This is a genomic window from Streptomyces sp. NPDC050856 (genome assembly GCF_040653855.1).
In the GTDB taxonomy this organism is placed as follows: Bacteria; Actinomycetota; Actinomycetes; order Streptomycetales; family Streptomycetaceae; genus Streptomyces.
Genome location: NZ_JBFAGV010000019.1, coordinates 1 through 115,343 on the forward strand (window position 1 = coordinate 1; position 115,343 = coordinate 115,343).

At 74.0% G+C, this 115,343-nt stretch carries 92 protein-coding genes, 1 other RNA gene and 2 pseudogenes (1 of these 95 running past the window's edge); 45 read left to right on the plus strand and 50 right to left on the minus strand.

All coding sequences use genetic code 11. The features are described from left to right. Positions 1-139 precede the first annotated feature (139 nt). Positions 140-472 (plus strand): thioredoxin, encoded by a 333-nt coding sequence (trxA, locus tag AB0H53_RS18360; RefSeq protein ID WP_362113821.1) that lies wholly within the window; start codon positions 140-142, stop codon positions 470-472. A gap of 32 nt (positions 473-504) precedes the next feature. Continuing rightward, positions 505-1,389, plus strand: a complete 885-nt coding sequence (locus AB0H53_RS18365; protein WP_362113824.1) for a class I SAM-dependent methyltransferase — start codon at positions 505-507, stop codon at positions 1,387-1,389. A 39-nt stretch (positions 1,390-1,428) separates the two neighbouring features. Here the strand turns inward: AB0H53_RS18365 and AB0H53_RS18370 are convergent, their stop codons facing one another. The 7 genes from AB0H53_RS18370 to AB0H53_RS18400 all read right to left on the minus strand — a co-directional run bounded on the left by AB0H53_RS18370 (position 1,429) and on the right by AB0H53_RS18400 (position 11,075). Beyond that, positions 1,429-2,289, minus strand: a complete 861-nt coding sequence (locus AB0H53_RS18370; RefSeq protein WP_362113827.1) for a metallophosphoesterase — start codon at positions 2,287-2,289, stop codon at positions 1,429-1,431. 253 nt (positions 2,290-2,542) lie between these two features. Next, positions 2,543-3,007, minus strand: a complete 465-nt coding sequence (locus tag AB0H53_RS18375; RefSeq protein WP_362113829.1) for a group II truncated hemoglobin — start codon at positions 3,005-3,007, stop codon at positions 2,543-2,545. A 22-nt stretch (positions 3,008-3,029) separates the two neighbouring features. Further along, positions 3,030-4,064 (minus strand): GNAT family N-acetyltransferase, encoded by a 1,035-nt coding sequence (locus tag AB0H53_RS18380; RefSeq protein WP_362113832.1) that lies wholly within the window; start codon positions 4,062-4,064, stop codon positions 3,030-3,032. A 108-nt stretch (positions 4,065-4,172) separates the two neighbouring features. After that, positions 4,173-5,315, minus strand: coding sequence for an acyl-CoA dehydrogenase family protein (locus AB0H53_RS18385; RefSeq protein WP_362113835.1), 1,143 nt, complete (start codon positions 5,313-5,315; stop codon positions 4,173-4,175). Between the two features lie 2 nt (positions 5,316-5,317). Next, positions 5,318-6,073, minus strand: a complete 756-nt coding sequence (locus AB0H53_RS18390) for an alpha/beta fold hydrolase (RefSeq protein WP_362113838.1) — start codon at positions 6,071-6,073, stop codon at positions 5,318-5,320. A gap of 5 nt (positions 6,074-6,078) precedes the next feature. After that, complete coding sequence (locus AB0H53_RS18395) at positions 6,079-7,689, minus strand: GMC family oxidoreductase (RefSeq protein WP_362113841.1); 1,611 nt, start codon at positions 7,687-7,689, stop codon at positions 6,079-6,081. Continuing rightward, positions 7,686-11,075, minus strand: coding sequence for an amino acid adenylation domain-containing protein (locus AB0H53_RS18400; protein WP_362113844.1), 3,390 nt, complete (start codon positions 11,073-11,075; stop codon positions 7,686-7,688). The genes AB0H53_RS18395 and AB0H53_RS18400 overlap by 4 nt, the downstream gene beginning before the upstream one ends. A 948-nt stretch (positions 11,076-12,023) precedes the next feature. Here AB0H53_RS18400 and AB0H53_RS18405 point away from each other — a divergent pair. Then, a complete protein-coding gene (locus tag AB0H53_RS18405) occupies positions 12,024-12,602 on the plus strand; it encodes a flavoprotein (RefSeq protein WP_362113847.1) in 579 nt (192 codons plus the stop codon). A gap of 825 nt (positions 12,603-13,427) precedes the next feature. Next, positions 13,428-14,897: an FAD-dependent oxidoreductase gene (locus AB0H53_RS18410; RefSeq protein ID WP_362113850.1), complete on the plus strand. Its 1,470-nt coding sequence runs from the start codon at positions 13,428-13,430 to the stop codon at positions 14,895-14,897. A gap of 145 nt (positions 14,898-15,042) precedes the next feature. On the opposite strand, the gene AB0H53_RS18415 is transcribed toward AB0H53_RS18410, so the two are convergent. The 3 genes from AB0H53_RS18415 to AB0H53_RS18425 form a co-directional block, all read right to left on the minus strand. Then, positions 15,043-16,545 (minus strand): MFS transporter, encoded by a 1,503-nt coding sequence (locus AB0H53_RS18415; protein WP_362113853.1) that lies wholly within the window; start codon positions 16,543-16,545, stop codon positions 15,043-15,045. Between the two features lie 391 nt (positions 16,546-16,936). Next, positions 16,937-18,118 (minus strand): winged helix DNA-binding domain-containing protein, encoded by a 1,182-nt coding sequence (locus tag AB0H53_RS18420; protein ID WP_362113856.1) that lies wholly within the window; start codon positions 18,116-18,118, stop codon positions 16,937-16,939. 216 nt (positions 18,119-18,334) lie between these two features. Then, positions 18,335-18,610: a hypothetical protein gene (locus AB0H53_RS18425; protein ID WP_362113859.1), complete on the minus strand. Its 276-nt coding sequence runs from the start codon at positions 18,608-18,610 to the stop codon at positions 18,335-18,337. A gap of 132 nt (positions 18,611-18,742) precedes the next feature. Between AB0H53_RS18425 and AB0H53_RS18430 the strand changes: the two genes are divergently transcribed. Next, on the plus strand, positions 18,743-19,105 hold the full coding sequence (locus AB0H53_RS18430; protein WP_362113862.1) for an arsenate reductase family protein: 363 nt from the start codon (positions 18,743-18,745) through the stop codon (positions 19,103-19,105). Between the two features lie 162 nt (positions 19,106-19,267). Then, the gene (locus tag AB0H53_RS18435; RefSeq protein ID WP_362113865.1) at positions 19,268-19,948 is read left to right on the plus strand and encodes a hypothetical protein; all 681 of its coding nucleotides are present in this window, start codon (positions 19,268-19,270) and stop codon (positions 19,946-19,948) included. A gap of 39 nt (positions 19,949-19,987) precedes the next feature. Here the strand turns inward: AB0H53_RS18435 and AB0H53_RS18440 are convergent, their stop codons facing one another. Next, complete coding sequence (locus AB0H53_RS18440) at positions 19,988-20,875, minus strand: Gfo/Idh/MocA family oxidoreductase (RefSeq protein ID WP_362113868.1); 888 nt, start codon at positions 20,873-20,875, stop codon at positions 19,988-19,990. A 232-nt stretch (positions 20,876-21,107) separates the two neighbouring features. Here AB0H53_RS18440 and glnII point away from each other — a divergent pair, with 232 nt between their 5' ends. Beyond that, the gene (gene glnII, locus AB0H53_RS18445) at positions 21,108-22,139 is read left to right on the plus strand and encodes a glutamine synthetase (protein ID WP_362113871.1); all 1,032 of its coding nucleotides are present in this window, start codon (positions 21,108-21,110) and stop codon (positions 22,137-22,139) included. 473 nt (positions 22,140-22,612) lie between these two features. Further along, positions 22,613-23,176, plus strand: coding sequence for a winged helix-turn-helix domain-containing protein (locus AB0H53_RS18450; protein ID WP_362113873.1), 564 nt, complete (start codon positions 22,613-22,615; stop codon positions 23,174-23,176). On the opposite strand, the gene AB0H53_RS18455 is transcribed toward AB0H53_RS18450, so the two are convergent. Continuing rightward, on the minus strand, positions 23,173-24,732 hold the full coding sequence (locus tag AB0H53_RS18455) for a PepSY domain-containing protein (protein WP_362113876.1): 1,560 nt from the start codon (positions 24,730-24,732) through the stop codon (positions 23,173-23,175). The two genes, AB0H53_RS18450 and AB0H53_RS18455, sit on opposite strands and share 4 nt — an antisense overlap. A gap of 48 nt (positions 24,733-24,780) precedes the next feature. Then, the gene (locus tag AB0H53_RS18460) at positions 24,781-25,452 is read right to left on the minus strand and encodes a hypothetical protein (protein WP_362113879.1); all 672 of its coding nucleotides are present in this window, start codon (positions 25,450-25,452) and stop codon (positions 24,781-24,783) included. A gap of 117 nt (positions 25,453-25,569) precedes the next feature. Here AB0H53_RS18460 and AB0H53_RS18465 point away from each other — a divergent pair, with 117 nt between their 5' ends. Next, on the plus strand, positions 25,570-26,556 hold the full coding sequence (locus tag AB0H53_RS18465) for an NAD-dependent epimerase/dehydratase family protein (protein ID WP_362113882.1): 987 nt from the start codon (positions 25,570-25,572) through the stop codon (positions 26,554-26,556). Between the two features lie 138 nt (positions 26,557-26,694). Next, positions 26,695-28,242, plus strand: a complete 1,548-nt coding sequence (locus tag AB0H53_RS18470; RefSeq protein ID WP_362113885.1) for a DUF1996 domain-containing protein — start codon at positions 26,695-26,697, stop codon at positions 28,240-28,242. Between the two features lie 35 nt (positions 28,243-28,277). On the opposite strand, the gene AB0H53_RS18475 is transcribed toward AB0H53_RS18470, so the two are convergent. Then, a complete protein-coding gene (locus tag AB0H53_RS18475; protein ID WP_362113888.1) occupies positions 28,278-28,742 on the minus strand; it encodes a hypothetical protein in 465 nt (154 codons plus the stop codon). A 106-nt stretch (positions 28,743-28,848) separates the two neighbouring features. On the opposite strand from AB0H53_RS18475, the gene AB0H53_RS18480 reads away from it, so the two are divergent. Together AB0H53_RS18480 and AB0H53_RS18485 are read left to right on the plus strand one after the other, a co-directional pair. Continuing rightward, entirely contained in the window at positions 28,849-31,965 is a 3,117-nt protein-coding gene (locus tag AB0H53_RS18480) for an alpha-N-acetylglucosaminidase (RefSeq protein ID WP_362113891.1), read from the plus strand. A 21-nt stretch (positions 31,966-31,986) separates the two neighbouring features. After that, entirely contained in the window at positions 31,987-34,023 is a 2,037-nt protein-coding gene (locus tag AB0H53_RS18485; RefSeq protein WP_362114079.1) for a hypothetical protein, read from the plus strand. 42 nt (positions 34,024-34,065) lie between these two features. Here AB0H53_RS18485 and AB0H53_RS18490 read toward each other — a convergent pair whose 3' ends face one another. Then, positions 34,066-34,395: a hypothetical protein gene (locus tag AB0H53_RS18490; protein ID WP_362113894.1), complete on the minus strand. Its 330-nt coding sequence runs from the start codon at positions 34,393-34,395 to the stop codon at positions 34,066-34,068. 232 nt (positions 34,396-34,627) lie between these two features. Next, on the minus strand, positions 34,628-35,008 hold the full coding sequence (locus AB0H53_RS18495) for a hypothetical protein (protein ID WP_362113897.1): 381 nt from the start codon (positions 35,006-35,008) through the stop codon (positions 34,628-34,630). Between the two features lie 64 nt (positions 35,009-35,072). On the opposite strand from AB0H53_RS18495, the gene AB0H53_RS18500 reads away from it, so the two are divergent. Continuing rightward, positions 35,073-35,792, plus strand: coding sequence for a TetR/AcrR family transcriptional regulator (locus AB0H53_RS18500; RefSeq protein WP_362113900.1), 720 nt, complete (start codon positions 35,073-35,075; stop codon positions 35,790-35,792). A 78-nt stretch (positions 35,793-35,870) separates the two neighbouring features. On the opposite strand, the gene pulA is transcribed toward AB0H53_RS18500, so the two are convergent. From pulA to AB0H53_RS18535, 7 genes are all read right to left on the minus strand, one after another. Next, positions 35,871-41,219, minus strand: a complete 5,349-nt coding sequence (gene pulA / locus AB0H53_RS18505; protein ID WP_362113903.1) for a pullulanase-type alpha-1,6-glucosidase — start codon at positions 41,217-41,219, stop codon at positions 35,871-35,873. An 82-nt stretch (positions 41,220-41,301) separates the two neighbouring features. Next, positions 41,302-42,996, minus strand: coding sequence for a carbohydrate-binding module family 20 domain-containing protein (locus AB0H53_RS18510; protein WP_362113905.1), 1,695 nt, complete (start codon positions 42,994-42,996; stop codon positions 41,302-41,304). A 399-nt stretch (positions 42,997-43,395) separates the two neighbouring features. Then, a complete protein-coding gene (locus AB0H53_RS18515) occupies positions 43,396-44,454 on the minus strand; it encodes a LacI family DNA-binding transcriptional regulator (RefSeq protein WP_362113908.1) in 1,059 nt (352 codons plus the stop codon). Beyond that, positions 44,442-46,133 (minus strand): glycoside hydrolase family 13 protein, encoded by a 1,692-nt coding sequence (locus AB0H53_RS18520; RefSeq protein WP_362113911.1) that lies wholly within the window; start codon positions 46,131-46,133, stop codon positions 44,442-44,444. Before AB0H53_RS18520 ends, AB0H53_RS18515 begins: the two co-directional genes overlap by 13 nt. A 105-nt stretch (positions 46,134-46,238) precedes the next feature. Beyond that, a complete protein-coding gene (locus tag AB0H53_RS18525) occupies positions 46,239-47,102 on the minus strand; it encodes a carbohydrate ABC transporter permease (RefSeq protein WP_362113914.1) in 864 nt (287 codons plus the stop codon). Continuing rightward, complete coding sequence (locus AB0H53_RS18530) at positions 47,099-48,121, minus strand: sugar ABC transporter permease (protein ID WP_362113917.1); 1,023 nt, start codon at positions 48,119-48,121, stop codon at positions 47,099-47,101. The genes AB0H53_RS18525 and AB0H53_RS18530 overlap by 4 nt, the downstream gene beginning before the upstream one ends. A 24-nt stretch (positions 48,122-48,145) precedes the next feature. Further along, positions 48,146-49,420, minus strand: a complete 1,275-nt coding sequence (locus AB0H53_RS18535) for an extracellular solute-binding protein (RefSeq protein WP_362113920.1) — start codon at positions 49,418-49,420, stop codon at positions 48,146-48,148. Positions 49,421-49,776: 356 nt separating this feature from the next. Here AB0H53_RS18535 and AB0H53_RS18540 point away from each other — a divergent pair, with 356 nt between their 5' ends. The 3 genes from AB0H53_RS18540 to AB0H53_RS18550 are packed head-to-tail and all read left to right on the plus strand — an operon-like array spanning position 49,777 to position 53,764. Next, positions 49,777-51,666, plus strand: coding sequence for a glycoside hydrolase family 13 protein (locus tag AB0H53_RS18540; protein ID WP_362113923.1), 1,890 nt, complete (start codon positions 49,777-49,779; stop codon positions 51,664-51,666). A gap of 25 nt (positions 51,667-51,691) precedes the next feature. Further along, a complete protein-coding gene (locus AB0H53_RS18545; RefSeq protein WP_362113926.1) occupies positions 51,692-52,762 on the plus strand; it encodes a LacI family DNA-binding transcriptional regulator in 1,071 nt (356 codons plus the stop codon). Positions 52,763-52,798: 36 nt separating this feature from the next. Next, entirely contained in the window at positions 52,799-53,764 is a 966-nt protein-coding gene (locus AB0H53_RS18550; RefSeq protein ID WP_362113929.1) for a phosphatase PAP2 family protein, read from the plus strand. Between the two features lie 138 nt (positions 53,765-53,902). Here the strand turns inward: AB0H53_RS18550 and AB0H53_RS18555 are convergent, their stop codons facing one another. Beyond that, on the minus strand, positions 53,903-56,920 hold the full coding sequence (locus AB0H53_RS18555; RefSeq protein ID WP_362113932.1) for a bifunctional [glutamine synthetase] adenylyltransferase/[glutamine synthetase]-adenylyl-L-tyrosine phosphorylase: 3,018 nt from the start codon (positions 56,918-56,920) through the stop codon (positions 53,903-53,905). Between the two features lie 327 nt (positions 56,921-57,247). Here AB0H53_RS18555 and AB0H53_RS18560 point away from each other — a divergent pair, with 327 nt between their 5' ends. Together AB0H53_RS18560 and AB0H53_RS18565 are read left to right on the plus strand one after the other, a co-directional pair. Continuing rightward, a complete protein-coding gene (locus AB0H53_RS18560) occupies positions 57,248-59,272 on the plus strand; it encodes a PIG-L family deacetylase (RefSeq protein WP_362113935.1) in 2,025 nt (674 codons plus the stop codon). 541 nt (positions 59,273-59,813) lie between these two features. Continuing rightward, positions 59,814-60,245, plus strand: a complete 432-nt coding sequence (locus tag AB0H53_RS18565) for a VOC family protein (protein ID WP_362113938.1) — start codon at positions 59,814-59,816, stop codon at positions 60,243-60,245. Between the two features lie 195 nt (positions 60,246-60,440). Here the strand turns inward: AB0H53_RS18565 and glnA are convergent, their stop codons facing one another. Continuing rightward, positions 60,441-61,802, minus strand: a complete 1,362-nt coding sequence (glnA, locus tag AB0H53_RS18570) for a type I glutamate--ammonia ligase (protein WP_362113941.1) — start codon at positions 61,800-61,802, stop codon at positions 60,441-60,443. 120 nt (positions 61,803-61,922) lie between these two features. On the opposite strand from glnA, the gene AB0H53_RS18575 reads away from it, so the two are divergent. Further along, a complete protein-coding gene (locus AB0H53_RS18575; protein WP_362113944.1) occupies positions 61,923-63,014 on the plus strand; it encodes a PP2C family protein-serine/threonine phosphatase in 1,092 nt (363 codons plus the stop codon). Positions 63,015-63,253: 239 nt separating this feature from the next. Further along, on the plus strand, positions 63,254-63,670 hold the full coding sequence (locus AB0H53_RS18580) for a CBS domain-containing protein (RefSeq protein ID WP_362113947.1): 417 nt from the start codon (positions 63,254-63,256) through the stop codon (positions 63,668-63,670). A 206-nt stretch (positions 63,671-63,876) separates the two neighbouring features. On the opposite strand, the gene AB0H53_RS18585 is transcribed toward AB0H53_RS18580, so the two are convergent. Next, positions 63,877-64,740, minus strand: coding sequence for an alpha/beta hydrolase (locus tag AB0H53_RS18585; protein WP_362114082.1), 864 nt, complete (start codon positions 64,738-64,740; stop codon positions 63,877-63,879). A gap of 220 nt (positions 64,741-64,960) precedes the next feature. Here AB0H53_RS18585 and AB0H53_RS18590 point away from each other — a divergent pair, with 220 nt between their 5' ends. Beyond that, entirely contained in the window at positions 64,961-66,718 is a 1,758-nt protein-coding gene (locus AB0H53_RS18590) for an NAD+ synthase (protein WP_362113950.1), read from the plus strand. On the opposite strand, the gene AB0H53_RS18595 is transcribed toward AB0H53_RS18590, so the two are convergent. From AB0H53_RS18595 to AB0H53_RS18610, 4 genes are all read right to left on the minus strand, one after another. After that, positions 66,687-67,922 (minus strand): MFS transporter, encoded by a 1,236-nt coding sequence (locus tag AB0H53_RS18595; RefSeq protein WP_362113953.1) that lies wholly within the window; start codon positions 67,920-67,922, stop codon positions 66,687-66,689. The genes AB0H53_RS18590 and AB0H53_RS18595 overlap by 32 nt on opposite strands. Before the next feature lie 117 nt (positions 67,923-68,039). Beyond that, a complete protein-coding gene (locus tag AB0H53_RS18600; protein ID WP_362114085.1) occupies positions 68,040-69,062 on the minus strand; it encodes an endonuclease/exonuclease/phosphatase family protein in 1,023 nt (340 codons plus the stop codon). Positions 69,063-69,273: 211 nt separating this feature from the next. Then, positions 69,274-69,912, minus strand: coding sequence for a TetR/AcrR family transcriptional regulator (locus tag AB0H53_RS18605; RefSeq protein WP_362113956.1), 639 nt, complete (start codon positions 69,910-69,912; stop codon positions 69,274-69,276). A gap of 64 nt (positions 69,913-69,976) precedes the next feature. Further along, on the minus strand, positions 69,977-71,578 hold the full coding sequence (locus AB0H53_RS18610) for an MFS transporter (RefSeq protein ID WP_362113959.1): 1,602 nt from the start codon (positions 71,576-71,578) through the stop codon (positions 69,977-69,979). Positions 71,579-71,743: 165 nt separating this feature from the next. Here AB0H53_RS18610 and panB point away from each other — a divergent pair, with 165 nt between their 5' ends. The 4 genes from panB to AB0H53_RS18630 all read left to right on the plus strand — a co-directional run bounded on the left by panB (position 71,744) and on the right by AB0H53_RS18630 (position 75,033). Then, positions 71,744-72,613 (plus strand): 3-methyl-2-oxobutanoate hydroxymethyltransferase, encoded by an 870-nt coding sequence (gene panB, locus AB0H53_RS18615; RefSeq protein ID WP_362113962.1) that lies wholly within the window; start codon positions 71,744-71,746, stop codon positions 72,611-72,613. 129 nt (positions 72,614-72,742) lie between these two features. Beyond that, a complete protein-coding gene (locus AB0H53_RS18620; RefSeq protein WP_362113965.1) occupies positions 72,743-73,120 on the plus strand; it encodes a cupin domain-containing protein in 378 nt (125 codons plus the stop codon). 117 nt (positions 73,121-73,237) lie between these two features. Beyond that, positions 73,238-74,230: an ATP-binding cassette domain-containing protein gene (locus AB0H53_RS18625; protein WP_362113968.1), complete on the plus strand. Its 993-nt coding sequence runs from the start codon at positions 73,238-73,240 to the stop codon at positions 74,228-74,230. After that, positions 74,227-75,033 carry an ABC transporter permease gene (locus tag AB0H53_RS18630; RefSeq protein ID WP_362113971.1) on the plus strand — a complete coding sequence of 269 codons (807 nt, stop codon included), beginning with the start codon at positions 74,227-74,229 and terminating at the stop codon, positions 75,031-75,033. Before AB0H53_RS18625 ends, AB0H53_RS18630 begins: the two co-directional genes overlap by 4 nt. A gap of 4 nt (positions 75,034-75,037) precedes the next feature. Here AB0H53_RS18630 and AB0H53_RS18635 read toward each other — a convergent pair whose 3' ends face one another. After that, complete coding sequence (locus AB0H53_RS18635) at positions 75,038-78,457, minus strand: BTAD domain-containing putative transcriptional regulator (RefSeq protein WP_362113974.1); 3,420 nt, start codon at positions 78,455-78,457, stop codon at positions 75,038-75,040. A gap of 101 nt (positions 78,458-78,558) precedes the next feature. Here AB0H53_RS18635 and AB0H53_RS18640 point away from each other — a divergent pair, with 101 nt between their 5' ends. Further along, on the plus strand, positions 78,559-79,365 hold the full coding sequence (locus AB0H53_RS18640; protein ID WP_362113977.1) for a site-2 protease family protein: 807 nt from the start codon (positions 78,559-78,561) through the stop codon (positions 79,363-79,365). On the opposite strand, the pseudogene AB0H53_RS18645 reads toward AB0H53_RS18640, so the two are convergent. The 3 genes and pseudogenes from AB0H53_RS18645 to AB0H53_RS18655 form a co-directional block, all read right to left on the minus strand. Further along, a pseudogene (locus AB0H53_RS18645) lies at positions 79,355-79,581 on the minus strand (hypothetical protein). The gene AB0H53_RS18640 and the pseudogene AB0H53_RS18645 overlap by 11 nt on opposite strands. Positions 79,582-79,593: 12 nt before the next feature. Beyond that, the gene (gene npdG, locus AB0H53_RS18650; RefSeq protein WP_362113980.1) at positions 79,594-80,283 is read right to left on the minus strand and encodes an NADPH-dependent F420 reductase; all 690 of its coding nucleotides are present in this window, start codon (positions 80,281-80,283) and stop codon (positions 79,594-79,596) included. 110 nt (positions 80,284-80,393) lie between these two features. Then, entirely contained in the window at positions 80,394-80,603 is a 210-nt protein-coding gene (locus tag AB0H53_RS18655) for a hypothetical protein (RefSeq protein ID WP_362113983.1), read from the minus strand. 58 nt (positions 80,604-80,661) lie between these two features. Between AB0H53_RS18655 and map the strand changes: the two genes are divergently transcribed. Together map and AB0H53_RS18665 are read left to right on the plus strand one after the other, a co-directional pair. Continuing rightward, positions 80,662-81,519 carry a type I methionyl aminopeptidase gene (map, locus tag AB0H53_RS18660; protein WP_362113986.1) on the plus strand — a complete coding sequence of 286 codons (858 nt, stop codon included), beginning with the start codon at positions 80,662-80,664 and terminating at the stop codon, positions 81,517-81,519. 155 nt (positions 81,520-81,674) lie between these two features. Next, a complete protein-coding gene (locus AB0H53_RS18665) occupies positions 81,675-82,340 on the plus strand; it encodes a biliverdin-producing heme oxygenase (RefSeq protein ID WP_362113989.1) in 666 nt (221 codons plus the stop codon). Here the strand turns inward: AB0H53_RS18665 and AB0H53_RS18670 are convergent. Continuing rightward, the gene (locus AB0H53_RS18670) at positions 82,307-82,981 is read right to left on the minus strand and encodes a PhzF family phenazine biosynthesis protein (RefSeq protein WP_362113992.1); all 675 of its coding nucleotides are present in this window, start codon (positions 82,979-82,981) and stop codon (positions 82,307-82,309) included. The genes AB0H53_RS18665 and AB0H53_RS18670 overlap by 34 nt on opposite strands. A gap of 315 nt (positions 82,982-83,296) precedes the next feature. Between AB0H53_RS18670 and AB0H53_RS18675 the strand changes: the two genes are divergently transcribed. Continuing rightward, positions 83,297-84,295, plus strand: a complete 999-nt coding sequence (locus tag AB0H53_RS18675) for a hypothetical protein (RefSeq protein WP_362113995.1) — start codon at positions 83,297-83,299, stop codon at positions 84,293-84,295. 31 nt (positions 84,296-84,326) lie between these two features. Here the strand turns inward: AB0H53_RS18675 and AB0H53_RS18680 are convergent, their stop codons facing one another. Further along, positions 84,327-85,061, minus strand: a complete 735-nt coding sequence (locus tag AB0H53_RS18680; RefSeq protein ID WP_362113998.1) for a bifunctional DNA primase/polymerase — start codon at positions 85,059-85,061, stop codon at positions 84,327-84,329. Between the two features lie 173 nt (positions 85,062-85,234). After that, positions 85,235-85,864 (minus strand): TetR/AcrR family transcriptional regulator, encoded by a 630-nt coding sequence (locus AB0H53_RS18685; RefSeq protein WP_362114001.1) that lies wholly within the window; start codon positions 85,862-85,864, stop codon positions 85,235-85,237. A 372-nt stretch (positions 85,865-86,236) separates the two neighbouring features. Here AB0H53_RS18685 and ddaH point away from each other — a divergent pair, with 372 nt between their 5' ends. Further along, positions 86,237-87,103 carry a dimethylargininase gene (ddaH, locus tag AB0H53_RS18690; RefSeq protein ID WP_362114004.1) on the plus strand — a complete coding sequence of 289 codons (867 nt, stop codon included), beginning with the start codon at positions 86,237-86,239 and terminating at the stop codon, positions 87,101-87,103. A gap of 76 nt (positions 87,104-87,179) precedes the next feature. Here the strand turns inward: ddaH and AB0H53_RS18695 are convergent, their stop codons facing one another. Further along, the gene (locus AB0H53_RS18695) at positions 87,180-87,695 is read right to left on the minus strand and encodes a hypothetical protein (protein WP_362114007.1); all 516 of its coding nucleotides are present in this window, start codon (positions 87,693-87,695) and stop codon (positions 87,180-87,182) included. A gap of 125 nt (positions 87,696-87,820) precedes the next feature. After that, complete coding sequence (locus AB0H53_RS18700; RefSeq protein ID WP_362114010.1) at positions 87,821-88,849, minus strand: small ribosomal subunit Rsm22 family protein; 1,029 nt, start codon at positions 88,847-88,849, stop codon at positions 87,821-87,823. A gap of 151 nt (positions 88,850-89,000) precedes the next feature. Between AB0H53_RS18700 and AB0H53_RS18705 the strand changes: the two genes are divergently transcribed. After that, a complete protein-coding gene (locus AB0H53_RS18705; RefSeq protein ID WP_362114013.1) occupies positions 89,001-90,338 on the plus strand; it encodes a hypothetical protein in 1,338 nt (445 codons plus the stop codon). Between the two features lie 10 nt (positions 90,339-90,348). On the opposite strand, the gene AB0H53_RS18710 is transcribed toward AB0H53_RS18705, so the two are convergent. Beyond that, positions 90,349-91,692 (minus strand): multidrug effflux MFS transporter, encoded by a 1,344-nt coding sequence (locus AB0H53_RS18710; RefSeq protein ID WP_362114016.1) that lies wholly within the window; start codon positions 91,690-91,692, stop codon positions 90,349-90,351. A 79-nt stretch (positions 91,693-91,771) separates the two neighbouring features. Further along, a complete protein-coding gene (locus AB0H53_RS18715) occupies positions 91,772-93,409 on the minus strand; it encodes an alkaline phosphatase D family protein (RefSeq protein ID WP_362114019.1) in 1,638 nt (545 codons plus the stop codon). A gap of 119 nt (positions 93,410-93,528) precedes the next feature. On the opposite strand from AB0H53_RS18715, the gene AB0H53_RS18720 reads away from it, so the two are divergent. The 3 genes and pseudogenes from AB0H53_RS18720 to AB0H53_RS18730 form a co-directional block, all read left to right on the plus strand. Next, positions 93,529-94,284 carry an SDR family oxidoreductase gene (locus tag AB0H53_RS18720; protein ID WP_362114022.1) on the plus strand — a complete coding sequence of 252 codons (756 nt, stop codon included), beginning with the start codon at positions 93,529-93,531 and terminating at the stop codon, positions 94,282-94,284. A 159-nt stretch (positions 94,285-94,443) separates the two neighbouring features. Next, on the plus strand, positions 94,444-95,325 hold the full coding sequence (locus AB0H53_RS18725; RefSeq protein WP_362114025.1) for a PhzF family phenazine biosynthesis isomerase: 882 nt from the start codon (positions 94,444-94,446) through the stop codon (positions 95,323-95,325). A 321-nt stretch (positions 95,326-95,646) separates the two neighbouring features. Then, positions 95,647-95,691, plus strand: a pseudogene (locus AB0H53_RS18730) (hypothetical protein); the annotation flags it as partial. A 156-nt stretch (positions 95,692-95,847) separates the two neighbouring features. Here the strand turns inward: AB0H53_RS18730 and rnpB are convergent. Together rnpB and AB0H53_RS18740 are read right to left on the minus strand one after the other, a co-directional pair. After that, an RNA gene (gene rnpB / locus AB0H53_RS18735) (RNase P RNA component class A) lies at positions 95,848-96,252 on the minus strand. Positions 96,253-96,496: 244 nt separating this feature from the next. After that, positions 96,497-97,939 (minus strand): RNB domain-containing ribonuclease, encoded by a 1,443-nt coding sequence (locus tag AB0H53_RS18740; RefSeq protein WP_362114028.1) that lies wholly within the window; start codon positions 97,937-97,939, stop codon positions 96,497-96,499. 155 nt (positions 97,940-98,094) lie between these two features. On the opposite strand from AB0H53_RS18740, the gene yaaA reads away from it, so the two are divergent. Together yaaA and eda are read left to right on the plus strand one after the other, a co-directional pair. Then, positions 98,095-98,877 carry a peroxide stress protein YaaA gene (yaaA, locus tag AB0H53_RS18745; protein ID WP_362114031.1) on the plus strand — a complete coding sequence of 261 codons (783 nt, stop codon included), beginning with the start codon at positions 98,095-98,097 and terminating at the stop codon, positions 98,875-98,877. Between the two features lie 56 nt (positions 98,878-98,933). Then, positions 98,934-99,572, plus strand: coding sequence for a bifunctional 4-hydroxy-2-oxoglutarate aldolase/2-dehydro-3-deoxy-phosphogluconate aldolase (eda, locus tag AB0H53_RS18750; RefSeq protein WP_362114088.1), 639 nt, complete (start codon positions 98,934-98,936; stop codon positions 99,570-99,572). Positions 99,573-99,602: 30 nt separating this feature from the next. Here eda and AB0H53_RS18755 read toward each other — a convergent pair whose 3' ends face one another. Genes AB0H53_RS18755 through AB0H53_RS18765 form a run of 3 tightly spaced genes read right to left on the minus strand, consistent with a single transcriptional unit; the run spans position 99,603 to position 102,585 of the window. Further along, positions 99,603-101,018: a bifunctional RNase H/acid phosphatase gene (locus AB0H53_RS18755; RefSeq protein ID WP_362114091.1), complete on the minus strand. Its 1,416-nt coding sequence runs from the start codon at positions 101,016-101,018 to the stop codon at positions 99,603-99,605. A gap of 8 nt (positions 101,019-101,026) precedes the next feature. Continuing rightward, on the minus strand, positions 101,027-101,770 hold the full coding sequence (locus tag AB0H53_RS18760) for a C4-type zinc ribbon domain-containing protein (RefSeq protein WP_362114094.1): 744 nt from the start codon (positions 101,768-101,770) through the stop codon (positions 101,027-101,029). Further along, positions 101,767-102,585: a Nif3-like dinuclear metal center hexameric protein gene (locus AB0H53_RS18765; protein ID WP_362114034.1), complete on the minus strand. Its 819-nt coding sequence runs from the start codon at positions 102,583-102,585 to the stop codon at positions 101,767-101,769. The genes AB0H53_RS18760 and AB0H53_RS18765 overlap by 4 nt, the downstream gene beginning before the upstream one ends. A 198-nt stretch (positions 102,586-102,783) precedes the next feature. On the opposite strand from AB0H53_RS18765, the gene AB0H53_RS18770 reads away from it, so the two are divergent. Next, a complete protein-coding gene (locus AB0H53_RS18770) occupies positions 102,784-103,941 on the plus strand; it encodes a hypothetical protein (RefSeq protein WP_362114037.1) in 1,158 nt (385 codons plus the stop codon). Between the two features lie 51 nt (positions 103,942-103,992). Continuing rightward, positions 103,993-104,148: a hypothetical protein gene (locus tag AB0H53_RS18775; RefSeq protein ID WP_362114040.1), complete on the plus strand. Its 156-nt coding sequence runs from the start codon at positions 103,993-103,995 to the stop codon at positions 104,146-104,148. Between the two features lie 164 nt (positions 104,149-104,312). Here the strand turns inward: AB0H53_RS18775 and AB0H53_RS18780 are convergent, their stop codons facing one another. Then, complete coding sequence (locus AB0H53_RS18780; RefSeq protein ID WP_362114043.1) at positions 104,313-105,752, minus strand: MFS transporter; 1,440 nt, start codon at positions 105,750-105,752, stop codon at positions 104,313-104,315. A gap of 187 nt (positions 105,753-105,939) precedes the next feature. On the opposite strand from AB0H53_RS18780, the gene AB0H53_RS18785 reads away from it, so the two are divergent. From AB0H53_RS18785 to AB0H53_RS18800, 4 genes are all read left to right on the plus strand, one after another. Next, complete coding sequence (locus AB0H53_RS18785; protein WP_362114046.1) at positions 105,940-106,581, plus strand: class I SAM-dependent methyltransferase; 642 nt, start codon at positions 105,940-105,942, stop codon at positions 106,579-106,581. Between the two features lie 22 nt (positions 106,582-106,603). After that, a complete protein-coding gene (locus AB0H53_RS18790; protein WP_362114049.1) occupies positions 106,604-107,515 on the plus strand; it encodes an N-acetylmuramoyl-L-alanine amidase in 912 nt (303 codons plus the stop codon). A gap of 90 nt (positions 107,516-107,605) precedes the next feature. Continuing rightward, positions 107,606-108,484, plus strand: a complete 879-nt coding sequence (locus AB0H53_RS18795) for a hypothetical protein (RefSeq protein ID WP_362114052.1) — start codon at positions 107,606-107,608, stop codon at positions 108,482-108,484. Between the two features lie 197 nt (positions 108,485-108,681). Then, a complete protein-coding gene (locus AB0H53_RS18800; protein ID WP_362114055.1) occupies positions 108,682-108,975 on the plus strand; it encodes a hypothetical protein in 294 nt (97 codons plus the stop codon). 66 nt (positions 108,976-109,041) lie between these two features. Here AB0H53_RS18800 and AB0H53_RS18805 read toward each other — a convergent pair whose 3' ends face one another. From AB0H53_RS18805 to AB0H53_RS18815, 3 genes are all read right to left on the minus strand, one after another. Continuing rightward, entirely contained in the window at positions 109,042-110,118 is a 1,077-nt protein-coding gene (locus tag AB0H53_RS18805; RefSeq protein ID WP_362114058.1) for a prenyltransferase/squalene oxidase repeat-containing protein, read from the minus strand. Beyond that, positions 110,115-110,903 (minus strand): class I SAM-dependent methyltransferase, encoded by a 789-nt coding sequence (locus tag AB0H53_RS18810; RefSeq protein WP_362114061.1) that lies wholly within the window; start codon positions 110,901-110,903, stop codon positions 110,115-110,117. The genes AB0H53_RS18805 and AB0H53_RS18810 overlap by 4 nt, the downstream gene beginning before the upstream one ends. A 130-nt stretch (positions 110,904-111,033) precedes the next feature. Continuing rightward, entirely contained in the window at positions 111,034-112,359 is a 1,326-nt protein-coding gene (locus AB0H53_RS18815) for a glycosyltransferase family 4 protein (protein ID WP_362114064.1), read from the minus strand. 195 nt (positions 112,360-112,554) lie between these two features. Here AB0H53_RS18815 and AB0H53_RS18820 point away from each other — a divergent pair, with 195 nt between their 5' ends. The 3 genes from AB0H53_RS18820 to AB0H53_RS18830 form a co-directional block, all read left to right on the plus strand. Further along, positions 112,555-113,208: a TetR family transcriptional regulator gene (locus AB0H53_RS18820; RefSeq protein WP_362114067.1), complete on the plus strand. Its 654-nt coding sequence runs from the start codon at positions 112,555-112,557 to the stop codon at positions 113,206-113,208. 526 nt (positions 113,209-113,734) lie between these two features. After that, positions 113,735-115,030: a prenyltransferase/squalene oxidase repeat-containing protein gene (locus AB0H53_RS18825; RefSeq protein ID WP_362114070.1), complete on the plus strand. Its 1,296-nt coding sequence runs from the start codon at positions 113,735-113,737 to the stop codon at positions 115,028-115,030. Beyond that, on the plus strand, positions 115,030-115,343 hold the beginning of the coding sequence (locus tag AB0H53_RS18830; protein ID WP_362114097.1) for an SCO2322 family protein. 388 nt of this gene lie beyond the right edge of the window; 314 of the gene's 702 nt are visible here — the first part of the coding sequence; the start codon lies at positions 115,030-115,032; its stop codon lies beyond the right edge, outside the window. Before AB0H53_RS18825 ends, AB0H53_RS18830 begins: the two co-directional genes overlap by 1 nt.

Sequence of the window (115,343 nt, forward strand, 5' to 3'; positions counted from 1 at the left end):
CAGCCGCCGGCTTCGCCCTCAACCACGACCTCGTCGACGACGACGTCACCCAAGCCGTCACCCAACGACGCAAAACCACCCCCTGACAGCACACCACCCGCCGACGCCCAGCCCGCCGTACCTCCTGGAGATCCCGACCATGCGCGCAGCCCCCGTGGACAGCCTGACCGAGAAGACCTTCCCCGCCCGTGTGCTGGAGGCGGAGAAGCCCGTCCTGATCCAGTTCTGGGCCACGTGGTGCGCCCCGTGCCGCATGGTCACGCCGATCGTGGAGCAGCTGGCCGCCGAGCACCAGGACTCCCTGGACGTGGTGAAGGTCAACGTGGACGAGGAACCCGTCCTGGCGGCCCAGCACAACGTCTCCTCCATTCCCGCCTTCGTCGTGTACTCGGACGGCGTCCCCGAGGAGTCGTGGGTCGGCGCCGCGCCCAAGGCTGCCCTGGAGCGGACTCTCGCCGCGTACCTGGGCTGACCCCACTCCCGCCCGGAACAGGAAAGGCCCCCATGAACACACATCACACCGGGGACATCGACCGGGATGCCCTGGGCGCCCAGCTGGAACGCGAAGCCGAGCTGCACACCCCCTTCCTGGAGAAGGCGGCACGCTGGCTGCGGGAACTGATGGGGGGCGACGACGGCGCGGACCTGGCCGTCGGCCGCGTCCTCGACGCCGGCAGCGGCCCGGGGGTGGCCACCTGCCTGCTCGCCCGGACCTTCCCGCACGCCGACGTGGTCGCCGTCGACCAGGACCCGGCCCTGCTGGAGCGGGTACGGCTGCGCGCGGCCAAGCAGCGTCTGAGCGCGCGGGTCTCGGTCCAGCGGGCCGACCTGCCGGGTGAGTTCGACGCGCTGGGCCCGGCGGACCTGATCTGGACGAGCCGCTTCGTGCACCACCTCGGCGACCAGCAGGCGGCGCTGGACGCGCTCTCCGCCACGCTGCGCCCGGGCGGGACACTGGCCGTGGTGGAGAGCGGCCTGCCGCCGCGCTTCCTGCCCCGTGACATCGGCATGGGCCGCCCCGGCTTCCAGGCCCGGCTCGACGCGGTTGTCGAGGACCACTTCGCCTCGCTGCGGGCCGAGCTGCCCGGCTCCACCCGTGTGGTGGAGGACTGGCCGGCCATGATGGCCCGGGCCGGGCTCGTCCCCACCGGGTCGCGCACCTTCCTCACCGACCTCCCGGCCCCGCTGGAGCTGTCGGCCCGCGAGCATCTGCACAGCCACCTGTCACGGCTGCTGGAGCGGATCGGCGACCGGCTCGACGCGGAGGACCGCGCCGTCCTGGAGCGCCTGGTGGACGGCGACGCCTGCACGGGGATCCTCTGGCGCCCGGACGCCTTCTACCTCGCCGCCACCACCGTCCACACCGCCCGGGCCTGCGCCGGGCGGTGACCGCCCGGCGCCCGGCGGCGCCGCCGGCCCCGCGGGACGTCAGGGCCGCCGCGCGGCGGGCGCGGGAACACCGGCTCCGGTGCCCGGCAGCACCACGGACAGTGCCCCGGGCTCCCCCCGCCGGGGGCGCCACTCCCTCGGGTAGCCCAGCGACACCTCACGGAACGGCACTCCGTCGTACCAGGTGACGCGGGGAATGTGCAGGTGCCCGTAGACCACGGCGCGGGCCCGGAACCGGCGGTGCCAGTCGGCGGTGGCCTCGGTGCCGCACCACAGGGCGAACTCCGGGTGCCGCAGCAGCCGGGTGGGCTCCCGCACCAGCGGGTAGTGGTTGACGAGCACGGTCGGCAGCTCCGGGGGGAGCGCCGCCAGGCGCTCCTCGGTGCTCCTCAGCCGCGCCCGGCACCAGTCGGCCCGGCTCGGGTAGGGGTCGGGGTGCAGCAGGAACTCGTCGGTGCAGACCACGCCCTCCTCGTGCGCCACGGCCAGCGCCTGCTCCTCGGTGGAGGTGCCCTCGGGGCGGAAGGTGTAGTCGTACAGCAGGAACAGGGGCGCGACGGCGACCGGGCCCTCCGGGCCGTGCCAGACGGGGTACGGGTCCTCGGGGGTGAGCACGCCCAGGGACCGGCACAGACCGACCAGGTACTCGTACCGCGGCACGCCCCGGTGCTGCACGGGGTCGCCGGGCACCGTCCACAGTTCGTGGTTGCCCGGCGCCCACACGACGGTGGAGAACCGGTCGCGCAGCAGGGTCAGCGCCCATTCGATGTCCGCCGACCGTTCGCCGACGTCCCCGGCGACCAGCAGCCAGTCGTCGTCCGACACGGGCCGCAGCCCTTCGACGATCTCGCGGTTCTCGGCATACCGGACATGCAGATCGCTGATGGCGAGCAACGACACACGTACCTCCACGACATGACGGACCGTCCTTGCGCGCGCCGGGAGCGACGGGCGCCCGCCTTCGGGTCCCGGCCGGTGCCGAGTGGGCCACCGGCCGGCCGGCGGGGGCGCCGATACGGCCGCCGGGCGACGGCGGGCCCGGGGACCGCGATGGATCTCCGGTCGTGGTGCGCGGGGTGCCCGGCCCCGTCGGGGCCGGGCGGACAGGGCCCCACCGGTGTCCGGCGGGGCCCCGGAACATGCCCTGCCGGGCTCAGTGCAGGGTGCCGGGAGGCGCCTCGCCCCATCCCCAGATCGGCACCGTCTCACGCTTGGACACCGCGCCGGGCTGGGAGTTGGCCATCGCTCTGCGCGAGCCCCACTCCATGTAGGAGACGAACGCCTGGCGGAACTCCGGGTCGCTGGGCATGCCGACCTCGTCGGCGGCGTCCAGCATCAGCTCCACCCAGCGCCGGCGCTGCTCGGGCTTGATGGAGCGGCCCCGGTGCCTGGACAGCATGTGCTTGAAGCCGCCGTGCTCCTTGGTGTAGACCTCCGGGCCGCCGAAGACCTCGGCCAGCCAGGCGGCGACGTGCTTGGGGTGGTCGTCGGACATGCGGGCGAAGAGCGGGGCGAGCATCTCGTCCTTGCGGACCTCCCGGTAGAACGCCTCGGTGAGCCGTTCCAACGCCTCTATGCCTCCGGCCCATTCGTACATGGTCGGGACTGATTCCGCCATGGTGCTACCTCCGGTGTTCTGGCTATCCGAGTTCGAGAGTGGTGGTGGCGAAGGCGAGCTCCGCCGGGGCCGTGGGAACCGGCCCCCGGTACATGCGCACGGTGTGGGAGCGCGCGGTGAGCCCCCGGGCGGTGGCCAGGAGGTCCGCCCGCCCGCGCGGCACCGGTACGTCCAGGAAGACCTCCTCGTCCGGGCCGAGGTGCGCGGTCAGGCTGTCGAAGAGCGCCTCGGCGTCCCGCCGGGTGCCGGCGAGCAGCGGGCCGACGCGATGCCCCTCCCGGGCCGGCCGGATCACGCCGTAGCCGGTGATCCGGCCGTCCCTGAGCGCCGCGTAGGCGACATGGCCGGCGGCCGTCAGCCAGCGGTCCAGGAAGCCACGCCGGTCGGCCGGGAAGAACCGCCGGTCGTACGCGGCGACGGCGTCCAGGTGCGCCTGGTTCTCCACGTGCTCGGAGTACCGGGCGGCTCTCGGTCGCCCGGCGCGGCCGGCGTGCCCGGTGGGCCCGGGAAGCCGGACGCGCGCCGAGTGGCCCGGGTGCTCCGGGTGCGCCAGGTGCTTCAGGGTGACGGGCACGGTGTCCGGGGCGACCCTTCCCGACCGCTCCGGGCGCCCGCCGTAGCGGATGGTGTCGTGGGCCGGGGTGAAGCCGGCCCTCCGGTAGTCGGACCTGCGGGCGGGCGCCGCGTCCAGGCCCACGGTGCGGGCTCCGGCGTGCGGCAGGGCCGCGTTCCAGGTGGCGAGGCCGTGGCCCCGCCCCCGGCATTCGGGATCGACCAGGTAGTGCCCGGCGAAGGCGTACTCCGGCGAGTAGTTGACGACCGACATGGCCGAAACCGGCCGGCTGCCGACCCGGCCCAGGAAGAACCCGCCGGGATCGGTGGCGTGGAAGCAGGCCATGTCACCGATACCGGTGTTCCACCCCTCGCCGTCGGCCCACTCCTCCACCGGACGCCAGTCCTCCGGCGTGGCGGTGGTGACGGTGAACCAGCCGTCCGCCGGCGTCACGGACGGCGGCAGGTCGTGATCGCCGGGCGGCGGGGTGCCGAGGATGGTCATCGCGTGGTGCGTCCCTTCTGCTCGCGCCTGTGCGCCGGTGGATGCCGTCCGCCGGCCGGGGCCGGCCGGCGGCGCGCATCGCCCGGACAGCGGGGCTGTCCGTCCGGCTCACAGGCCCAGGGAGCGACCGATCAGTTCTTTCATGATCTCGGTGGTGCCACCGTAGATCGTCTGCACCCTGCTGTTGGCCCACTCCCTGGAGATGGGTGTTTCCTTCAGATAACCGGCTCCCCCGTGGAGTTGCAGACAGCGATTGGCGACCTCGACCTGGAGCTCGGTGGTCCACCACTTCGCCTTGGCGGCGTCGGCCACGGTCAGCCGCCCGGCGTTGAATTCGGAGACGCAGTGATTGAGGAAGACCCGGGCAATCGTGAGTTCGGTCTCCATGGTGGCGAGCACGAAGCGATTGTGCTGGAAGCTGCCGATGGGCTGGCCGAAAGCCTGGCGAGTACGCGCGTACTCCAGGGTGTCGGCCAGCATCTTCTCCGCCGATGCTACCGCCACGGCGGCGATGCTGAGCCGTTCCCGGGGCATTCCGGCCATCAGGTAGGCCGACCCCGCGTTCTGCTTGCCGATCAGGTTCGAGACCGGCACCCGGCAGTCGTCGAAGAACAGCTCGCAGGTGTCGCTGGCCTGCCAGCCCATCTTCTCCATGCGCTTGCCGCGGGTGAAGCCGGGCATGCCCCGCTCCACGACGAGCAGGCTGATTCCCTGCGCGCCGCGCTTCGGTTCGGTCTTCGCGGCCACGACCACCAGGTCGGCGTTCTCCCCGCTGGTGATGAAGGTCTTCTGCCCGTTCAGGACGTAGGCGTCCCCGTCCAGCACGGCGGTGGTGCGGATGTCGGCGACATTGGAGCCGGCGTCCGGCTCGCTCATCGCGATGGCCGCGATGAGCTCACCGGAGCACAGTCCGGGCAGCCAGCGCTCGCGCTGTTCGGGCGAGGTGCGTTCGGCCAGGTACGTCGCGATGACGTCGTTGTGCGCGACGAATCCGGGTGCGGTGACGCCGGCCCGGATCAACTCCTCGGTCAATACGGTGGGGAACCGGAAGTCGCGCTCGCCGCCCCCGCCGTATTCCGTCGGGACGCCTATCCCCAGCAGTCCGGCCTTTCCGGCCTTGCGCCAGAGTTCACGGCTGACGATTCCGTCCTTCTCCCACTGGGCGTGGTACGGGACGGCCTCGCGCGCCAGGAACTCGCGGCACATCGCCCGGAAATCCTCGTGCTGGGACTCGTACAGCTTGTTTTCCATGTTCAACGCTCCCCTGCGCCGGCCCGGTCGGCCACGTCCTCGGCCACGATGGCCAGGACGTCCTTCGGATTCTGGATGGCGGCGAAATGGCCACCCGGAATCTCCACCCGACGGCAGGCGCCGGTGGTGTGTTCCGACCACTGCCACATGTGGTCGGGCGCCACATAGGCGTCCTCCCGCGCGGCGATCAGGGTCAGCGGGTGATCCACGCGGAGGGCCTTCTGCTGCGGGAACTGGCGGCGGACGACGTAGTCCTCCCGCATCAGCCGCACCAGGTACCGGCTCATCGCGCTGCTGGACAGCAGCTCGGGCGCGGTGCCGCCGTCCTCGGCGATCTTGGTGAGCAGTTCCTCGTCGGTGAGCGAGTCGGTGTCGTCGGGCTGCTGGAGGGCCGGTGGCAGGGCCGCCGAGAGAACGGCGCGCACCGGGGCCTGTCCCGTGGAGCGGGCCACGGCGGCTCCGACGGCCAGGCTCACCATCGCGCCGAAGCTGTGCCCGAAGGTCGCGTACCGGACGTCGGGGTCGTCGGCCCGGGCCTGGGCGAGGTCGGCGGCCACATGGTCGGCCATGGCCGCCACGAGCGTGTCGAAGTCGGTGGCCTTCGGCTCCCGGATGCGGGTGCCGCGGCCCGGCTGGTCGACTCCGTGGACCCGCAGCAGGGGGCCGCCCGGGGTGATCCACGGCCGGTACACCAGTGAGGTGGCGCCGGCGTGCGGGAAGCAGTACAGCCGTACCGCTGAGCGTGACGAAGGATGCATGGGGGTCACTCCTTCGTGTTGCTGGTGATTTTCTCGGCCAGCATGATGGTGGTCAGGTTGGTGGGGGCGCTGGGGATGCTGGGGAACACCGACGCGTCGACGATCCGGAGGTTCTCGGTGCCGTGGACGCGGCCCTCCTGGTCCACCACCGACATCGGGTCGTCGGCGGGACCCATCCGGGCCGAACCGGTGGCGTGCCAGCCGGGGTTCATGATGTTGCGGACGCCGCTGCGCAGCACCTTGTCGTTCTCGATCATCCGGTCGGTCCAGAACTGCTGCCCGTCGAAGCGCTCGGCGAGCGCGGGCGACTGCAGGATGCTCCACGCCTTGCGGACGCCGTGGGCCAGACGCTCGATGTCGTCGGGGACCGAGCCGAAGCCGAGCTCGACCACCGGCTTGCTGCGCGGGTCGGCGTCGTCGATGTACACCCGGCCGCGAGAGGCCGGCCGCATCAGCATGACCGAGATGCCCACCACCATGGGTACGCCCAGCCGGTCCACGAACCCCGGGATGGTGGAGCTCTCCACGTTGTTGAGCAGCCCGACCTGGAGGTCGGTGTCCCCGTCGAAGCCGCTGGACATCCGGGCCGCCACCTGGCGCCAGGGCAGGCCGGGCGTGCACACGCCCGGCTTGGGCATCGACCAGATGACGACCGAGGGGTGGTCGACCAGGTTCTCGCCGACACCCGGCAGGTCCACCACCGGGGTGACACCCAGCGCCGCGGACAGGGCGGCCGGGCCGACACCGGAGCGCATCAGGACGGCCGGTGTACCGATCGCGCCCGCGCACAGGGTGACGTTGGCGGCCCGCACGGTCGCCAGGTGGCCGTCCCGCTCCACCTCGACGCCGATCGCGCGGTTGCCCTCGAAGAGGACGCGGGTGACCCGGGTGTCGGTGCGCACCTCCAGGTTGGGGTACTCGCGTGCCGCGGTCAGGTACGCGGTCGCGGTGTCGACCCGCTCGCCGTCGATCGCGTTGGACGGCACCGCGCCGACGCCGTCGTCCGCACCCGAGTTGAGGTCGGGCTGGTCGGCGACACCCATCCGGTTGCACTCGTCCCAGAACGCCGCGTCCAGTTCGTGCAGGTTCTCCCGCCGCGGCCGGCGGATGGGAATCAGTCCGCTGTCGCCGTGCCGGCTGCCCGGGAAGTCGGGGTCGTTCTCGATCTCCTTGTAGAACGGCAGCACCTGCTCCCAGGACCAGTCGGGGTTGCCGAGTGCCACCCAGTCCTCGAAGTCGCGGGGCAGGGCGCGCAGGGCGACGGCGCCGTTCACCGCGGAGGAGCCGCCCACCACCTTGCCGAGCTGGTAGGGGAACCGCTGCCACAGGGCGCGGGCCGGCTGCTCCTCGGGCCGTACGCCGTCGCGCAGCAATTTGTCCAGCCGGCCGCTGCCGCGCAGGTTGGCCCGGTAGTCCCAGTTGAACCCGTCCAGGACCAGCTTGCTGGCGTCCCGCAGCGGGTTGCTGGCGGGGTCCTGGCCGGCCGGCTGCTCACCGCCGGCTTCCAGGAGCAGCACCCGCCGGCCGTTCCTGGCCGCGAGCCGGCTCGCCACGACGGAACCGGCGGAGCCGCCTCCGACGATCACGTGGTCCCATTCGGGTGCGGCCTGGCTCATGCTTCCGACTCCTTGATCGACGCGATGATCTCGGCGAAGGCCGTGATGGTCGAGTTCATGAACAGGCCCTCGATCACTTCCTGTTCGGCGGCCGAGCTGATCCCGAACTCGGTGCGGAGGTGGCGGATGATCCCGACGGCGTGCAGCGAGTCGCCGCCGACGTCGAAGAAGCCGTCCTCGGTGCCGAAGTCGCTGTGCCCGAGCTGCTCGGACCAGATGGCGAGGAGCCGTTCCTCGATCTCGTTGGTGGGCATCGCCCGCTGGTCGGTCTCGGTGCCCTCGTTCCACGGGGTGGGCAGGGCGGCCAGGTCGATCTTGCCGTTGGGGGTGAGCGGCAGGCTGTCCAGGGTGACGTAGTGGCTGGGCACCATGTAGCTGGGCAGCAGGCCCGCCAGTGCCTCGCGCAGGACCGCCGGGTCGGGGGCGGCGGCGTCCTCGGCCACGATGTACGCGGCGACCTGGCGCTGTCCGGTGCGCGGGTGGGCGGGGGCGGTGACCAGCGCCTGGCGGACGCCGGGCTGGTGGCCGAGGGCGGCCTCGATCTCGCCGAGCTCGACCCGGTAGCCGTTGATCTTCACCTGGTGGTCCAGGCGCCCGAGGATCTCGATGTCCCCGCCGGGCAGGTAGCGGCCCAGGTCGCCGGTCTTGTACAGGCGCTCACCGGTGACCGGGTGGGTGAGGAATCGTTCCTGCGTACGTACCGGGTCGGCCCAGTAGCCCATCGCCACGCCGACCCCACCGATGTAGATCTCGCCCGTCACCCGGGTGGGGCAGGGTTCGAACCACTCGTTGTGGACGTGCAGCGTCTGGTTGGCGAGCGGCTTGCCGTACGGGATGCTCGTCCACTGCGGAAGCACTTCCCCGATCGGGTAGTGCACCGACCAGATCGAGCCCTCCGTCGCGCCGCCGAGGCTGATCACGTTCATCGCCGGGAACCGCTTGCGGATCTGGTCCGGCAGGTCGACCGGGATGAAGTCGCCGCTGAGCAGCGCCAGTCGGAGGCGCTCCCCGCGCGGGGCGTCGATCCCGTCGTGCGACTCGATCCACATCCGCATCGGCGCCGGCACGCTGTTCCAGATGGACACGCCGTACCGGTCGACCAGCTCGGACCAGTGGGCGACATCGTTGCCCCGTTCCACCGAGGGCACCACGATCGCGCCGCCGGCCCCGAGGACGCCGAAGATGTCGTACACGGACAGGTCGAAGTTGGTGGGCGCCAGGGCCAGTACCCGGTCGTGCTCGTCGACACCGAAGCGCTGGTTGATGTCCTGGACCGTGTTGGCCGCGCTGCGGTGCGAGATCATCACGCCCTTGGGCTCACCGGTGGAGCCCGAGGTGAAGATGACGTAGGCGAGGTCGTCGTGACCCTGCACGCTCTCCAGCGGCCCGGCGCCGCAGGCGCGGGTGGCGTCGTCCTCCAGGGTGACGATCTCGACGCCGTCGGGCCAGATCAGCCCGTCGCGCAGCTCGGGCTCGGTGACCACGACCTTCGCCCGGCACTGCCGCAGCAGCTTGTGGCGGCGCTGCTCGGGCAGTTCGGGGTCGATCGCCACGTACGCCGCGCCGGAGTGGAGGACGCCCAGCAGGGCGGAGATCTGCTCACCGCCCGGGCGCATCGAGACGGCGATCATCGTGTTGGGCTCGGCGCCGGACTCGCGCAGTCTGCGCCCGAGCCGGTGCGCGTCCTCGGTCAGCCGCCGGTAGGTGAACTCGGCACCGTCGGCGATGACCGCCACCGCGTCGGGCCGGCGCCGGGCGGCTTCGGCCACCAGCTCGTGCAGCCGGGCGGGCGGGATGTCCGTGGCGGTCGCGTTGGCCCGCTCCCGCTCCTCGGCCTGGGCGCGCGGCAGCGGTACGACACCCCCGGTCCGGCCCCATACCGCCTCGTCGTCCACCAGCCGGTCCAGCAGCTCGCGGTACGCCGCGAACATCGCCTCCAGCATCCCGGAGGGGAACAGCCCGTCCACGGCGTTCCAGTTCAGGTGGAGGTCGCCGTTCTCCTCGGTGATCTGGTTCTCCAGCCACACCTGCGGGGTCTGGCTGCTGCCGTGCACCAGCTCGCCGAAGGGGTGGGCGCTCTCCCCGGCGCCGCGCGGGCCACGGGTGCCGGCGTCCTGGAGCATGCTGGAGAACACCACGGGCATCGACACGCTCCGCCCGTCGCCCTGCTTGCGGGTCAGCTCGCGCAGCACCCGGATGCCGCTGTGCGCGGAGTGGGCCAGGTCCGCGAGCAGCCGGCCCTGCACCCCGGCGGCGCGCTCGGCGAAGGTCTCGTCGGCCCGGCCGCCGACGGCGAGCAGGCTGGGCGAGAGGAAGTCGCCCATGATCCGGTCGATCTGCGGGTGCAGCGGCAGCCGGTTGAGGAGGGTGAGCGTCACCGTGAATTCCTGCCGCCTCGACCAGGTGCGCAGCACCTCGGTGTACGCGGCGAGCAGCAGCGCCGACGGGGTGAGCCCCCGGCGGACGGCCACCTCGGTGAGGGCGGCCCAGCGCTCGGCGGGTACCACCGCGTGGTGCCGGACGAAGGAGGGGCGGCCGAGCCGCTCGGGTGCCACGGCGAGGGGCAGGTCGGGGGCCGGCGGCAGCTCGTCGAGGCGCGAGAGCCAGTACCGGGCCGCCTCGGTGGCGACCGGCTCGCCCTCCAGCGCCTGCTCGGCCAGGACGTAGTCGCGGAAGGACAGTTCCAGCGGCTCGGGCGACCAGGACGGGTCGTCGTAGTACCGGCGCCACTCGGTCAGCATGAGGGAGAGGCTGCGGACGTCCACGAACAGCAGGTCCATGCTGACGTGCAGGCGGACGCGGTCCTCGTCCAGGAGCGTGGCGCGGATGTCGAACAGCGGCCACTGGTCGGTGGGCAGGACCTGGTCGGCGAGTTCGGTGCGGATCTGGTCGAGCGTCCCCACCTGCTCGTCGGCCGACCTGCCCCGCAGGTCCGTCGTCCTGATGCGGTAGGGAGCGACCTGGTCGAGGACGCGCTGCTTGCCGTCGGGCGCGGCCACCGCCCGCAGCATGTCGTGCCGGTCGACGACCTTGTGGAGGGCGGCCTCCAGCCGGGGCATGTCCAGGCCGTTGCTCTCGAACTCCAGGTAGTAGTGGCTGGAGACGCCGCCCAGTTCCAGGCCCTTGGTACGCCCGATGAGGTAGGCGTGCTGGATGTCGGTGAGGGGGAAGGCCTCGTGCCGTGCCTCCGGCCGAGGCTGTATGCGCGGCAGGTTCGGCGGGTGCGGGTTCCCCCGGAGCAGGGCGACCAATGCGTCGCGGTGTTCGGCGACGGCGTCGCGAAGTCGCGGCGGGAGGTCGCCCTTCGGGTCGTCGACGTCCAGGCCCTCGCCGTTCAGGCGAAGACCGACACGGTGATTCCGTAACTCGGCAAGAAGCTCTTCCATTATGTGTCCGTGCCTCTCTTCAGTGCTTCGCATTGACTTCCTTGAGCAGGCAGACCCCGAGCGCCGAAGCGGGCAATCGACAAAAACGTCCACGGGAAAAGCCCTTACCCGGGCAAGCCCTTACGGGAAAACCTGCACAGCGTCGGACGCACGGACAGAAAACGGTGACCCCACTCTGTCCGCCCGTACGGATAGTCGGCTTTTTGATCTTAGCGAGACCCCCACATCGCTTCGTATCGTAAACACGACATGTACTCGTTGACAAGATCACCTCGAACCGGACACATGGGCAGCACGCCGATTCCCGACTGACAAGGGCGCCTCATTGAGTTGACCGAAAGTGGCGGCCCGGCAGTGACTTTGGGCCGCTCAGCAGGCCGGGATGCGTCCGGATCGGGATCCTCCGCGTCCACTTCTATCCGGTACCCGCACAACCCGCGCGGACAGCCGGGCAGGTCCGGGCTATCGCCGACGCCTTTCACGCCCTGACTTACCGGGAGTCATAACTATTTCTTGGCGGCGTCATAGCATTTACTTATTGACGACTCCCGGCGAAGATCGCGACCGCGGGGAAACTTCCGGCCATCCAGCATTGTCGGCATATGCCCCCAACCCCTCACAGGAAGCCCGGCTCCCGTCGGCCCGGCCGGGTACGGGACAGGGCCGGACCCCTCGCCCCGGCCCCCGCCGGCCCGGCCGGGAACACCGGCCGGCCATGCCCAACTCCCTCTCGTGCAGGGCACCTTGCGGCAGCGGCGGACGGGAGGCGGCCCCGGGCGGGAGCTGGGCGGGCACCGCCTCCGGCCCGCCCACCGGGTCCCGGGAGCCTTGGAATCAAGCCATCAGCAGCGAAAACACGCCCAATCGCGATCGGCACGCCTGAAGTGCCGAGCCCCCGGGGAACATCCACCCTGTTGACCCGGGGAAAGCTGCGTGCATCATGGCCCTATGACCGAACAGCAGACTCCCCCGCCCCGCATACTCGTCGGCGCCGCAGGTTCCGTTTCCGTGACAATGCTGCCCACGTACCTCAACGAGATGCGCTCCCAGCTCGGTGGCACCTACACCGTGTTAATGACGCACACGGCCGCCCAGTTCCTCCCGCCGCACACGGTGGGCATTTATGCCGAGCGCGTGGTCAGCGGCGAGTCTCCTTCCGACTGGCCGACCGACAAGCCTTCTCTGCTGGTGGCCGACCACGACATCCTGGTGGTCCTGCCCGCGACCGCGAACACCCTGTCCGCCGCCGCCACCGGCGCCGCCCCGAACCGTCTTTCCACGATCGTTCTGGCCTCGAACTTCCCGGTCGTCTTCTTTCCGGTGATGGGCAGCCACATGTGGAACAAGCCCGCGGTCAAGCGGAACATCGCCCAGATCCGGGAGGACGGCCACCATGTCGCCGACCCGGTGTGGCACGACAGTTTCGATGTCGTCTCGCGGGGTTTCACGCACCACCCGAGCCTGCCCTCGCCGACCCAGGTCGCCGAGATCGTCGGTGAGTTGCTGAGCAAGCACCGCTCGGCCTGACCATCGGCCGATCAGAGGTCCCCGACCCCTGACGGAGCCCCGCCCCCGCACGGTGTGAACCGGGGGCGGGGCTCGGCCCGGTGGTACGGCACCCCTCCACCGGGCGCCCCCTCCCGTACACGGGGGCGGGCGCGGCGGCGGGGGCACCGGGGCGTCCGCGGCGCGTCGCCCCGCCATCACCCGGCGGCCCACTCATGCCCCGGCATGGCCGCGGCACGGCCCGGCCATGGCCCCGATCGCGCTCGCCGCTCCCACCCGCCCACGCCCCGGCCCGCTCACGGCGCGCCGCGCGGACGGCGCCGGCCGCCGCACCACTCCCCACCGGGCTCCCACCGCCCGGTTTTTGGCGCGCATTCACCGTCACATGCGGTGGATGGATTCCGGGCCGCTGTCGTGTTCCGTCGCCGCGCCTCGCCTGTTCAGGCGCTTTGCCGTTTCCGGGACAGTCATTGACGGTTCCCATACCCTTCCATTACTTTTCACCCCGATCGAGCGGGGCGCCCTCAGTGGCTGCTTTCCGCAGTCGCATTCCGCACAGATCGAGCGCGCCCTCCTCACATGGCGGTCTTCCGTCGTGCCCCGGCCAGCGGGGCCGACCGGGGGCGGTGACAACGGCCGGCCCGCTTCCGACCTGGTACGACCGGTCGGCGGCGGAACGGTGAGGCGCGGGGCGACGAGCACGATTCCCGGCATGCCGACGTGGTGTGCCGCCGGCCGCGCCGTTCCCACCGATTCCCCAGCTCTTTCCAGACCGTCGGCACATACGACCTTCCTTCCAGCAATGTCGCACGGGTGCCGCGAGCACCCCGGAAGAACGGGACACGCATGAATGCCAACCATGGCCCGCAGGGCCGCAACCCGGATGTTCTTGTCGTGGGCAACGGTGCCCTGGGGCTCTCCCTGGCGCTGGTCCTGGCGCGAAGAGGACAGCGGGTGGCGGTACTCGGGGAGACCCACCGCCCCTGGGCGGGATCGACGGCGGCCGGCGCCATGCTCGGCGCCTTCGGTGAGATCACCACCTCGCTGGTGGCCAGCCAGTACGGCCGGACCAAGCTGGAGCTCGGCATCCGGGCCACCCGGATGTGGCCCCAGTGGCTGGCCGAGCTGGAGGAGGAGGCCGGCGCCGACGACGCCCCCGGCGTCCGGACCGCCGACGGCACCACCGTCATCCTCAACGCCATCGGCATCCCCGAGATCGACGATGCCAACTTCGCCGCCATCCGTGCCGAACTGGTGCGCTACTCCGAGCCGTTCGAGGACGTGGAACCCGCCGACCTGGAGTGGGTGGACGCCGAGCCGATATCCCGTCCGCTGAAGGCGTTCCACATCCCCGGTGAGCACGCGGTGAACCCGGCCGCCCTCCTGGCGCGGATGGAGGCCGCCTTCCTCAGGGCGGGCGGCACCTTCGTCACCGGCCTCGCGACCGGGGTCGAGTACACCGGGGACCGCGTCACCGGGGTGACCCTGGCCGGCGGGGAGAGACTGAGCGCGGATCAGGTGGTGCTGGCCGCCGGCTCCCGCACCCAGACCCTCCTGGACACGCTGCCCGTCGGCCCGCGCATCCCTCCGCTGGTCAGCGGCTACGGCGTCTCGGCGCTGGTCAGGACGGTGGACGGGACAGCGCCGCGCAGCATCATCCGTACCCCCAACCGCTCCTTCGCCTGCGGACTGCACCTGCTGCCCCGGGGCGAGGGTGAGGTCTACGTCGGCGCCACCAACATCATCTCTCCGGAGCCTCGCGAGATCCCGGAACTGCGGGACGTGGTCTTCCTGCTGACCTGCGCCCACCGCCAGGTGCGGCGCAACCTCGCGGAGGGTGGTGTCGCCAAGGTCCAGGTCGGCAACCGGCCGGTGTCCATGGACGGCTTCCCGCTGCTGGGCCAGGGCGGCATGGACGGGCTGTGGATCATGAGCGGCACCTACCGGGACGGGCTGCACCTGTCACCGCTGCTGGCGGGGGAGATCGCCGCCCGGATCCTGGGTGAGGAGACGGAGACCGACCTCAGCCTGTTCAACCCGGTACGGCCGCCGCTCCAGGCCTGGAGCCGCGAGGAGATCGTGGAGAGCCTGGTGCACCACGCCATCGCCATCGGCTACGAGCAGGACTGGAAGCTGCCGGTCGAGTGGCACGGCTGGATCGAGAGCGACATGCGCCCGGCCGTGGTCCGCTGGGCGGACGAGCTCGACCCGGAGTTCACTCCCCCGCCCGAGCTGCTCTTCCACTCGCGGTTCAGCCCCGAACTGGCCAAGACCCTGCGGGAGTACTACGCCGCGACCCGGGCGACGCACGGCTGAGCACCGGTTCGGGCTGAGTCTCCCCCGAGCTCAGCACGGCCACGGACCGGCGTGCCCGGCCGCCCCGCCGCCGTACGTCACGGCCACCGTCACCGCCCCTCAGCGGTGACGGTGGCCGCGCCCGGTGACCCGGCCCCGCGGGCCGCTACCTCGGTGCCGCTCCGGCCGGCGCCGTCTCGGCCCGCGCGGGCCCGTCGGACACCGGACGGTCCGGGCGCACCAGGGCGACGGCCGCGAGCGCCGCGGCGAGGTAGACGGCACCGGCCGTGCCGTAGGCCCAGCCGTAGCCGGCGACCACGTCGGCCCGGGTGGCCGCGACGGACATCAGCGCGGCCAGGCCGACCGTGGGGCCGAGCTCCATGGCGGTGTTCATGACGCCGCCCGCCAGTCCCGCCTGGTGCGGGGGCACACCGGCGGTGGACAGGACGGCCGAGCCGGAGAAGACCAGGGACAGGCCGACCGGCAGCAGGATCAGTCCCGGCATCATGCCCAGGACGAAGGTGGTGTCCCGGCCGACGCCGGCCAGCAGCGCCAGCCCGGCGGCGCCGATCACCAGGCCCGCGACGGTGGCCTTGTGCGCCCCGAACCGTCCCACCACCGGGCCCATCGCCCGGCTCGTCAGGATGAGCGCCACCGTGAAGGGCAGGAACGCGCCCGTCGTCTCCAGCGGCGTCCAGCCCCGCTCCTGCTGGAGGTAGATGGAGAGCAGGAAGGTCACCAGGCCGACCCCCGCCGCCGCGAGCAGCATCCCGGCGAGTCCCACCAGGCGGCGCGGCTCCAGGGTGAACCCCGGCGGCAGCAGCGGGTCACGGACCCGGCGCTCCACCGCCAGGAACGCCACCACCAGCACCACACCGACGACCAGCGGCACGAGCACGGCGGCCGAGGTCCACGGGTGGTCCCCGGTCAGGATCAGCCCGTAGCTGCCGACCGAGATGCCGATGGTGGCCAGTACCGCGCCGACCGGGTCCAGGCCCGGGCGGGCCCGGGAGCCGTCGTCGGCGGGCCCGGCGGGCAACAGGCCGCGGGTGACGGCCAGGCCGACGACCGCGACCAGGACGGGTACGGCGAACATCCACCGCCAGGACACCCAGGTGGTGACGGTGCCCGAGACGAGGGTGCCCAGGGCCGAGCCCAGCACGGACACGCCTCCCCAGGTGGCCATCGCCCGGCCGAACGCGGCCGGCTCGGTGAACACCGCGCGCAGCACCGCGAGCGCCGCCGGCGCGGTCATCGCCGCCCCGATGCCCTGGGTGAAGCGCACCGCCACCAGGGTCTCGGCGTTGGGCGCCAACGCGGCCAGCGCCGAGGCGAGTCCGAAGACCACCAGCCCCGTCACGAACACGCGCCGGCCGCCGTACCGGTCGGCGAGCCGCCCGCCGAACAGCAGCAGCCCGCTGTAGGGCAGTCCGTACGCGGCGGTGACCAGCACCAGTTCCGTCGTACCGATGCCGAACTCCCGGCCGATGACCGGCAGCGGTACGGAGATCAGGGTGATGGTGAAGATCAACGTCGCCTGGACGATGCCGAGCACCGCGAACGCGAGACCGGCCCTGGGCGGCGCGCCGCGGCCGTCTCCGGCTGCCGTGTCCTCTCTCTCGGGGGGTGATGGCTGTTCACTGACACTGTCCGCGGGACCTGTGGGCATGGCTGGGATGTCTCCTGATTCATGGCAGGGCCCGAGCTCTCACGCCCGGGTGCGCGACGGTGGTGCGGCTTCGGCGGCCGACGGCCCCGACACGGTGTCGCCGCGGTGGTCTCCGGTACGGCGTGCGCGGTCGTCACCGGCGGCGCCCGAGCCCCGACCGGCCGCGCGCACGGCGCCGTTCACCGCGTGGACCCCCGTCCTCCCCCGTCTCCGACCACCACCGTGCCGTGCACCGGATCCTTCGCGGCGTGCTCTCGGGGCTGATGGCGACCGCCTCTGCCGGAAAGGCTGGGCCCGGTACCCGGCGGCGGGCAATCTTTGTTGCCGTTTCCGGGACGGGCGTTGACGGCCCCCGGCCACGCGGTGGCCGCACGCCCCGCCCGGCCCCCGGTCAGGCGGACAGGCTCCGTTCCAGCGGGGTGCGGAAGCGGGGCGTGACCCGGGTGCCGCCCAGCCAGGAGTGCAGGCGGGCGGCCTCCGCCTCGACGGCCGCCAGCGCCTCACGGCCCGGGTCGGTGAGCGTCTTCCAGACGAGTTCGCCGTCCGGGCGCTGGGCCCAGCCGCCGATGACGGCGCCGTTCCACCAGACCGTGGGGCCGATGTTGCCGCTGCGGTCGAACAGGGCCGCGTGGTGGGCGGGGTCGGGGTCGATGTACCAGTCGCGCCGCCGCCAGCCCATGGCGGTGGGGTCCAGGGCCGGGAGGAAGGCCGCCCACGGCTCCGGCGCCTCGGTGGGGCCCGTGTCGCCGGGCAGCACATGGCCGGTGCCGTCGCCGAGGTCCACGTCGAGCGCGCCCACCGCCCCGAGGGCCCGGCGCACGTCGGTCACCCGCCAGCCGGTCCACCACTTCAGGTCCGCCTCGGTGGCCGGTCCGTAGGCGGCGAGCCAGTGGCGGACCAGCGTCGACTGCGCCTCGGCCACCGGGAGTTCGGGCAGTGCGGGCGCGATCGCCCAGCGGAACTGGCTGGAGGTCCACGAGCCGAGCGGCCTGCCGCGCACCACACGGTTCTCGGTGCCCAGGAGGCGCAGGAGGCGTGAGGAGACGGACTGGAGCTGCTCGTAGCCGGTGCCGGGGGCGTGGACGAAGCGTTCCCGCAGGCGCGGCTCGTCCTGGGCGAGTTCGGCGGCGGTGGCCTCGCCCCGGCGTTCCAGGGCGGCCAGGACCGACTCCTCGACGTCCGTCAGCCATGCCTCGTCGAAGGCGCTGCCCGCCTTGAGCTGCTTGACCAGCGTGGCGCGTTCGCGCGCCGCGACGGCGTGAGTGGTGGAGGACTGGACGACCGGCGCCAGGGCGGTGGGCACCACGAACACGGTGTGGCGCATGCCGTGCATACGGACCAGGGTGCGGTCCTCGTACAGGGCCCGCTCCATGGCCGCCACCGGCCCGGCCGGGCCGGTGAGGCGGGCACCCGCCGCGAGGTGGACCGTGGCCGGGTCGGTGCCGTGCAGGGCGGTGAGCGAGCCGGCGACCACCTCGACCGTGGCCGCGCGGGCGGCGGGCGCCAGGTGGTGGCGCACGGCGAGGCGGCGCCGGCGCTCCTCGGCGGTGATACAGGGACGGGAAGGAGCCATGGACCGAAACGTACTCATGGGCACCGGGGCCCGACACACGTGCCGGTGACGGGCGCACCGCGAAGGGGGCGGGCGCCGACGGGGCGTGCCCCACCGGCGCGCGGTGACGGTGCGGCCGGGCGCCGGCCGGGTGGCGAGCGGGCCGTCCGGGCCCGCCGCGTGACGGGCCGACCGTCCGGGCCCGCCGCGTGGCGCGGCGGGCCCGGACGCGGCCGCTCAGCGGCCGGCGCGGATCAGCGTGCGCACCATGCGGCAGGTGGTGTCGGACGGCGGGTGGACGCCGACGCGCTCCGCCGTGCCCCGTATGGTCTCGTTGTCGGCCTTCGACGGGTGGTAGACGCCCGAGTCCAACAGGGCGATGGCCAGGCGCATGGCCTTCAGGCGGCGGTTGTGGGACACGTACCACTCGCGGGGACGGCCCGCCGGGAGTGGCTTCCTGCGCAAGGGCTGCCAGGGTTCGATGGGCAGGGTCGGGACTGTGGCGACGGCCATCGGCGACCTCCTGGTGCGTGGCGTGGGGCCCTCCCCCGGGCCCTCACTGACTCCTTCGATTTTACTCGCCGGCACTGACAATCGGCCCTGGTCGGACCGGCTTTGACGGGCTTTGGACGGTACCGTGGCGGCATGGAGATCTGGATCAACCCGGCCTGCTCGAAGTGCCGTGGCGCGGTGCGCCTGCTCGATGAGGAAGGGGCGCGGTACACCGTCCGCCGCTACCTGGAGGACGTGCCCTCGGTGGACGAGATCCGTGACGTCCTGACCCGGCTCGGACTGGAGCCGTGGGACATCACCCGTACGCGGGAGGCCGCCGCCGAGGAGCTCGGCCTCAAGGACTGGCCGCGCGACGCGGACTCGCGCGAGCGGTGGATCACGGCGCTGACGGAGCACCCGAAGCTGATCCAGCGCCCGATCATCACGGCCGACGACGGTACGGCGGTGGTGGCCCGGACGGACGAGGCGGTCCGCGACGCGCTGCGCCGCTCCTGAGCGTTCCCGGCGGCCCGGTGCCCCCCGGCTTCCCCGCCTTCCGGAGGACTTCCCTCCGGAGGGTTGAGTGGTACGGCCGCGCCGCCCGTACCCAAGGGCACACGGAAACCGATCCTGCCGCATGGCGCCGCGGCGCGGCGGCCGGGGACAGGAGCCCCCCACGTGTCACGCGGGAGAACACTCAGCCGGAAGAAGAAGCTGGCCCTGCTCGTCGGTGCCGCCGCCGTGGCCGGCGGTACGGCGGTGACGATGACCGGGACCAGCCAGGCGTCGGTTGCCTGCGACGGCCTGGCCAGCGCCCTGGGCGACAACGAGCGGTTCATCGCCGGGCAGCGGGCCGCCCCGGACGCCCGGTCGGAGGCGCGGATCGCCAACCGGCTGGCGGTGATCGCGGAGATCGAACGGAAACAGGCGGCCTCGGGCTGCCGGGTCGGCGAGGGCCGCTCGGGCCCGGGCGTGCCGGACGCCGGCGCGCGTCCGTCCGGCGCCGGTGACGGGGCGAGCGCCGCGCCCGGCGGCCGGGCCGGTACGCGGCCCCCGGCCGGCACCGGGTCGCCCGGCGGCCGGGCGCCCGGCGCGGGGCGGCAGGCCGGCGGCGAGGTGGTCTGCCCCGGGTCCACCGTCACCCTGTCCGGTGAGGGCGGCGCCCCGGCCGCCTCCAGCGACCGGTTCCCACCCGGCACCCGGCTGAAGGTGACCAACCTCGACAACGCCAGGTCCACGGTGGTCGAGGTCACCTCGGTCTCCGGGAGCTGCGTCCTGCTGAACGACGCGGCCTTCGAGCAGGTCCGCGAACCCGGCAGGTTCCTCGTCCGCAAGGCCAGGATCGAGCGCGTCGGCTGACGCGCCGCCCGGCGGAGCCCCCTGACAGGAGGCGCGGTCTCAGTCGGCGAGCCGCGCCTCCGCCTCCGCCAGGATCTCCGTCAGCCGCAGCCCGAACCGTATGTCGCACGCGTGCGGCACCCCGCCGCGCACCGCCTCCAGCAGCGCGTCCACCGCCGCGCCGAAGGCGCCCCGCGCGTCCCCCCACGACGGCATGGCCACCCGTCCCCGGTCGCCGAACAGCTCCACCCCCGCGTCCGCCGCCCCCACCGGCGCGCTCAGGCTCAGCGTCGTCGCGCTGCCCGCCCCGGAGGCGTGCCGCAGCAGCAGGTGCCGGGTGTCCCCGGGGCCGGCCACGGCCGCCACCTCGGTCACATCGCCCAGCACCGGCAGCAGCACCGACAGCACGTGCGGGCCCACGTCCCACAGGCCGCCCTTCTCCCCGCGCCACGGCGAGGCGGCGTAGGCGCCGGCCGACCCAGGCGAGAACAGCGCGCCCAGCCAGTGCGCCTGCGCCAGGTACCAGCCGCCGAGCGCCGCCTGCTCCTCCACCCAGGGGGCGGTGTCGGCGGCGAACCGCAGGGTGCAGAAGACGACCGAGGCGACCCCCGCCCGGCCGGCGGCCCCGGCCACCTCGCGCGCGTCCGCCACCCCCGTGGCCACCGGCTTGTCCAGCAGCAGATGGCAGCCGGCCGCCGCGGCCCGCGCGGCCAGTGGCGCCTGGACGTCCGGCGGCAGCGCGAACGCCACGGCGTCGCACGCCGCGAACAGCTCGTCCACGTCCGGGTACGCCCGCGTGCCGTGCGCGGCGGCGAGCGCCGCGGCCGCCTCGGGGCGTCTGCCCCACACTCCGCCGAAGTGCACCCCGGGGTGGGCGGCGAGCGCCGGGGCGTGTGTCCGGGAGGCCCAGGGGCCGGTGCCGAGAAGTCCGATGCGCGGCTTGTCCATGCCCGCCAGTCTGCCTCCCGGGCGGGTGCGCCGTTCCACCGGCCGCACCGCCGCGCCCGGCACCGCCCCGCCACCACCCCGCCACCACGCCGGCCCGCGCCGGGACCCGTACCGGATCCCCCCCTGGGCGTGCGGGCGGGTAACACGGGGTTCATCGTCGGGCAACGGGCGGGAAACGCCGTGTTGCCAAGCTGCGCGGCATACCGCCGCACCCGCCAAAGGATGAGACCCCGTGACCTTCAAGGCTGAGTACATCTGGATCGACGGCACCGAGCCGACCGCCAAGCTCCGCTCGAAGACGAAGATCCTGACGGCTGCCGTCGCCGGTGTCGAGGAGCTGCCCCTCTGGGGGTTCGACGGGTCCAGCACCAACCAGGCCGAGGGGCACGCGTCGGACCGGGTGCTGAAGCCGGTCTTCTCCTGCCCGGACCCGGTCCGGGGCGGTGACCACATCCTCGTCCTGTGCGAGGTCCTCAACACGGACATGACCCCGCACGCGTCCAACACCCGGGCGGCGCTGGCCGAGGTCGCGGAGAGGTTCGCCGACCAGGAGCCGGTGTTCGGCATCGAGCAGGAGTACACCTTCTTCGACGGCGAGCGCCCGCTCGGCTTCCCGGCCGGCGGCTTCCCCGCCCCGCAGGGCGGTTACTACTGCGGTGTCGGCGCCGATGAGATCTTCGGCCGCGACGTGGTCGAGGCACACCTGGACAACTGCCTCAGGGCGGGCCTGGGCATCTCCGGCATCAACGCCGAGGTCATGCCCGGCCAGTGGGAGTTCCAGGTCGGCCCGCTGGCGCCGCTGGAGGTGTCCGACCAGCTCTGGGTGGCGCGCTGGCTGCTCTACCGCACCGCCGAGGACTTCGAGGTGTCCGCGACCCTCGACCCCAAGCCGGTCAAGGGCGACTGGAACGGTGCCGGCGCGCACACCAACTTCTCCACGAGGGCGATGCGCGAGGGCTACGACGCGATCATCACCGCGTGCGAGGCGCTGGGCGAGGGTTCCAAGCCGATGGATCACGTCAAGAACTACGGCGCGGGCATCGACGACCGGCTGACCGGACTGCACGAGACGGCCCCCTGGAACGAGTACAGCTACGGCGTCTCCGACCGGGGCGCGTCGGTCCGCATCCCCTGGCAGGTGGAGAAGGACGGCAAGGGCTACATCGAGGACCGCCGTCCGAACGCCAACGTGGACCCGTACGTGGTGACCCGCCTGCTGGTGGACACGTGCTGCGCGGCCCTGGAGAAGGCCGGCCAGGTCTGATCCGTCCGCTCTTCCCGCGCGGGTCCCGCGCGGGGGCGCCCGTCCTGACCGGCGGGCGCCCCTTTGGCGTTCCCGGGCGCCGGGGCGGGCGGCGCCGGGGTGCTCCGGACGGCCGGGCCGGCCGTGGCGCGGGGCCGCCCGGCACACCGCGCGAATCCGGTCACCGGACCGCTCCGGCGGGCGCGGCCGGCGGGCTGACCGGCGACAAGGGCTCCTGCGGTGAACCACCGTCTGCTTCAATAGGGGCATGGCCAGCCTTCAGAACACCGCGTCAGGTCGCAGCGACCTCGAGCCGTTCTGGCCCTCTCGTCAGCACCACGACTTCGACCGGGTGTGTTGCCGCGCGGTGAACGCGACGGCCCCCTAACGCCTCTCGGCAGCACCCTTCGACCGACAGGCCTTCGGCCGTCGCGCATGACGTACGTACGTCGATCCGTCCGTCCGTTCCTCCGCGCGAAAGAGCTGATGCCACCATGGCGAACACTCGTACCATCTCCGCTGCGACCAGCACCGCGACCAGTGTGGTGACCAGCCCGGTGACCGGCCCGGCGGCCGGTCCGCCGGGCCGGCACCGGCTCCGGGCCGTCAGCCCGGACGAGGTGATCAGTGCCCCCGACTTCCTGCCTCCCGGCGCCACCTGGATGCCCGCGCCTCCGCACGCGCTGCCCGCCCTGCCCGGCCAGCCGCCGATGATCGGCTACCTGGTCCTCGTACCGGTCGAGCAGCGGGACCAGGTGCCGCCCGTCCCCGCGGGGGACGGGCCGGTGACCATCGACGGCACCCGGCGCACCGCCCTGGTGGAGGGGCAGCCGCTGGACCTGACCTACCTGGAGTTCGAGCTGCTGGCCCACTTGGTCGCGAACCCCCACCGGGTGCACACCCGCGACCAGTTGGTGACCACCGTGTGGGGCTACGGCCATGTCGGCGACGGCCGCACCGTCGACGTCCATGTGGCCCGGCTGCGCCGCAAGCTGGGGGCCGAGCACCGCCACACGATCCAGACCGTGCGGCGGGTCGGCTACAAGTACGCGCCCTAGGCGAGGCGCGCGGCCCGGCGGCGCGCCACCAGGGAGAGGGTGGCGTCCACCGCCAGGAACGCCAGCAGGCTCAGGCCCAGCAGCGGCACGAACCAGCCCACCAGCGCGGTCGCGGCCGCCAGCGGGAGGAGCAGCGTCACCGGCGCCTTCCGCCAGGCTCCGCGCGGCACGGGCCGGCCGGCGCTCAGCAGGCGTTCCCTGGTGGGCCTGCGCAGCCACCACATCCGGTAGCCCCACAGGATCAGCGAGATGAGCGCGAGCATCAGCGCGGCGAGGAGCAGTTGGTTGGGCAGGCCGAGGAAGACGCCCGTGTGGGCGTCGATGCCGATCCGGGTCAGCTTGGCGAGCAGCGGGTAGTCGGCGAACCGCAGCACGTCCAGGACCTCCCCGTCGGCCGGGTCGACGGCCACCGAGTCGAGGTGCAGCGGGAACTGGGTGTCGGTCTCCTTGACGACGTACCCCGTGCCGCCGGTGGGCAGGACCACGGAGATCCGGCCGGCCACCCCGGCGGCGCCGGCGGCCGCGACGGCCTTGTCGATGCCGATGTCGGTTCCCGCCGGCGCGGGGGCCGGGTGGTGGCCGGCGCCGTGCCCCTCGTGTCCCTCGTGGCCGGCGCCGCCCGCGTCCCCGGGGGTGTCGAGGGTCGCGGAGACGGTGGGCGTGGCCCCGCCGAGCCCGTCCTGGAGTGCGCCGATGTTCTCACCGGCGTACCGCGACCAGGTCAGGCCGGTGGCGGACAGCAGTACGAGGCCGGTCACCGCCCACAGGCCGACCGACCCGTGCCAGGACAGGGTGCGGCGGCGGGACTTCGGGCCCCGCCGGGGCAGGAGCAGGGTGCGCGCCGTCCGCCTGCCGGGGCGTCCGCGCCCGGCCCAGAGGAGCAGACCGCCCAGGGCGACGACCCACAGCCAGCTGGCCGCCAGTTCGCTGTAGTGGCGGCCCAGGTCGCCCAGGTGCAGGTCCCGGTGCAGATGGTCGAGCCAGGTGCGCAGCGGCAGGGCGCCCGAACTGCCGTAGCTGGGCAGCGCTCCGCGCACCTCGGCGGTGTAGGGGTCCACGAAGACGGCGAGGGACCTGCCCTCCTCCACCCGGGGGCTGCTCATGATCACCCGCGTGGTGGCGCCCTCCTCGGCCGATGGCCACACGGCGGTCACCGTGCCGTCCGGCCGGGCCGCCCGGGCGGCGCCGACCTGTGCGGAGAGCGGGAGTGCCCGCTCCCCGGCCGGGACCCGGAGCTCGTGGCGGTAGACCACCTTCTCGGCGTGGAAGGACAGCGCGTACAGCAGTCCGCTGACCGCCGCCACGAGCAGGAAGGGGGCTATCAGCAGCCCCGCGTAGAAGTGGACGCGCAGCACCAGGGGGCGCAGCGCGCTCCACGTCGAGGCGGACGCCGGAGGCCCGGCGGTTCCGGTCGCCGGCGCGGGTCCGGTGCTCGGGGATGCGGCGGTCGGGGCGGGCTCGACGGCCGGCACGGGTTCGGCGGTGGCGGTGGGTTCGGCGGTCGGGGTACGGAGCGGGTCGGTCGTGGTGCCCCGTGCGGGGTCGTCAATGGCCATGACTGTCCTAGGAGTCGGCGTGTGTCCGTGGGGGAGGGCGGCCCCCGGTCAGACGGATGCTCCAGGGGCCGTGGCGCGGGGTACGGGGTGCCGGGGCGGGCCGCGCCGGGACAGGGTGTGGGCGAGGACGACGCCGCGGTGACGGCGGGAAGCGGGCGCGCCGGGGTGCGGCGGGCGGGGCTGGCCGGGCAGTGACAGCGGGGCGGGCGGCGGGCGCAGTGGGGTGAAGGCGAGAGCGCCGACGGCCCGCGCGAGCCGGAAGAAGGCGGCCTCGCCCCGGGCCAGCCACAGCGCGCAGACGGCTGCGGCGAGGGCGTGCACGGCGAGCATCCCGACGGACGCGGACACGGACACGGACACGGACGCGGCGGGCACCGGGAGGGTGCCGGCCACCGTGTCCGGTGGCGTTCCCGGAGGCATCCCCGGCGCCATGCCGTACGCGCCTCCGTGGCCGTGGCGGTGCGCCGGGCCCGCGCCCTGGAACGTCAGGTGCAGCGCGGCCTGGACGGCGAGGAGGCCCGCCCCGATGGCGGGCGTCCCCCGGCGGCGGCCGCCGGCCAGCCAGGCGAGGCCAGCGGTCCCGGCGAAGGCGGTCAGCAGCGAACCGGGCGGCAGGTCGTGCGCGGACATCGACGAATGCCCCACGGCGGCCAGCGACACGCACACCGCCGCGAAGAGCGCGGCGCGCAGGGCGCGTATCGGGGACCGGGCATCCGTCATGGTGCGCACATGCTGCCATCCCCGGGGCGGCGACGGGAGCCACGAGGGTGCGCACAGCGGTTTCCCCCGGAGCGGAACCGCTGTTCACAGCGGTGCGGCGGAGGCAGAGTCGCTCTCATGAGACTTTTGGTTCTTGGCGGTACGGAGTTCGCCGGGCGTGCCGTGGTGGAAGCGGCGCTCGCCCGGGACTGGGAGGTGGCGGTCTTTCACCGGGGCCGCCACGAGGCTCCCGCCGGGGTCGTCCCGCTGCGCGGTGACCGGACGGCCGAGGGCGGCCTGGCCGCCCTGGCCGGGGGGCGGTGGGACCTGGTCGTGGACACCTGGTCGGGCGACCCGACGGCGGTACGGGACGCCGCCCGGCTGCTGGCCGGCCGGGCGGACCGCTATGTGTACGTCTCCAGCCGCAGCGTCCACGCCTGGCCCCCGGCGGCGGGGACGGCCGAGGACGGCCCGCTGGTGGAGGCGTCGCCGGACGCGACCGGTGTGCCGTACCCGCAGTGCAAGCGGGGCGGTGAGCTAGCGGTGCTCGCGGCCTTCGGTGCGGAGCGGACGCTGCTGGGCCGCGCGGGCCTGATCATCGGCCCCGGTGAGAACGTGGGCCGGCTGCCGTGGTGGCTGAACCGGACGGCCCGCGGTGGCCCCGTCCTGGCGCCCGGGCCGCGCGATCTGCCGTTGCAGTACATCGACGTGCGCGACATGGCCACGTGGCTGCTGGACGCGGCCGGGGCCGGCCTGTCCGGCCCGTACAACCTGGTTTCGCCGAACGGGCACACCACCATGGTCGGGTTGCTGGAGGCGTGCGTGCGCGCCACGGGATCAGGCGCCGAACTGCGGTGGACCGACCCGGAGGTGATCCTGGCGGCGGGCGTCGAGCCCTGGTCGGACCTGCCGATCTGGATCCCGGAGGGCGAGCTGTACGACGCGATGCACCGCGGTGATGTCACCAAGGCACTCGCGGCGGGCCTGCGCTGCCGTCCGGTCACCGAGACGGTCGCCGACACCTGGGCCTGGCTGCGCACCCTCGGCGGGCGGGCTCCCCAGCGCGCCGACCGGCCCGCCACAGGGCTGAGCGCGGAGCGGGAGGCGCAGCTCCTGGGCCGGTGACGGGGGGAGTGAGCGGGCTGTGCGGCGCCGCGCCCGGTCGGCGCCGTAGCTTCCTACGAATTGGGGCGCCCGTTGAACGCCTCCGGAATCGCCGCCGTATGGAACGGCGCGGTTCCCCCCGCCCAGGATTGGAGTTCCATGGGACGCACACGAAAACGCTCGACGCTGGCCAACCGGGTGATCGCCGCCTCGGCTGCCCTTCTACTGGGCGGCGGCGGACTGATCGCGGCCAATGTCTACGCCTCCGCGGGAGAGGGCTGGTCGGGCGCGCCGCAGCAGCGGCCCCACACCCTCGGCGCCGGGCAGCAGGTGTCGACCATCGACTGCCCCGAAGTCGCCAACGGCCTGCCTGGGGTGCCCGATCAGGCCCGTCGTGAGGTGGACCGGGAACTGGCGAGGATGGACACGCAGATCACCGAGGCGTACCAGCGGTTCGCCGACCGGAAGGAAGAGATCCAGCGGGACCGCCGATTGGCCGACAACGCCATCCTCATTCCGCTGAAGGACAAGCGGACGGCGGCCATCGAGCGGATCGCCGTCGCCATCGGCCGTGGCGGGGAGCGTCCGACGGGGCTGGAGAGCCTGGCCCCGTGCACCCTGAGGGCCGACGACCAGGCCGCCACCAAGGGCGGCGACGTCCAGAACGGTGATGTCCAGGGCCTGAACGGCGGGCAGGGCCAGGGGCAGGACCAGGGCGGTGACCAGGGCCAGGGGCAGAACCAAGGGCAGGGGCAGGGGCAGGGCCAAGGGCAGGGCCAAGGGCAGGGGCAGGGGCAGGGCCAAGGGCAGGGGCAGGCGGGGAACGGCCCCGTGGCGGCGGACTTCGCCGACATCCAGTCCGTCCGGCCCAACGTCCGCGAACCGCGCGAACTGCGCGGCGCGTCCCGGGGAACCTTCACCACCGACTGCGGCCGGAACGAGAACGGGAAGTTCAACCCGGACAACGTCATCGTGGCGCCCGGGGTCGGCAATGGCGCCCACCACATGCACGACTACGTGGGCAACCAGGCCAATGACGCCTTCGCCAGCGACGACGACCTGGCCCGCGGCCGGACCACCTGCCGCAACCAGGGTGACCGGTCCACCTATTTCTGGCCGGTCCTGCGGCTGCAGAACGGACAGAACGAGGCCGACGCCAACGCCGACGGCGGCGGCAACGACCAGAACGTCGGCGAGATCCTGACGCCCGCGCAGGTCACCATGGACTTCGTGGGCAGCCCGGTCTCCAAGGTCACCGCCATGCCCAGGTTCCTGCGGATCATCACCGGTGACGCCAAGGCCTTCACCAATGGTGACGCCAACGCCAACGCCTCCTGGAGCTGCACCGGTTTCGAGGACCGTCAGCTGAAGGACAAGTACCCCATCTGCCCCGAGGGCAGTGACGTCGTACGGACCTTCAAGTTCCAGAGTTGCTGGGACGGCAGGAACACCGACAGCGCCAACCACCGCACCCATGTGGCCTTCGCGGACGGGAACGGTCGCTGCCCGAACGGGTTCCGGGCTGTTCCGCAGCTGGTGCAGCGGATCGTGTACGACGTCCCGGCCGGGACCACGTTCGCGGTGGACTCGTTCCCCGAGCAGCTCCACAAGCCCGTCACCGACCACGGGGACTTCATCAACGTCTTCGACAACCGGTTGATGAAGCAGGTGGTGAACTGCATCAACGGCGGCCGCCGTTGCGCCTGATCACCACCTGATCCCCACCCCCCATACCTGCGCGGTCAGCTCCCGTGGTGCCCCGTGTGGCCCTCCTCGCTCCCCCCACCACCACCGTTCTCCCCCGAGTGGTGCGGCGAGGCGGTCTCCACCGCACCCCCGAGCCGGCCGCGCAGCGCTGTGACCACCTTCTCCTCCCCGACGACCACCCATTTGCGGCCGACCAGGTAAGTGCCGCCGTAGTCGTTGGCCTCGTTGAGCCACTCCCGCTGGCCCCGGTCGGTGGCGAAGGTCGCCAGGACGTACCTGCCGTCGCCCGTCACACAGTTGGCCTGGCGGATCTCCTTGGCGTCGGTCTGGATGTTGGGCTCGCAGCCGGCCTTCGCGGCAAGCTGCTCCAGGGTGCCCGCCGCCGCCTCCGGGACGGCGGCGGGCTCCTTGCCTCCCGCGTCGCAGGCGGTGGTCGCGGGGAGGGCCAGGGCCGTGAGGACGACCGCCGCCAATGACACACGAGTTCGGTTGGTTCGCATCCGGCCATCGTGCCGGTTCGCACCCCGCCGCGTGGGCGAACCGCAGGTAACGTGCGAATCGCAAACACTTGAGACGTGATCAGCAAAGCGGAGGAGGGGGGACCCCATGGCCCCTGTGTCGAGACGCGCGCTGCTGGGTGCCGCGGGGGCGATCGGCGCGGCCGCCGGTCCGGCCGGGGCAGCGCCCGGCCCGGTGCCGGCGGACGGCGGCACCACCGGTCGCTCCCGCCCTTCCGGGCCCGCCGGCGCCACCGCTCCCGCCCGCGCCGCGCTCGAACGGCTGCTGCCCGCGCACGCGGACCAGTTCCACCTCACCCGGCTGCTCCCCGGCGACGGCCCGGAGCGGTTCCGGGTGACCGGGTCCACCGGCCGGATCGAGGTGGCCGGGACCGGCCCGGCCGCCCTCCTCACCGGCGTCCACTGGTACCTGAAGTACGTCTGCCGGGCGCACATCTCCTGGTCCGGCACCCAGCTCGACCTGCCCGCCCGGCTCCCCTCCCCCGGCGCGCCGCTGTACCGGGAGGCCACCGTCCCGCACCGGTTCGCCTTCAACGACACGCACGACGGTTACACCGCCCCGTACGCCGACTGGCCGCGCTGGGAGCGGCTGATCGACATCCTCGCCCTGCACGGCTGCAACGAGGTCCTGGTCACCACCGGGCAGGAGGCGGTCTACCACCGGCTGCTCACGGAGTTCGGCTACTCCGACGCCGAGGCCCGCGCCTGGCTGCCCGCCCCCTCCCACCAGCCCTGGTGGCTGCTGCAGAACATGAGCGGGTACGGCGGTCCGCTCGGCGCCGGGCTCATCGCGCGCCGCGCGGCGCTGGGCCGCCGCATCACCGACCGGCTGCGCGAGCTGGGGATGTCGCCCGTCCTGCCCGGTTACTTCGGCACCGTGCCCGACGGCTTCGCCGCCCGCAACCCCGGCGCCCGGACCGTCCCGCAGGGCATGTGGGCGGGGCTGCGGCGCCCCGACTGGCTGGACCCGCGCACCGAGGTGTTCCGCTCGGTGGCCGCCGCCTTCTACCGCCACCAGAGCGACCTGTTCGGTGAGGTGCGACACGTCAAGATGGACCTGCTGCACGAGGGCGGCTCGGCGGGCGACGTGCCCGTCCCCGAGGCGGCCAGGGCCGTCGAGGCCGCCCTCCGGCGGGCCCGGCCCGGGGCCACCTGGGTGATCCTCGGCTGGCAGGGCAACCCGCGCCGCGATCTGCTGGACGCCCTCGACAGGACGCGGCTCCTCGTCGTGGACGGGCTGTCCGACCTGGAGGCGGTGACCGACCGGGAGAAGGACTGGGGCGGCGTCCCCTACGCGTTCGGCACCATTCCCAACTTCGGCGGCCGCACCACCATCGGCGCCAAGACCCACCTGTGGACCGAACGGTTCACGGCCTGGCGCGACCGGCCCGGTTCCGCCCTCGCCGGGACGGCCTACATGCCGGAGGCCGCCGAGCGCGACCCGGCCGCGCTGGAGCTCTTCTCCGAGCTGGCCTGGCGCCGGGAGCCGGTCGACCGGGCCCGCTGGTTCGACGAGTACGCCGAGCTGCGCTACGGCGGCCGGGACGAGAGCGCCCGGACGGCCTTCGCCGTCCTGCGCGACACCGCGTACCGGATCACCAGCCGGGACGGCCGCCCGCACGACTCGGTCTTCGCCGCCCGGCCCAGCCTGTCCGCCAGTTCCGGGACGCACTACGCGACCCACGCGCCCGCCTTCGACCCCGCCGACTTCGACAAGGCGTTCGCCGCGCTGCTCGGCGTCCGCGAGCACCTGCGCCGGTCCGACGCCTACCGCCACGACCTCACGGATCTCGGCCGCCAAGTGCTCGCCAACCGGTCCTGGCAGCTCATCGGAGAGCTGAGGGCCGCCTTCACCCACAAGGACCTGGAGACCTTCCGCGCGCTGTCCCGGCTGTGGCTGAGACTGATGCGGCTGAGCGAGGAGATGACCGGCGCGCACCGCGCCTTCCTGCTCGGGCCCTGGCTGGCGGACGCCCGCCGGGAGGGCCTGGAGCGCACCGCCCGCGTCCTGGTCACCACCTGGGCCGACCGCGCCACGGCGGACGGCGGGCGGCTGGCCAACTACGCCAACCGGGACTGGTCCGGCCTGATCGCCGATGTGCACCTCCCCCAGTGGCGGGCCTACCTGGAGGAACTGGAGGACGCCCTCGCCGAGGGCCGGGCCCCCAGGTCCTTCGACTGGTACGCGATGGAGGAAGCCTGGACGCGGCGGACCGAGCCCTATCCGCTGCGCCCGGCGCACGATCCCCACCGCACCGCGCGCCGGGTGTTCGACGCCCTCGCCCGCGCGCCCTTCCAGGGCGCCGTCACCGTCTCCGCCGATCCCGCCGCGCCGGCCCCGGGCGCCACCGGCCGGGTCACCGCCGTGTTCCGCAACGTCAACGGCCTGCGGGCGACCGGCCCGGTCCGGCTGACGCTCACCGGCCTCGGTGACCTCCCCGGACGCGACCTCCCGCCCGTCCCGGCGGCCGGCTCCGCCGCCGCCACCTGGCGGGTGGCCGTCCCCGCGACACCGCTCACCGTCCCGGTCGAACCCCTGCCCTACACGCTGCGCGCGGTGTACGGCCCCCGGGGCGAGGAGCCGGTCACCACCGTCCACCGGGGCGACCTGTACGTCGCGGGCCCCCTGGACGCGGCGTGGCGCACCTACGCCAGCAACGGCGCCGTCTTCGGGCAGCTCGGCGACCGCTACGCCGTCAACGGCGGCGGCCAGGACCTGTGGAAGGCCACCGCCGAGTTCGGCGCCCTGTACCGCGAGGAGGTGTTCCCGGACGGCGGGACCCTCACCGTACGGGTCGACGCGCAGGACGCCACGGGCCCCTGGGCGCGGGCCGGGATTGTGGTGCGGAACGCCCTGGCCGTCCCCGGCGCGCCCGGGTTCGTCGATCTGGCGGTGACCCCGGCCAACGGCGTCGCCCTGTCCTACGACTCGACCGGTGACGGCACCCTCGACAGCCGGCGGCGGATCACCGGGATCGCGGCGCCGGTGGTGCTGCGGCTGTCCCGCGCGGGGGACGCCTTCACCGGCGCCTGCTCCACCGACGGGGGCGACACATGGCGTACGGTCGCCACGGTCCGGGTGCCGGGCGCGGCACCGGTGTCCGACGCGGGCCTGTTCATGACGGCCGTGAACGGGGGCGGCGGGGCGCGGGGAACGGCGGTGTTCAGCGGGCCGGCCGGCTGGGGCGGGCCCGCGGCCAGGTGACCATCCCCGGACTCGTTCGTTCTGCTGCACGTGAGCACCCAGGATCTGGCCAGCTTCTCGCCCGTCGATGTCGAACAGGCGGAGGCGGCTCTCGTCGAGCACTATCCCCGGCTCGTCCGCATCGCCTATCTGGTGCTGCCGCCCGCCCTCGGCCGCAGCCGCCGTGTGCTGACCGCGCACTCCCTCGTGCAGCGCTCGCTGCCCCGCAAGCCCGCCTCCGGCAGGCCCGGCGATCCCGGTGCCGGCCACAGCACCGGCGCCGGCACCGGGATCGCTCCGGGCGGCGGCGGCTCCGGTGACGGCGGCGGGGCGGCGATGCCGGGCCAGCGGCGGACCGGGGACGCGACCGACACGGGCTACGCCCATGTGCGCCTCCAGGTGCTGCGCCAGGCCCTCGCGGCCGGTCTGCCGCTGAAGCGCTGGGCGTGGCCCAAGCGGGCCCAGCTGCCGCCGCTGCTCCCCCAGGTGTGGGGGCTGCGGTTGTTCCCGCACTCGGGCGGCGCCGACGAACTCGCCCTGGACCAGCGGCTGAACGCCATGTCCGGACCCGGCCGGGCGGCCTGTGTGCTGCGCGGGCTGGAGCGGCAGGGCGACGCGGAGGCCCACCGGGTGCTGGCCGCCGCCGGGGTGGCCGAGCCGGCGGCGGCGCTGGCCGAGGCCGACGGGCTGGAGGCGTCGTACGGCCTGCTGGAGTCGCCCGAGTTCGACCCGTGCTCGCTCCGGGCGCGGCCGACGGACCTGGTGCGCCGCCGCCAGCACACCAGGGCCGCGCTGGCGGCGCTCGCCGCCGCGGTGGTGTGCGGGGCGCTGCTGGTCACGCCGGGGGACGGCTGGGGCCCGGACGGGGCGGCCGCCCCCGAGTACGCCCGCAATCCGGTGTCCGAGGCGGCGCTGGACCCGGGCCGCCTGCGGCGCGTCGCGCCGGCCGCCTGGCAGCGGTCGGTCCGTACGGACTTCTCGGTGTGGCCCGCCCGGGGCGAACTCACCGGTGACCGCGCGCTGCTGGGCCGGGCGCTGGCCGTCTGGGCCCGCCCCGGGGAGTCGGTCCAGGTGTCGGCGACCCCCGGCACGCCGCCCGGCCCGCCGATGGGCCCGCCGCAACTGCTGTTCGCCGGGGAGGTCGACGCGGGCCGAGTGGTGCTGTTCCACGACGGGCTGCGGGCGGTGCGGTACGCGGAGCCCAAGGACGGCACCCAGGTCGCGGCGCTGGACTTCGCGCGCACCGACGGTGCCGACAGCGCCGCGGCCGGCGCCCTGGTGGTGGGCCGCTCGCACGCCAACGTCCGTTACCTGACGGCGCCGTGGGTCCGCGAGGTGGCGGTGCGCGACCTGCTCCGCCCCGCCGACCCGGTCCGCGCCCTGACCCGGGACGCGCGCGGGGTGACCGTCCCCACGCCCAGCCCGGCGGCGCCGAGCCAGTGCCGCTCCTGGGACGCCCTGGAGGTGCGCGAGGGCGCCTCGACCCGGCTGCTGACCGACCTCGGTGAGCTCACCCCGGCCCGGCTGACGTCCGGCCCGCCGTCCGCCCCGGCCGATGTGACCGACGAGGCGGCCCGGGCGGAGTGGGCGCGGACCGCCTGCCTGCTGTCGCAGGTGCGTGCGCGCGGTGTGCGGTCGGTGAACTCATGGCGGTTCGCCGAGCAGGAGCTGCCCGGGGCGGGCGGCACGGCGGCCTGGCTGTGCACCCGCGCCGAGACCTGGCGCGGTACCGGCAGCATGGCGCTGGCGCAGTTCCAGGCGCCCCAGGGCCGGCGGTCCGCCGCGGCGGCGGGCGCGCCGGTGACGGCGGGTTCGGTCGTGGGGACGGCGGAGGACTCCCCGGTGTGCGCCGAGCGGGACCCGCGTGTCCTGGCGGGTGTGCTGTGGCAGTCGCCGGGCGGCCGGTGGTACATGCTGGCCGCCGGCAGCCGTCAGGTCGCCTCGGTCACCGCGTCGGGCGGGGTGACCGGCGGCGGCGAGGGACGGCTGCTCGCGCTCGGGCTGGAGCGGAAGCCCACCGAGCGGGTGGAACTGTCCGGCCGGCTGGACGACGGCACCACGGTCCACGCGCTGCGGTGACCGGCCGCGCGGTGGCGGTGCGCGGCCGGGCCGGGTGTCCGGTCAGGACCAGGGCTCCTCGTCCCAGGCGAGGCAGACGTCGTGGAGGCTGGTCTCCGCGGTCTGCCCGCCGACGGTCAGGCGCACCGTCCCGCCGTAGGGACCGTCGGCGGCCCCGGCTCCCCGGTCGTGGCAGTCCTCGACGACGTCGGCCGGGCCGTGACAGGCGTGGTTGCTCCCCGTGGCGAGGGTCTTCTCGTTGCAGGGGGCGGCGCCGAAGTCGCTGTCGACGGCACCGCTCATCGTGACGGGCCCGCCGGGGAAGTTGCCGGCCACCGGCACGAGTTGGGCCCTGCCCAGGCTGCTGACGACGAGGCGGCCCTGGAACCTCACTCCGCTCGCCGCGGGATGGGGCACCGACTTGCCACGGCTGGAGAACGGACCGACGACCGCCTGCCGTTCGGCGCGGCGACCGCCGTACCCGAACCGAGGATCACCCCGCCGAGCGCAGCGGCCCCGGCCGCCACCCCCCTGAGTATCCGGTGCACGGACATTCCCCTCCCCTGGTCATGTGGTCGATCAGCATGACCTCAGGTGATGTCGTGGAAGGGCTCATCGGATTCCGTCACGGCAGCAGCAGCCAGTCCGCGGCCAGCGCCGCGAGCAGGCCGGTGCCGAGCAGCCAGGTGCCGAGCCGGGTGCGGCCGTGCCGGCTGAGTTCGATGACGACACCGCAGAGGATCATGGCCAGGCCGTAGACTCCGACCACCAGGACGGAGGTGCGGCTGGCCAGGCGGAGCACCAGGACGACCGCCATCGCCACCAGCAGGACGGACGCGGCGGCGACGCGCAGCCGGCGCGCCTGGCGGGGGCTGAGCCCGGAGCGGGGCGCGTCGGCGCCCTGGTCCCAGCCGCCCGGGCCGGGGTCCGGCGCGGTGCCCTCGTCCGTGTTCCCGTCCCTGCTCTCGTCCGTGTCCCGGTCGCTGTCCTGGTCGGAAGTGCTCATGGTCCCCGGAGCGTAACGGACGCCGCGTCGCACGCTGTTCGAGGGCGGTCGTTAGGCTGGGCGCATGACGACCGGAATGCGCCGCAGGATGGGTGTCGAGGAGCGCAGACGGCAGCTGATCGAGGTCGCCCTGGACCTGTTCGGACGCCGCTCCCCCGAGGAGGTGTCGATCGACGAGATCGCCGCCGCCGCCGGTATCTCCCGGCCGCTCGTCTACCACTACTTCCCCGGAAAGCAGAGCCTGTACGAGGCGGCGCTGCGGCTGGCGGCCGACGAGCTGGCGGGACGGTTCCTGGAACCGCGCGAGGGGCCGCTGGGGGCCCGGCTGCTGCGGGTCATGGGGCGGTACTTCGACTTCGTGGAGGAACACGGGCCGGGGTTCGCGGCACTGATGCGGGGCGGCCCCGCGGTCGGCTCCGCGACCGCGACCGCGACCGCGACGATCGACGAGGTGCGCCGGGCGGCCCGCGACCAGATCCTGGCGCACCTCGGGGTGACCGACCCGCCCGCCCGGCTGGAGCTGGTGGTGCGGTCGTGGGTCTCGCTCGCCGAGTCGACCGCGCTGATCTGGCTGGACGGGCGCCGGGTCCCGCGCCGGGAGCTGGAGTTGCAACTGGTGCACGACTTCGTGGCGCTGGCGGCGGTGAGCGCGGCGTACGACCACGAGACGGCGGAACTGCTGGCGCGCGTCCTGGCGGACGAGCCGGCCGACGGGCCGTTCGCCGACCTGATCGGCCGGCTGGGCACACTGCTGCCCTCGGTGCCCGACCGGGCCGTGCGGTAGCGGCGTGCGGGGAAGGGGGCGGCGGCCCGTGTCCGGGCCGCCGCCCCCTGTCCGTGCCCGCCGGCCGGGGCCGCCGGCTCAGCGCCGGGTGAAGACCGCCACCGTACGGGCCGGGACGGTGAAGGTCGCCGTGGCCGGGTCGTACGTCGACGCCTTGACCGTGGGGTCGGCTCCCTGGGCCTGGACCGGGTGCAGGGCGTGGTCCCGTCCGGCGAGGGCGGGGACCTTCTGGGCCTGCCGGTCGGGGGTGGCGTTGAAGACCACGACCAGGTCGCCCAGCCGCATGGTGACCACTCCGGGGGTCTCGTCCGGGCCGGAGAGCGGGAAGGACAGCGCGGACTGGACCTCGCCGGCCGTGGACAGGCTGAAGGCCTTCTCCGTCGTACGGAGCTTCAGCAGGTCCCGGTAGGCGGCGGAGGCTCCGGTGATCTGCGGGCAGCCGACCGTCAGGGACGGGGAGGACAGCAGCGGCTTCCCGAAGGACCACTTGTCCTTGTTGTCGGCCGCCGGCGGCAGGCCGCGCCCGAAGCCGTTGCCGGCCCGGCAGTCCCAGTTGAGGACGTTGAACCAGTCGCCGCTGTCGTACGAGTTGCGGTCCAGCGACTTGGAGCGGAGCAGGTCGCTGCCCGCCTGGGAGAGCGCCGGGCCCTGGGAGAGGGCGGCGGTCGCCATGGCGAGGACCTGCATCCTGGCCCGGTCGTCGGGGGACGTGGCCGCCGGGAGCTTGAAGGCGAGCGCGTCGTACAGGGTCTCGTTGTCGTGGGCGTCCGCGTAGGCGAGGGCGTCGCCGGGGGCGGCGGCGTAGCCGGCGGGGGCGCCGTTGTAGTCGACCTGGGAGCCCTTGACCTCGCGGCCCGAGGTGTCGGTGAAGGTGTAGGAGGCGAGGTTGCCGGACAGGCCGACCTTGATCAGGTCCTGGTAGTGCAGGAGGCGGGCCTTCTGCTCGGCCGGGGTGCCGTTGGCCTCGGACGTGTTGGGGTCGGTGAACAGACCGGAGGCGAAGCCCTGGACGCCGGGGTCGGCGTCGAACGGTCCGCCGCCGCGTACGGCGTCGCGGGCGCGGTCGGAGAAGGTCGCGATGCCGGTGCCGGCCATGTTCTTCTGGGTGGCCTGGACGAAGCGGGCGTCGTCGGCGATCTCGCCGAAGTTCCAGCCCTCGCCGTACAGGATGATCTTCTTGCCGTCAACGCCGTCCTTGGCGACCGTGAGCGCGTCGAGGGCCTTCCTGACCTCCAGCATGTTGGCCTTGGGGTGGTGGCCCATGAGGTCGAAGCGGAAGCCGTCGACCTTGTACTCCTTCGCCCAGGTGACGACCGAGTCGACGACGAGCTTGCCCATCATCGTGTTCTCGGGCGCGGTGTTGGCGCAGCAGGTGGAGGTGGCGACGGTGCCGTCGGGCAGCAGGCGCTGGTAGTAGCCGGGCACGATCCTGTCGAGGACGGACTTGTCCGACTGGCCGCTCGCCACGGTGTGGTTGTAGACCACGTCCATCACGGTGCGCAGCCCGGCCCCGTTGAGGCCCTGGACCATCCGCCGGAACTCGACCGTGCGGCGGGTGCCGTCCGGGTCGGAGGCGTAGGAGCCCTCGGGGACGGTGTAGTGCAGCGGGTCGTAGCCCCAGTTGAACGCGTCCTTGGCGGCGGCCTTGGACACGCACGCCTGCTGTTCGTCCGAGTCGGGGGCGTACGCCTCCAGGTCGCAGTCGGGCGTGGCCTGGCCGGACTTCTTCTCGGGGATGGTGCCGATGTCGAAGACGGGCAGCAGGTGCACGTACGAGGTGCCGCTGCCGGCCAGCTTCCTCAGGTGCTTCATGCCGTCCGACGTGGTGTCGGTGAAGGCGAGGTAGCCGCCCGGGTGCTTCGACGTACGGTCCGCGATGGAGAAGTCGCGGACGTGCAGCTCCTGGATCTGCGCGTCCCGCAGCGGGATGGCGGCCGGTTTCCTGAGCGTCGTCCAGCCCTTCGGGGCGAGCTTCGGGTCGGCGAGGTCAGTGACCAGGCTGCGGGCGGAGTCGGCGGTCAGGGCGGTGGAGTAGGGGTCGGTGACCTTGTTGGTCACGACCTTCCGGACGGTGGGCGCCCAGACCTTCACCTCGTACCGGTAGGGCTTGCCCTGCCAGCTCCTGTTGCCGGTGACGGACCAGACGCCGGTGGCCGCGTCCCGTTTCATCGCCACACGCCGGCCGTCGAGTTCGAGGGCCACGCCCTGGGCGGTGGGTGCCCAGAGGGACAGGGTGGGCGTGCCGTCGCGGAAGACGGGGCCGAGCGCCTCGGCTTGCGCCTTCCTGGCGTACAGGTCGTCCAGGACGCCCGGGATCTGGACGCCGGTGGCGGCGAGCAGGGCGCCGCTGGCGGCCCGCCGGGTGGCGATCAGCTGGCCGCGCAGGGCGTCCCGCACCCGGTCGCGGTCGCGCGGGTCGAGGGTGAAGGCCGGGTAGTCCTTGAGGTGCGGGTGCTTCGCCTGCTGCGCGTCGGTGAGAGCGGCGGGATTCAGGCGCAGCCAGCGGCCCTCGCCGGACAGGGCGCCGTTCGTGGCGGTGATCCCGCCGTCCCGGTCGTACACGAGCTGGGTGCTGGTGCCGGGCGCGGCCTCGACCTTCCAGACGACGGTGCCGGCGTCGATCCACTGGGCCTCGGCCTTGGTGAGGTCGAGCGCGGGCGCCGCGCCGGTGGTGGGCAGCAGGTAGCCGCTGTCCCCGGTGAGGAGCCAGACCTCCTTGCCATGGGTGCCGAAGTCGAGGGACCGGTCGGCGGGGATGTCCTTCTCGTCGCCCTTGTGGACGATGTAGGAGAGGGACGTGGCCCCGGTGGCGAGCGGTACTTCGAAGGTGAGGCCGAAGGCGTCCTTCTTCACCGGCTGGAGCGGCTTGGACCAGTCGGTGGGGGTGGCGGCGCCGGCCCAGGTGTGCAGGCCCCAGCCGTCGTAGTCGCCGTCGGGGCGGTGGTAGTGGATGACGGCCTTGCCCTGGTCCTGCGGCGGGTAGGCGCCGCCGGGGGCCTTGTCGGCCTGCCCGTCGGAGCCCTGCTTGATCCACAGCTCGCCGGTGGCCGAGAGGTCGAGGGTGCGCCGCGGGCCGTCGGCGGTGCCGTTCTTCTCGACGGTGTACGGGACGGACATGGCGCCGTCCTCGACCTTGACCCAGGCGAAGGCGCCGTACGTGTCACGGCCGGTGAAGGCGGCGGTGGTGGTGCCCGTCCGCAGCTGCCACCCGTCGTAGTCGCCGTCGGGCCGCTGGTAGTGGACGACGGCGTAGTCGCGGTCGACGGCGCTGGGCCTGCCGGGCTTGGGCGCCTGACCCGCCGTGGTGGTGGCGAGGGCGCTTGCGGTGCGGCCGGTGCTGTCGACGACGACGGCCTTGTAGCGCAGGGCCGTGCCCTCGGGGGCGGTGACGGTGTGGGTGACCTTGTAGGGGGCGTGGTCGGCCGAGCCGAGGGTCTGCCACCTGCCGCTGCCGGTCTGGGCGGTGAAGACGACCCGGTTCAGTGAGCCGCCGTGGACGTCCGCCGCGATCTCGACGGTACCGGTGGCTCCGGCGGCCGGGGCCCTGAGGTCGATGGTGGGCGCGGTGGCGGGGGCCGGTACGGACCTGCCCGCCTTGAGGACGACGGAGGAGAGGGCGGGGACGGTGAGCTTCAGCTTGCCGCCGGCGCTGCTCGTGACGGTGCCCGTGCCGCCGTACAGGTACCGGAAGGCCGTGTCCGGGGAGTCGGTGGCGAACTCCACGGTCTTCGGGGCGGTGGCGTTGTTGACGGCGACGACGTACTCGGTGCGCTTCTTCGTGTCCGTACGGGAGAAGGCGTACACGCCCTGCCCGGTGTCGGCGTGCCGCTCGGTCTGGACGCCGTCGCGGAGGGCCGGGTGGTTCCTGGTCAGCCGGGACAGGGCGGCGATGGAGCGGTAGAGGGGGTGGCCGGTGTCGTACGCGTCGGTGGCGTGCGTGCGGTCGGTGCCGAGCTGGTCGTCGTCGAGGTAGTCGGGGGTCTTCGACGCGAACAGGGTCTGGCGGGCGTCCTTGTCGCCGCCGGCGCCGGTGAAGCCCTGCTCGTCGCCGTAGTAGACGACCGGGTTGCCGCGGGTGAGGAACATCAGCTCGTTGGCGAGCCGGTAGCGGTTCAGGAGTTCCCGGTCGCCGGCCCCGGCGTTGTCCTGCTTCAGGAAGGCGCCGAAGCGGCCCATGTCGTGGTTGCCGAGGAAGGGCACCGACTCGTAGGCGTTGGCCTTGTCGGTGGTGTAGCGGTAGTCCTGGGCGAACAGCTCGGACAGCCTGGTGGCGGGGCCGCCCTGGGAGGCGTACCGGCGGGCGGCGTCCTGGAAGGGGAAGTCGAGGGTGGCGTCGAGCCGGCCCCGCGTGACGTACGGGGCGGTGACGGCCGGGTCTGCGGAGTACACCTCGCCGAACATGAAGAAGTCGTCACGGCCGCGCTTGGCGGCGTACGCGTCCAGGGCGGTGGCCCACTGGGTCCAGAACTCGGTGTTGACGTGCTTGACGGTGTCGACGCGGAAGCCGTCGATGTCGAAGTCGCGCACCCAGCGCTGGTAGATCTTCGCCATGCCCTCGACGACCTCGGGGCGCTCGGTCCACAGGTCGTCCAGACCGGCGAAGTCGCCCTGGGTGGAGGACTCCCCGGCGAAGGTCGAGTCGCCCCGGTTGTGGTACATCGTCGGGTCGTTGAGCCAGGCGGGGACCTTGAGGTCCTTCTTGGCGTCGGGGACGACCGGAGTGCGCGGGAAGGAGTCGCGGTCCGTCTCCGGGAACGGCTCGGTGCCGTCGGCGTGGTCGGCGTCGTCGAACGGGACGCCGTCCTCGGTGAGGTACGGGAAGGCGCCCTTGGAGAGGTAGCCGTAGGACTTCTCCCGGTAGTCGACGACGTCGGCGGTGTGGTTGGTGATGACGTCGAAGAAGACCTTCATGCCCTTGGCGTGGGCCTTGTCGATGAGCCTCTCCAGGTCGGCGTTGGTGCCGAAGTGCGGGTCGACCTGGGTGAAGTCGGTGATCCAGTAGCCGTGGTAGCCGGCTGAGGCGTCCTTTCCCTCGCCCTGGACGGGTTGGTTCTTAAAGAGGGGCGCCAGCCAGATGGCGGTGGTGCCCAGGCCCTTGATGTAGTCGAGCTTCTCGGTGAGCCCCTTGAGGTCGCCGCCCTGGTAGAAGCCCTTGTCGGCGGGGTCGTGGCCGGTGGTGAGGCGGGAGCCGGTCAGTCCGCCGCGGTCGTTGCGCGGGTCGCCGTTGGCGAACCGGTCCGGCAGCGCGAAGTAGAACTGCTCGCGGGTCAGGTCGTGGCGGGCGGGTTCGGCGGCCAGCCGGGCGTCGGACGGTGGCGCGGGCGGCCGGGGCGCGGCCACCGCCGGGAGGGCGGGGACGAGCGCGGCGGCCGTGGCCGCCGCGAGGGCGGCCGCGGCGGGGCGCGCCAGGGGGCGGAGGCGTCTCAAGGTGGGATCTCCTCGAAGCGGGTGGCGTGGGCGGGTGACCGGTGCCGCCCCGCGCGGGCGCGGGGCGGCCGGGCGGGTGGCGTCAGGGGCGCCAGGTGTCGTTCAGGGTGACCTTCCCGGAGGCCGGGACGGTGGCGGTGCGGTTGGCGCCGCTCTCCCAGGTCACGTTTCCGGCGGCGTCCTTGCGCAGGTACTTGTACGCGAAGGTGGTCCCGGCGGGCAGGTTCACGTCCAGCTTCCAGACCGGGTAGCCGGCCGGGTCCAGCCGGGGGGCGCCGGCCGGGTTCCAGTCGCCCAGGGCGGCCCGGTCACCGGTGACGTGGATGTTCTCGCCGGGCACGGTGGTGGCGTGCACGGCGAAGGAGGCGCCGCCGGAGACGGGGGTGGTCGTGGTGCCGCAGCCCTTGGCGCCGGTGTGCAGGGCGAGCGCGGTGCCCGCGGCGAGGGTGGCGGTGAACTGGCCGGTGCCGCCCACGGTCACCGGCCGGCCGCTCTGCACGTCGCAGTAGGTGCCGGCGGGCAGCGAGCTCTGGAAGGTCCGGGTCAGCGCCGCGGCCTCGTGGTTGATGGCGACGTACGCCTTGTCGCCGCGGCCGAAGGCGATCTGGTCGCCGCCGTTGTCCCACCAGTTCGTGACGCCCTGACCGCGCGCCACGTTCCGGAGTGCGACCATCGAGGCGATCTCGCGCCACGCGTGCTGGCACTTCCAGCCGTCGCTGTAGCAGGCGCCGACGTTGCCGCCGGCGGGCGGGCCGGCGTCCTTGTCGGACCACTCGTAGCCGGAGTGGACGTCCGGTGAGCCGTAGGGCCAGGCCAGCATGAAGACGTTGGCCAGCGTGTAGGCGGAGCCGTTCTTGTAGCTGAGGGTGTCCCCGACGCGCTCGGTGTCGTGGTTGTCGACGAAGACGGCGGACCTGCCGGACTCCATGTGTCCCCAGCCCTCACCGAAGTTCCTCAGGTGGGCGAGGTTCTCGGCGAGGAAGACCCGCTTGAGGTCGCGGGCGTAGCGGAACTCCTGGACGTCGCCGTTGCCGAGGTACTCGCTGGGCGAGACGGCCTCGCCGGCGCCGTGGATCGCCTCCTGCTTCCAGTACACGCCCGGGTCGGTGAGCCTGGCCTTGATGGCGGCCAGGTCGGCGGCCGGCATGTGCTTGGCGGCGTCGACGCGGAAGCCGTCGACACCCAGTGACAGCAGGTCGTTCAGGTACCCGGCGATCCTGCCGCGGACGTACTCCTCACCGGTGTCCAGGTCGGCGAGGCCCACGAGCTCGCAGTTCTGGACGTTCCCGCGGTCCTGGTAGCTGGTGATCTGCGCGGTGCAGTCGTTCATGTCGGGGGCCGAGTACAGGCCGGGGTAGCCGTACTTGGTGTACGACGAGCCGCCGGTGCCGGTGCCCGATCCGGCCGCCATGTGGTTGATGACGGCGTCGGCCACGACCTTGACGCCGGCGCCGTGGCAGGTGTTCACCATGTCGCGGAAGGCGGTCCGGTCGCCGAGGCGTCCGGCTATCCGGTAGCTGACGGGCTGGTACGAGGTCCACCACTGGCTGCCCTGGATGTGCTCCTGGGGCGGTGAGACCTGGACGTAGCCGTAGCCCGCCGGGCCGAGGGTCTCGGTACAGGCCCTGGCCACCGAGGCGAAGTTCCACTCGAACAGTACGGCGGTGACGTCCTTGGTGCCGGGGGGCGCGGCCTGCGCCGGTGCGGGGGGTGCCGTGACGGCCACAGCCGCTCCCGCCACGAGGGCGAGGGCGGCGGCCACGGTCTTGCTGGCCATGGTTCCTCCTGGGGACAGGGAGGTGCGGTTGCGACGGTGCAGCCTCGTACGGCAACGCGCCATGCCAGCAAGGCCGATGGGGGATGAAGAATCTTGCTGCAAGAAAGCAGCAATGTTTTTCGGTCGTGACCGTACGAGGCGGTCGTCACGCGGTCAACCCCTGCGACACAGTCCGGTTACTCCCCGGAAACCCAACGGGTTTCCTCGCTGCAAGCTCTTTCGCAAGCCATTGCAGCGGTGTTACGTTCAACCAGGACCCCGGTCCGGCCGGCCGAGGGCCCCGGCGGTTTCCGCCCGGGGCTCCACGCGCCCGGCCGGTCGGGCCGGTCACCAGCCGGGAGGCCCGGGGCCCGTCAGGACCCCGCCGCCCGACCGGGCACGCCCCGGGCCCCCGCACCCCTACCTCGGCTGCGCCGTGGAACCCCGTACCACCAGCTCCGGCTGGAAGACGAACTCCGTGCGCTGCACCGGGTTGCCGTCGATCTCCTCCAGCAGCGCGTCCACCGCGGCCGTCGCCATCGCCCGCACGGGCTGGCGCACGGTGGTCAGCGGCGGGTCGGTGAACGCGATGAGCGGCGAGTCGTCGAAGCCGACCACCGACACGTCCCGTGGCACGTCGAGCCCGCGCCCCCGCACCGCGCGGACCGCGCCGAGCGCCATCAGGTCGCTGCCGCAGACGATCCCCGTGCAGCCCTGGTCGAGCAGCTCGCCGGCCGCCGCCTGCCCGCCCTCCACCCCGAACAGGGTGGGGCGCACCAGCGATTCCGCCTCCCGCCGGTCCAGCTTCAGCAGGCCGCACAGCGCCGCCGTGAACCCCTCGGCCTTGCGCCGCGAGGGCACGTACCTGGTGGGCCCGATGGCCAGCCCGATGCGCTCGTGGCCCAGCTCGACCAGGTGGCGCACCGCCATCCGGGCCGCCGAGCGGTCGTCGGGCGAGACGAAATGGGCGTCCACGCGCTCGTTGAAGCCGTTGATGAGGACGAACGGCACGCCCCGGGCGGCCAGTCCGACGTAGCGCGACGGGTCGGCGGTGGTGTCGGCGTGCAGCCCGGAGAGGAAGACGATGCCGGTGACGCCGCGCTCCTCCAGCTGCTCGACCAGTTCGTCCTCGGTGGCGCCGCCCGGCATCTGGGTGCACAGCACGGGCGTGTAGCCGTGCCCGGCCAGCACCTGCTCGATGACCTGCGCGAAGGCGGGGAAGATGGGGTTGGTCAGCTCGGGGATGACCAGGCCCACCAGGCCGGCGCTGCGCTGCCTGAGCCGTACCGGGCGTTCGTAGCCCAGCACGTCCAGGGCGGCCAGCACCCGGTGCCTGGTGCTCCCGGCGACGCCCGCCCTGCCGTTGAGGACCCGGCTCACCGTGGCCTCGCTGACCCCGGCCTGCGCCGCGATGTCCGCGAGCCGCGGGGCGCCCCCTCCTGCGTCGCCCCGCGGCTCGGGAACTGTCACACCGCCCACCAGGCGGTGGTGTCGGCGGGTACCTCGGCCAGGCCGTCCTGACACACCGGTACCTCGTCGTTGGCCAGCAACAGCCGTCCGGGGGCCGGTATCCGCACGGCGCGGCCGGTGGTGTTGGCCGTGCAGACGAATGTCCCGTCCGGGGTGCGGCGCCGGAAGGCCAGCACGCCGTCGGGGGCGTCCAGCCACTCCACCGCGTCGCCCGCGCCCAAGCCCGGCTGCTCCCGGCGCACCGCCAGCGCGCTGCGGTACAGCTCCAGCGTGGAGTTCGGGTCGCCCGTCTGGGCCTCGACGCTCAGCCGCCCCCAGGTCGCGGGCTGCGGGAGCCAGCTGCCGCCGCTGCCGAAGCCGTACGAGGAGCCCCCGACGGTCCAGGGGATGGGCACCCGGCAGCCGTCCCGGAAGCCGTCCTGGCCGGTGGCCCGGAAGAACGACGGGTCCTGACGCACCTCGTCGGGCAGGTCCGTGACGTCCGGCAGGCCCAGCTCCTCGCCCTGGTAGAGGTAGGCGGAGCCGGGCAGTGCCAGCATCAGCAGGGTGGCCGCGCGGGCGCGGCGCAGGCCCAGCTCGCGGTCGCCGGGCTCGCGCAGCTGGGTGCCCAGGCCGGGCGGGTTGGCGAACCGGGTGGCGTGCCGGGTCACGTCGTGGTTGGAGAGCACCCAGGTGGTGGGGGCGCCGACCGGGCGCATCGCGGCGAGCGAGGCGTCGATGACCCGGCGCAGCTCGGCGGCGTCCCAGTGGGTGCCCAGGTACTGGAAGTTGAACGCCTGGTGCATCTCGTCGGGGCGCACGTAGTGGGCGGTGCGCTCGACGGTCGGGGTCCATGCCTCGGCGACGAGGATCCGCTCGCTGGGGGCGCCCCCGACCGAAGGTGAGGGGGAGTACTCGGCCAGGACCTGGCGCCAGCTGCGGTAGATCTCGTGCACGCCGTCCTGGTCGAAGAACGGCATCTCGTCGTTGCCGAGCAGCTTGAGCTGGTCGTGCGCGCCGATGTCGGGCAGCCCGTCGGCCTTGACCAGGCCGTGGGCGACGTCGACGCGGAAGCCGTCGACGCCCATGTCGAGCCAGAAGCGCAGGATGGAGCGGAACTCGTCGCGTACGGCGGGGTGCTCCCAGTTGAAGTCGGGCTGCTCGGGGGCGAAGAGGTGCAGGTACCACTCGCCGTCCTCGACCCGGGTCCAGGCGGGCCCGCCGAAGATGGACTCCCAGTCGTTGGGCGGCAGTTCGCCGTCGGCGCCCCTGCCGGCGCGGAAGTGGTAGCGCTCGCGCAGCGGGGAACCGGGGCCCTCGCGCAGCGCCCGCTGGAACCACTCGTGCTGGTCGGACGAGTGGTTGGGCACCAGGTCGACGATGACGCGCAGGCCCAGGGCGTGTGCCTCGCGGATCAGCGCGTCGGCGTCGAGCAGGGTGCCGAACATCGGGTCGATGGCCCGGTAGTCGGCGACGTCGTACCCGGCGTCGGCCTGCGGGGAGGCGTAGAAGGGGCTGAGCCAGACGGCGTCGACCCCGAGGTCCTTGAGGTAGGGCAGCCGGCCGCGGATGCCTTCCAGATCGCCCATGCCGTCGCCGTTGCCGTCGGCGAAGCTGCGCGGATAGACCTGGTAGATCACCGCGTCTCTCCACCAGCCCGTGTGCGTGCCGGTGGTCGGGGCGGCGGGGGCAGCGAGGTGCTGGGTCATGTCTTCCCTGTGGGTAAGGAGTGGGAGGAGCGGCGCCGGTCCGGGAACAGGCCGGACCGGCGCCGCGGACCGGGAGGTACGGATCCGGTGGGCGGGTCCGCCGGGTTACGACTTGGTGGCGCCGGCGGTCAGCCCGGAGACCAGGTGGCGCTGGACGAGGCCGAAGACGACGGCGGCGGGTGCCGCGATCAGCACGGCGGCGGCCGTCAGCGAGCCCCAGTCGCTGGTGTACTGGTTGACGAAGGTCTGCAGACCGCCGGGGAGGGTCAGGTTCTCCTCGCCGGTCATGAACGCGGAGGCGTAGGCGACCTCGGCCCAGCCGGTGATGAAGGTGTAGAAGGCGGTGACGGCGAGGCCCGGCTTGGCGAGCGGCATGATCAGCCGCCAGAAGGTGCCGAAGGGAGAGAGGCCGTCGACCCGCCCCGCCTCGTCGATCTCGGCCGGGATGCCGTCGAAGTAGCCCTTCATCATCCAGGCGCAGAACGGCACGGCGATGGTGAGGTAGGTGACGACCAGGCCGACCGGCTGGTTGAGCAGGCCGAGGCCGGCCAGCAGGTTGTACAGCGGCACGATCAGCACCGCGACCGGGAACATCTGGGTGATGAGCAGCAGCCACATCAGCGGGCGCAGCCCGGGGAAGCGGAAGCGGCTGACGGCGTAGCCGGTGGTGGCGGAGATGAAGACGCCGATGACGGTGGTCAGCCCCACGACGACCAGCGAGTTGCCGAGCCAGGACAGGAAGTTGGTGTCCGACAGGACGTAGCCGTAGTTGCCCAGGGTGAAGTTCTTGACGAGCGAGGTGTCGAAGGCGTCCGCCTTCGGCTTGAACGAGGTGATCACCAGCCAGAGCGGCGGGAAGACCGCGACGACGGTGGCGATCAGCAGCGCCAGGTGCAGCCCCGCGGACGCCAGCGGGGAGCGCTCGCCGCGCGCCCGGACCCTGCGCGTGGACGTGGTCGTCTCGGTCACCACATGTCTCCCTGCTTCTTGAGCGCGCGGCGGTAGACCACCGCGAAGAGCGACAGGAGCAGCAGGATGACCACGCCCCAGGCCGCCGATCCCGCGAAGTCGCGCGGGCTGTTGACGAAGGACAGCCGGTAGGCGTACGTCACCAGGATCTCGGTGGCGTCGCCGGGCCCGCCCCGGGTGAGCAGGAAGATCACCGGGAACATGTTGAAGGTCCAGATGGAGCTGAGCAGGATCACCGTGCTGGAGACGGGGCGCAGCCCGGGCAGGGTGATGTGGCGGAAGCGCTGCCAGGCGCTCGCGCCGTCCATCTCGGCGGCCTCGTACAGCTCGCCGGGGATGGACTGCAGCCCGCCGAGCATGGCGACGAGCATGAAGGGCACGCCGAGCCAGACGTTGACGGCGATGACCGAGACCTTGGCCCAGGTGGGGTCGTTCAGCCAGGAGACGCCGTCGATCCCGCCGCCGGCCAGCAACTGGTTGAACAGGCCGTTGCGCTCGTTGAACAGCAGGCGCCAGGTGAAGACGGAGACGAAGGCCGGGACCGCCCACGGCAGGATCAGGGCCATCCGGTAGAAGGTCCGGCCCTTGATCTTGCGGTTGAGCATGTTGGCCAGGACCAGGCCCAGGGTGAAGGAGAGGGCGACACAGGTGACGGTCCACACCAGGGTCCAGCCGAGCCGGTCCCAGAAGACCCCGTCGGTGAGGACGGCCCGGTAGTTGTCGAGGCCGACGAACTCGTACGTCGCGGGGATGTGGTTGACGCCGATGGTGCGTTCGACGTTGGCCTCGTTGGCGTCGGTCAGCGACAGGTACACGCCGCGCAGCAGCGGGTAGCCGATGATCACGCCGATCACGGTCACCACCGGAGCGATCATGCTCCAGGCGTACCAGTGGGTGGACAGCGCCCGGCGCAGCCCGCCCGGGCCGCTGCCCGGGGTCTTGTCAGTGCGGCGGCCGCGGCCGCGGGCGCTGGGCGCGCCCGCGGCCTTCGCCACCGACTGGCTGGTCTCGACAGCCATGGGTCGGTCAGCCCTTCTCACTGCTTACTTGTAGTCCTTGAGGAGCTTGCGGTAGGCGTCGCCGGTCTCCTGGGCCGCCTTGTCCGGCGTGGTCTTGCCGGACAGGACGTTGGCCATCTGGAGGCGGACCGGCTCGAAGAGGGCGTTGCCCTGCGGGATCCACGGGCGCTCGACGGCCTTGTCCACGGCGGGCTTGAAGAACTGCACCATCTCGTTCTTCGCGACGGACGGCTTGACGTACACCGACAGGCGGGTGGGCAGCAGGCTGAGCTTCTCGGTGGTCTGCTGCTGGACGGAGGCCGAGCTCATGTAGCGGGCGAACTCGTAGGAGGCGTCGAGGTTCTGCGAGCCGGCGTAGACGGAGAGGTTCCAGCCGCCCTGCGGGGATCCCTGGCCGCCGCTGCCGGCCGGGACCGGGGCGATCCCGAGGTTGGACCTGTCCTTGAACTCGGCGCCCGAGCGCGCGTCCTCGATGGCCCACGGGCCGTTGAGCATCATCGCGACCTTGCCCGACTTGAAGGCGTTCTGCATGTTGTTCCAGCCGTCGGAGGCGTCGGTGATCGCCGCCTTCGAGTCGACCAGGTCCTTGATCGTCTTGTACGCCTTGACGCCGGAGGCGTCGTCGATGGTGACCCGCTTGGCCTTGGCGTCGACCAGGTCGCCGCCCTCGCCGTAGAGGAAGGACAGGAACCAGTAGGGGTCGTCGCCGCGCAGGTACAGGCCGGTCCTGCCGGGCGTCTTGGCGCTGATCTTCGCCGAGACGGCCTTCAACTCCTCGATGTTCTTCGGGACCTGGACCCCGGCCTCCTTGAGCATCTTCTTGTTGTAGAAGAGCGCCATCGTGTCGATGACCTGGGGCACGGCGTAGGTCTTGTCGTTGAACTTGGTACTGGCGGCGGCCTGCGGCAGCCAGTCCACCTGGTTCTCGACCGCGCGGGTGCCGTCCAGCGGTGCCAGGTAGCCGAGGCTGGCGAAGTCGGCGACCCAGGCGACCTCGGTGCGCATCACGTCGGGGGCCCCGGAGTTGCCGCCCGCGGCGTTCTTGAACTTGGCGTTGGCCTCGCCGAAGGGCACGTTGACGTACTTGACCTTCACCTTGGGGTGCAGCTTGGTGAAGCCCTCGGCCAGGGCCCGGTAGGTCGCCTTCTCCGCCTCGTTCGAGGTGTCCCAGAAGGTGACGGTGCCGGAGAGCTCGCCCGAGCCCTTCTTGGCGCCCTCGGTGCCGCCGTCGCCGCCGCACGCCGCCATTGTCATGGCCAGGCCCGCGACCAGCGCGGTGGCCGCTATGCCACGCCGCATGTGAACTCCTTCAACTGATCCCGGGAAGACGAAGGCGGATCACCGATCACCTGCCTCCTGCAGACCGCTCCCTCGCGGCGCGCCGGGTTGGCAGGAACGTAACAGGGATGAAAACGCGCCGAAAGAGCTTGCGGGAAATTTCTGCAAGGCCGACCGATCGTTACATCCGCGTGTCCCGACGGTTGCCGACGCATCGCTTGACAGCGGCGGGCGAGTGGGCTTGCACGGGCCGCACGGCTCTGCAAGCCTCGCTGAAAGGACTTGCAGCAGCCTTGCGGGGACCGTTCCATTTCCCGCTCCGGCCTCGTTGGCTGTACGCAGCCCGCAGTCCGGCCGACCCGAGAGGGACACCGCACATGGCCCATGAGCTCACCTCCCCCGTCCAGACGCCGGAAGAGCCGCGCCACGCGGACCGGGCCGGTGACCGCCCGGGCTGGTGGCGTGACGCCGTCATCTACCAGGTCTACGTCCGCTCCTTCGCCGACAGCGACGGCGACGGCGTCGGGGACCTGCGCGGGGCCCGCGAACGGCTGCCGCACATCGCCCGGCTCGGCGCCGACGCGGTGTGGCTCACCCCCTTCTACGCGTCCCCCCAGGCGGACGGCGGTTACGACGTCGCCGACTACCGCGCCGTCGACCCGGTCTTCGGCGACCTCGCCGACGCCGACGACCTGGTGCGCACCGCCCACGACCTGGGCCTGCGGGTCATCGTCGACATCGTCCCCAACCACACCTCCGACCGGCACCCCTGGTTCCGGGCCGCCCTGGCGGGCGACCCCGTCTGCCGCGGCCGCTACCTCTTCCGCCCCGGCAAGGGCCCGGACGGTGCCCTGCCGCCCAACGACTGGGAGTCCGTCTTCGGCGGCCCGGCCTGGACCCGGGTGGCCGACGGGCAGTGGTACCTGCACCTCTTCGCGCCCGAGCAGCCGGACCTGAACTGGGACGACCCGGAGGTCGCCGCCGAGTTCGAGTCGGTCCTGCGGTTCTGGCTGGACCTGGGCGTCGACGGCTTCCGCGTCGACGTGGCGCACGGCATGGTCAAGGCCCCCGGGCTGCCCGACATCGGCCGGCGCGAGCAGGTCCGGCTGATCGGCTCGCAGCAGCTCCCCTTCTTCGACCAGGACGGCGTGCACGAGATCCACCGCGCGTGGCGGCGGCTGCTGGACACCTACTCCCCCGCGCCTTCGGCCGGGGGGATTCCCGGCGAGCGCATCGGGGTCGCCGAGGCGTGGGCGCCGTCGGCCGAGCGGCTCGCCCTGTACGTGCGCCCCGACGAGCTGCACCAGGCGTTCAACTTCCAGTTCCTGAACTGCCCGTGGGACCCCGACTGCCTGCGCCGGGTGGTCGACGACTCGCTGCGCGCCACCACGTCGGTGGGCGCGCCCACCACCTGGGTGCTCTCCAACCACGACGTGGTCCGGCACACCACCCGGTACGGGCAGGGCGCGGACGGGCTGCGGCGGGCCAGGGCGGCGGCCCTGCTGATGCTGGCGCTGCCCGGCTCGGCCTACGTCTACCAGGGTGAGGAGCTCGGGCTGCCCGAGGTCACCGAACTGCCCGACGAGGCGCGCCAGGACCCGGCCTTCGCGCGCGGCGACGGCCAGGACGGGCTGCGCGACGGCTGCCGGGTGCCGATCCCGTGGTCGGGCGACGTCCCGCCGTACGGCTTCGGTCCCGGCGGCAGCTGGCTGCCGCAGCCGCCGGTGTGGAAGGACCTGTCGGTCCAGGCGCAGACCGGTGACCCGGACTCGACGCTGGAGCTGTACCGCACCGCGCTGGCGCTGCGCCGCGAGCACCCGGCGCTCGGCGCCGGCGACGCGGTGGACTGGCTGCCCGCCCCGGCGGGCGTGCTGGCCTTCCGGCGCCGCGCGAAGGGTTCGGCCACCGGACCCGGGCGGGGCGACCTGATCTGCACCCTGAACATGACCGGCCGGCCGGTGCGGTTCCCGGCCCCGGGCAGCCCGCTGCTGAGCAGCACCCCGCCGACCCGCCCGCCCCGGCCGGAGAGCCCCGCCGGACAGCCCACCGGGCCCGCCGCCACCACCGGACCCGCCGTCCCGGGCGCCTCCGCCGCCCGCGCCGTCCCCGCCGACGGTCCGGGCGAGGGGCCGCCGGCGGATTCCGGTGACGGGGTACGGCGGCGGCTGCCCGGGCCCGCCCGGGAGTTGGCCGCCGGTGAGGCGCACGGCGACACCGGCGGAACGGTGGTGCTCGCCGCCGATTCCTGCGTCTGGTGGGCAAGCTGACGTGCGGCCGGTACAGTCGCATCCCATGACCGCGCGGCTTGCCGACATCGCAGCCCAGGCGGGGGTCAGCGAAGCCACAGTCAGCCGCGTGCTCAACGGCAAGCCCGGTGTGGCCGCGGCCACCCGCCAGTCCGTGCTGGCCGCGCTCGACGTCCTGGGATACGAACGGCCCGTGCGGCTGCGCCACCGCAGCGCCGGTCTCGTCGGGCTCATAACACCCGAGCTGGACAACCCGATCTTCCCCGCGCTGGCCCAGGTCATCGGCCAGGCGCTGACCCGCCAGGGCTACACCCCCGTCCTCGCCACCCAGACACCGGGCGGTTCCACCGAGGACGAGCTGACCGAGATGCTGGTGGACCGGGGCGTCTCCGGGATCATCTTCGTCTCCGGTCTGCACGCCGACACCACCGCCGACACCCAGCGCTACGACCAGCTGCGCGGCAAGGGCGTCCCGTACGTCCTGATCAACGGCTTCTCCCCCAAGGTGCGGGCCCCGTTCGTCTCGCCCGACGACCGGGCCGCGATGCAGCTGGCCGTCACCCACCTCGCCTCGCTGGGGCACGTCCGCGTCGGGCTGGCCGTCGGGCCCAAACGGTTCGTGCCGGTCCTGCGGAAGATCGAGGGCTTCCAGCGCGGGATGGAGGAACGGCTCGGGCTGTCCGAGCGGGAGTCCGCGGAGCTGATCCAGCACTCCCTGTACACACTGGAGGGCGGGCAGGCCGCCGCGTCGGCCCTGATCGACCGGGGCTGCACCGCCGTCGTGTGCGCCAGCGACATGATGGCCCTCGGTGCCATCCGGGCCGCCCGCCAGCGGGGGCTGCACGTGCCCCGGGACGTCTCGGTCGTCGGTTTCGACGACTCCCCGCTCATAGCCTTCACGGACCCGCCGCTGACCACCATCCGCCAGCCCGTCCAGGCGATGGGGCAGGCGGCGGTCCGGGCACTGCTGGAGGAGATCGGTGGCACGCCCGCCCCGCACACCGAGTTCGTCTTCATGCCGGAGCTGGTGGTCCGCGGTTCGACCGCCTCCGGCCCCCAGGGGCAGCGGCCCTCCGAGAAGCGCAGCGATGGCGCGGAGGGCCGGACGGGCGGATGATCGACCGGGTAGACACATCTGGCAGACTCTCGGCCCATGGGTGACACGACTGTGAGGACACTGGAGGGCCGTACGGCCCCTGCACCATCACCCATCGACGGACATCCGGCCCCGGCCCGCCCGGCGGAGACCAGGACCGGGTGGCAGCGTGTGCGTGCCCCGCGCCGCCCCCGCATCCGGTTCGAGATCCTGCTGATCGCGATCAGCTACTGGACGTACTCGCTGATCCGCAACGCGGTACCGGAGCAGAAGACCCAGGCCCTGCGCAACGCCGACTGGATCTGGCGCACCGAGCAGGCGATGGGGATCGCCGTCGAGAAGTCGGTCAACCACGCCGTGGAGTCGGTGACATGGCTGATCGTCTCGATGAACTACTACTACGCCACGCTGCACTTCGTCGTGACGATCGGTGTGCTGGTGTGGCTGTACCGGTGGCACCCGGGGCGGTACGCCGCCACCCGGCTGGTGCTCTTCGCCACCACCGGTGTGGCACTGCTCGGTTACTACCTGTATCCGCTGGCGCCGCCGCGGCTGATGACCAGCGAGAACTTCATCGACACCGTGCTGGTGCACAGGACCTGGGGCTCGATGGCCTCGGGCGACCTGAAGCACATGTCGAACCAGTACGCCGCGATGCCGTCGATGCACATCGGCTGGTCGCTGTGGTGCGGGCTGACCGTCTTCGCGCTCGCCAGAGCGCCCTGGGCGAAGATCCTGGGGGCGCTCTACCCGACACTCACCCTGGTCGTCATCGTGGCCACGGCCAACCACTTCTGGCTGGACGCGGTCGGCGGGATGATCTGCCTGGCCTTCGGCTACGCGCTGGCGTACCTCTGGTACGGCGGCCTGCCGCACCGGCTGCCCCGCCAGGTGGCGGCGGCGGGCACGGCACCGGTCCGCCCGCTCCCGCCGGAGCCGGAGCCCCGGCCGGAGCCCGAGCCGGTCGCGCCACCGGCCGCCCGCCTGCCCTCCGAAGCGGCCGTCGGCTCCCAGGTCCCGTAACACCGCTCCGGGCCGCCCTGCCGCCGTCGTACGGGCGCCCGGCGCCGGCTGGGCTTCCGGCCCCCGGGCCGTGGCGGCCCGGGGCCGGGCGCGGACACCGGGCGGGCCCGGTGCCCGGCTCGACGCCGGCCCGGCCGCTCAGTCGCTGTAGAACAGCTCCTCCACCACCGCCCGCGCCCTGCGCGTCGTACGCCGGTAGTCCTCGATCATCTCGCCGACGTGGCCGGGCCCGTACCCCAGGTAGCGGCCCACCGCGGCCAGCTCCCGGCTGTCCGCCGGGAAGGTGTCCCCGGCCCGGCCCCGTACCAGCATCACGCCGTTGCGGACCCGGGTCGCCAGCACCCACGCCTCGTCGAGCGTTCGGGCGTCCTGCTCGCCGATCAGGCCGGCGTCCCGGGCGGCGGCGAGCGCCCGCCGGGTACGGGTGGTGCGCAGGGCGGGCACGGTGTGCCCGTGGCGCAACTGCAGGAGCTGAACGGTCCACTCGACGTCCGACAGGCCGCCGCGCCCCAGCTTGGTGTGGAGCGTGGGGTCCGTGCCGCGCGGCACCCGTTCCGTCTCCATCCGGGCCTTGAGGCGGCGGATCTCGAGCACCGCGGAGTCGGCCAGCCCGCCGGCCGGGTAGCGCAGCGGATCGACGAGCTCGATGAAGCGGCGGCCCAGGTCCACATCCCCCGCCATCGGCTCGGCCCGCAGCAGTGCCTGGCTCTCCCACCCCAGCGACCAGCGCCGGTAGTAGGCCCCGTACGACTTGAGGGTGCGCACCAGCGGACCGCTCCGGCCCTCCGGGCGCAGGTCGGCGTCGATCAGCAGCGGCGGGTCGGCGGTGGGCAGTTGCAGCAGCCGCCGCATCTCGGCGACGACGGTGTTGGCGGCCCGGGCCGCCTCCTGCTCGTCCACGCCCTCGCGCGGCTCGTGCACGAACAGCACATCCGCGTCGGAGCCGTAGTTCAGCTCGTGGCCGCCGAAGCGGCCCATGCCGATGACGGCGAACCTGGTGGGCAGTGTGTCGCCCCACTGCTCGCGCACCGCCGCCCGCAGCGCCCCCGCGACGGTCGCCGCGTTCAGGTCGGTGACCGCCTGGCCGACCCGGTCGACCAGCGCCCCGGGGTCGGCCTCCGCGGGGCTCTCCTCGGTCCCGTACGAGCCGATGATGTCGGCGGCGACGGTACGGAACAGCTCCCGGCGCCGTACGCCACGGGCCGCGGCGACCGCCTGCTCGGCATTGCCGGCACGGCCCACCGCCGCCAGGATCTCCGGTTCCAGATGACTCCGGCCGCGCGGCTTCAGGCCCTCCGGCGCCCCCAGGATGGCGACCGCCTCGGGGGCCCGCAGCAGCAGGTCCGGGGCGAGCCGTCCGGCGGACAGCACCCGCGCCAGGTTCTCCGCCGCGGCGCCCTCGTCCCGCAGCAGCCGCAGGTACCAGGGGGTCTTGCCGAGCGCGTCGGACACCTTGCGGAAGCCCAGCAGCCCGGCGTCCGGGTCGGCCGAGTCGGCGAACCAGCCCAGCAGCACCGGCAGCAGCGTCCGCTGGATCGCCGCCTTGCGGCTCACCCCCGACGACAGCGCCTCCAGGTGCCGCAGCGCGGCGACCGGGTCGGCGTAACCGAGCGCCTCCAGCCGCTGGCGGGCCGCCGCGGGGCTGAGCCGGATCTCCCCGGGCGCCAGCTGGGCGACGGCGTCCAGCAGCGGCCGGTAGAACAGCTTCTCGTGCAGCCGCCGCACCACCGCCGCGTGCCGCTTCCACTCCCGGTTCAGCTCGGCGACCGGGTCGGTGCGCAGCCCCAGCGAACGGCCGAGGCGGCGCAGATCGGCCTCGTCCTCCGGGACGAGGTGGGTGCGGCGCAGCCGGTACAGCTGGATGCGGTGCTCCATGGCACGCAGGAACCGGTACGCGTCGTCGAGCTGGGCCGCGTCCACGCGCCCCACGTACCCGCCCTCCGCCAGGGCCTTCAACGCGCCCAGGGTGCCGCCGCCGCGCAGCGTGGCGTCGCTGCGGCCGTGCACCAACTGGAGGAGCTGGACGGCGAACTCGACGTCGCGCAGCCCGCCGGGACCGAGCTTCAGCTCCCGGTCGACCTGGGCGACGGGGATGTTGTCGACGACACGGCGGCGCATGCGCTGCACGTCGGTGACGAAGTTGTCCCGCTCGGCCGCCTGCCAGACCAGCGGTGACACGGCGTCGATGTACGCGGCGCCCAGCTCCGCGTCGCCGGCCACCGCCCGTGCCTTGAGCAGCGCCTGGAACTCCCAGGTCTTGGCCCACCGCTGGTAGTAGGCCAGGTGACTGGAGAGGGTCCGCACCAAGGGGCCGTTGCGCCCCTCGGGCCGCAGATTGGCGTCGACCGGCCAGATGGTGCCCTCGACGGTGGTCTCCGAGCAGATCCGCATCAGGTGCGACGCCAGCCGGGTGGCGGCCTGGAGCGCCTTGCCCTCGTCGGCGCCCTCCCGGGGCTCACCGACGAAGATGACGTCCACGTCGGAGACGTAGTTCAGCTCGTTGCCGCCGCACTTGCCCATCGCGACGACCGCGAGCCGGCACAGCGCGGCGTCGTCCGGCGCGGCGGCCCGGGCCAGGTCCAGCGCCCGGCGCAGGGTGGCCGTCGCCAGGTCGGCCAGCTCGGCGGCGGTCTGGGCGACATCGGCGGTGCCGCACACGTCGCGCGCGGCGATGGCCAGCAGGCAGCGGCGGTAGGCGACGCGCAGCGACACCGGGTCGGTGGCCCCCGCGAGCCCCCGTTCGAAGTCGGCCACCCCCGGGTGCAGGTCGGCCGCCTCGTAGGTGGCCAGCTCCCGCCAGTCCCCGGGGTGCCGTGCCAGGTGGTCCCCGAGCGCCTCGGACGCGCCGAGCACGCCCAGCAGCCGGTCCCGCAGCGGCTTGGCCCCGATGAGCGTGGTGAGCAGCCGGCGCGCCGCGCCGCCCGTTCTGTCCGGCGCCGCGCCGTCGCCCTGCGCCTCGGCCAGCCGGACAAGACCGCGCAGCGCCAGATCCGGGTCGGCGGTGGCGCCGAGCGCGTCGAGGAGGACCGGGTCGTCGCGCACGGCGGACAGCGCGGGCAGGTCCAGCAGCCGCTCGGCGGCCGAGGGATCGGTGAAACCGTGCCGCAGCAGTCGCGTGAAGGTACTGCTCCTGCGCCCAGGCACCGGCACCGGCATACGCGCTCTCCTTCCTCTGGAGGGCCCGGTCCGCGCCCGGGGGGCGCTTCGCGTGTCCGCCGCCGGCCGACCGGGCCCGGTCCGCTCGTACCCACGGCCCGCGGGCCGCCCCGGTCGACACCGCCGGCGACCGCGCCCGGCCCTCGGTGTCTCCCTCGGCCAGAGCCTATCGGGCGGCGTTGATCGCGGCGCCGCGGCCCGAGCGGGTCCGTACCCGTCCCGGTCCCGGCGTGAGGCACCACACACGACGGCCGGTGAACCGGGTCGCGGCGAAGTCCCTCTTCTCTCCCGGTTCGCCCCCCATTCGCACCACGGAAGCCGTCGCCCATGCCCCGCCCGCCCCTGTCCCTGTCCCGCCGCGCCGTCCTGCTGGCCGCGCCGTTCGCGCTGCTGCTCGGTGTCACCGGCGGAACGCTCGCGCTCACCGCCGGGGCGTCGGACGCCTCCGACGTACCGAGCCGGGGCGTGCCCGAGGCGGCCGCGGTCAAGCCGGTGCGGACGGCCGGGACGGCGGTGGTGCAGATCATGGCGCACCCGGACGACGACCTGTTCTTCATGAACCCGGACACCGCCCAGTCCATAGCCGCCGGCCACAGCCTCACCTCCGTCTACCTCACGGCCGGTGAGTCCGACGGCCGCAACGCGCGCCGCCAGGACCCCCGCCCGCCGGCCGACAAGCCCGCCTACGCCGAGGCCCGGCAGAACGGCATCCGGGCCGCCTACGCCGAGATGGCCACCGGCAACCGCACCAGTCCCTGGGACCGCACGTCCATCGCCACCGCCGGCGGTGGGCGCGCCGAGCTGGACACCCTGCGGGCCAAGCCGCAGATCAGCCTGGTGTGGGTGCAGCTGCGCGAGGCGGGCAGCATCACCGACGACCGGCCGCACAGCCTGCGCGGGCTGTGGGACGGCCGGATCCGCGCCCTGAACTCCCAGCTCGCCGCCGGCTCCCCGGTGCGCAGCGGGTTCTCGTACTCCAAGGGGCAAGTCGTCGACACCGTCGCCGGGCTCCTGACCCGCTTCAGGCCGACGTTCGTGCGGATGATGGACCCGACGCCGGGCCGCAACGACGAGAGCGGCAAGCTCTCCGACCACCAGGACCACATGTACGGCGCGCGGTTCGCGCAGGCGGCACTCGCCCGGTACGCCGCCTCCCCCGGCCATCCCCCGGTCGCCGTGCAGAACTACCTCGGCTACTCCACCGGCGGGCTGCCGCACTCCCTCGACCCCCGAAGCGTCGCCGCCAAGCTGCGCGCCCTGAAGACGTACGCGTGGATGGACCACACCGACTACTGCGGGGACCCGGCGGGCTGCGGCGACCGCAAGGTGGCCGCGCGCCCGGCCGGGCACGGCTGGGCGCAGTCGGTCCGCTACACCCGCTCCGACTCGACCACTTGGCTCCAGCAGGGCGCCAAGGGCGAGCTGTACGCGTTCTCGGTGCTGGACGGCCGGCTGGTGGTGTGGCGGAAGGCGGCCGGCCCGTCCGGCGCCTGGACCGGGCCCGTCCGGGTGCCCGGTGACGGGCTGGACGGCGGGGTGACCTCGGTGCGGCTGCCGGACGGGCGGGTCGCGGTGCTCGGCACCCGCACGGTGCTGGGCGGGAAGGCCGCCGACTACCGCCGCGAGGTGGTCCTCAGCACGCAGGCGGCGACCGGTGGGGCGTTCGGCGCCTGGCGGTCGCTGGGCACACCGGAGCGGGACGACAGGGCGGCGACGTCCGACATCAGCTCCCCCGCCGCGCTGGTGGACCGGGCCGGTCTGCTGGCGGTGTACGTACGCGACGGCCGCCACACGATGAGCGTCACGTCCCAGCGGACGGGCGGCAAGTGGTCCGGCTGGCGGACGGCGGGCGGGCGCGCCCTGCGCGGCAACCCGGTGGCCGTGACCGACACGGCGGGCCGGGGCTATGTGTTCGCCGGTACGCCCACGTCGGTGCTGGCGTGGACGCGGCCGGCCACCGGCGGCCCGGTGGCCGGCCCGGTGGCGACGGGTCTGCCGCCGACCACGGTCGCGCTGAGCGCCACCCCGGACGGCGACGGGGTGCGGCTGTGGTTCCGCAAGCCCGACTCGGGCGACATCCGCACGGCCCGCTTCGCGGGGAGCGGCCACGCCTCACCGGTGCGGGAGGAGCTGCCCGGTGTGGCCGGGTACGGCCCGGTGGCCGCGTCCGGTGACCGCCCGGCCGCGCGGGCGCGCTCCGGCTCGCTGGCCGTCCCGGCACCGGCGCCGGACGGGACCGCCCGGTGGACGGTGGCCGGGCCGCTGTTCGCCGGCGCCCCGGCGGGCGTGCCCGCGGGCGTCGCCGCGGTGGGCCTGGACGGCAAGCTGCACTGGACGCCGTCGCACCGATGAGTCCGGGGGCCGGGGCCGCCCCTCCGTGGACGTCCACCGCGCCCCGGACCCGCGCTCCAGCCCGCCGGCGCCACCCCGCCCCTGGGCGGTCGCCCGGCCGCCGGGGCGACCGTCTCCCGGCTCTCCGCCGTCCGCCCGGGCGGACGCCCGCACGTCACCCGGCCGCCGGCCGTCCGGACCGACGGCGCGCGGTCGTTCCGCGGCGGTCCCGGCGGGCGTGAGGCCCGCGACCCGGTCCGGTGCGGCGGCGTCCGGTGCGGCGGCACCGTCCTCACCACGGCCACCCACGGCGCGCGCGGGCCCGGACCAGCGGTCGGGGTGAGGCGGAGCGCCGGACCGGCGGGGCGCGGCTGCGCGTCCTCGCCGACGGCGGCGCCACCGAGTACGGTGCCGACTGGCGGTGCACGGTGGACGACGGTGCCGTCACGCACAGCGACGGCGCCGCGCCCCGGTCTTCGCCGTCGCCTCTCGTACCGTCCCCGGCCCGCCCGGCGCGGGACGTACGGGCAGATCCCGCTGGCGCCTGTGAGGGAGACGCGCAATGAACTGGACGCTCGAAGTCGTCGTGGTCCCGGTCACCGACCTGGACCGGGCGAAGGAGTTCTACGCGGACAAGTGCGGCTTCGAAGCCGACCTGGACACCCATGTGGCGCCGGGCATCCGCATCATCCAACTGACCCCGCCCGGGTCGCGCTGCTCGATCGCCCTGCAGAGCGGCATGCCGCCGGCGCCGGGCACCTCCACGATGGCCCCGGGCTCGCTCCAGGGCCTCCAGCTCTGCGTGACCGACATCGAGGCGGCCCGTGACCGGCTCACCTCCCGGGGCGTGGCGGTCAGCCCGGTCCGGCACGTGGGGCCGGACGGCTGGACCGACGGCAAGGGCGAGACGTGGAACTCGTTCGTCTTCTTCAGCGACCCGGACGGCAACGGCTGGACGGTCCAGGAGGCACCCTCGGAACTGGCCGAACGCTAGACCGGGTCCGCGACGCCCCACCCGGGCGAGGCCCGCGCGGCGGTGGCCGGCGGACCGGGGACGACTCCTCCGCGCCGGACGGCCGGGGACGAACCGGGGTGGCCACGTGCGGACGACGGCCACAGCCCCGGGCCGGCGGTCGGCGACCGTGGGCCCGGAGTGGTGTGCGGCGGTGAAACCCAGCCTGACCCGGGTCTACAGCACCGGCAGGTTCTTCCGCAGCTCGAAGGCGGTGACCTCGGAGCGGTACTCCTCCCACTCCTGCTTCTTGTTGCGCAGGAAGAAGTCGAAGACGTGCTCGCCGAGCGTCTCGGCCACCAGCTCGCTGCGCTCCATCAGGGAGATCGCCTCGCCCAGGTTCTGCGGGAGCGGTTCGATGCCCATGGCGCGGCGCTCGGCGTCGGACAGGGCCCAGACGTCGTCGTCGGCGCCGGCCGGGAGTTCGTAGCCCTCCTCGATTCCCTTCAGGCCCGCGGCGAGCAGGACCGCGTACGTCAGGTACGGGTTGGCGCCCGAGTCGATGGAGCGGACCTCGACGCGGGACGAGCCGGTCTTGCCGGGCTTGTACATGGGGACGCGGATCAGGGCCGAGCGGTTGTTGTGGCCCCAGCAGATGTACGAGGGGGCCTCGCCGCCGGAGCCGGCGGTGCGGGTGGAGCCGCCCCAGATGCGCTTGTAGGAGTTGACCCACTGGTTGGTGACGGCCGAGATCTCGGCGGCGTGCTTCAGCAGGCCGGCGATGAAGGAGCGCCCCACCTTGGAGAGCTGGTACTCGGCGCCCGACTCGTAGAAGGCGTTGCGGTCGCCCTCGAAGAGGGAGAGGTGGGTGTGCATGCCGGAACCGGGGTACTCCGAGAACGGCTTGGGCATGAAGGTGGCCTGCACGCCCTGCTCCAGCGCGACCTGCTTCATCACCAGGCGGAACGTCATGATGTTGTCCGCCGTGGAGAGCGCGTCGGCGTAGCGCAGGTCGATTTCCTGCTGGCCCGGTGCGCCCTCGTGGTGGCTGAACTCGACCGAGATGCCCATCGATTCCAGCATGGTGATCGCCTGGCGGCGGAAGTCCATGCCGACGTTCTGCGGGGTGTGGTCGAAGTAGCCGGAGTTGTCGGCCGGGGTCGGACGGGTGCCGTCCAGCGGCTTGTCCTTCAGCAGGAAGAACTCGATCTCGGGGTGGGTGTAGAAGGTGAAGCCCAGGTCCGACGTCCTGGCGAGGATGCGCTTGAGGACGTAGCGCGGGTCGGCGAAGGAAGGGGAGCCGTCGGGCATCAGGATGTCGCAGAACATCCGGGCCGTGCCCGGGGCCTCGGCGCGCCACGGCAGGATCTGGAAGGTGCCCGGGTCCGGCTTGGCGATCATGTCGGACTCGTACACGCGCGCGAAGCCCTCGATGGCGGAGCCGTCGAACCCGATGCCCTCGTCGAAGGCCTGTTCAAGCTCGGCGGGTGCCACCGCGACCGACTTCAGGAAGCCCAGCACGTCCGTGAACCACAGACGCACGAAGCGGATGTCGCGCTCCTCGAGCGTGCGGAGCACGAATTCCTGCTGCTTGTCCATTTCCCACACCCATCCTCGCTGATCAGGCCAGCATGCCACCACACGGTTTCGTGCACGTTGCGAACCCATAGTGCCTGGCTGTCTGTGGCGCGGGTAACGCCGGGCTCGCAGACTGGGCGTATGGACCGTGGCGCACAGGAGCTCCCCGCTGCCCGCTCGCCCGTGTGGCTGCGCGCGACGCCCTGGCTGCTGCTGTCCCTGCTGGTGCTGGTGCAGCTCGCCACCCCGCAGAGCCTGCAACTGGGCTTCGCCTTCGCCGTGCTGCCACCGCTCACCTCGCTGGTGTACGGGGCGGTGGGCACCGGGCTGGTGGCGGTCGCGACCACGGGGCTGCTGCTGCTCCCGGCCGTCCGGGCCGATGACCTCACCCGGGGTGACCTGCTGGCGTTCGCGCTGATCGGCGCGGTCAGCGTGGTGCTGGCGTGGGTACGGGCGCGCCGTGACGCGCAGCTGGTGTCGGTGCGCACCGTCGCGGAGGCCGCGCAGCTCGCCGTGCTGCCGCCGATGCCCGGGCGGGTGGGGCCGGTGCGGTGCGGGGCGCTGTACCGGGCGGCGGAGCGCGGGGCGCTGGTGGGCGGCGACCTGTACGACGTGCAGGACGGTCCGCACGGGGTGCGCGCGATCGTCGCCGACGTCAAGGGGCACGGCATGGCGGCTGTCGGCACGGTCTCGGCGCTGCTGGGCACCTTCCGGGAGGCGGTGCTCGACGAACCCGACCTGGCGGGGGTCGCGGCCCGGCTGGACCGGCGGTTGATGGTGGACTCGGCCGCCCGCGCCGAGGGGCGGGGCGCCGGGGAGGAGGGGGAGCTGTTCGCGACGGCCGTCCTGCTGGAGTTCCCGGACGACGGCGAGAAGGTGCGGGTGCTGAGCTGCGGCCACCCGGCGCCGCTGCTGGTGTGCGGCGACGGGACGCGCGAGGTCGAGCTCCAGCCGGGGGCGCCGCTGGGCCTGGGGGTGACGGAGTTCCAGCCGCCGGACGCCGTGACGGTGCCGCTGCGCCCCTCGGACGTCCTGCTGGCGCACACGGACGGGGTCACGGAGGCCCGGGACGGGGCGGGCCGGTTCTACCCGCTGGCGGACCGGGTCCGGCCCGGCGCCCCGGTGGAGATGGTGCGCGCGGTGTGGCGGGACCTGTCCTCGTACGCGGGGGAGGTCGCCGACGACGTGGCGCTGCTGGCGCTCAGCACGCGTCCGGCGGACCGGGCGGCGTGAGGGCCCGGGCGGCGAGGGCACGACGGCCCGGGCGGTGCGACGGCCCGGGCGGTGCGACGGCCCGGGCGGTGCGACGGCCGCACTCGTCCCGGCTCCGGGGCGGCCCTCACCCGGGCGGCCGCGGCGGGCGGCGCAGACGGGGCGGCAGCGGTCGCGGGCGGGCGGGGGGCCGACGAGAATGGGTTGCGCTCGGGGACGACGTACGGCGTTTTCGCGCCCCTACGGAGGTACGCAACCCCATGACCACCGCCAAGGACATCATGCACCCGGGGGCCCAGTGGCTCCCCGCACACGAGACCCTCGACCGCGCCGCGCGGCTGATGCGCGATCTCGACGTGGGCGCGCTGCCCATCGCCGACGAGAACGAGCGGCTCTGCGGCATTCTGACCGACCGTGACATCGTCGTGGGCTGCGTGGCCGAGGGCCACGACCCCGCGCGGGTCACGGCGGGCGACCTGGCGAAGGGCACCCCGCGCTGGATCGACGCCAACGCCGATGTGGAGGAGGTCCTGCGCGAGATGCAGAGCCACCGCATCCGGCGGCTGCCGGTCATCGAGAACAAGCGCCTGGTCGGCATCATCAGCGAGGCCGATCTGGCCCGTCACCTGTCGAACGACCAGATCGCGAGCTTCGCCGAGAACGTCTACGCACGCTAGGGGGTGTCTCGTCGATCGGGCCGGTTCAGGGAGCGGCGTCCGGTGCCGTGGACCGCGGGGCGGAGGAGGAAGCCCACTGCGGAGCGTCGGCGACCGGCGACCGAGCGGCGAGGCGCGGCACCGGGTGACGCGAGCCCGGCGAGATCGGCGGGACAACCCCCAGGGCTTCCCGGCAGCGGCGGGTGGGCGGCATGGCGCCCCGGGCGTCATGCCCCCTTCGCGTGCGGGGCCCGCGCGCCGGGCCGCTGGTCGAGGACGGCCGCCGCCAGCGCGTCCGGCCGGTCCAGCATCATCAGGTGGCCCGAGCCCGGTACGGACGTGAAGCGGGCGCCCAGCAGGTCGGCGAGGGCCCGCTGGCGGGTGGCCCAGCGGGTGGAGGCGCCCCAGGGGGCGGCCAGGACGGTGACGGGGACACCGGGCGGCAGCGGGTGGCGGTCGCGCAGCGCGAGGACCTCGGCGGCCACCGCCCGGTAGTGCGTGTTCTCCAGCAGGGCGCCCTGGAACACCCGGGAGGTGGCGTAGCAGCGGCGTACCAGCGCGGCGGGGGCCGGGTCGGCGGCCAGGCCGGGGCGGGAGAGGCGGACCACGGCGCGCCGGGTGAGGGGGCCGAGCGCGGCGGGCAGGCCGGCGGCGCTGAGGGCCCTTCCGGTGCCCCGGGCCAGGGCCGTGCGGACGGCGGGGGCGGCGGGTACCCGCGCGCGCTCCTCTATGGAGGTGTCCACGAGGACGGCCCCGGCGGTGCGGTCCGGGTGCAGCCGGGCGAACGCCTCCGCGTGGAAGCCGGCGATGGAGTGGCCCACGACGGTGGCCGGCCCGGAGAGGCCGAGGGCGTCCAGCAGGGCGGCGATGCGGTGGGCCTCGCCGGCGGCGGACGGCGGTACGGACGCCGGGCCGCTCAGTCCGTGCCCCGGCCGGTCGAAGCGGACCACGGTGCGGTGCGGGGCCAGCAGCGGGACGACCGGGTCCCAGTCGAACCAGCTCATGGCGAGCCCCGTGCTCAGGACGCAGACCGGCCCGCTGCCCTCGACGGCCACATGGTGCGCCACTCCCCCGACCCGTACGAAGCTCACGTCCACCGTCTCGTCCCCCTCGCCGCCGCGCGCCAGTACCGTCGCCACCCTGCCACGGGCGGCCCGGGAGCGCTCCGGCCGGGCCCCGCCGCCCCTCGCCCGCCGCTTCCGCCGTCCCTCCCCCGGGTCACCGCCCGCCCGGCGGCACCGCGCCCGTGCGGCCCGGGGCCACCGGGGCTCCCACCGCCCATCGCGTCGCTCTGACGATTACACTGGCCGGGTGCCTCAACTACGCCTCGCCCTGAATCAGATCGACTCGACCGTGGGCGACCTCGCCGGCAACGCGGAGGCGGTGGTGCGCTGGACCCGGCACTGCGCCGAGCAGGGGGCGCACCTCGTCGCGTTCCCCGAGATGGCGCTGACCGGCTACCCGGTCGAGGACCTGGCCCTGCGCTCGTCCTTCGTGGAGGCGTCCCGTGGCGCGCTGCGCGCGCTGGCCGCGCGCCTGGCCGACGAGGGGTTCGGTGAGCTGCCGGTGATCGTCGGCTATCTGGACCGTTCGGAGGAGGCCCGGCCGAAGTACGGTCAGCCGGCGGGCGCGCCCCGCAACGCCGCCGCGGTGCTGCACGGCGGTGAGGTGGTGCTGTCGTGCGCCAAGCACCACCTGCCCAACTACGGCGTCTTCGACGAGTTCCGGTACTTCGTGCCCGGCGACACCATGCCGGTGGTGCGGGTGCACGGGGTCGATGTGGCCCTCGCCATCTGCGAGGACCTGTGGCAGGACGGCGGCCGGGTGCCGGCCGCCCGCAGCGCGGGCGCCGGGCTGCTGGTGTCCATCAACGCCTCGCCGTACGAGCGGAACAAGGACGACGTCCGCCTGGACCTGGTGCGCAGGCGCGCCCGGGAGGCCGGCTGCACCCTCGCCTACCTGGCGATGACCGGCGGTCAGGACGACCTGGTCTTCGACGGGGACTCGATCGTGGTGGACGAGGACGGCGAGGTGGTGGCGCGCGCGCCGCAGTTCGCCGAGGGCAGCGTGATCATCGACCTGGACCTGCCGGCCGCGTCCGCCGAGCCGGTGACAGGGGTGGTGGACGACGGGTTGCGCGTCGACCGGGTGGTGCTGTCCGACGAGCCGCTGCCGGGCTATGAGCCGGAGCTGGCCGGCGGGTACGCCGAGCGCCTGGACGACGACGAGGAGGTGTACACCGCGCTGGTGGTGGGGCTGCGCGCGTATGTCGCGAAGAACGGTTTCCGCTCCGTGCTGGTCGGGCTGTCCGGCGGCATCGACTCCGCCCTGGTGGCCGCCATCGCCTGCGACGCGCTGGGCGCCGGGAACGTGCACGGGGTGTCGATGCCGTCCAAGTACAGCTCCGAGCACTCCGGGGCCGACGCGGCGGAGCTGGCCCGCCGTACCGGGCTCGACTTCCGCACCGTACCGATCGAGCCGATGTTCGACGCCTACATGGGCTCGCTGGGCCTGACCGGACTGGCGGAGGAGAACCTCCAGTCGCGGCTGCGCGGCACGCTGCTGATGGCCCTCTCCAACCAGGAGGGGCACATCGTGCTGGCGCCGGGCAACAAGTCCGAGCTGGCGGTGGGCTACTCGACGCTGTACGGCGACTCGGTCGGCGCGTACGGGCCGATCAAGGACGTGTACAAGACGTCGGTCTTCCGGCTCGCCCGGTGGCGCAACCGCGCCGCCGAGGAGCGCGGCCTCACCCCGCCGATCCCGGAGAACTCCATCGCCAAGCCGCCCAGCGCGGAGCTGCGCCCGGGCCAGGTCGACACCGACTCGCTGCCGGACTACGACGTGCTGGACCGGATCCTGGAGCTGTACGTCGACCGGGACACCGGCAAGGACGGGATCGTGGCGGCCGGTTTCGACGAGGAGCTGGTGGCCAGGACGCTGCGGCTGGTGGACGCGGCGGAGTACAAGCGGCGCCAGTACCCGCCGGGCACCAAGATCTCGGCCAAGGGGTTCGGCAAGGACCGGCGCCTGCCGGTCACGAACCGCTGGCGCGAGACGACGGCGTAGTACGGGTCCCGGCGGCCAGGGAGCTTCCCGCGACCACACGGGAGGTCCCCTTCGCCGTGCCCCCGTCGCGGTCCAGCAGGCCGGCGGTGGCCGCGACGGCCAGCCCGGCCGCCGCCAGGACGGCGCCCACCAGGGTCGGCGAGGTCCAGCCCCAGCCGGCGGCGATGGCGGCCCCGCCGAGCCAGGCGCCGCCCGCGTTGGCGAGGTTGAACGCCGAGTGGTTGGAGGCGGAGGCCAGCGTCGGGGCGTGCCGGGCCTTGTTCATGACCAGCATCTGGAGCGGGGTGGTCGTCATGAAGCCGACCGCGCCGAGCACCACGACCGTCACCAGGGCGGCCCACTGGACGTGCACGGTGAAGCGGAAGGCGACCAGCGCCAGCGCGAGGGCGGCGAGCGACCCGTACAGCGTGGGGCGCAGGGCCCGGTCGGTGAGCGGGCCGGCGACGAGCGCGCCGAGGGTCATGCCGATGCCGAAGAGGGCCAGGACCAGGGTGACCGCGGACTCGCCGAAGCCCATGACCTCGGTGGTCATCGAGGCCAGGTAGGAGTAGACCGCGAAGACGCCGGCGAAGCCGAAGACGGCGGTGAGCAGGCCGAGCAGCACCTGGCGGTCGCCCAGGGCGCGCAGTTCGCGCCGCAGGCTCTGCTGGGCGTCGAGCGGTACGTACGGCACCAGGCGGGCCAGGGCGGCCATCGCCACCAGGCCGATCGCCGTGACGACCAGGAAGGTGGCGCGCCAGCCGAGGTGCTGGCCCAGCAGGGTGGCGGCGGGAACGCCCACGATGTTGGCGATGGTCAGGCCCAGGAACATCGTGGCGACCGCCCTGGCCTGCCGGCCCTCGCGGACCAGCCGCGCCGCGACGACCGCGCCGACGCCGAAGAAGGCGCCGTGCGGCAGCCCGGCCAGCACCCGGGCGCCCAGGAGCGTGCCGAAGCCGGGCGCCAGCGCGGAGGCGAGGTTGCCGACGGTGAACAGGGCCATCAGGAGCACGAGCATCCGTTTGCGCGGGACGCGTGAGCCGACGGCGGTGAGCAGCGGGGCGCCGATGACGACGCCGATCGCGTACGCCGAGACCAGGTACCCGGCGGTCGGGACGGAGGTGTGCAGGTCGTCCGCGACGTTGGGCAGCAGGCCCATCATCACGAACTCGGTCGTGCCGATGCCGAAGGCGGAGACGGCGAGCGCGAGCAGCGCCAGGGGCATGGGAGAGGGACCTTCCGGACGTGAGGGTGTGGTGCGTACTTAGTTCCTTTGCTGAACAAAGCGTCTCACGTCAAATGTTCCCAGGGATGAACGGAGGATTGCCGCCGGATCTCAGGTTCAGAGCCGGACGCGTGCCGCGATCGGCAGGTGATCGCTGGCGGTCGCGGGCAGCGTCCAGGAACCGACGGGCTGCACGCCCTTCACCATGATCTGGTCGATCCGCGCCAGCGGGAACGCGGCCGGCCAGCTGAAGCCCATGCCGTCCCCCGCCGCGCCCTGGGTGGAGCGCATCTGGGAGGTGACGGCGTTCAGCGAACGGTCGTTCATCGTGCCGTTGAGGTCGCCGAGCAGGATCACCTTGCCCACCTCGTCACGGACGATCGCCTCGCCCAGCGCGTCGGCGCTGTTGTCCCGCTGGTTGGCGGTGAACCCGGCGTTCAGCTTGACCCGCACCGACGGCAGGTGGGCCACGTAGACCGACACCTCGCCGTGCGGCGTGGCCACCGTGGCGCGCATCGCGCGCGTCCAGCCCAGGCGGATGTCCACCGGGCGGGTGTCGGTCATCGGGTACTTGCTCCACAGCCCGACGGTGCCCTGCACCGAGTGGAAGGCGTAGGTGTCGGCCAGCGCCTTCTCGTACACCGGGACCATGCCGGGCTTGAGCTCCTCCAGCGCCACCACGTCCGCCCCCGAGCCGGCCACCTGGCGGGCGGTGCCCTCGGGGTCGGGGTTGTCGGCGTTGACGTTGTGGGTGGCCACGGTCAGGTCGCCCGCACCGCCCGACTTGTCGCCGACCAGCCCGCCGAAGAGATTGAGCCAGACCAGCGCCGGTACCAGCAGGGCGATCAGCGCCGTGGCCGAGCGGCGCAGCAGGGCGGCCACCAGCAGCACGGGCACGAACAGGCCGAGCCAGGGCAGGAACGTCTCGGTGAGGCTGCCCAGGTTGCCGATCTTGTTCGGGATCTCCGCGTGGAAGATCATCAACAGGGCCAGGGCGACGGCGCAGCCGGCCAGCAGCGAGCCCCGGCGCCAGATCCCCGGGTCGCCGCGCCAGCGGTCGACCACCGCCCGGACCCGGGAGCCGGTGCGCCGACCGTCCGCGCCGCCGTTCCCCGTCTCCGTCACGTCCACCCGCGCCATGAAGCCGTCCTCACTCGCCTTGCTCGCCATGCCTGTCGTGCTTGTCGTGCTGTCGTGCTGTCGTGCCAGCCGTCCCGGCTCCCGACCCTAGGGGATCAGAGGACGGCCGTACTGCCACGAGGACGACGCAGTGGCCACGGCGGGTTCCTGAGGTTACGGGTGGGACGACAGCTGTAACAGAACGCGAACACTTCTGACCGGTTCCTACCGGTCAGTCGGCAATGGGACGGTCGCCGGCCGGGGGGCGCACCCCGGCCAGCACGGCGTCGACGATCCGGGCGGGCAGGTCGTCCTCCAGGGGGGCGCCGGGGCGGATGACGGTGCGCACCAGCAGCGGCCCCATGAACAGGTCGTTGAGGAACTCGATGTCGAGGTCCGCGCGGATCTCGCCGTTCTCGACCCCGCGCCGCAGCACCTCCACGGCCATCCGGTGGCGCGGCTGGATCACCGTGGCCCGGTAGGCCTCCCAGAGTGTGGGATGGCTGCGCATCTGCGCGAAGGCGCTGTACAGGAAGGCGGAGGAGCGCTTGGCCAGGCCGCGACGGCGCAGCGCCTCCAGCAGCGCGATCAGGTCGTCGCGCACCGAGGTGCCGGGCAGCTCGGGCTCCGGCGGCTCCACGGAGCGCAGCACGTCCACGAAGAGCTCCTCCTTGCCCGCCCAGCGGCGGTAGAGGGTGGCCTTGCCGACGCCGGCGGTCCTGGCGATCCGCTCCATGGACACGTCGGCCAGCGGCACGCCCTCCTCCAGGAGCCCGGTCACCGCCGCGCGGACGGCCTCCTCGACCGCCTCGCTGCGCGGCCGTCCGCGCCGGGCGGCTCCCCCGTTGTCCTGCGGCTCTGCGAGGGACACGCCCGCCCCACCTCTCCGGTTGCTCCGTGGTCCTGCGCGGCCCTCCGGGGCCCCGGCCGGGCCCTCACCGCCGGACCGATTCTCGCGCGTCGCCCGGGGCCCGCCGCGCCGGGTCCCGCTCCGGCCGCCGCCCGGGCAGGAAGGCGGCGACCACCACCGCTCCGGCCAGCGTGACGCCCGCCGCCGCGACCGCGGTGACGTGCATGGCGCCCAGGAAGGCGTCGTGGGCGGCCGGCAGCAGCGCCCGGCCCGCCGGGCCGAGGCGCTCGGCCGCGGCGAGGGTCGCCTCGATGGACTCGCCCGCCGCCTCCCGGGCGCCGGCCGGGACCGCGCCGAGCCGGCCCTCGATCGCGCCCCGGTACGTCAGTGAGAGCACCGAGCCGAGGACGGCGACGCCCAGTGCCCCGCCGACCTGCCGGAAGGTGTTGTTGACCGCCGAGCCCGCACCCGCCTTCTCCCGGGGCAGGGTCTGCATCACGGTCACCATCGCCGGCGGCATGATGTGCGCCATTCCGGCACCCTGGGCGAAGAAGGCCAGTTCCAGGACCCACACCGGCGTCGCGGCGTCGAACAGGGCGTAGGAGGAGAGCGTGAGCGCGATCAGCAGCATGCCCGCCGTGCAGACGGCGCGGGCGCCGAACCGTTTGACGACCAGCCGGGCGCGGGGCGCGAAGGCGAGCTGGGCGACGGCCAGCGGCAGCAGCATCAGCCCGGACCGCAGCGGGCTGTAGCCGCGCACGCTCTGCAGGTAGAACACGGCGAAGAAGGCCACGCCCATCAGGGCGAAGAAGACCAGCGCGATGGCGGCCACGGCGGCGGAGAAGGCGGGCTTGCGGAAGTGGGCGACGTCGATGGCCGGATGGTCGCTGCGCTTCTCGTGCAGGACGAACAAGGCGAGGACCGCGGCCCCGCCGGCCAGCGGCAGAGCCACGCCGGCGTCGGTGAAGTCGGCGAGCGCGCCGGCCCGGATGATCCCGTACACCAGCAGCACCAGACCGACGACGGACAGCACGACGCCGACCGGGTCGGTACGGCCCGGACGGGGGTCCCTGGAGTCGGGGACCAGCCAGGCCATCGCGGCCAGGGCGACGAGCACGACCGGGACGTTGAGCAGGAAGATCGACCCCCACCAGAAGTGCTCCAGCAGCACACCGCCGGTCACCGGGCCGACCGCGATGCCGAGGCCCACACCGGCGGCCCAGATGCCGAGGGCCTTGGGCTGCTCGTCGCGCTCGAAGACGTTCATGAGCACGGCCAGGGTGGCGGGCATGACGAACGCGGCACCGAAACCCATCAGCGCCCGGAAGACGATGAGCTGAGCGGGCGAATCGGACATCGCGGCGAGCGCCGAGCCGGCCCCGAAGACGACGAGGCCGAACAGCAGGGTCCTTTTCCGGCCGAGCCGGTCGCCGAGCAGCCCGGCGGTGAACAGCAGTCCGGCGAAGACGAGCGTGTAGGAGTTGATCGCCCACTCCAGCTCGCTCTGGCTGGCGCCCAGGCCGGTGGGCGCGGGGGCGGCGATCGTCTTGACGGCGACGTTCAGGATCGAATTGTCCAGCACCACGATGAGCAGGCTGAACATCAGGACGACCAGGATGGCCCAGCGACGGCGGTGCACGGCCTCCGGAACCCGGGGCGGGGCGGGAAGGGTGGACGGTGAGGGCATGGTCCGAGGGTAACCGAATTTCGATACGAGACCGTCTCGTATTGGAATTCCGGTTTCCAGCCGTCTGCCCGGGGGCCACTTCCCCCGTCCGGCACGAGGTGCCACCATGGACGTGGTCCGGGGACGCCGTCAGGGCGCCTCGAGATGACGAAGGAGCCGTTCACCATGACCCTTCAGGCTGCCCGCGAGCAGTCCGCCGACAGCGGCGGCACCAAGGCGCTGTACGGGGGCAAGGGCACCCGCCGCGTCACCGTCCACGACATCGCCGCCGCCAAGGAGCGCGGCGAGAAGTGGCCCATGCTCACCGCCTACGACGCGATGACCGCCTCCGTCTTCGACGAGGCCGGCATCCCGGTCATGCTCGTCGGCGACTCCATGGGCAACTGCCACCTCGGCTACGAGACCACCGTGCCCGTGACGCTGGACGAGATCGCCATCCTGTCGGCGGCCGTCGTACGGGGCACCAGGCGCGCCCTGGTCGTCGGTGACCTGCCCTTCGGCTCGTACCAGGAGGGCCCGGTCCAGGCCCTGCGGTCGGCCACCCGGCTGGTCAAGGAGGCGGGCGTCGGCGCGATCAAGCTGGAGGGCGGCGAGCGCTCCCTGCCCCAGACCGAGATGCTGGTCCAGGCCGGCATCCCGGTCATGTCCCACCTCGGGCTGACCCCGCAGTCCGTCAACACCATGGGCTACCGGGTGCAGGGCCGCGGCGACGAGGCCGCCCACCGGCTGCTGCGCGACGCCAAGGCCGCCCAGGACGCGGGCGCCTTCGCGGTCGTCCTGGAACTCGTACCGGCCGAGCTGGCCGCCGAGGTCACCCGTTCGCTGCACATCCCCACCATCGGCATCGGCGCCGGGCCCGACACGGACGCGCAGGTCCTGGTCTGGACCGACATGGCGGGCATGACCGGCGGCAGGGTGCCGCGCTTCACCAAGCAGTACGCCGACCTGCGCCGGACGCTCGGGGACGCCGCGCGGGCGTTCGCCGACGACGTGGTCGGCGGAACGTTCCCGCAGGAGGAGCACACCTTCCACTAGCCACTGCCGGCACCACCCCGACAGCCCGCCGACTTCCCCCATCGGCGGGCTGTCGGCCCGCCGGTGCGGCGTAGCCTGGGAAGTGGACTCGGGGACCCGCTCTTCACACCCGCCCGGGAGGCGGTGGACATGCCTGGAATCGTGCGCAAGAACTTCGACTCCGCCGACGAGACCCGGCCGTTCGAGGACGGCAAGGGCCGGCTCGATCTGGTGAACACCGACGGGGGCCCGGTCGGCCGGGCCGTCTTCGAGCCGGGCTGGCAGTGGACCAAGCACGTCAAGCCCATCGCCGGCACCGAGAGCTGCCGGGCCGCGCACGCCTGCTACGTCGTCGGCGGCCGGATGAGGGTCGTGATGGACGACGGCACCGAGGACGAGGTCGGCCCCGGCGACTTCTTCGCGGTCGAGCCCGGTCACGACGCCTGGGTCGTGGGGGACGAACCCTGCGTCGTGGTCGACTGGGTCGGCTTCGGGAACTACGCCATGCCCGCGGGATCCACCTCCTGACCCGCGCCGTCCCGGCCGGCGGGCGGTCCGCCGGCCGGGACGGGGGCTGCCGGCGATCCGTCGGTGCTGTCGGCGATCTGTCGGTGAGGTGTCGGTGGTGGCTGGTGCCATGGACGCATGACACGTTCCGACACCAACGCCGTCGAGGTACGAGGCCTCGTGAAGCACTACGGCGAGACCAGGGCGCTGGACGGGGTGGATCTCGACGTACGCCAGGGCACCGTCCTCGGCGTGCTCGGCCCCAACGGCGCCGGCAAGACCACCCTGGTCCGCTGCCTGTCCACCCTGATCGTCCCGGACGCCGGGACCGCCACCGTCGCCGGTTACGACGTCGTGCGCCAGCCGCGGCAACTGCGGCGCACCATCGGTCTCACCGGTCAGTACGCGTCGGTCGACGAGAAGCTGTCCGGCTGGGAGAACCTCTACATGATCGGGCGGCTGCTCGACCTGTCCCGCGCGGACGCCCGCCGGCGCGCCGACGGGATGCTGGAGCGGTTCTCGCTGACCGAGGCCGCGAAGCGCCCGGTGCTGACCTACTCCGGCGGTATGCGGCGCCGTCTCGACCTGGCCGCCTCCATGATCGGCCGCCCGGCCGTGCTGTACCTGGACGAGCCGACGACCGGTCTCGATCCCCGTACCCGCAACGAGGTCTGGGACGAGGTCCAGCGGATGGTCGCCGACGGCGTGACCGTCCTGCTCACCACCCAGTACATGGAGGAGGCCGAGCGCCTCGCGCACGAGCTCACCGTCATCGACCGGGGGCGCGTCATCGCCAGCGGAGGGGTCGACGAGCTCAAGGCCAGGGTGGGCGGCCGGACCCTGCGCGTCCGGCCCGTGGACCCGGCGCAGCTCCCCACGATGGCCCGGACGCTGGGCGACAGCGGCCTGGCCGGCATCGCGGGCGCGACGGTGGTCCCGGACGAGGGCCTGCTGTACGTGCCGATCCTCAGCGACGAGCAACTGACCGCCGTGGTGGGCCTGCTGGGCGCGCACGGCTTCGGCATCGCGCACATCGACACCCATCTGCCCGGTCTGGACGAGGTGTTCCTGGCCATCACCGGCGAGAAGACCGCCGTGTCCGGCCCGGCCCGCGAGGAGGTCGCGGCATGAGCACCACGACCGCCCCCGTCGCCGAGGGCCGGATCGGGCCGCGCGCCAACGCCCGGCACATCGGCGCCCTGGTCCGCCGCAACGCCCTGCAGATCAAGCAGGACCCGGAGTCGATGTTCGACGCCGTGCTGATGCCCGTCGTCTTCATCCTGCTGTTCGTGTACGTCTTCGGCGGCGCGATCTCCGGCAAGGGAAACCAGCAGGACTACGTCAACTACGTCGCCCCCGGCCTGATGGCGATGATGGGCCTGAACATCGCCATGGCCGTCGGCACCGGGATCAACGACGACTTCAAGAAGGGCGTGATGGACCGGTTCCGGACGATGCCCATCGCCCGGTCCTCCGTCCTGGTCGCCAAGATCGTCGTCGAGGTGGGCCGGATGCTGGTCGCCACGACGATCCTGCTCGGCATGGCCTTCCTGCTCGGCATGGAGATCCGGACCTCGGTGCTCGACCTGCTGGCGGCGGTCGCGCTGTCGGTGGTCTTCGGCGCCTCGCTGATGTGGATCTTCATTCTGCTCGGTCTCACCATGAAGACGGCGCAGGCCGTGCAGGGAGTGGCCATGCTGGTGCTCATGCCGTTGCAGTTCGGCTCGTCGATCTTCGCCCCGCCGGCCTCGATGCCGGACTGGCTGAGGACGTTCACCGACTACAACCCGCTGTCCAACCTCGCGGACGCCGCGCGCAACCTGATCAACGGGGGCCCGGTCGCCCACTCGGTGTGGGTGACACTGGCCTGGGCGGCGGGCATCACGCTCGTCACGGCCCCGCTCGCGGTGTCCAGGTTCCGCAGGAGGACCTGAGCCTTCAGGTGCCCGGGTGCGGGATCAGGGCGGCGGCCTCCTCCGTGGTGAGGCCGCCGCCCTCGGCGTACGCGGCGTCGAAGGCGTCCCCGACGGCGCCGCGGACCACCTCCGTGGCCTTCGCCAGGTTCTCCCGCTCCAGCGGGGTGGCCACGTAACCGGCCGGCAGGGCCGCCTCGTGCGCGCCGAGCAGCACGGCCGCCGTGCGCACCCCGGGACCGCCGGCGCCGGCGAGCGCCCACGCGGCGGTGACGAGGTGGACGGCCGGCATGTGCGGCGCGACCATCAGCGACAGCGGCTCCCGGGAGTGGGCCAGGGCGCGGGCCGCCCGGTCGAGGCCGTCGGCGTACCGGCCGTCCAGGTTGTCCAGCCAGGCCAGCACGCCGAGCGTGAAGCCCTCGAAGAGCGACAGGGCGTGGGCGGAGAAGAACTCCCGGCGCACCACCTCCAGTTGCTCCCGGGCCTCGCCGGTGCGGCCGGTGCGGCCCAGCCCCAGCGCCAGGTACAGCCGGGCCGCCGCCACCGCCTCGTGCCCCACGCCGGGGCCACGCGCCAGCACCTCGCGCAGGATCGTCTCCGCCTCGGCGCCCCGGCCCAGCTCGTTGAGCGCGCCGGCGTAGCGGACGCGCAGCAGCGACATCTGGGCCTGCGCGCCGAGCCGTCCGGCGTGGCCGACGGCGGCCTCGAAGTCCTCGGCGGCGCCCGCGAACCCGCCCCGCCGCTCCCGGGCCTCACCGCGTGCCGACAGCGCTTCCGCCGCGCCCCACGAGTCGCCGAGCCGGTCGAAGATCTTCAGGCTCTCGTCCGCGTCCCGGACCGCGTCGCCCGCCCAGTCGCTCCGGTTGGCCAGCACGTTGGCGCGCATCTGGAGGATGCAGGCCAGCTCCCATTCGTAGCCGTGCTCCCGGCAGGCGTCGACGGTGTCGTCGAGGAGGCCGCGGAGCTGTCCCGGGTCACCGGTGAGCATCACCGCGTACCACCAGAGCATGCCCGGCATCCGGCACGTCTGCGGCAGGCCGGAGCGGTAGGCGGCGCGGATGTGGCGCAGCCGCTGCAGGCCCTCCGGGCTGGTCCACTTCGACGCCTGGTGGTCCATGTTGAGCAACTGGACCAGACGTACCCCGCGGCGCGCCTCGTGGAGCTGCTCGTCACTCATCGGCGGTGGCGCGTCGGTGCACCGCGCGGTCAGCGGCGGCGCGGGGGCGACGGGCGGGGCGTAGGGGTCGGGGCCGAGCGCGGCGGCGGTCTCGGACCAGTGCAGGGCGTCGGCGCGCAGGCCGCGCATGTGCCAGTACCAGACGAGGGACAGCACCAGGCAGAGCGCCTCGTGCTCGTCGCGGGCGGCGACGGCGCGGCGCAGGGCGGTGCGGAGGTTCTCGTACTCCTGCTGGAGACGGGCCAGGGCGGCGCGCTGGCGCGGGCCGCGCAGTTCGGGGTCGGTGGTGCGGACCAGCTCGCGGTAGTGCACGAGGTGGCGGCGTTCGGCGGCGGCGCGGTCGCCGGCCTCGTCGAGGCGTTCGGCGGCGTACTCGGCGACGGTCTCCAGGAGCCGGTAGCGCATGTCGCCGTCGGGGGCGGGGGCGGCGACGACGAGCGACTTGTCGACGAGGGAGCCCAACAGGCCCAGGGCGTCGGGCGCGTCGGGTCCGCCGCAGACGGCCTCCGCGGCGTCCAGGTCGCACCCGCCGGAGAACACCGACAGCCGCCGCAGCACGGCCCGCTCGGGCTTGTCGAGCAGGTCCCAGGACCAGTCGACGACCGCGCGCAGCGTCTGCTGGCGCGGCAGGACGGTACGGCTGCCACTGGTCAGCAGCCGGAAGCGGTCGTCGAGCCGGTCGGCGATCTGGCGCGGGGTGAGCACCCGGAGCCGGGCGGCGGCGAGCTCGACGGCCAGCGGCAGGCCGTCGAGGCGCCGGCAGATCTCGGCGCACGCCTCGGGGTCGTCGTCGGGGGTGAACCCCGGCCGGGCCGCCGCCCCGCGGTCGGCGAGCAGCCGCAGCGCCACCGGATCGGGCAGCGGGTCGACGGGGCGCACGGTCTCGCTCGGTACGCCGAGGGGTTCGCGGCTGGTGGCGAGGACGGTGAGCCCCGGGCACGACTCCAGGAGCCGCTCGGCGAGCGCGGCGGCGGCACCCACGACGTGCTCGCAGTTGTCGAGCAGGATCAGCATGCGCCGCCGCGCGCAGTGCTCCTGGAGGCGTGCCAGGGGGTCGTCCCCGTGCCGCTCGGCGACCCGCAGTTCCTCCGCCCCGGCGCCGCGCAGCACGGTCTCGCGCGCCCCGAGCGCGGTGAGGACGGCGTCCGGTACGGCGCCGGGGTCGTCGACCGGGGCCAGCTCGGCCAGCCACACCCCGTCGGGCCACGCGTGCCCGCCGCGCTCGGCGGCCTCCTGCGACAGCCGCGTCTTCCCGGCCCCGCCGGGACCGAGCAGGGTGACGAGCCGGGCCCGCGCGAGATCCCCGAGGACGACCTCGATGTCCTCCTCGCGCCCCACGAAACTGGTCAGCCGCGCCCGCAGGTTGCCCGGGCGCGGCGTCCCGCCGTGGCGGTGGGCGCCGTCGCCGGGGCCGCCGGGGCCGCCGTGGAGGACGTCCCCGGGGCCGGTCGCCCGGGCACCGGCCGGCGCCGGCGCCCCGGGCGGGGCGTCCCGGCGGCCGGAGGCGGCGTCGGGGTGTCCGCCGGGTGGGACGGCCGGGTCCGCCGGGGCGGGGGCGAGGAGCTCGGCGTGCAGGGCGCGCAGCCGGGGCCCGGGTTCCGTGCCCAGGTCGGAGGCGAGGTGGCGGCGTACCGTCTCGTACGCCGCCAGGGCCTCCGCCGCGCGGCCCGCCGCCCGCAGCGCCCGGATGCGCAGTGCCTGGAGCGGCTCGTCGAGCGGGAACTCACCGCACAGCGCGGCCAGTTCGGGCAGCGCCTCGTGGGTGCGGCCCAGGGCGAGCTGGGCGGTGAGCCGGGCCCGGCGGGCCTCGTGCCGGCGGGCCTCCCAGCGGGCCGCCTCGGCCGCCCCGTCGGGCAGGTCGGTGAGGGCCCGGCCCCGCCACAGGGCGAGCGCGTCGTCCAGGGCGGTCACCGCCCCGGCCGGGTCGCCCGCCTCCAGGGCCCGTACGCCCTTGGCCGCGAGCCGCTCGAAGCGGTGCAGGTCCACGTCGTCCGGGCGGGCGCCGAGCCGGTAGCCGCCGGCCGCCGAGGCCACCGCGCCCGGCCCGAGCACCCGCCGCAGCCGGCCCACCAGGGCCTGGAGCGCGCCGGGCGCGTCGGCGGGCGGCTCGCCGTCCCACACCTCGTCGATCAGCAGCCCGACCGGCACGGTCCGCCCCGCGCGCAGCGCCAGTACCGTCAGCAGCGCGCGCAGCCGCGCGCCGCCGACCGGGACGGCGGAGCCGTCCGCGCGGTGGACCTGCGTGGGGCCGAGTACGGAGATGCGCACCGCCCCATTCTCCTTCCCCCCGCCGCGCGCGCCGCGTCCGGTACGGTCGGTCGGCGAAGGACCCCTCGCCAGCGCCAGCCCGACCCCCAGGAGCGCCGACCATGGCCACCGCCACCTCCCGCACCGGCGACCGGAGGATCAGTCCCGTCTTCCTGGGGATCTCCGCCGTCATGACGGTCACCGGATGGGCGGTGTGGACGGGTTTCTCGGCCGACCCGGGCCTGGCCGCCTTCCTGTTCGTGACATCGGCGTGGATCGTCTCGCTGTGCCTGCACGAGTACGCGCACGCCCGCACCGCGCTGCACGGCGGGGACATCTCCATCGGCGCGAAGGGTTATCTGACCCTCAACCCGCTGAAGTACACGCACGCCCTGCTGAGCGTCGTCCTGCCGGTGCTCTTCGTGATCATGGGGGGTATCGGTCTGCCGGGCGGTGCCGTCTTCATCGAGCGCGACCGGATCCGGGGCCGCTGGAAGCACAGCCTGGTCTCGGCGGCGGGCCCGCTGACGAACCTGCTGTTCGCGCTGGTGTGCACCGCGCCGTTCTGGCTGGGCGCGCTGGACGGGGTACCGGTGCCGTTCCGCCTCGCGCTGGCCTTCCTGGCGCTGCTCCAGGTGACGGCGGCGATCCTGAACTCCCTGCCGGTGCCGGGACTGGACGGCTACGGCGTGGTCGAGCCCTGGCTGTCGTACCGGATCCGCCGCCAGGTGGAGCCGTTCGCGCCGTTCGGACTGCTCGCGGTGTTCGTGTTCCTGTTCATCCCGGAGGTGAACCAGGCGTTCTTCGGCGTCGTCGACGTGGTGCTGCGGGGCCTGGGTGTCCACGAGTTCGAGACGTACTGCGGGCGCGACCTCTACAGCTTCTGGCAGGAGGGGTCGCCGCTGTGCGAGGAGCTGGTCAGCCGGTGACGTTCCCGGCCCGGCGGCGCCAGTAGTACCACGCCATGTTGGACGACAGGCCGGCCAGCAGCACCCAGACGACGCCCAGCCAGCTTCCCTGGACGAAGGAGACCACGGCCGCGGCGGCCGCGAGGAGGCAGACGGCGAGGGCGTACAGAGCGAGGCGGGGCATGGGGGTCGGCTCCTGTCGGGGTACGGCGATGGTGCCCGTCCAGTGTCCCCCATGCCCGCGGGCCGCTACACGTCGGTCACGCGCAGGCCCGCGTGGGCCTTGTAGCGGCGGTTGACCGAGATCAGGTTGGCGACCAGCGACTCGACCTGGTGGGCGTTGCGCAGCCGCCCCGCGAAGACACCCCGCATCCCGGGGATCCTGGCGGCCAGGGCCTGCACCGTGTCGGTGTCGGCCCGGGCCTCGCCCAGCACCATCACATCGGTGTCGATCTCCTCGACCGTCCGGTCCTGGAGGAGCACGGCGGACAGGTGGTGGAAGGCCGCGGTCACCCGGGACTCCGGCAGCAGGGCGGCGGCCTGCTCGGCGGCGCTGCCCTCCTCGGGCTTGAGGGCGTAGGCGCCCTTCTTGTCGAAGCCGAGCGGGTTGACGCAGTCGACGACGAGCTTGCCGCGCAGCTCCTCGCGCAGCGAGGCCAGTGTGCCGGCGTGGCCGTCCCACGGCACGGCGACGATCACGATGTCGCTGCGGCGGGCGCACTCGGCGTTGCCGGCGCCCTCGACGCCGAGGCCGAGTTCCTCGGCGGCGGCCTCGGCGCGCTCGGCGGCGCGCGAGCCGATGATCACCTTCTGTCCGGCGCGGGCGAGGCGGTACGCCAGGCCGCGGCCCTGGTCGCCGGTGCCGCCCAGGACGCCGACGACGAGACCGGACACGTCGGGGAGGTCCCAGGGGTCCCTGGGGGTGTTCGCAGTAGTCATGATCCCGACACTATGGTTTCCGGCCGTCCGGTTCCCCTCCGGGGCGCCGGCCGGCCCCGGCCCGGCCCCCGGCCCGGCCGCCGGGGCCGGGTCGCGGCCGGTACGCGCGGTCAGCGCTTGTCGTGCCACTTGGGGTCCGTCTCCCATTCCTGGTTCCGCTCCCGGGCGGTCTCCATCGCGTGCGAGGCCTCCTCGCGGGACGGGTACGGGCCGAAACGGTTCTTCGCAGGGCAGTCGGGACCCTCCTCGACCTTCCCGTGCTTCAGGCAGTAGTACCACTCGCCCGGCTTTCCGGCCGTGCGCTTCTTGAACAGGGCCATCGTGGGCTCCTTCCTCTGCCAGCATCGTGCCCCGTGTGCCCTGGTTAGACTCGCTGACATGTCTGGCCAGTCGCTGCTCGTACCGGGGAAGCTCTCTCCCGCCCGTTCCGTTCCCGGATCCATCCGCCGCCCCGAGTACGTCGGGAAGCCGGCTCCGGCCCCGTACACGGGGCCGGAGGTGCAGGATCCCGACACCATCGAGCGGATGCGCGTCGCGGGCCGCATCGCCGCGCGGGCGATGGAGGAGGCCGCCAAGCACATCGCGCCCGGGGTGACCACCGACGAGCTGGACCGGGTCGCCCACGAGTACATGTGCGACCACGGCGCCTACCCGTCCACCCTGGGCTACCGGGGCTTCCCCAAGTCGCTGTGCGCCTCGGTCAACGAGGTCATCTGCCACGGCATCCCCGACTCCACCGTCCTGCGCGACGGCGACATCGTGAACCTCGACGTCACGGCGTACATCGACGGGGTGCACGGCGACAACAACGCCACCTACCTCTGCGGCGACGTCGACGAGGAGTCGCGGCTGCTGGTGGAGCGGACCCGCGAGTCGCTGAACCGGGCCATCAAGGCGGTCCGGCCCGGCCGCCAGATCAATGTCATCGGCCGCGTCATCGAGTCGTACGCCAAGCGTTTCGGGTACGGGGTCGTGCGCGACTTCACCGGGCACGGGATCAACTCGTCCTTCCACTCCGGCCTGATCGTCCCGCACTACGACTCCCCCCACGCGACCACGGTCATCCAGCCCGGGATGACGTTCACCATCGAGCCGATGCTGACGCTGGGCACGCACGAGTACGACATGTGGGACGACGGCTGGACGGTCGTGACGAAGGACCGCAAGCGGACCGCGCAGTTCGAGCACACCCTCGTGGTGACCGGGACCGGGGCCGAGATCCTGACGTTGCCCTGACCCGTGAGCCGGGTACCGTTTTACCGACAGGACGTCGGAAAGCGTTGACCGGGGTATCCCCGAGCAGGAGGATCGGTGGGGGCGGCCGCACCGGCCGCCGTCGCCGGCACCTCGCGGCACCGCTTTCCGTCCCCCTCGGTCCCCGGAGGCCCGCCTTGGACGCACGTGCCAGCGCCACCCCCTTCTCGACGCTCATCCGCACCGCCTCGCACGAGCAGCACACCGAGGCGGAGAGCTCCGCGTTCATGAGCGGCCTGCTCGGCGGCAGGCTCGGCGTGGACGCCTATGCCCGGTACACCGAACAGCTCTGGTTCGTCTACCGGGCGCTGGAGGAGACGGCGGCGGGCCTGGCGGACGACCCGGTCGCGGGTCCCTTCGTCCGGCCCGAGCTGTTCCGCACCACCGAGTTGGAGCGGGACCTGGCCCACCTGCGCGGCGCCCGCTGGCGGGCGGGCCTGGTGCCGCTGCCCGCCACCGCCGCGTACGCCGCCCGGATCGAGGAGTGCGCCCGCGCCTGGCCCGCCGGGTACGTCGCCCACCACTACACCCGGTACCTGGGCGACCTGTCGGGCGGGCAGGTCATCCGCCACAAGGCCGAGCAGACGTGGGGCTTCGCGCGCAAGGGCGACGGCGTCCGCTTCTACGTCTTCGAGCGGATCCCCAACCCGGCGGCGTTCAAGCGGGACTACCGCGAGCTGCTGGACCGGGTGAACGCCGACGACCTGGAGAAGCAGCGCATCGTCGACGAGTGCAGGCGCGCCTTCGACCTCAACGGCGCGGTCTTCCGTCAGCTCGGCGACGAGTTCCCGCTGAGCGCGTAGCGCTGCGCCACCCGGCCGCCGAGTTCGATCACGCCGCCCGGTCCCGGCGCGGTGAGGATCTGCGAGCCCCGGCCCTGGATGATGTTCAGCGCCCGGCCCAGCCGGTCGCTGAGCAGCAGCGCGGCCGCGCCGGTGGCCTCGTCCTCCTCCACCCCGTCGCCGCGGCCCGGGAACGCCCGGGCCCGCACCCGGCCGGCCGCCGCGTCCTCCCAGGCCCACGCGTACAGCCGGTCCCCGGGCGGCGGCACGTCGAGCGCGTCGACCTCGGCCGGCGAACCGTACTGCCGGAGGGTGCGCGGCGGCGCCCACTCGGCCCGCGCGGCGATCCAGGTGAACTCCCCGTCCTGGCGCGCCCACACCTCCCCCACGGCCGGCCGCAGCACCTCAAGGTCCAGCAGCCAGGCCGCCCCGACCAGCGGGTGCCCGGCGAACGGCAGGCGCGTACCGGGCGTGTAGATGTCGACGGCACCGCGCTCGGGGTCGTCCACGAACACGGTCTCGCCGAAGCCGAACTGCTTGGCCAGGGCCTGACGGGACCCCTCGTCGGGGTGGCGGCGCCCGTCGCGCACGACACCGAGCAAGTTGCCGTGGCGCCCGTCGGCGGCACAGAAGACGGCGAGGACGTCGGGTGCGGTGTTCACCCCGGAATTCAAGCACGCGCCGCCACACCACCCGCACCAATGCCCCCAAAGCGGTTTGTTCCGCCACCTGGCGGTGGGGTTGCCGGGAGGCGCCGGTGAGCCCGCGGTGCGACCCGTCCGCCTCTCCCTCGTCACCGCCGCCGCGGCCGTGGCCGCCCTGATGACCGCCGTCACGGGTCGCGCCGAGAACTCCCGGCCCGGCCCGACCGCCCTCCAGGTCGCGGTGGGCGGTGTGTCCGGTCCCGGCGCTCGCGCTGTTCCCGGCCCCGGTAGGGTTCGGACGGTCAGTGGGGGTCGAGGAGCAGAAGGCAACCGATGAGAAGGTTGGGTCGGCCGGCGGCGGGGCTCGCGGCGATGACGGTGCTGACGGTGCTGGGGCTGACGGCGAGCGGCTGCGTGACGGTGCACGGCGAGCTGGAGGTCGTCCCGTCGGCGACGAAGGCTGAGGCCGCGCGGGCGCTCAAGGACTTCACCGACGCGTACAACAAGGCGGACAAGGCGTACGACCCGGCCCTGGACGCGGGCCGGGTCACCGGCGCGCTCGGCGCGATCAACCAGGCCGGACTCAAGGCGCGCAGCGTCACCAACCCGGCCGGCAACCCGGCCCACCGGCCGCTCGAGCTGACCGACGCCGCCTTCACCATCCCCGAGAAGGCGGGCTGGCCGCGCTGGTTCGTCGCGAACGCCGACTCCAACCGGGACACCGACCGGGGCGCGGGCGACACCCGCTGGCTGATGGTCTTCGTCCGGGGCGGCGTGGACCAGCTGTGGGAGGTGGCCTACCTGAACATCGTGGCCCCGGCCGACATCCCCGCGTTCGAAACCGGCGCCGAGGGCTGGGCGGAGCCGGTCGCGCCGGACTCCGCCGCCGTCGCGGTCGCGCCGAAGAACCTGAGTGAGGAGTACGCCTCCTACCTCCAGACGGGCAGGCCGGCGCACTTCACGGCGGGCCCGCACACCTCGCTGTGGCGCGTGGAGCGCCAGAAGGTCGCCCGCCGGCCGGGACTGTCCACGCAGTTCCTCGACCAGGCCCTGGACACCGGCGACTTCGCGCCGCTGGGGCTGGCCACCGAGGACGGCGGGGCGCTGGTCTTCTTCGCGACCCGCTTCTACGACCGGCAGACGGCCGCCAAGGGCTACCGGCCGACGGTCAACCCCGATGTGCGGGCGCTGATGACCGGCGAGGTGAGGAGCACCCTCACCAAGGAGTGGGTCTCCAGCCAGGTGGTGCGGGTCAAGCCGTCCGGCGCGGCGGCGGACCAGGTCACGGTGCTCGGCCGGCTCCAGGGCGTGGTCTCGGCGACGGGCTCCTGAGCGCCGTCCGCCGCGCCGTCCGCCCGGCCGGTCAGCGGCTGAGCGGCCAGGCCACCTGGTTCCGCTCGTGCTCGCCGAGCTGGTCGGCGTGGCGCGCGCACGCGTCGGTGAGCGACTCCAGCAGCGTCAGCGGGTCGGGCAGCGGGTGCTCGGGGCCGCGCACCCAGTCCACGCCGAGCTCACCGGGCAGCCGGGCGGGCGGTACGAGGACGTAGCTGCCGCGGCAGTGCCAGCGCAGGCCCGGGTGCTCGTCCATGGTCTCGGGGTGGCAGTCCAGCTCGCACGGCCACCACTCGTCCTCGTCCTCGGGGGTGCCGCGGGTGGCGGTGAAGAAGAGCATCCGGCCGTCCCCGGACTCGGCGACCGGGCCGACCTCGACGCCGTTGTCGAGCAGCCGCCGGAGCGCGGCGCGACCGGCCTCCAGCGGTACGTCGAGGACGTCGTGGACCATGCCGGTCGCGGTGATGAAGTTGGCCTGCGGCTGGCCCTGCGCCCAGCGTTCGACCTGGGCCGGGTCGGTGGTCGACTGGGTCTGCCAGGCGAAGGAGAGGGGGTGGCGGGCGGGGGTGGGACAGCCGATGCGCTCACAGGAACACCGGTAGCCGACGGGGTGCGCGGCGGGGGCCAGGGGCAGTCCCGAGGCGGCGATGGCCAGAAGCAGCTCTTCCCGTCCCGGCGCGTCGGTGTCCGCCTGCTTCGGGCGCCGGCCCAGCCAGTGCGCCAGTTTGCTCCCCGTGCCGCGGTAGCGGCCGATACCGTCGCCCATCTATCCCCTCACACCTCTGCCGAGCCCTGCGGTCCCTGCCATGGTCCCACCATCCTGCGCCCCGGGGGACCCGCATCCCGGACCGGGGGTCGGGTGGCTGAATCCTTACGGTCACGCAGCCGGGCTCCTTGTCGGAGTCTGTCAGGGTTTGGGCGTTGTTTTGTCGGCTTTGTTCAGCGGGCGGGCCGGGGAGCGATGCCGTAGAGGGCGCATTCCACGACCTGGTCGGCGTACACGTGGGTCAGCGGCAGGGTGCGCAGCAGCCAGCGGTGGGCGAGGGGCCCGACGAACAGTTCCAGGGCCACGCGCGGATCGATGTCCCGGCGGGCCGCGCCGGCCTCCTGGGCGGCGCGCAGCCGCTCCACGTACAGCCGGAGCTGCGGCTCCAGGAGCTTCTCGACGAACTGGGCGCCCAGCTCGGGGTCGATCACACCCTCGGCCGCCAGCGCGCGGGAGGGCGCCTCGTACCGGGGGTCGTTCAGCTCGTCGACGGTGGCGCGCAGGACGAACTTCAGGTCCGCCTCCAGGTCCCCGGTGTCGGGGATCCCGCTGCCGGCGTCGCCGTTGAGGGCCTCGCTCGCCTGCGCCCCGAGGTCGAGGAACGCCTCCATGAGGACCGCCGCCTTGGACGGCCACCAGCGATAGATGGTCTGCTTGCCGACCCCGGCGCGGGCGGCGATGCCCTCGATGGTGGTCCTGGCGTAGCCGACCTCGCCGACGAGGGCGAGGGCGGCGTCGTGGATGGCCCGGCGGGAGCGCTCGCTGCGGCGGCCGGCGTCGGGCGCCTTGGGGGTGTGGGTCATGCGTCCAATCTACCAGCGATGCGAGGCGAGACGTTTCGTCTCCTGACAAGGCGGTGCGTCTCGCAGACTGGGGAACGCGCCCACCGGACGGCCGGGGACACAGCAGGAAGGAGACCCCTCATGAGCCGTGGCGCGGCGGGAAACACGCCCGGCGTCGGCGGCACCCGCAGGAAGCTCTCGGAAGGAGATCCGGGGCGACGGCGCGGGCGGCGCCGGCCGGGGCGGCGATCCGGCCGCACGGAACGGGAGTTGCCGCCGCAACTGAAGGAAGGGCGTACGGCACCCGGCGCCTCGTGAGCGCCGTGATGAACCACCCGTACGGTCCACTGCGCGAAGGCTCCGCACGGCGCACCATGGCTTGCACGCACAACCGTGCGCCCCGCCGCCCGTGAGGAGCCTTCGTTGCCTCGTGACGCGTCACCCCGCCGCTACCTGATGTGCCCACCCGCGCACTTCAGGGTGACCTACTCCATCAACCCCTGGATGGACCCGGCGAAACCGGTCGATCTGCCGCTGGCCATGGCCCAGTGGGAGGACCTGCGCGACCGGTACCTGAGCCTCGGCCACACCGTCGAGCTGCTCCAGCCACGCGCCGACCTGCCCGACATGGTGTTCGCCGCCAACGGGGCGACCGTCATCGACGGACGGGTGCTGGGCGCCCGGTTCGCCTATCCGGAGCGCGCCGCCGAGGCCGCGGCGCACCGGGAGTGGTTCCGCGCCCACGGCTTCACCGAAGTGCGCGAGCCCGACCACATCAACGAGGGCGAGGGCGACTTCGCGGTCACCGCCTCGTACGTCCTGGCCGGCCGGGGCTTCCGTTCCAGTCCGCTCTCGCACGCCGAGGCACAGGAGTTCTTCGGCCGGCCGGTGATCGGTCTGGACCTGGTGGACCCCCGCTACTACCACCTGGACACGGCCCTGTGCGTACTGGACGACGCGGCCGACGAGGTCATGTACTACCCGGGCGCGTTCGCACCCGGCAGCCGCGCCGTGCTCGCCCGGCTCTTCCCCGACGCGCTGATCGCCGAGGAAGCGGACGCGGCGGCGCTCGGGCTGAACGCGGTGAGCGACGGCCGGCACGTCCTGCTGCCGCAGGCCGCCGTGGGGCTGCTGCGGCCGTTGCGGAAGCGCGGCTTCGAGCCGATCGGGATGGACCTGGGCGAACTGCTCAAGGGCGGTGGCAGCGTGAAGTGCTGTACGCAGGAGCTGCGGACGGCCGGCCCGGGCCCGCGGATCTGAGGGACCCCTGCCCGGCCGGGCGGGGGCGGCGGCCCGGTGGCCCGGTCGCGCGCGACGGGGCCACCGGGCGCGGCCGTCAGTCCTCCAGCCGGATGACGTAGAGGGCGATGTCGCCCTGCAGCGTGATGTCGGCCTGGCCCTCGGCCCCCGCGTACTTGCCCGTACCACCCGTGATCGCCGACTTGCCGCCGTGCGGCAGCTTGCCGACGCGGTCGATCGCGTCGGTCAGGCTGATGCTTCCGTCGTCGGTGCGCAGGACGCGGTGGCAGAGGGCGACGTGGCCGTCGTTCCGCACCTCGACGGCGCCGCAGTGCGAGAACGCGTCACCGATCTTCTTGCCCGGCTTGCCCTTGATGTTGGTGTACAGGTGCGAGTGGATGGTCCAGTCGGCGCCGACCCGCACCTGCTTCGGCCGGGTGTCGGTCCTCTTGACCGTCAGCCAGCTCAGCACCCGTGCCGTCTCCTCGGTCTCCTTCGGCACGGGCCCGGGAGCCGCGGCGGCGGTGACGGTCAGAGCGGTGGTGGCGAGCATCGCGGTGGCCGCGGTGATCAGGGTCGCGGTGAAGCGGCGGCCGGCACGGGAACGTGGCACGGGACCTCCAGGGTGAGGGGATGGGAGCGAGCCCACCCCAACCCTCCGGACCGCCGGACGGCAATGGTCCCGGGCACCAAGTCACCCGCGCGGTCGCGCCCGGTCACCCCATCAGCGGCGTCCGCTCAAGCCGGCGGCCACTCATCGCCCCAGGCCGCGTCACGGGCCTCCTTGTACAGGGCGCCGTGCCGCTTGGTGACCGTGTCGCGGCGCAGCCCGTCGTCCTCGGTGCACAGGTCCAGCAGCACCTGGCCCTTGCGGATCTGCGGCCTGCGGACCACCCGGGCCGGGGCGGGCGTCAGCGCGGCGGCGGACCCTCCGGCGGGGCGCAGCCGGTCCTCGGGGACGGTCGCCACCACGTAGCTGAACTTCTCGTCCTCGTACGCCAGTGAACCCCCCTTGACCTGCCGGTGCAGGGAGGAACGGCTGACCCGCGCGGCGAAGTGGCACCAGTCGCTGCCCGGCTCGATGGGGCAGGCCCGGCTGTGCGGGCACGGCGCCGCCACCCGCAGGCCGGCCGCCACGAGCCGGTCGCGGGCGGCGATGATCCGCTGGTAGCCGTCGGGGGTGCCCGGTTCCACGATCACGACGACCCGCGCGGCGCGCGCGGCCTCGGTGACGACGGCGGCCCGGTCCCGCTCGGTGAGCTCCTTCAGGACGTAGGAGACGGTCACCAGGTCGGTGTCCTCGACGCGCAGCGACGCGCTGATCCTGGCCCGCCGCCAGGCGGCCCGGCCCAGCGACGCGACCCCCGAGGCGGCGGCCAGCTCCCGGCCGAGCGCCAGCGCGGGCTCGGCCCAGTCCAGCACGGTGGTGTGCGGCGCGGCCTCCTCCCACGCCTCGGCGACCGCCCAGCTCGCCGCGCCGGTGCCGCCCCCGATGTCGGTGTGGGTGCCCGGCGTCCACTGGGGCACCGCGTCCCGCAGCGCGCCCAGTGCGGCCCGTACCGCCTCGAACGTCGCCGGCATCCGGTACGCGGCGTACGCGACGACGTCGGAGCGGTCGCGCAGTACGGGGGCGTCGGTGGGGGTGGTCCCGCGGTAACTGGCGATGAGCCGGTCGACGGCCTGCGCGGCCTGCGTCGGGGGCAGCCCGTCCAGCAGACCCGCCAGGGTCGCGCGCAGCGCTTCCGCGGTGGGGAGTGAGGCGTTCACCGACCCATCGTAGGCGCCCGCCCCGGCCCTTCCGGCCGGGCCGCCGGCGGTCCGGACCGGCCGGAACGGCATCCTTCGCGAACTGCTCCACGCGGTACGGCGGTTGCTACCCTGACGGCCACTGATCCGGCGGCCCGCTCACGGGGGGACCATGAGACAGAGGATCGCGCGCCTGGCCCTGCCGGCCGGCTCGGCCGTCCTGGCGCTGCTGGTCCTGCTGGCCGTGCTGGCCACTCGCGGCGGCGCCCCGGACGGGACCGCCCCGGACGGGGCCGGCGCCGGGGCGGCGGAGCGCCCGGTGCGCACGGGCCCGGCGCCGGTGACCCCGCTCACCGTCCCCGCCGGGTACGACACCGGGCGCGGCTGGGAGGCCGACGGCGTCTCCGCCGAGTACGCCGTGGCCGAGGCCGCCGGGCTGATCGCGTACCTGGAGCGGACCGGTGAGCACCGCTACCGGCTGCGCACCCTGCACACGGCGGGCGGGCGGCCCGGCTGGTCGGGCCGGCCCTGGCGCCCGCTGGGCGGCCCGGACGACACGCCGCGCCTGCTGGTGGTGACCAAGGAGGACCGGCAGTACTTCGTGACCTGGTCGTACGGCAGGGCCGGCGGGGATCCGCTGTCGGCCGCCGACGCGTTCGTCTCGCTCGACGTGTACGACGCCGCCGACGGCGCCCGCCGGCGGGTGGAGGTGCCCTGGGCCGATGTGCCCAGGGTGACCGGCACCGGGCCGGGCGTGCTGATCACCGACGGCAGGGCACGCGGCACGGTCGTCGCCCCGGACACCGGCGAGGTGACGGCGGTCCCGCCGGGCCGGCTCGGCCACCCCGCGGGCTGCGCCGAGTGCCGCCGGCTGACCGAGCTGCGCGCGGTGACGTCCAAGGGACTGCTGGTGAGCGGGGCGAGGGGCTTCTGGGTGCCGGGGCGCTGGTTCAGCCGCGGCCGCCCACCCGCGGGCGCCGACCCGGCGAGCGGGGTGCCCGCGTCGGTGACCCAGGGGCACGTCCTGGCCCGGTGGCAGCCGCGGAAGGGCACCGCGCGGGCCGCCACCCACGACATCTGGGCGGTGCACGACACGGCGACCGGGCGGCCGCTGGTGAAGGCGGAGTGCCGCCGGCCGGCGATCGAGCCGGGCGAGCAGCCCCGGGCCCTGGTCTCACCCGGGGGCCGGTACCTGATCGCCGGTAGCCTCGCCTTCGACCTCGACGCCCGGACCGGGCGCTGCTTCGAAGGGGCGGACGGCACCGGGCCGCTCACCCTGGCCACCGCCACCGACCGGGGCGTGGTGTACGGCGCGACCGGTGCCCGGGGGGCGGCCGACGCCCTGGCGGGCGGGGGCAGCCCGGTGGCGGTCGACCTGGCCACCGGGGTGCCCCGGGCACTCGCCCCGAACGTCCGGCTGCCGGCCGCCGAGGTGGGCGGCACCGGGCTGTTCCGCTGGACGGACCCACGGGGCCGGGTCCATCTGACCGGCTACCGGTGGCGCGGCTAGCGGGCCGGGGTCACTCCTGACGGGACGCCTCCTCACGGGCCTGCCAGGGCCGGCACAGCCCGAGGAAGCACGCCACCGCGCCCAGCGCGCAGACCAGTTGCACCACCGCCATCGGCACCGCCGTCGCCTCGCCCGCGACGCCGACGAGCGGTGAGGCCACCGCGCCGACGAGGAACGACGACGTACCGAGCAGCGCGGCGGCCGAACCGGCGGCGTGCGGGGTGCGCATCAGGGCCTGCGCGTTGGTGTTGGGCAGCGCCAGGCCCATCGCCGACATCAGCACGAACAGCCCGGCCGCGACCGGCACCAGGCCCACCTCGCCGAAGGCCCCGCCGGTCATCAGCAGCAGCGCGACGGAGGCCAGTGCGATCACGGCGAGGCCCGCGCCCAGCGCCTTGTCCGGACTGACCCGGCCCACCAGCAGCTTGCCGTTGATCTGCCCGACCGCGACCAGACCGACCGAGTTCAGCCCGAAGAGCAGGCTGAAGGTCTGCGGGGAGGCTCCGTAGATCTCCTGGACGACGAACGGCGAGGCGGAGATGTACGCGAAGAGCGCGGCGAACGCCAGTGCCCCGGCCAGGGTGTAGCCGGCGAAGACCCGGTCGGCGAGCAGTCCGCGCATGGTGCGCAGCGCCGCGCCGACGCCGCCGCCGTGCCGCCGCTCGGGCGGCAGGGTCTCGTCCAGCCACTTCCACACCACGAGGGTGAGCAGGGCCCCGACACCGGTCAGCACGTGGAAGACCCCGCGCCAGTCGGTGACCCGCAGCACTTGGCCGCCGATCAGCGGGGCGATGACCGGCGCGGTGCCGGAGATCAGCATGAGGGTGGAGAAGAACCGGGCCATCGCCATGCCGTCGTACAGGTCACGGACCATCGCGCGGGCGATCACGATGCCGGCCGCTCCCGCGAGCCCCTGGAGCAGCCGGAAGGCGATGAGCAGTTCGACGCCGGGGGCGAACGCGCAGACGGCGGTGGCGGCGACGTACACGAGCATGCCGATGAGCAGCGGCCGGCGGCGCCCCCACTTGTCGCTCATCGGGCCCACGACGAGCTGCCCGAGCGCCATGCCGGCGAGGCAGGCGGTCAGGGTGAGCTGGACGGTGGCGGCCGGCGCGTCCATGGCCCGGGTGACCTGGGGCAGGGCCGGGAGGTACATGTCCATGGACAGCGGCGGCAGCGCGGTGAGGCCGCCGAGGAGGAGGGTGACGAGCAGCCCCGTCCGGCGGGCGGCACCAGGGGCGCCGGACGGGGCCGCGGCTGCCGCCGGGGCGGGAGGCGCGGTGGCCGCCGGGGGCGCGGCCGGGGCGGGCTCGGCCGGTATGTGTCCTGGTGTGCTGGGGCCGCGCTCCGGCATCTCGTCTCCTGTCCTGGGGTGCGCGCCCATGCTCTCAGGCCGGCGGGACTGGTTGAAACATCAAGGGACCAGTGATGGGTCACACCGGCCGCAGGCCCGGGTCACCCGCCTCGGTGACGAAGGACGCGGCCGTGGCGACCGGGGCGCCGGGCGTGGTGACGGCCGGGACCGTACGGAAGTCCGCCCGCGCCCGCTCGGGGGTCAGGCTGATCCGTACGTAGCCGCGCCGGCCGTTGTAGAACCTCAGGTGCGGGTTGGCCTGGGTGAGGGCGGCCCAGTTGGCGGGCCGGTCGGCACCGTCCTTGCCGCTGGTGACGGAGGTGGCGACGAACTCGGTGCCGACGGTGCGCGAGGCGGGGTCGTCGAAGTCGGCCTTGAGGTCGAAGGCGTAGCCGACGTGCACGTCGCCGGTCAGGACGACGAGGTTGTCCACCCCGGCGGCGGCGGCGCCGTCCAGGATCCGCCGGCGCGAGGCGGGGTAGCCGTCCCAGGCGTCCATGGAGAGCTTGAAGTCGGGGGTGGGGACGTTGCGCCGCCGGGCGAAGGTGACCTGCTGGGGCAGGACGTTCCACACCGCGTCCGACGCGCGCCAGCCGTCCAGCAGCCAGCGCTCCTGCGCGGCGCCGGTCATGGTGCGGGCGGGGTCCTCGGACTCGGGGCCCGGGGTCTGCCAGCCGTCGCCGTACGCCTGGTCGGAGCGGTACTGGCGGGTGTCGAGGATGTCGAACTGGGCGAGGCGTCCGAACCTCAGCCGCCGGTACAGCCGCATGTCCGGCCCGTGGGGCCGCTGGGGTGCGCGCAGCGGCTGATTCTCCCAGTACGCGCGGTAGGCGGCGGCCCTGCGCAGCAGGAACTCCTCGGGCGGTACGTCGTTCTCCGGGGTCCCGCCCGCGTAGTTGTTCTCGGTCTCGTGGTCGTCCCAGGCGACCACGAAGGGATGGGCGGCGTGGGCGGCCCTCAGGTCCGGGTCGGACTTGTAGAGCCCGTACCGCAGCCGGTAGTCCTCCAGCGTGACGGTCTCCCGGTTGAAGTGGGCGGGCAGCCGGCGGTCGGTGTAGGCCCGGGCCCCGCCGGTCGCGTTGACGGCGTACTCGTACAGGTAGTCGCCGAGGTGGAGGACGGCGTCGAGGTCCTCGTCGGCGAGGTGCCGGTGCGCGGTGAAGTACCCGTCGTGGTACGCCTGGCAGGACACGGCGGCCAGTCTCAGCTCCGTCACCCGGGCGCCGGGGCGGGGTGCGGTGCGGGTACGGCCCGCAGGGCTGACCCAGGCGCCCGCGCGGAAGCGGTAGTGGTACACCCGGCCCGGGGCGAGGCCGGTGACCTCGACGTGGACGCTGTGGTCGAACTCGGGGTGGGCGGTGGCCAGGCCGCGTCTGACGACCCGGGTGAACCGGTCGTCGTGGGCGAGCTCCCAGCGCACCGCGACCCGGGCGGGGGGCAGGCCACCGCCGGGCTCGTAGGGGCGGGGCGCCAGACGGGTCCACAGCAGGACGGAGTCCGGCAGCGGGTCACCCGACGCCACGCCCAGCGTGAACGGGTCCTCGGTGATCCGCCGGGCGGCCGCCGGCTCGGCGGCGTGCGCCGTCCGGCCGGTGCCCGGCAGGTCGACGGCGAACGCGAGGGCGGCGGCGGCCCCGGTGGCGGTGAGGAACCCCCGGCGGCCGAAGTGACGGGCGGCGGCGCGGAGTTCCGGCGAGTACGGCGATGCGGGTGTCATGGGCTCTCCCTGGCGACGGTTGCCGTGCCATTGGAGTCCTACGCCTTGTCGGGTACACAACATCCACATGTCGGCCATATGAGTTCCCGGTGCCGGGCGGTCCCGTACGCTGCGCGTCCATGGATCCGGTACGGAAGATCGCGGTGGTGACGGGGGCCGGCTCGGGCATCGGCCGGAGTGTGGCGGTGGCCCTGGCGCAGGCGGGCTGGACACCGGTGCTGGCCGGCCGCCGGGCGGAGCCGCTGGCCGGGACGGCGGAGCTGACCGGCCGCGACGACACCCTGTGCGTCCCGACCGACGTCACCTCGCCGGACGCGGTCGGCGCGCTCTTCGCCGCCGTGCGCGACCGGTACGGCCGGGTGGACCTGCTCTTCAACAACGCGGGCAGCTTCGCCGGCGGCGGCACCCCGGTCGAGGACCTGGACCACGACACCTGGCGCGCGGTCGTCGACGTCAACCTGACCGGGGCGTTCCTGTGCGCGCGGGAGGCGTTCCGCCTGATGAAGGAGCAGACGCCGGGCGGCGGCCGGATCATCAACAACGGCTCGATCTCGGCTCACTCCCCCAGACCGCACTCGATCGCGTATACGGCGACCAAGCACGCGGTGACCGGGCTGACCAAGTCGCTGTCCCTGGACGGACGCCCCTACCGCATCGCGTGCGGCCAGATCGACGTCGGCAACGCCGCGACGGAGATGACGCGGCACATGCGGGACGGCATCCTCCAGGCCAACGGCGAACTGGCCCCGGAACCGGTGATGGACGTGGCGGACGTCGCCCGGACGGTCGCCCACATGGCCTCGCTCCCACTGGAGGCGAACATCCAGTTCGCGACGGTGATGGCCACGACGATGCCGTACATCGGCCGCGGCTAGCGCCTCCGGCGGCGCGCCCGGCCCGCCCCTCCGACCGGCGATGCCGCGTGGCCGCGCGCCGTCGTCGCCGGCGCCCGGCCGGGCGCCGGAGCCGTGGGGCCCGGCGGTCACCGCGCCGCGCACGGGAACAACCGGCCCCGCCGGAGGGGTTGCCGCAGCATGACGACCACTCCGCGCCCGCGCCCCGAGATCCTCCGCTACACCGCCTTCTCCGGCGATCCCGGTGGCGGCAACCCCGCCGGGGTCGTCCTGGACGCCTCCGGGCTCGGGGACGACGACATGCGGGCGATCGCCGCCGAGCTCGGATACAGCGAGACCGCGTTCCTGACCGCGCCGCCCGAGGGGCACGCCGGGGCCGCCGACGGGCGGGCGTTCACCATCCGCTACTTCAGCCCCAGGGCCGAGGTGCCGTTCTGCGGGCACGCCACGGTCGCCACGGCCGTCGCGCTCGGTGAGCGCATCGGCCCCGGGGACCTGGAGTTCACCACGCCCGTCGGCACCGTCCCGGTGACGGTGAGCGCCGAGGGCGGCGCGCTGCGGGCCACGCTGACCAGCGTGGAGCCACGCGTCGAGGAGGCCGCCGACACGGACGTCCAGGAGGCCCTGGCCGCACTCGGCTGGGCGGCGGCCGAGCTGGACCCGGCGCTCGCGCCCCGGATCTCCTTCGCGGGCGCCCGCCACCTCGTGCTCGCCGCGGCGACCCGCGAGCGGCTGGCGGACCTGTCGTACGACTTCGCCCGCCTGGAGGCACTGATGCACCGCCTGGACCTGACGACCGTGCAACTGGTGTGGCGCGCCTCGGAGACGGTCTTCCACGTCCGCGACCCGTTCCCGGTCGGCGGCGTGGTCGAGGACCCGGCGACCGGCGCGGCAGCCGCGGCGTTCGGCGCGTACGCCCGTGAGCTCGGCCTCGTCCCCGACACGGCGGTCCTCACCCTCCACCAGGGCGAGGACATGGGGCGCCCCGGCGTCCTGACCGTGGAGCTGCGCGCCGGCGAACCGCGCGTCCGGGTCTCGGGCACGGGCGCCCGCATCGGCTGACCGACCGGCCGCGCCCTCGCGGGCCCCCGGCTTCCGGGCCTGCCCGGCAGCCAGGCACGCGGGGGCACGCGGCCGGTGCCGGGCACGGGGCCGGTGCCGGTGGGTGGGCGGGTCTGCGCCCGGTACGGTTCTTCGATCCTGAGCGGGAGTCGTTCGCCGAGTTCATCGCCCACGATGAGAGATGGACCGTCTGCCAGGGCGGTCCCGTGGCTTTCGCGAGGATCGGGCAGCTCCGCGCCGTACTCCTTTGAGCAGCGGCGACCCACGTGGGGCGCATCTGCACCTGGACGGTCCCGGGCGATCCAGCGCTGGAACGGACGCATGTGGGAGCCATACGGTTTCGCGGCGAACCTCGCGGAGACGAGGCGCGTCCTGTTCCCCCACACCGGGTGGCCCCTTCCCCTGGGCCGACACCGGAACCCGGCCCCGGGGCCGGCAAGCACCACAAGCCTCAGGCGCCGCGACAGCCCGACATCGGGCCAGCCGCTGGCCTGCGTTTTCGCTGGTCAGAAGCCCAAGGGGCAGACGAGTCGGGCTGTACGCCGGGTTCTGTGCCCCGGGACCTCGCGGTCGTCGGGGCGACGGCCATCCATCTAGGACCGGCGTTGCCGCCGGTCTCGTGCGGTCTACCCGCGGACTCGGGCGGGCAGCCCTCGAACGTCCGCGCAGGGCCACTGTCGCCAGCGGCCCCTCTTGACCTTGCTCCGGGTGGGGTTTACCTAGCCGCCTGAGTCACCTCAGGCGCTGGTGGTCTCTTACACCACCGTTTCACCCTTACCGGGGACCGAGGTCCCCGGCGGTCTGCTTTCTGTGGCACTGTCCCGCGGGTCACCCCGGGTGGGCGTTACCCACCACCCTGCCCTGTGGAGCCCGGACGTTCCTCGGGAAGATCCGTGAGGATCTCCACGCGGCCGTCCGCCCGGCTCGTCTGCCGTGCCGACCATGCTACCCGGCGCGCGGGACCTACCGGGCCCCGGCCAAACCGCGGAACCGGGGAACCGCAGAACCGGGGAACGCGAAACCCGGAACCCGCAACGCGGAGCGCGGAACACCGTCGGGCTGTCGGCGCCCGTGACCGCCGTGACGCCGCCGGGACGCCGGTACCCGGCGCACACCGTCCGCGCTCACGCCGACAAGGCCCGGCGCCCGGGCGCCGCCGTGGCGGAGGTGCTCACGCGGGCTCGAACAGCGCCTTCGCCGTGCCCGGGTCGGCCCGGGTGAGCCGGACCCGCAGCCGCTCGCCCAGCGGCAGCGGCGTGGTGCCGCCCTCGACGCGGGCCACCACCGCCGGGTCCTCCAGGTGGACGGTGCCCACCGCCGGGTCGTTGTCCTTCACGTCGACCACGTACGCGTCGAAGACCTCCCCCACCCGGTCCTTGAGCAGGGCGGCCTCCACCAGGTCGACGCACTCCCGCTCGACACCGTTCGCGCGCCGGGAGCCGCGCGCCATCTCCTCCGGGAGGGCGGGCAGCGCCGCCAGTACCCACTCGGGCGGCTCCCGTCCGGCGGCGGCGGCCAGGCACAGCTCGCCCGCGTAGCGGTCGACCAGCCTGCGCAGCGGCGCGGTGCAGTGGGTGTACTCGTCGGCGACGGCGGCGTGCACGGCGGGGCTGGGGACGTTCCCTCCGGTGAAGACGGTGTAGCCGGCGCCGCGCAGCAGGGTCGTGCAGTCCTGGAGGAAGGCCGCGTGCCGGGTGTCGCTCGGGTCCAGGGAGCGGACGAGCGCGGCGTACGAGACGTGGTGCGGCCAGTCGACGTCGAGGGCGTGCGCCGAGCGGCGCAGCCGGGCCACCGCGCCGTCGGGGGCGGTCGGCAGGGTGCGCAGGACGCCGATGCCGGCGGCGATCATCAGGTCGGCCGCACAGGCACCGGTCAGCAGGGAGATCTGGGCGTTCCAGGCGTCGGCGGGGCGGGGCGCGCGGTAGGCGAGGGCGTAGGAGTGGTCGCGCTGGACGATCTCCTGCTCGGGGACGGCCAGGGAGATCCCGCCGCGTTCGGCCTCCAGCCGTTCGCGGAGCCGGCCGATGTCACGCAGCAGGGCGACCGGCTCCTCGGCGGTGCCGGAGTCGATCCGCCGCTGCACCTCCGCGTAGTCGAACCGGGCCCGGCTGCGCACCAGGGCGCGGCGTACGCCGGTCGTGACCGGGCGGCCGTGCGCGTCGAGGTCGATGCGCCACAGCAGGGCGGGCACGGCCCGGCCGGGCAGCAGGCTGGCGGCGCCCTCGGACAGGACGGCGGGGTGGAGCGGGACGCGGCCGTCGGGGAGGTACAGGGTCTGGACACGGCGGTGCGCCTCGGCGTCGACGGCACCGCCGGGCGTGACGAACGCGGCGACGTCGGCGATGGCGTAGTGGACGCGGTAGCCGCCGCCGGGGCGGCGGGCGAGGTGCATCGCCTGGTCCAGGTCGGTGGAGCCGGGCGGGTCGACGGTGAACAGCGGCAGGTCCGTCGCGTCGTGGTCCGGCGGGCGGGGCGCCTTCGCGGCGGTCTCCGCCTCGGCGAGCACGGCGGCCGGGAAGGCGCCGGGGAGGTCCAGTTCGGTGCGCAGCGCGCGCAGGGCGGCCCGCAGGGGGGCCTCGGCTGCGCCGGTCACGCGGATGTGGCGGCGGGGCATGGACCGAGCCTATGGCGCGGGGCGGCACTTTGTACGCTGGCGCCGGTGGGGCCGCACCCCTGCCACCGGTTCCGCCGTCCCCCGGCCTTCCGGTCCTCCGGTCCTCCGGTCTTCCGGCCCTGCCGTCTTTCCCGTGCGTACGAAGGAGAACCACCGTGCTCGTGCTGTTGCCGCCCTCCGAGGGCAAGGCCGTCCCGGGACGAGGCGCGCCGCTGGACCCGGCGGCGCTGTCGCTGCCGGGGCTCTCCCGGGCGCGGGCGGCCGTACTGGAGGAGCTGGTGGAGCTGTGCTCGGCGGACCAGGACAAGGCCCGCGAGGTGCTGGGGCTGAGCGAGGGGCTGCGCGGCGAGGTGGCGAAGAACACCGGGCTGCGGACGGCGGCGGCGCGGCCGGCCGGGGAGATCTACACGGGTGTGCTCTACGACGCGCTGGGCCTCGCCACGCTGGACGCGGCGGCCGGACGGCGGGCCCGGCGGTCCCTGCTGGTCTTCTCCGGCCTGTGGGGGGCCGTGCGGGTGGACGACCGCATCCCGTCGTACCGCTGCTCGATGGGGGTGAGGCTGCCGGGACTCGGCGCGCTGGGCGCCTACTGGCGCGAGCCGATGGCGGCGGTACTGCCGGAGGCGGCGGGCGACGGGCCGGTGCTGGACCTGCGGTCGGCGGCCTACGCGTCGGCGTGGAAGCCGAAGGGCGAGCTCGCCGGGCGTACCGCGACGGTGCGGGTGCTGCACGCCCCGACCCGCAAGGTGGTCAGCCACTTCAACAAGGCCACCAAGGGCCGGATGGTGCGGAGCCTGCTGGCGGACGGCGCCGCGCCCCGGTCGCCGGGCGAGCTGGTGGAGGCGCTGCGGGACCTGGGGTACGTGGTCGAGGCCGAGGCACCGGTGCGGCCGGGGAAGGCGTGGGCGCTGGACGTGCTGGTGGACGAGGTGCACTGACCCGACTGTTGCACTGCGTGCAACGCTCGTTGCGGGTAGTGGTGCCCGGCGCCAGGATGGCGCCCATGGCCTCCGTTCCGTCGTCCGTGCTGGACCTCGCCCCCGTCGTGCCCGTCGTCGTCATCGAGGACGCCGCCGACGCCGTACCGCTGGCGCGCGCCCTGGTCGCCGGGGGGCTGCCGGCGATCGAGGTGACCCTGCGCACCCCCGCCGCTCTGGACGCGGTCCGCGCGATCGCGGCGGAGGTGCCGGAGGCGGTGGTGGGCGCGGGCACGGTCGTCCCGGCGGCGAAGGTGGGCGACGCGGTCGCGGCCGGGGCGCGCTTCCTGGTGAGCCCGGGGTGGACCGACGCGCTGCTGGACGCCATGCGGGCGTCGGGGCTGCCGTTCCTGCCGGGTGTCTCCACGGCGTCGGAGGTGGTGGCGCTGCTGGAGCGGGGGGTGCGCGAGATGAAGTTCTTCCCGGCCGAGGCGGCGGGCGGCCGGGCCTACCTCACCTCCCTGGCCGGTCCCCTGCCGCAGGCCAGGTTCTGCCCGACGGGCGGCATCTCCGCCGCCTCCGCGCCCGCCTATCTGGCCCTTTCCAACGTGGGCTGCGTCGGGGGTACGTGGATGGTGCCGCCCGACGCCGTCGCGGCGAGGGACTGGGCCCGGGTGGAGTCCCTGGCGCGCGGGGCGGCGGCGCTGCGGCCGTGAGGCGGTGGGCCGCCGGTGGGCGGGGCCGGTTCAGCGCAGGTGCGAGGTGTCGTTCAGCAGGCGGACCGAGGCGTTGCCGTCCCGGTAGTAGGCCACCGCCGAGAGGGACGCGGCGGACAGCTCCATCCGGAAGAGCGACTCCGGCGGTGCGCCCAGGGCGAGCCGGACCAGGGTCTTGATCGGCGTGACATGCGTGACCAGCAGCACCGTGCGGCCGGCGTGACGGGCGGTCAGCCGGTCCCGGGTGGCCGCCACCCGGCGGGCGACCGCGGCGAAGGACTCGCCACCACCTGTGGGCGCCGCCCTCGGGGACGCCAGCCAGGCGTCCAGGTCCTCGGGGTGGCGCTCCCGTACCTCGGCGAACGTCAGGCCCTCCCAGGCGCCGAAGTCCGTCTCGCGCAGGCCGTCCTCGATCCCGACGTCCAGGCCCAGGCGGGCCGCGATCGCTCCGGCCGTCTGGCGGCACCGGAGCAGCGGCGAGGAGACGATCTCCTGGATGGTGCCGCGCGCGGCCAGCGCCGCGGCGACCGCTTCGGCCTGCCGCCGTCCCACCGCCGACAGCTCGGGGTCGCCGCCCCCGCTGCCGGAGAACCGCTTCTCCGGCGTGAGCGCGGTCTCGCCGTGCCGCAGCAGTACGAAGGTGGCCGGCGCGCCCAGGTCGGCGGCGGCCCATCCGACGGGCGGCGTCGCCCGGGTCGCGGCCTCCGCGGTCGCCGCAGCGGAAACGGCTTCGGCGGTGGGGTCCGTCCCGGCCGCCGGCGCGGGGGCGGCACCCGCAAGCGTGTCACCCGCCGGTGCGGAGCCCGACGCCGCGGTCCGCGCCGACGCGGCACCCGGCACCGCCCGGCCGGACGACACCGACGACTCCGCGCCGGCCGGCCCGGGGGCCGCGGACACGGCACCGGCACCCGCGCCCGGCGGCGCCGTGCCGGCCAGGGCCGCGCGGGCCCGCGCCGCACCCGCCGCCGCGTCGCCCACCACCCGGGCCGCGCCCGCGTCGAGGGCGGCCGTGGAGGCGGCGGGCCGCCACCGCTCGCCGCGCTTCCCGGCGTCCATCGCCTCGTTGGCGAGCCGGTCGGCGTGCTTGTTCCGCTCGCGCGGGATCCACTCGTAGGTGACCTGGCGGGCCGGGAACACCGCGGCGGCCTCCGCCGCCAGCGGCTTCATGTCCGGGTGCTTGATCTTCCAGCGGCCGGACATCTGCTCGACGACCAGCTTGGAGTCCATCCGGACGCGGACCGCCGCGCCGGGCGCGAGCTCGCGCGCCGCCCGCAGGCCCGCGATAAGCCCCTTGTACTCGGCCACGTTGTTGGTGGCCACGCCGATGTACTCGGCCGCCTCCGCCAGCGGCTCGCCCGACACCGGGTCCAGGACCACCGCCCCGTACCCGGCCGGCCCCGGGTTGCCCCGGGAGCCGCCGTCGGCCTCGACGATGAGCTCCCGCACCTCCGTCATTACAGGCCCGACTCCGACGTCCGGACCAGGATCCGACGGCAGTTCTCGCACCGTACGACGGTGTCGGGCGCGGCGGCCCGCACCTCGTTGATCTCGGTGATGTTCAGCTCGATGTGGCAGCCCTCGCAGCGGCGCTGGTAGAGCCGGGCGGCGCCGACCCCGCCGTGCTGGCCGCGCAGCTTCTCGTACAGCTTCAGCAGGTCGGCCGGGACGGAGCCGGCCACCAGTTCGCGCTCCTTGGTGGCGGACGCGGTCTCGGCGTCCAGCTGCTCCTCCGCCTTGTCGCGGCGCCCGGTGGCGTCGTCGACCTTCGCCTGGACGGAGGCGGCCCGCTCGGTCAGCTCGGCGATCCGCGCCTGCGCGGACTCGCGGCGCTCCATGACCTCCAGGACGACGTCCTCCAGGTCGCCCTGGCGCTTGGCGAGGGAGACGATCTCCCGCTGGAGGTTCTCCAGGTCCTTGGGCGAGGAGACCGCCCCGGAGTCCAGCCGCTGCTGGTCGCGCGCGGCGCGCTGGCGGACCTGGTCGACGTCCTGCTCCGCCTTGGTCTGCTCGCGGGCGCAGTCGCTCTCCTCGGTCTGCGCGGCGACCAGCAGGTCCCGGAGCTGCGTGAGGTCCTTGTTCAGCGACTCGATCTCGGCGTGCTCGGGCAACGAGTCGCGCTTGTGGGCGAGCTGGGACAGTCGTACGTCGAGGGCCTGGACGTCGAGGAGTCGGATCTGGTCGGCGGGCGCGGCGTTCAGTTGGGGGCTCCAGGGGAGGTGTGGTGGGCGGACCAGGGGTCGGTGACCGTCTTCGAGACGTGGACCCGCAGGCCCCAGCCGTGACGGTCGGAAATCTCGTCGAGCTGGGCGGCGGCCAGCTCGCACCAGGGCCACTCGGTGGCCCAGTGGGCGGCGTCGACCAGCCCCAGCGGGGAGTGCTGGGTGGCCTCGGAGGCCGGGTGGTGGCGCAGGTCCGCGGTGAGGAAGGCGTCGACGCCCGCCGCCCGTACGGCGTCGAAGAGGCTGTCGCCGGAACCGCCGCTGACCGCGACGGTACGGACGAGGGCGTCGGGGTCGCCGGCGACCCGGATGCCCTGCGCGGTGGCGGGCAGCCGCTCCGCGGCGCGGGCGGCGAACTCCCGCAGCGTCTCCGGGACGTCGAGCTCGCAGATCCTGCCGAGCCCGTTCTCGGGTACGAGGGGGCCGGTGACGCGCAGGTCGAGCGCGCCGGCGAGGGCGTCGGAGACGCCGGGGTCGGCGGTGTCGGCGTTGGTGTGCGCCACGTGCAGCGCGATGTCGTTCTTGATCAGGGTGTGCACGACCCGGCCCTTGAAGTGGCCGGCCGCGACCGTGGTGGTCCCGCGCAGGTAGAGCGGGTGGTGGGTGACGATCAGCTGGGCGCCGAGCTCCACCGCCTCGTCGGCGATCTCCTGGACGGGGTCGACGGCGAACAGCACACGGCTGACGTCGGCGCCGGGGTCGCCGCAGACCGTGCCGACGGCGTCCCACTGTTCGGCCCGCTCAGGGGGCCAGAGGGCGTCGAGCGCGGCGATGACTTCAGACAGACGGGGCACGGGGAAAGGCTACCTGCCCCCGGTGGCCCGCCGTCCTGGCCGGGGCGCGGGCCCACCGCGCCGCGCCGGTGGAGCACATTCACACCGCCCTCCGCCGGCGAATCGGGACACGTCCGCCCTTATAGGTGAAGCCGAGCGACTCGCCCGGTTCGGCTGGGCGTGCGAAAACTAGCGTCGGTCGCTGGAGGTGACGAGTCGATGACAGTCTGTGTTGCCGAGGCCGCCTCGATGGACAGCGGCGCACGCCGGGGCACGGGGTTCACGGTCGCCGCGGACGGCGCCTACGCGGCACGGCTCGCGGGCGCCGGCGGCGCCCTGTACCCGGAGCGCTGGACGCTGGACGGGCCGGAGCCGTACGCGGTGCGGCTGCCGCTGGACCGGCCGGAGGCACCCGGTACGCAGGTGCTGCCGCTGACCGACGGGCGGGTGCTGATCGCGCGCGGGGCCGGCGGGCGGTACGCCTTCTCCCTGCTGTACCCGGCCGGGCCGGGGACCGGTGAGCTGCCGCTGGGGTCGGTGGCGGCCCCGGCGCTGCGGCTGCTCCCGCCGGCACCGGACGGGACGTCCGCCTACGCCCTGTCCGCCGGGGCGCGGTCCACCGGGATCTGGCGGGTGGCGGGCGGCGGGGCAGGGCCCGAGCACGTCGCGGAGGTGCGCGGCCGCTGCGCGGGCGGGGTGTGGCTGGACCGCGCGGGGCGGCTGCTGGCCGTGGACCGCGCGGTGGACGGCGGGCCGGTCAAGGCGGTCGCGGTCGACCTGGAGCGGGGCGGCGAGGTGACCCCGCTGCTCCAGCTCACCGACGACAGCAACGACCGGCTGCTGCTGGCCGACCCGGACAGCGGACTGCTGCTGATCCGGTCCGACGCCCCGTCACCGGGGCACGAACGGCTGGGGTGGGGGGTGCTGGGCAGCGCGCGCCCGGTGCGGTTCCCGGAGTGCCTGCGCCTGGCGGACGCGGCGGTCACACCGTTCGCGGCGCAGCCGGGCCAGGTGCTGATGCCCGAGGCGTGCGCGGTGGCGCTGCGCATCGACGCGGCGGCGGGAAGCTGGGTGGGCGTGTGGCGTCCGTCGGGGCGGCGGCTGGACCAACTGGCGCCGCCACCGGGGTGGCTGGCCGGGGCGGGGGTGTGGACGCCGGGCGGGGCGCTGCGGCTGCCGTACGCGACCCGGACGGTGCCGTGCGGGCTGGCCCGGATCGAGATGTCCGCGCAACCGCCCGTACCGCCTGGCGGCACACCACGTCCACCAGTGGAACCCGCAGGTGGGGAACCGTCCGGCCGCCCGGCGAGTCCTGCTGTGTGCAGGCCGGTGCCGCTCCAGCAGGCGCCACTCACCGGCCGCACGGCCCACGGTTAGACTCTCGGGCCGCACACATCAGCAGCGATCAACTACGGGGTGACTTCCCACATGTCTGAAGCCCGCACCGACACGACCCAGGCGCGACCGCAGGGGGACGCCGGCGGCTCCGGAAAGCACCGAGGGGGCGCGGCGGCGTCGGAGGACACCACGGTCCAGCCGCACGGCCGCCACCGCAAGGACCCGAACCACCGTTACGGGATCTGACGCCTGACCCGCGGGGCGGGGGCCGTCCGGGAAGCCCCCGGGCGGCCCTTCGCCGTTCCCGGCCCCAGGGGCCCGGGAGCGGCTCCGGCGGCCGGCCTGACGGGTCGTCACGCGATGGCCCGCACGGCCCGGCCCACCGGGCGGGCGGTGCCGGGGGCGGCCCCCTACGCCTCCTCCCGGCGCGGCAGCCACAGCAGCATCAGCACGGCGCCCGCCAGCAGGATGCCCGCGCCGGTGCGGAAGGCCAGCGCGTACCCGGCCGTCAGGGCCTCCGGCCCCGTGCCGCCCGCCGTGCGCGAGGCGGCCACCGTCGACAGGACCGCCAGGCCCAGCGCGCCGCCCATCGTCCGGGAGGTGTTGACCAGGCCGGAGACCAGGCCGGCGTCACCGGGCGCGGCGCCGGAGGTGGCCAGCGAGGCGAGCGGGGTGATGACCAGCCCCGTGCCCAGCAGCATCAGCACGCCGGGCCCCAGGATCACCGTCGCGTACGACCCGTGCGCGTCCATGAGGGACTGCCAGCCCATGCCGGCGGCGGCGATCACAGTGCCGGTCACCGCGAGGCCGCGCGCACCGGTCCGGGGCATCAGCCGGGGCGCCAGCTTGGAGCCGACGACGACACTGATCGAGCTGGGCACCAGGGCGAGCCCGGCCTCCAGCGGTGTGTAGCCGAGGGCGTTCTGGGCGTACACGGTCATGAAGAACCACATGGCGAACGAGGCCGAACCGCTCACCAGCATCGACACATTGGCCGCCGTCACCACCCGCGACCGGAACACCTTCAGCGGCATGAGCGCCTCCCGGGTCCGCGCCTCCACCGCGACGAAGGCGGCCAGCAGGGCCACTCCGGACAGCAGCGGCAGCAGCGTCGCGGGCGCGGTCCAGCCGGACTCCTCGGTCTGCACGATGCCGTACGCGAGGGCCGCCAGGCCGCCGGTGGCCAGCACCGCACCGGGCAGGTCCAGCCGCCGCCCGGCGTGCTCCCGGCTCTCGCGCACCCAGAACGCGGCGCCGACCAGCACCAGGACACCGACGGGAACGTTGATCAGCAGCACCCAGCGCCAGGAGAGCAGGTCGGTCAGGACGCCGCCGACCAGGCCGCCGGCCGCGCCGCCGCCGGCGCCCACCGCCGACCAGGTGCCGATGGCGCGGGTCCGGGCACGGCCGGGCGGCACGGCTCCGGTCACGATGGTGAGGGTGGCGGGCGCGAGCACCGCCGCGCCCAGGCCCTGCGCGGCACGGGCGGCGAGCAGTTGCCAGCCCTCCTGGGCGAACCCGCCGGCCGCCGACGCGGCGGTGAACAGCCCGAGCCCCACCAGGAACATCCGCTTGCGCCCGAACAGGTCGGCGGCGCGCCCGCCGAGCAGCATGAAGCCGGCGAAGGCGATCGAGTACGCGTTGAGGACCCATTGCAGCCCGATGGCCGACAGCCCGAGGTCGGTGCGCATGGAGGGGAGCGCCACATTGACCACGGAGACGTCGAGGACGACGAGGAACTGACCGGCGCAGGCGGCCACCAGCACCGCCCAGGTGCGGTCGGGGCGTGCGGAGTTGGCGGATATCGGGGCGCTGTCGGTGTCGGTACGGGGCTGAGCCATGCGTGTCATGGTGGCAGCTGGTGGGTGGCCCGTACATCCGGCCAATGTCGTACCTCGGCGGGACCGAGGGCCTGGTCCGGTTACGGCGGAGGTCCCGGCCGACGGACCGGGGCCCACCGGCCCCGGCGGCGGGCGCACGGGCCCGGTACGGCAGCATGGGCCGCCCACAGACCGGCACCACCAGGAGGAACCGCCCATGGCCGCCCCCGCCCCCGCGACGCTCGCCGCATTCGAGGCCGCCAAGGGCTTCATGCCCGTGACCGAGGGCCTGGCGCTGTACGCGGCGGCCACCGAGGCCGCGCGGATCGGGCTGCCGCTGCTGGAGGTCGGCACCTACTGCGGGCGCTCGACCATCCTGCTGGCCGACGCGGCCAGGCGGGCGGGCACCGTCGCCGTGACGGTCGACCACCACCGGGGCAGCGAGGAGCAGCAGCCGGGCTGGGAGTACCACGACCCGGAGGTGGTGGACCCCGAGGTGGGCCTGATGGACACCCTGCCGGCCTTCCGCCGCACGCTGCACGCGGCCGGGCTGGAGGACCACGTGATCGCGGTCGTCGGCCGGTCGCCGCAGGTCGCGAAGGTGTGGGCGGGCCGGGTCGGTCTGGTCTTCATCGACGGCGGCCACACCGACGAACACGCCAACGCCGACTACGAGGGCTGGACCCCGCATCTCGCCGCGGGCGGGCTGCTGGTCATCCACGACGTGTTCCCCGACCCCGCGGACGGCGGCCAGGCGCCGTACCGCGTCTACCTGCGGGCCCTGGAGTCCGGCGCCTTCACGGAGGTCTCGGTGACGGACTCGCTCCGTGTCCTGCGCCGTACGGGCCAGGACGGCTGACCCGAGCCCGTAGCATCACGGCGTGCACGACGACAGCCCGCACCCTCCCCCCTCGTCCGCCCCCGCCTCGCGGCGCCGGAGGCGCCGGCTGGTGGCCGCCCTCGCGGTGGTGGCCGCCGTGCCGGCCGGCTGGTTCGCCCTGGACGCCCTGGCCGGACCGGGCGCGCCGCCGAAGCCCTCCGCGCGGCCCGCGCCGGCCGGTGAGGGGCCCGGCGCGTCGAACGGGACGGCGGGGGACCGGAAGCCCGGCCATGGCGGCGGTCCGCTCGCCGGAAAGGTCGTCGTGATCGACCCGGGGCACAATCCGGGCAATTTCCAGCACGCCCGGGAGATCAACGAGCCCGTGGACATCGGCACGAACCGCAAGGAATGCGACACCACCGGTACCGCGACGAACACCGGTTACACCGAAGCCGAATTCACCCTCGATGTTTCACACCGTCTTCGCACTCTGCTCCGCGACCAGGGAGCGACGGTGGAATTCACCCATGACGCCGACCGCCCCTACGGCCCGTGCATCGACGAACGCGCCCGTATCGGGAACACGGCGGAGGCGGACGCGGTGGTATCCGTGCACGCGGACGGCTCGGCGGTGGGCAACCGCGGATTCCATGTGATCCTGCCCGCCCCGGTCAGGGCGGGCGCGGCCGACACGTCGCCGATCGTGGGGCCGTCCCGGGCCCTCGGCGAGCACATCGCGGGCACGTTCGCCCGGGCGACCGGGAGCGCGCCGGCCAACTACGCGGGCGGTGGCACCGGTTCGGTGGTCCGCGCGGATCTCGGCGGACTGAATCTGTCGACCGTGCCCAAGGTGTTCATCGAATGCGGCAATATGCGTGACCCGAAGGACGCCTCATTGCTGACGGACGCGGCATGGCGGCAGAAAGCGGCGCGCGGAATCGCGGACGGTATCAGCACCTACCTGCTGGGGTAGGTCGGACGGGCGATAGATTCATCCGTACGATGGGGCCGCCCCCGTGCTTCGCGCCACCCCGACGAGACGAACCGACGAAGGACATTTCACGTGAACATCCGCTCCCTCACTCGAGGCGATGGCGTGGTGATCGGAGCAGCGGTGGTGCTGTTCGTCGCCTCGTTCCTCGGCCTGACCCCTGGCGTCGACTGCCCCAGCGGGATCGACTGCTCCAACATCGACACGCCCAACGCGTGGGACTCCCTCGGCCTGTTGATGAGCATGTTCCTCGCCGGTGTCATCGGCGCGGCGCTCGTCATCGTCGGACGCGGGATGCCCGGCCGCCGGATCGCCGGTATCGACCTCGGCCAGTTCGGTGTGGCGTTCTGCGTCTTCGCGCTGTGGACGGCGTTCTGGACCATCATCGACTGGAACCCCGACGCGGGCGCCGGCCTGATCCTGGGCCTGATCGCCACCATCGTGCTCGCCGCCGCCGCCGTGGCCGCGCCGCTCGTCCCGGCCCTGAAGGCCCCGCTCCTGGGCACCCCCCGCCCGGCGGCCCCCCAGCCGTACGGCGGCCAGCCGCAGGGCGGCTACGGCTACCCCGGCGCCCCGCAGCCCTACGGCGCCCAGCCGGGCCAGCCGCAGCCCTACGGCGCGCAGCCCGGCCACCCCGGCCCGGCCGGTCACGCCGGTCAGCCCGACCAGGCCGCGCAGCACGGCCAGCCCCAGCCGTCGCAGGGCGGCCAGATCGCCCAGCCGGCCCAGGGTCAGCAGGACGCGCCGGCGGCGGACTTCGCACCGTTCTGGTTCGCCGTCCCGGTGGCCCGCCCGCTGTACGCGGAGGACGGCTCCCCGGCCCCGATCGCCGAGCTCGCGCCCGGCACCTGGTACCTGGCGGTCGAGCAGCGCGGCCAGGCCCTGGTGGCCCAGACGCAGGACGGGCGCCGCGGGGTGCTCCAGGACACGACGGGCATCCAGCGCGGCTGAGCCCTCCGCGCCCGGGGCCGACCCCGGCAGGACGCAGCGGCCCCTTGCCCTCCCGGGCGGGGGCCGTCGCCGTACCCGCCCGGCCACACCTGACGATCCGTCAATGACAGTGGCGGGCCGTGTCCTTGTCCGTCGCCGGCGCCGCGGGGACGGCTCCGCGCAGGTTTCGGGGGCGCCGCTGCGGCAACCCGTGGGACATGTCTCCCCGTCATCGGAACGGCAGCAATCAGGCGGCGACCGCCGTCGCGGTCGTGGCGGACGTCGTGGCCGCCGTCCTCGCCCTGTGGATCCTGATGTACCTGCTGGACGCCAACCGCGCCAACGACCTGGTGGCCTTCGTCCAGGACGCGGCGCGCTGGCTGGCCGGCTGGTCCCACGACCTCTTCACGTTCGACGCGGCGTGGCTGCGGGTGGTGGCGGGCTACGGCCTCGCCGCGCTCGTCTACCTGTTCATCGGCCACGCGGTGGCCGGCCGCCTGCGCCGCTACTGACGCGCTCCCGCCGGGTGCCGCCGGCCGGGCCCGTGACCGCTGCGCCGCCACCCGCCCCGCGAGCGGCTAGCGGCAGCAGTCCGGGTCGAGGCCGACCGGCAGGCGCTCCCCGCTGAAGACCGCGGTGGTCGCCTCGTCCCCGCCCAGGGCCGCCACGGCCAGCACCAGGGAGCCCGCCGTCCAGGTGGTGAGCTCCTCCGGCCACACGGCGCGGTTGCCCTCGAAGACGTAGCCCGTCCAGTACATGCCGCCGTCGGCGCGCAGGTGGCTGATGGACTGGAGGATCTCCAGCGCCCGGTCGGACTCCCCCGTCACCCAGAGGGCCAGGGCCAGTTCGCAGCTCTCGCCGCCGGTGACCCAGGGGTTGGGCGCCACACAGCGCACGCCGAGGCCGGGGACGACGAAGCGGTCCCATTCCCTGTCGATGCGCTCCTTGGCGGCGGCCCCGGTGAGGGCGCCCGCGAGGACCGGGTAGTACCAGTCCATGGAGTAGCGGTTCTTGTCGAGGAAGCGCTCGGGGTGGCTGCGCACGGCGTGGCCCAGCGCGCCGGTCGCCAGCTCCCAGTCGGGCTGCGGCTCGTCGCGCTCCTCGGCGATGGCCAGCGCGCAGCGCAGCGCCTGGTGGATGGAGGAGCTGCCGGTGAGCAGGGCGTCGTCGACGGGGGTGCCGTCCGGCTCGCGCTTCCAGCCGATCTGCCCACCGGGCTGCTGGAGGCGCAGCACGAACTCGACCGCCCCGTACACGACCGGCCACATCCGGTCCAGGAAGGCGTCGTCTCCGGTGGCGAGGTAGTGGTGCCAGACGCCGACCGCGACGTAGGCGCAGAAGTTGCTCTCCCGGCCGTGGTCGGTGACCTGGGTGTGGTCGCCGTCGTGGTAGGCGGCGTACCAGGACCCGTCGTCGTTCTGGTGGCGGGCCAGCCACTCGTAGGCACGGGCGGCGGCGGTGTGCTCGCCGGCCGCGTCCAGCGCCATGGCCGCCTCGGTGTGGTCCCAGGGGTCCAGGTGGTGCCCGCGGAACCAGGGGATGGCGCCGTCGGGGCGCTGGACGGCGAGGATGCCGGCGACGGTCTCGGCGGCCTGCTCGGCGGTGAGGACGCCGGGCAGGACGAGGTGTTCGGCGACGCGCTCCGGTGAGGTCACTTGGCGGCCGCCGCAGCGGTCACCGGCGTCGCGGCCGTCCCGGCGGGCGCGGCCGCCGCACCCGTCGCGGGCAGGTGCGGCTTGGTGGCGTAGGCGACGAAGCTCTTGCCGACGACCGGGTTGAGCAGCCGCTCGGCCAGCCGGGTGGCCAGCGGTTTCTTCATGATGTCCCACACCAGGAGCTTGTGGTACGCCCGGACGGGCAGCGCCTTGTCGTTGTCGACCCCGAAGGCGCACTTGAGCCACCAGTACGGCGAGTGCAGGGCGTGGGCGTGGTGGGTCCCGTACGGCTTGAGGCCGGCTTCCCGGATCCTCGCCAGGAGCTCGTCGGCCTTGTAGATGCGGATGTGGCCGCCCTCGACCTCGTGGTACGCGTCGGAGAGCGTCCAGCAGACCTTCTCGGGACCGTAGCGGGGAACGGTGACGGCGATCCGGCCGCCGGGCCTCAGCACCCGGACCATCTCGGCGAGCACGCCCTTGTCGTCCGGGATGTGCTCCATGACCTCGGAGATGATCACGACGTCGAACGACTCGTCCGGGAACGGCAGGTTGAGGGCGTCGCCCTCCATCGCGGTGGCGGTGGCGCCGGCCGGCGCCTCACCGGCCTCCTTCATGGCCGCGAACCACTTGGCGACCTCGCGGATCTCCTCGCCGTTCTGGTCCAGGGCGACGACCTGTGCACCGCGCCGGTAGCACTCGAAGGCGTGCCGCCCGGCACCGCAGCCCAGGTCGAGCACGCGGTCGCCGGGGGCGAGCGGGAAGCGGGTGAAGTCGACGGTCAGCACGAGTGCGGCCTGCTTTCACGGTCGAGACGGGTGGGTGCGGGGTGCGGGACGTGGCGGCGGTGGGGACCCCGCGCGGTACGGGGACGCCGGCCGGCCGGGCGGGCAGCGGCCCGGCCGGGGCGGCGGGCCCTCACCGGCGTGCCCCCCGGGCGGTGATCGCCTCGCGGTACAGCTCGGCCGTGCCCTGGGCCGCGCGGGCCCAGGTGAACCTCTCCAGCACCCGGGCCCGGCCGGCCGCGCCGAGCCGGGCGCGCAGTTCGCTGCCGCCCTCGCCGAGCAGCCGGGCGAGAGCCGCCGACAGGGCGCCGGCGTCGCCGGGCGGGACGGCCAGGCAGGTCTGCCCGTCGGGGCCCGCGACCTCCGGGATCGCGCCGCCCGTGGTGGCGACCAGGGGTGTCGCGGTGGCCATCGCCTCGGCGGCGGGCAGCGAGAACCCCTCGTACAGGGAGGGCACGCACGCCACTTGGGCGCTGCGGACCAGGTCGACCAGTTCCGCGTCGGTGATGCCCTTGACGAACCGGACGGCGTCCGCCAGTCCGTACTGCTCGATGGCCTGCGCGACCGGCCCGTCCTCGGCGCGCCTGCCGACGACGACCAGGTGCGCGGCGGGGTTCTCGGTGCGCAGCTTGGCGAGCGCCTCGACCAGGTGGACCAGGCCCTTGAGCGGGACGTCCGCGCTGGAGGTGGTGACGATGCGGCCGGGCACCTCGGCGACGGCCGGGTCCGGGGACCACAGGTCGGTGTCGGCGCCGATGTGCACCACCCGGACGCGCTCCGGGCGCACCCCGAGGTGGTCGACGATCTCCTGCCGGGAGGAGCCGGAGACGGTCAGGACGGAGGGCAGTCGCCGCGCGACCCGCTTCTGCATGCGGGTGAAGGCGTACCAGCGGCGTACCGAGGCCCGGCGCTTCCAGTCCGCCGCCGCGTCCAGCTCCAGTTGCCGGTCGACGGTGATCGGGTGGTGGACGGTGGTGACCAGTGGGGCGCCCAGGTCGCCCAGCAGGCCGTAGCCGAGGGTCTGGTTGTCGTGGACGACGTCGAAGTCGCCGCGCCGGGCGGCCAGGTGACGGCGGGCCCGCAGCGAGAAGGTGAGCGGCTCGGGGAAGCCCCCGGTCCACATGGTGGCCACTTCGAGGGCGTCGATCCAGTCCCGGTACTCGGCGCGCCCGGGGGTGCGGAAGGGGTCGGGCTGCCGGTACAGGTCGAGGCTTGGCAGCTCGGTGAGGCTCAGCCCGCCGAGGTCGTCGCCCTCGTCCAGGACGGGGTAGGGCTGGGAGCCGATCACCTCGACGCTGTGCCCGAGGCGGACGAGTTCGCGCGAGAGGTGCCGTACGTACACACCCTGGCCCCCGCAGAACGGGTTCCCCTTGTACGTGAGCAGGGCGATGCGCAGGGGGCGCTCACCGTCCGCACCGGCGCCGGCGCGGGGACCTGCCTCTATGGCCTCAGCGGTCACTCGCGGCCCCTTCTCGCTGCGTTTTCGCGGGAGCGTAACCGCTCGCGCTAATCTAGAACAAGTTTCAGACTTGATCGTTCGAGGAGCTTCGAATCTACCGGCAGGTAGCGCCGCTGTAGGAGCCGCCTCAGGTGATTCACGCCACGGCGGGCCCCGGGCCATACTGTGGCGCACCAACGGCACGGAACGGGACACATGACAGCGGAAGCAAAGCCGGCGCCGCCGCCCCGCACGGAGCGTCAGGAGGCGCGCCGCCGCCGCATCCTCCACGCCAGCGCGCAGCTCGCCGGCCGGGGCGGGTTCGACGCCGTCCAGATGCGCGAGGTGGCCGAGGCCGCCGGGGTGGCGCTGGGCACGCTGTACCGCTACTTCCCCTCCAAGGTCCACCTGTTGGTCGCCACCATGCAGGACCAGCTCCAGCACCTGCACACCACGCTGCGCAAACGGCCCCCCGCCGGAGAGGCCCCCTCCGAACGGGTCGCCCAGACCCTGATGCGGGCGTTCCGGGCCCTCCAGCGCGAACCACACCTCGCCGACGCGATGGTGCGCGCGCTGACCTTCGCCGACCGCAGTGTGAGCCCCGAGGTCGACACGGTGTCGCGGCTGACGACGGCGATCATCCTGGACGCGACGGGACTGGAACACCCCACGCCCGCGCAGCTCTCGGCGGTCCGGGTGATCGAGCACACCTGGCACTCGGCGCTGATCACCTGGCTGTCGGGCCGGGCGTCCATCGCCCAGGTGGGGATCGACATCGAGACGGCGTGCCGTCTGATCGACCTCACGGCCCCAGGCGCTCCCGCCCCCGCGCCGGCGGTCCCCCGCCCGCAGGGGCACGGGCGCGGCTGAGGCCGCCGGTCGCCCCGCGGGGCGCACCGGCCGGGCCCGCGGTCCCGCCACCGCGGCCAGCGCCGGCGTGACCGTCACCGCCGCCGCCGTTCCCGTGGCGGTCCGCGCGGAAGGGCCGCCGGCGGGACCGGCGGGACCTCACCGGCCGCGCCCCGGGTCGCACCGGGCGCGGCACCGGGCCGGCCGTCCGGTGCCGGGCGGCGGCCCGGCGGCGAGCGCGGCAGGCGCGGGCGGTGCGGTCACGCGGGCACGGGCGGCCCCTGAGCTGGCGGGTGATCGCCGGTGCTCCCCCGGTAGAGTGAGCGGGTCGTCATCATGTCCGTACGGGGGGAAAGCCGGTGCGAATGCGCCGCCGGCCCGGGAGTCGTGAGCCGTCCAGGCGGTGAGCCGGATCGCCCCGCACGGGACGTGACCGGCTCGTGTCACCGGGACCGACCGCCCGGTGGCGGCACCGTCGAGGATCACGGAGCCGGAGCCCGGTGCCCGCGCGCCGGTGTCCGGCCCCCGCAGGGAGAGGCCACCCGCCATGACCACCGTTCGCCGCACCGCCGCAGCGCTCGCCGCCACCGCCGTGCTGCTCGCGGGGGGCTCCGGAGCCGTCGCCCCGACCGCGTACGCGGCGCCGTCGCCCGGCCCCACCCCGGTCGTCCCCTCCGGGCTGTACGGCAAGAAGGCCCCCACGTACGACGGGGTGTGGCGGCAGTCCCTGGCCTTCATGGCGCAGCAGACCTCCGGCGTCGAGCCCGCCGACAAGGCCGTGGACTGGCTGCTCGGGCAGCAGTGCGACAACGGCGGCTTCGCCTCCTACCGCCCCGACCCGGCCGTGCCGTGCGGCCCGGCGACGGTGCTGGACACCAACGCCACCGCCGTCGCCGTGCAGGCCCTGGCGGGGCTCGACAAGCCGGAGGCGGGCGACACCGGGACCGACCCGGTCACCAAGGCCGTGGAGGCGGGCGTCACCTGGCTCAAGGGCGTGCAGAACAAGGACGGCGGCTGGAGCTTCAACCCCGGCGGCGCCACCGACGCCAACTCCACCTCCACCGTCATCAGCGCGCTCGCCGCGGTGGGCGAGAAGCCCGGTGACGTGACCTCGTCCGCCGGCAGGACGCCCTACGACGCGCTGCTGACCTTCGCGATCCCCTGCGACGCCGAGGACGGCCCCGGGGCCTTCGCCTACCAGCGCGACAAGGCCGGCAAGCTCGTCGCCAACGGCGACGCCACCGCCGCCGCCGTACTGGCCGGCCTCGGCAAGCACCTTCAGACCCGGGGTGCCGAGCCCGAGCAGCCGCCCACCTGCGAGACCCCGGCCAAGCCCACGGCCGAGCGCGCCGCCCGCAACGGCGCGGCCCACCTGGTCACCGCTCTGGCCAGGACCGGCCACCTCGACCTGCCGCCCATGCCCGGCACCGGGTCCACCGCCCCCCAGCCCGACTTCGGCAACACGGCCGACGCGGTCATCGCCCTCGGCGCGGCCGGGCACGGCGACAAGGCGGCCGGCGCCATGGCGTGGCTGCGGAAGAACGCCGTGCCCTGGGCCGAGCAGATCGGCCCCGCCGCCTGGGCGCAGCTCATCCTGGCGGCCCACACCGTGGGCGCCGACGCCCGCGACTTCGGCGGCGTCGACCTGGTCCAGCGGCTCAACGCCACCGGGCCGGCGCCCGAGCCGCGCGGGCAGGCGCGCCCGACCGAGCAGCCGGAGGGGGAGCAGGGCGTGGGCGGCGTCGCCGGTTTCGACGGATGGCTGATCGTCGGCATCTGCCTGGTCGCCGGCATCGGCATCGGCTTCCTCCTCTCCGGGCGCAACAAGAAGCGCGGGCTGTGATGCGTGTCCGGCTGCTCGCCCTCCTGCTGGCGCTGGGTGCCGCGCTCGGCGCGCTGGGCGCGGGCGCGGGCCCGGCGCAGGCCGCCGGCTATCGCTACTGGTCGTTCTGGCAGGGCGGCGAGGGCGGCCGGTGGAGCTACGCCACGCAGGGCCCGGCCGTCGTCCGGCCCGACGACGGCGAGGTGAACGGCTACCGGTTCGCGGTGAGTCCGGACTCGCGGAGCGCCGCCCAGCCGCGCCGGGCGCCCGACTTCCGGGCGCTCTGCGGCACCACGCCGGCGAAGGACGGCATCAAGCGCGTCGGGCTGGTCAT

Coding starts and splice junctions, on each gene's coding strand:
- AB0H53_RS18825 (WP_362114070.1), top strand. CDS start 113,735: ATGACCACCGTTCGCCGCACCGCCGCAGCGCTCGCCGCCACCGCCGTG.
- AB0H53_RS18595 (WP_362113953.1), bottom strand. CDS start 67,922: ATGCCCCTGGCGCTGCTCGCGCTCGCCGTCTCCGCCTTCGGCATCGGC.
- AB0H53_RS18620 (WP_362113965.1), top strand. CDS start 72,743: ATGCCTGGAATCGTGCGCAAGAACTTCGACTCCGCCGACGAGACCCGG.
- AB0H53_RS18535 (WP_362113920.1), bottom strand. CDS start 49,420: ATGCGGCGTGGCATAGCGGCCACCGCGCTGGTCGCGGGCCTGGCCATG.
- AB0H53_RS18640 (WP_362113977.1), top strand. CDS start 78,559: ATGGCCACCGCCACCTCCCGCACCGGCGACCGGAGGATCAGTCCCGTC.
- AB0H53_RS18405 (WP_362113847.1), top strand. CDS start 12,024: ATGACCGAACAGCAGACTCCCCCGCCCCGCATACTCGTCGGCGCCGCA.
- AB0H53_RS18780 (WP_362114043.1), bottom strand. CDS start 105,752: ATGACACGCATGGCTCAGCCCCGTACCGACACCGACAGCGCCCCGATA.
- AB0H53_RS18440 (WP_362113868.1), bottom strand. CDS start 20,875: ATGGACAAGCCGCGCATCGGACTTCTCGGCACCGGCCCCTGGGCCTCC.
- AB0H53_RS18555 (WP_362113932.1), bottom strand. CDS start 56,920: ATGCCGGTGCCGGTGCCTGGGCGCAGGAGCAGTACCTTCACGCGACTG.
- AB0H53_RS18415 (WP_362113853.1), bottom strand. CDS start 16,545: ATGCCCACAGGTCCCGCGGACAGTGTCAGTGAACAGCCATCACCCCCC.
- AB0H53_RS18395 (WP_362113841.1), bottom strand. CDS start 7,689: ATGAGCCAGGCCGCACCCGAATGGGACCACGTGATCGTCGGAGGCGGC.
- AB0H53_RS18715 (WP_362114019.1), bottom strand. CDS start 93,409: ATGACACCCGCATCGCCGTACTCGCCGGAACTCCGCGCCGCCGCCCGT.
- AB0H53_RS18520 (WP_362113911.1), bottom strand. CDS start 46,133: ATGACCCAGCACCTCGCTGCCCCCGCCGCCCCGACCACCGGCACGCAC.
- AB0H53_RS18610 (WP_362113959.1), bottom strand. CDS start 71,578: ATGCCCTCACCGTCCACCCTTCCCGCCCCGCCCCGGGTTCCGGAGGCC.
- panB (WP_362113962.1), top strand. CDS start 71,744: ATGACCCTTCAGGCTGCCCGCGAGCAGTCCGCCGACAGCGGCGGCACC.
- AB0H53_RS18820 (WP_362114067.1), top strand. CDS start 112,555: ATGACAGCGGAAGCAAAGCCGGCGCCGCCGCCCCGCACGGAGCGTCAG.
- AB0H53_RS18380 (WP_362113832.1), bottom strand. CDS start 4,064: ATGACCATCCTCGGCACCCCGCCGCCCGGCGATCACGACCTGCCGCCG.
- AB0H53_RS18565 (WP_362113938.1), top strand. CDS start 59,814: ATGAACTGGACGCTCGAAGTCGTCGTGGTCCCGGTCACCGACCTGGAC.
- AB0H53_RS18630 (WP_362113971.1), top strand. CDS start 74,227: ATGAGCACCACGACCGCCCCCGTCGCCGAGGGCCGGATCGGGCCGCGC.
- AB0H53_RS18785 (WP_362114046.1), top strand. CDS start 105,940: ATGGCCGCCCCCGCCCCCGCGACGCTCGCCGCATTCGAGGCCGCCAAG.
- AB0H53_RS18475 (WP_362113888.1), bottom strand. CDS start 28,742: ATGCGAACCAACCGAACTCGTGTGTCATTGGCGGCGGTCGTCCTCACG.
- AB0H53_RS18775 (WP_362114040.1), top strand. CDS start 103,993: ATGTCTGAAGCCCGCACCGACACGACCCAGGCGCGACCGCAGGGGGAC.
- AB0H53_RS18510 (WP_362113905.1), bottom strand. CDS start 42,996: ATGGCCAGCAAGACCGTGGCCGCCGCCCTCGCCCTCGTGGCGGGAGCG.
- glnA (WP_362113941.1), bottom strand. CDS start 61,802: ATGGACAAGCAGCAGGAATTCGTGCTCCGCACGCTCGAGGAGCGCGAC.
- AB0H53_RS18800 (WP_362114055.1), top strand. CDS start 108,682: ATGTCTCCCCGTCATCGGAACGGCAGCAATCAGGCGGCGACCGCCGTC.
- AB0H53_RS18385 (WP_362113835.1), bottom strand. CDS start 5,315: ATGGAAAACAAGCTGTACGAGTCCCAGCACGAGGATTTCCGGGCGATG.
- AB0H53_RS18550 (WP_362113929.1), top strand. CDS start 52,799: ATGGGTGACACGACTGTGAGGACACTGGAGGGCCGTACGGCCCCTGCA.
- AB0H53_RS18450 (WP_362113873.1), top strand. CDS start 22,613: ATGGCGAACACTCGTACCATCTCCGCTGCGACCAGCACCGCGACCAGT.
- AB0H53_RS18675 (WP_362113995.1), top strand. CDS start 83,297: ATGAGAAGGTTGGGTCGGCCGGCGGCGGGGCTCGCGGCGATGACGGTG.
- AB0H53_RS18685 (WP_362114001.1), bottom strand. CDS start 85,864: ATGACCCACACCCCCAAGGCGCCCGACGCCGGCCGCCGCAGCGAGCGC.
- AB0H53_RS18545 (WP_362113926.1), top strand. CDS start 51,692: ATGACCGCGCGGCTTGCCGACATCGCAGCCCAGGCGGGGGTCAGCGAA.
- AB0H53_RS18460 (WP_362113879.1), bottom strand. CDS start 25,452: ATGACGGATGCCCGGTCCCCGATACGCGCCCTGCGCGCCGCGCTCTTC.
- AB0H53_RS18680 (WP_362113998.1), bottom strand. CDS start 85,061: ATGGGCGACGGTATCGGCCGCTACCGCGGCACGGGGAGCAAACTGGCG.
- AB0H53_RS18470 (WP_362113885.1), top strand. CDS start 26,695: ATGGGACGCACACGAAAACGCTCGACGCTGGCCAACCGGGTGATCGCC.
- AB0H53_RS18580 (WP_362113947.1), top strand. CDS start 63,254: ATGACCACCGCCAAGGACATCATGCACCCGGGGGCCCAGTGGCTCCCC.
- AB0H53_RS18430 (WP_362113862.1), top strand. CDS start 18,743: ATGGAGATCTGGATCAACCCGGCCTGCTCGAAGTGCCGTGGCGCGGTG.
- trxA (WP_362113821.1), top strand. CDS start 140: ATGCGCGCAGCCCCCGTGGACAGCCTGACCGAGAAGACCTTCCCCGCC.
- AB0H53_RS18480 (WP_362113891.1), top strand. CDS start 28,849: ATGGCCCCTGTGTCGAGACGCGCGCTGCTGGGTGCCGCGGGGGCGATC.
- AB0H53_RS18425 (WP_362113859.1), bottom strand. CDS start 18,610: ATGGCCGTCGCCACAGTCCCGACCCTGCCCATCGAACCCTGGCAGCCC.
- AB0H53_RS18420 (WP_362113856.1), bottom strand. CDS start 18,118: ATGGCTCCTTCCCGTCCCTGTATCACCGCCGAGGAGCGCCGGCGCCGC.
- AB0H53_RS18500 (WP_362113900.1), top strand. CDS start 35,073: ATGACGACCGGAATGCGCCGCAGGATGGGTGTCGAGGAGCGCAGACGG.
- eda (WP_362114088.1), top strand. CDS start 98,934: ATGGCGCCCATGGCCTCCGTTCCGTCGTCCGTGCTGGACCTCGCCCCC.
- AB0H53_RS18365 (WP_362113824.1), top strand. CDS start 505: ATGAACACACATCACACCGGGGACATCGACCGGGATGCCCTGGGCGCC.
- AB0H53_RS18375 (WP_362113829.1), bottom strand. CDS start 3,007: ATGGCGGAATCAGTCCCGACCATGTACGAATGGGCCGGAGGCATAGAG.
- AB0H53_RS18705 (WP_362114013.1), top strand. CDS start 89,001: ATGAGACAGAGGATCGCGCGCCTGGCCCTGCCGGCCGGCTCGGCCGTC.
- AB0H53_RS18625 (WP_362113968.1), top strand. CDS start 73,238: ATGACACGTTCCGACACCAACGCCGTCGAGGTACGAGGCCTCGTGAAG.
- AB0H53_RS18455 (WP_362113876.1), bottom strand. CDS start 24,732: ATGGCCATTGACGACCCCGCACGGGGCACCACGACCGACCCGCTCCGT.
- AB0H53_RS18400 (WP_362113844.1), bottom strand. CDS start 11,075: ATGGAAGAGCTTCTTGCCGAGTTACGGAATCACCGTGTCGGTCTTCGC.
- AB0H53_RS18720 (WP_362114022.1), top strand. CDS start 93,529: ATGGATCCGGTACGGAAGATCGCGGTGGTGACGGGGGCCGGCTCGGGC.
- npdG (WP_362113980.1), bottom strand. CDS start 80,283: ATGACTACTGCGAACACCCCCAGGGACCCCTGGGACCTCCCCGACGTG.
- map (WP_362113986.1), top strand. CDS start 80,662: ATGTCTGGCCAGTCGCTGCTCGTACCGGGGAAGCTCTCTCCCGCCCGT.
- AB0H53_RS18725 (WP_362114025.1), top strand. CDS start 94,444: ATGACGACCACTCCGCGCCCGCGCCCCGAGATCCTCCGCTACACCGCC.
- AB0H53_RS18655 (WP_362113983.1), bottom strand. CDS start 80,603: ATGGCCCTGTTCAAGAAGCGCACGGCCGGAAAGCCGGGCGAGTGGTAC.
- AB0H53_RS18740 (WP_362114028.1), bottom strand. CDS start 97,939: ATGCCCCGCCGCCACATCCGCGTGACCGGCGCAGCCGAGGCCCCCCTG.
- AB0H53_RS18530 (WP_362113917.1), bottom strand. CDS start 48,121: ATGGCTGTCGAGACCAGCCAGTCGGTGGCGAAGGCCGCGGGCGCGCCC.
- AB0H53_RS18495 (WP_362113897.1), bottom strand. CDS start 35,008: ATGAGCACTTCCGACCAGGACAGCGACCGGGACACGGACGAGAGCAGG.
- AB0H53_RS18390 (WP_362113838.1), bottom strand. CDS start 6,073: ATGCATCCTTCGTCACGCTCAGCGGTACGGCTGTACTGCTTCCCGCAC.
- AB0H53_RS18770 (WP_362114037.1), top strand. CDS start 102,784: ATGACAGTCTGTGTTGCCGAGGCCGCCTCGATGGACAGCGGCGCACGC.
- AB0H53_RS18465 (WP_362113882.1), top strand. CDS start 25,570: ATGAGACTTTTGGTTCTTGGCGGTACGGAGTTCGCCGGGCGTGCCGTG.
- AB0H53_RS18410 (WP_362113850.1), top strand. CDS start 13,428: ATGAATGCCAACCATGGCCCGCAGGGCCGCAACCCGGATGTTCTTGTC.
- AB0H53_RS18710 (WP_362114016.1), bottom strand. CDS start 91,692: ATGCCGGAGCGCGGCCCCAGCACACCAGGACACATACCGGCCGAGCCC.
- AB0H53_RS18600 (WP_362114085.1), bottom strand. CDS start 69,062: ATGGCGCGGGTGGACGTGACGGAGACGGGGAACGGCGGCGCGGACGGT.
- AB0H53_RS18540 (WP_362113923.1), top strand. CDS start 49,777: ATGGCCCATGAGCTCACCTCCCCCGTCCAGACGCCGGAAGAGCCGCGC.
- AB0H53_RS18560 (WP_362113935.1), top strand. CDS start 57,248: ATGCCCCGCCCGCCCCTGTCCCTGTCCCGCCGCGCCGTCCTGCTGGCC.
- AB0H53_RS18575 (WP_362113944.1), top strand. CDS start 61,923: ATGGACCGTGGCGCACAGGAGCTCCCCGCTGCCCGCTCGCCCGTGTGG.